This window comes from [Scytonema hofmanni] UTEX 2349 (genome assembly GCF_000582685.1).
GTDB lineage: Bacteria > Cyanobacteriota > Cyanobacteriia > Cyanobacteriales > Nostocaceae > Hassallia > Hassallia hofmanni.
Genome location: NZ_KK073769.1, coordinates 104,569 through 219,911 on the forward strand (window position 1 = coordinate 104,569; position 115,343 = coordinate 219,911).

Here is a 115,343-nt window from a genome sequence, read left to right on the forward strand (position 1 = left end):
GGAAGTGAAAGTAAGACATGTAAGGCGAAGGATTAATTTGGCGCAGAGAACGATAAAGTGCAAAGGGGTCGCCAGTGTATTCTGTTGATAATCGTTGGGAAATTACTACTTGAAAAATATCGCCTGCTTTGATATAATCCTTTGCTTTTTCAACTTGGGCGCAAAATTCATCTCGCGTGAAGTTGCTGGTATACTCCCCCGCTCCCCCCACTCCTCTACTATTTGGTGGTGTCCATTCCAAGATAGTATTTAGGGGCGATAGGGGTAAAGATAACTTGTGAACCATCTGAGTGACGCGATCGCACGCTTGTTGATATGCTGCTTGTAAAGACGCGAAATTTCGCGTCTCTACGTTACGTAAATCAGCATAAGCAACTGCCCAAATTTTCCGCTTCACCTGATCGAAAATCAACAGGTGGTCTATCTGCATCCACAATCCATCCGGAATATTACGATCATCTTGGGCATGAATTGGCACGCGCGGCTCAATCCAATTTATTAATTCATAGCCCCAAAATCCAAACAAACCGCCAATTCCCGGCGGTAATTGCGGTAACTTTACTGGCACAAAAGGTTCCAGACATTGACTTAAAGCTGCAAAAGGATCGCCTTCAAAGACAATTTGCGAACCATCACGATGCGTTTGAGTTGTACAATCTCCCCTAGCTGCCAAAGTCCACAACGGATCGCAACCCAGTAAACTATAACGTCCCAGCTTTTCTCCGCCTTCTACCGATTCCAACAAAAAGCTATAAGGCTGACCAGCACATACTTTATACCAAGCAGATACGGGCGTATCCAGGTCTGCGACCCATTCCTGATACACCGGAACAAAATTACCTTGTTTGGCTAGCTCTTGAAATTCGGCAAAATCAGGAAAAATCATAATTTAGGAATAGGGCATGGGGCATGGGGCATGGGGCATAGGGCATAGGGCATAGGGCATAGGGCATAGGGCATAGGGCATAGGGCATAGGGCATAGGGCATAGGGCATAGGGCATGGAAAGACTGCTAGCTATTAGATATAAAACGCGTATCAAAAATCGAGCGTCTTTAATTCCCATTGCCCATTGCCCATTGCCCCAGTCCCTATTCCTTATGCATCGTAAGGAGATTTACCGCTGAACTTGAGTTGAGATGCATTGGGGTTGCTGCCGATGTTGCGGTCTACATAGCCCACTTTCCCACGACCTGGGTTTACCTTTTCAGGGAAGACACCATCAGCCGGGTGCAAATACTGAGTTTCGCCGCTGGGATAAATCCGGTAGATTTTGTAATCTGTGATTTTGAACTTCCGGAGTTGACCGCCTAAAGCGATACCGTACTCTTTACGAGCCAAGTAAAGCAGGTTCTCGCCTTGGTTCATGATAGCAGAGCCGCCTGTAGGCATTTCAAACACTTGCTCTTTGGGGCTAGTCCAGGTGATCGCGTACTTTTCTTCTTCGTATGCCTTTGAAAGCAAACCGCCAGTGCTGCCACCGAATATGGGAGTTTGTCCAGTTAGTGTTTCTGCCATAAAAAAAATTGTCTCTCAACGTTTTTAGGGCATCGTAACACTGCGACCTGGGTCATGTTGCGATCGCGTTATAGACTGTAACAGTTCTTTGTTAATTTTTGGGCAATGGGCAATGGGCAATGGGCAATGGGCATTGGGCAATGGGCAATGGGCAATGGGCAATGGGCAATGGGCATTGGGCAATGGGCAATGGGCATTGGGCAATGGGCAATGAGAATTAAAAAATTGAATAAAGCAACTGCGTGAATAAATACGATTCTTTCCATGCCCCATGCCCCATGCCCCATGCCCCATGCCCCATGCCCCATGCCCTATGCCCCATGCCCCATTTTCAACTCCTCACTTTTTTGACTGACAATCGGGATGGTAAAGTGAAACTGACTACCTTTGTCTTTGCCCCTTGAGGAAGCCCAAATTTCTCCACCCCACCCATTGACAATTTGACGACATATTGCTAATCCTAAACCAGTGCCGCCAGTTGTACGTCGCAAGGCTCCCTCTTCTTGATAAAAGCGGTCAAAAACTACTTCTAATCGATTCGGTTCAATACCGCGTCCAGTATCAGCTACAGTCACTTCAAGCATTTGATCGCTGTTGCGAGTCGCTTTAATGGTGATTTCTCCTTGGGGAGGTGTAAATTTACAAGCGTTATCAACAATTTTTGCTATTACCTCTACTAACCAATCGCCATCTGCTCTGATCAAAGGTAAATTTTGGGCAATTTTACTCTTGATTTTTGGCTGCTTTTCTGTTGCAGAGCGAGTGCGAAAACGGCTAATTGCTAATTCCACGCACTCTTCTATGGTCAAAGATTCTGGATGCCATTCTACCCGTCCGCTTTCTAAGTTAGAAAGTGTTAAGAAATCTTGCACCAGTTTCCGCATTCGTTCGGAATCAGTTAGAGCTGTAGTCAGCATCACTTGTTGCAATTCTAGAGGCATATCCGGTTCGCTGGCGAGACTTTCCAGGCACACCTGAATCGTGGATAGAGGAGTGCGGAGTTCGTGTCCGGTGATGGCTATGAGGTTGCTGCGGGTGCGGTCGAGGGCTTCAAGTTGTTGGTTGAGGTCTTCTAGGTTAGCATAAGCTTCAGCTTGAATTAGAGCCGAGCCAACTTGGGTGGCGATCGCTTTGACTAAATCCAATTCTCCAACTTGCCACTGATGGGGAGGCAAACGGCAATAGTGTAACTCGACTATGCCCAATAATCGTCCTTGAAATAATACTGGTTCCATCAGCCAAGAACGAATCGCAAACTTTTTGGCAATTAAAGAAAGTTCGCTATCACTCTTAATGCGATCGTCAGCTACAGTATTGACAACGCTGATACCCTCACCCTGTTGTGCGATCGCCCCAAATAAAGGATTATTTTGTAAATGCCAAGTTTGCCCGACAACAGATAAAACACCAGGACTCAAAAACTCGTGTTCTATTTTCGCGCTTGCATCTGTAGCTTGAGCGCGGTAAATTAAACACCTCGAAGCTTCTAGATGTTGTCCTAGTTCTTGCACTGCTACTTGGAGAACTTCATGAGGATTAAGTGATCGCCTAATTGCAGTGGTAATTGAATTGATCAAGCGCTCTTTGCGTGCTTGAGCGGCAATTGAACGATAAGCTTTATGCAATTTGTACTGGCTAGCTTGCAAGTAAGTTACCAAACGCTGCACAAACGGGTCAGTGTCAATGTCACAAAAATCTAAAGGTATTTCTTCTACTTTTGAGTAGCTTGACAGCAAATCCTGAGTCACTTTTCTGTTACCCCGATGCACCCCAATACCAAATCTCTGGCTTACCTGCTCAACTTTGCTTGTCAATTCTGGTCTGTAAACGATAATTCTGTCTAATAGCAACTGGGCTGCTTTTAGGCTTACTTCTCGCTCACTAGTCCAAATTCCCTCAAATCTTCGCGCTGTCTCCATATCCAGACTGATGTTCAATTCTGGCATGTGCTTATTTTTGGTCATAGAGCCTTGGCTTTCTCGGCACACCAAGCAAGTTGCATAGTTTTGGGCAATCACCACCAAATGCCATTCGTGACTTAAGCCATCTTCTTGGTCAAAGGCGATTTTTTCGTAATATTCCGAGCTATTAGTGAAATCCGTTTCCGGTGCAGCTAAGACGTATACTTGATTGCTGCGATCGGCAAGTCGCTGATATCGATGAGCTTCTTGGCGGTAAAATCTCTCTCGTTGGAAGCTCGCAATCACCAAAGGTTCGTCTAAAGTTGCCGCCAAAACCTGATCTTCCATCGCATGGGAGAGCGCTGTTAGAGAAGCTTTGAAATATAGCTGGGGTCGCACGTGAGGTAGCGTCTGTAGCAGATCGCTCAACACAGAAGTCGAAATGCTCATGAATGTCTTTAACAAAGCCCAAGTTGGACAATATCCACGTCACAGCTGCATTGTACAAATTACAACGGACTTTCAAGTTAAGTAGACAGTTGCAATATGTAAAGAATCCTGAATATATTTTTCAGCTTTCCCAAAAGCGAAGGTTTAGCATATCACTTAAAAGGAACGCATACGAGTTTCTTTACAAAAATAAAAGTCTTTCATTCATAGTATATTTTTCCTGAAGAATCAAATACACCACAACGAACAATGTTCTCGCGTTACATCTTACGTCAGAACATGTATTCCAGGCAATTCCAACAACCCTGATAAATTCGATTCCCCCTAACTGCTGACTTTGGGGAGTCAGCAGTTAGATTGCATAATCAACAACTTAGATGAAAAAGTTTTTCTAAGTATTATGGTTTCAATTAGTATAAAACTTTATCAAAAAATATACAAAACTTAACCAACTATTTTCTTGTCGGCAATGTTCATATTTATCACAAATTACTACATATTTTGGATGAGTAGCCTTGGTGTGCAATTACCTTTTTTTTCCACACGAAAGCTATTAAAGAAAAGGTGTTATGCTTTTCTAAATATTTTAATTTGATTGTAGTAAGTTTCAATATAAATGTATCAGCATTTACAGTATAATTAATACCTTTGAAAACTCAATTACCGTTAATAACTTAGTATTTTACCAAAGGGCTTACGCGATGGTGCTTTGAAGGGGAGTGGGGGACAAGGAGGAATTATCCATGCCCTATGCCCTAAGTAAAGCAAAAATTAGTTACCCATAAATGGTGTAGAAATGTATAGAATCTTTAAAAGATATAAAATACATTGTTTTTAAATGCACACACTTGTGGCTTGTTCCTCAATGCAACTGTCTAGACCAACTCAATGTCAGCCTTTAAAGATTGTCGCACTAGGAGATAGCTTAGTTTACGGATTTGGCGATCCAGAAGGGGGAGGCTGGGTTGAAAGATTGCGGCGGTCGTGGATGTCGCCGGATAGTGCGGGTCATATTGTTTATAATTTGGGAGTACGAGGCGATCGCACTCAACAAGTAGCACAAAGACTAGAAATTGAATTCCGCCATCGGGGAGAATTGCGAAACCGCGTCCCCGACTTGATTATTCTCTCAGTGGGAGTGAATGATTCAGCGCGGTTGAGACATGCTGATGGACGCAACTATACAGATTTTGCCGTCTTTGAATCAGAAATCGCTTCTTTGCTTGAACAAGCACAGCAACTGTGTCCCGTGTTATTTGTTGGGATGGTGCCAGTCGATGAAGCCAAGATGCCATTTTTGGATTGTTTATATTATAATCACGCCGATCAGTATCGCTACAAAGAAGCTACTCGCATCGCTTGCAGTAAAAGACGGATTCCCTATCTTGATATTTTTGAGCGTTGGATGGGACGCAGTGAAAATTGGAGACGCAAACGTTTAAGTAAAGATGGACTTCACCCGAATACACTAGGTTATCAAGCTTTGTTAGAAGATGTCATGAATTGGGAAGCGATCGCCATCTATAATTCCCAAACAATTGCCAGCTAGCATTATTTTCACCACTGAGTCTCTTATATCACTAATGCCCCTAAATATAAAGATGACGATTTATTTATCGCATCTGTTGGGTTCGAGTAACGCATAATTAATTTACCGAAAAAATGGGTTTAGGGAATTAGTTAAAGGGATTTATCTAGAGTGAATGTTTAAAAATGGGGGACAGATGGGTGCATTTGCGCCAATGTCTTCTTTGCGGACACATCGGTTGTTGCGACTCCTCAAAAAACAAACACGCTACCAAACACTTCAATACAACCAATCATCCGATTGTCAAATCCTTTGAACCGAGCTTGAAGTATCTGGTGTTATATCGATAAAACTTTCGTGTAGAAAATAAATTCTTAGCTGCTGCGACTAAAAAACACAGCAGCTATAACAATTAAACTCAAAAGCGCCAAAGGAACCCAAAGATTAGGGATATCTGATAGACTCATAATTTAAAATTAATCCCCATAAGAGCGATAATTTCTTTTATATATAGCAGCTGAAATTTATTAAGTTTGAATTTGGAATTTATATGACATCAAAAGAAACAGTAACATGGCTACAAGAACGCACAGCTTTAGGAATTCTCGAAGCTGAAGTTTTAAATGCGATCGCCCAACAAATCGAAGAACAAATCATCCCAGCTCAAACCAACCTCGTTGTAGAAAATACTTCCCCAGAAGCACTTTACATTCTTATCGAAGGTCAACTCGAAAGCGATAGCAGCAATCAAGCCAACCCAGCGTTAGCGATTGGCTTCCTTCCCGGTGCCGTGATTCACCTGCAAGAATTACTGTTAGACCAGCCGACGCAACGCACCATCACTACCCTTACAGAATGCCATATTTGGGTTGTGCCTGTCGAAAAATTTCGCGCTAAGTTGCGTGAATACCCGGAAATTTTTCAAGCTGTTTCCCGTCAATTGGCGCAAGAATTGGCGGATTTAACATCAGCCTTTACCTACGAACAAGAACGAGCGATCGCCTTACGTCCGTATTTAGTCACCAAAGCCAAACGGGGAATTGTTGGTACAAGCCGTTATGCGGTGCGTTTGCGCGAAGAAATTCGCGAAGCTGCGAATGACCGTAAATCTGTCTTGATTTTTGGCGAACCAGGCTTAGAAAAAGACAATATAGCTGCTTTAATTCACTTTGGTTCCAAACAGCGACGCGAACCGATTATCAAAGTTAACTGTGGTATACTCCAAACCAGCGGTGCAGATTTGTTTGGGCGTGCTGGCGGCAAAGCCGGACTGCTGGAATGGTTAGGCGAAGGTACTCTCATCCTCAACAACATTCAAGAAACTCCGCCAGAGTTGCTGCCACAACTAGTTAATTTAGTTAAAAACTCTACATATAATCCCGTAAGTCGTTCTGAAGAACCACCCACCGCACCCCGCACTTCTCGCGCCCGGATTTTGATTGTTTCCGAAAAAAATCAGCCGCAAATCGAACGCTGTATAGGTCATAACATCAAAGTGCCACCGCTACGAGTGCGGAAAACTGATATCAAGGCTCAGGTAGATTATTACATCAGTCTTTATACTCAGACTAGGGGTATTTATAAACAAAAATTAGCACCAGAAGCATTGCGCCGTTTGCAATCTTATGATTTTCCTGGCAACTTAAAAGAATTGCAAAATTTAGTAGAAAGAGCGATCGTCCAAGCAGGGGAAGCGCGGGAGTTAACAGAAGAAATTTTCTGGTCAGTGGATACGAAGAAAAAGCGATTTCGGGTGAATTTGTTGAATGTTTATCCAGATTTGCGGAAATTTCTCCGCAGTTCGTGGTGGACAGATCGCATTAATTATGGCTTTACTGCCACAGCTTTTGCGTTGATTGTCGCAGTGTTATTTATTGGACCGCAAACACGCGATCGCAATTTCGTTCTCAATCTATTCTGGGCTTGGTGGTGGGCTTTTTTCCTATTTCTCTTTCCCTTTCTCGGTCGCGTCTGGTGCGCTGTTTGTCCCTTCATGATTTATGGGGAAATTACGCAAAAACTTTCTTTATGGTTGTTTCCTCGACAACTAAAACGCTGGAATCGACAGTTAGCCGAAAAATGGGGTGGATGGTTTCTTTTTGGACTATTTACCCTAATTTTTCTGTGGGAAGAACTTTGGGATTTAGAAAATACAGCTTACCTTTCCGCTTGTTTGCTGCTGTTAATTACCGCCGGCGCGATGATTTTCTCTGCCATTTTTGAACGACGATTTTGGTGTCGATATCTCTGTCCCATCGGTGGAATGAATGGTTTATTTGCTAAACTTTCAATGACTGAACTTCGAGCGCAGCAAGGCATTTGTTCCGCAACTTGCACTACATATCAATGTTACAAAGGTGGACCTCAAAAAGGCGAAGGAATGGAAACTAACGGATGTCCTTTGTACTCGCACCCAGCACAATTAGAAGATAACAAAGACTGCGTACTGTGCATGACTTGTCTTAAAGCTTGTCCCCATCGTTCCGTTGAGTTTAATTTGCGTCCACCTGGTGTTGAATTGTGGACAACCCATGTATCCCATACTTATGAAGTAGCGCTGTTGTTTTTACTATTAGGTGGAGTGTATCTGCATCGTTTACCGGAATTGCAATCTTGGTTAGGGTTACATCTCGATTTAACTCAGTTTTGGCAACATTTAGGATTATCGCTACTAGCTTTAATTATCCCTGTAGCTGTTCCCTTTGCTGCATATGGTTTGATGAAGGTAATAAATTTTGGACGTAAGCCGAAAGCATTTATAGAACTTGCTTATGGCTATCTACCATTAGTTTTGGGTGGTAACTTAGCTCATTATCTACGTTTGAGCCTAGAAGAAGGCGGACGCATTCTCCCAGTAACTTTTGCCACTTTCGGTCTAAATGGTGAGCAATTGCCTGTATTGGTCGCTCATCCAGCGGTGGTTGACTTTTTACAAGGTGTCACTCTGATTTTTTCAGTTTTGTTAACGATATTGTTAACCCAAAAAATTGCTCGTCAACCCATGCGATCGCTCTTTTGGCAACACTTAGCAACTATTACACTAGGCGCTAGTATGTGGGCGATTATAGTTTGACACTCCCCACGCATAAATGCGGGGGATTCCAGCGTCACTGACGTTCCTTGCTTTTACAGGTCTTGCGACCAATAGAAGTAGAGGGAACATCTCGACTGGCGTTACTTCCCGGATGCCCTCCGGTAGCGCTTGCACGACTTAAAATTACTTTGGCAGCATTCACATCGCGTTGTTCTGTATGTCCGCAATGTGGACAAGAATGAGTCCGAGTGCTGAGAGATTTTTGGACTCTAGCACCGCAATTACTACATTCCTGACTTGTGAAGTGTGGAGGAACTGCAATAATTTCCCTCCCAAATTTCTCACCAAAGTATTCAAGCCACTGGCGGAAATTATACCAAGATGCATCATTAATGCTCTTGGCTAGCTTATGGTTTTTCACCATGCCCTTAATATTGGTAGAGTCGATGCCCGGTATTATCCGGGGCACCTCTCTGTTAAATCTGGGCGTGCGACTTTCACCGCACCCAGCTTCCGATGTTCTCAGCTTGCGCTTTTGCTCATGTGTTTATAATCGTGGCAACTCTCATGAATTGCTTCAAGATTATTTTTCTTCCAGTTGGCGTGATTTCCGTCGATGTGGTGCAGGTGAACCCGTTCTTCATCGATAAACTTTAAGCCGCAGGATGCACATTTATGGTTTTGCTTCTTAAGAGTTTTAGAGGTTTCGCCGTCGTAGAGCTTACTTTTTCGTTCGCTCCAGTAGGTGCCATCCCCGTCATAGGGGGACTTTGTGCCTTTGACCATGACGTGACTACCTTCGGAGTAGGGAACCTTCGGAAATGCTTTGTCTAGTAATTTCTTGCTAGAGTGGCGGTCTTTCTTGGCTTCCTTATTAAATACCGTGTATGCTCTGTGGCTCATGAACCAAAGTGATAACTTTGACCCGTCCATCTTGCAGAACTTATGGTAATTTCTCCAGCCTCTAACTATTGGGGAAAGCTTTTCAGCCTTCACCTTAGAGCCATAATTCGAGTTGTTGACGATGTGTTTTACTTTCTTACGAAAAGCTTTGAAGTTTTCCACTGAGGGAGTACTTCTAAACTTTCCATTGCTCTGCACTTTGAAGTGCCAGCCGAGGAAATCAAACCCATCTGTCGCGGCGGTGACTTTGGTTTTCTTTTGGCTTACATTCATTCCGCGTTTGCGGAGGAACTCGCTGATTCTTTCAAGTATCTCTGTCGCATCATCTTGGGGGCGGAGTATGATTACCATGTCATCTGCATATCTCACTGATGGTTCGGGATTTATCTGGTGTTTTGTCTGTTATTCTGTAGCCACGTTTGTACTCTACGTGGTATCTGTGTATACTCTCAATCCCGTTGAGTGCGATGTTGGCTAGTAATGGGCTAACCACTCCCCCTTGCGGTGTACCCTGTTCGGGAAATTCTGGGTTGACTCCTGCCTTGAGGCATCGGAATATTCCGAGTTTTAAGCCTTTGGGGGCAATGAGTTCGCCCATTATTGCTGAGTGGTTAATCCGGTCGAAGCACTTTTCAATATCGAGTTCGATTACTCGTTTTTCTATTCCGTTGGCACTAGAGTTAAGGTTTGCAAAGATGTACTGTTGTGCATCATGGGCAGAGCGCCCAGTTCTGAACCCATAGCTCCGGGCGTGGAAAGTGGCTTCATGTGCTGGTTCGAGTGCATATTTTGCTAGGCATTGCCAAGCTCTATCCGCGATGGTTGGTATTTTAAGCATTCTGGTTGTCCCGTCCTTTTTAGGGATGGGGATTTCCCGTAGTCCTTGATGCTTCCAATTTCCACTGTTCATTCCTAGTAATTCTTCAAGGTTGAAGCGTTCTTCAAATGAGAGGGATTTCTTCCCATCAATACCAGCCGTCTTTTTACCAGCGTTTAGCTGTGATACTTGTCTTATTGCCAGAAATCGAGCCGAGGTGGATTTCATAATAAGCTTTTGGAGTAACCGTGCTTTCCGCTTGTCTCCAACTTGAACAGCTTTATACACGCGCTTTTGAAGGCGGAATAGATTTCGGCGGAATTTCTTCCACGGTAGGGCTACCCAAGATTCACTAGTTTTATAACTGTGTCTAATCATTTTCTCTTCTCTGGTTAGTGTATTCTGAACACCTCGCAACAATTACGTTGCGTCCTACCCGAACTGTGGGGATTCTTCCGCTCGTCTGGTTTACCTGGGGTTCGACTGTCCCAAGACCCACAATTCGTTTTTATTCGTTCCCTCGGAAGGATTGATTGTTCCTTTAGATGTAGCCAATTCAACTACTGGATTCCCTCGACTCATGCCGTTTTTGACTTAATTGCGGCGGGAATGAACTCCAGTGTGGTCAGGGTTTTTATGTTACGCCCTTGCCTTTGGATAAGTTGCTTTTCTAGGCTCTGTTTCATCGTAGGAACCCCCTATTAGCGCCAGTGTCAACCCGCAACGGCAGTCTGATTGCGCCCTGTTCCCAGCTTCACCCTATAGAAACCGAGTCTACTCAGTGTGGGCAGGTAAGGAGTCAATTCTGAGTCTGAATGGTAGGACTTTCACCTACATCTGACCGAGAGTTCAGCCTTTTAGTGACAGTAATCTGCTGTCGGGCTGGATTAGTTATTTACGGACTGAATACCGTGATTCACTAATCAACGAATCGCACTAAATCTTCCAAGACAACCTTAGCGTTAGCTAGGCATAAGTTACGTGCAAGTCTCTTCGCATGTTCATCCCTTTGTCTTGTTACTTTTAAATGTTTACGAGCATAAATACCACGCGCTTTTCTTCTACCAGATGACCCTTTTTTCTTCTTGTAAATGTTACGTTGAACCCGCTTGATATCAGCTTCAGACTTGCGTAGATATCGCGGGTTTTCTTCATGGTTGCCCGAAGAATCAGAGTAGAAATACTCCAATCCTACGTCGATACCAATCTCAGACGTGGTTGACGGAGCTTCTTGCTTATTTTCAACTTTCACGCAGAACTGAACATAGTACCCATCAGCACGACGCACAATCCGAACTCGTTTAATTAGTTCAGTTGGGTAGGCATGAATATCCCACTTACCTAGTAACTTGAGTTCACCAATCCCTTTTTTATCAGTGAAAGCTATTCGGCGCTTGGTCGGATGTAACTTCCAAGACTGTTGTTTATATTCAACAGAACGACTATGCTTTTTGAATCTTGGATAGCCTTTCAATCCTTGTTTTTTAGCTTTGCAATTAGCAAAAAATCTGTTGATTGCTCGTTCAACATTTTCTACTGATGCTTGAGTTGCATGACTACTTAAATTTCTAACAAACTCATATTCGCCCCGTAACTGAGTGTTGTACTGGTACAGTTCTTTTTTGCCAACGCCGCGATTATCTATCCAATATCTCAAAACTTTATTTCGCACAAATTGGCTTGTACGTATAGCTTCATCTATGGCTTTTGATTGGGCTTTTTTAACTACTGCTTTGTATTCCAATACCAACACTCTTGAATCACCTCCCTTAGATTTGCTAGACTGCGTTTAGTATACACGGCGTTACTAAATATGACAACTAAAAAGCGATTAAGAAATATACCTGTTTTGCATGATGAGGTGAAAACAAAGAGAACCGTGGTACTGACTCCTACGGCTTGGAAAAATATTAAAGCTGAAGCAATAAATAGGGGTATCAGCGCTAGTGAGCTAATAGAAGAATGGGGACGGCGATTAAAATCGCCAACGGCTAACCCCCATAAATGAATTTAGGGGCTAGCCCGCCGTTGCCATTTTCGTCTAATTAGTGAAAACTTAGATCCGCGACAACTTTTACGGATACTGCTGGTGATTCAGGGGTATCACCCCTTATCTCACGATTTTTCGACATTCCACACAATTGTAGAGACGTTCCGCCGGAACGTCTCTACTTGGAACTGTTGATTTCACTAGCCCAATCAATCCCACGATCGCGTTAATGGATCAATTGGTATATCTGGATCAATCTCAATCACGGTGATCTTGGCATTCTCAACCACCGTATTTCCCATAATCGTATTGTGCAGTGCCTCGAACTTCGATTCTTCCTCAGCAATGCGTTCGTAGTGCAAAATTACATGGTAACGCTTGGCAATTGACCCTCCAGAGTCTGATCGCTCCACTGTGTCCCAATCTATATTTTGTTGTTCTTCCACCATCCGGCGATACTCATCGGCTAGTTGTTCTAAGGCGATGGCGATGGCGTGTTCTTTTGTTTGACCGTAGCATTGTATATTTTCTCTAGGAGAATCGCTCAAAGACGATGATAACTGGCAAATATACTGTCCATTGTCTTGAGGCTGCACTGCGATCGTAATAGTTCCAGTGATGTCGGGGTTCACGTCAGTCATATTAAACGCACTGACAAATATAAGAGTATATGCTCACAGTTAAATTGTAAGCGATCACTCTATTCGGCTGTTTCACGTTTGTGTTTTTCGATTTCGGCGATCGGTAACAGTAAGGTATCTTCAATTGTGTATCTCACTTCATCACTCACCACACAAATATTATTCATGCAATCCACCAGTAATTCAGTTGAAGTGCGGAATGTGGCTTATAAGCTACAGGACTTACGCACGAACTACGTATTTCCGTCATTGCGACGTAAGGAAGCAATCTCAAAGTCTTGTTTTCTGGTAACGAGTGCGTAAGTCCTAAACTAGATAAATCTGACACAGAATAAATACAAATCACGTTTAACAGTATGACAAATTTTTTACAACCCCCAAGATTACGTATTGGTGAAGACATCGAAGAAGAACGTCGCGCTACTTGGCTGGAACTTTTTTATGATTTGGTATTTGTAGTTGCAGTTTCTCAACTGGCACACAATCTCCATGATGATGTCACTTTATCTGGTTTTTTTAGCTTTGTTGTTCTATTTATACCAGTTTGGTGGTCATGGATTGGCAGTACAATGTACGCCAACCGCTTTGATAGCGATGATGTGGGACATCGGTTGCTGACTGGTTTACAGATGCTGGCAGCAGCGGCATTAGCTATTAATATACACCACGGTTTGAGTGATAGTTCGGCTGGTTTTGCTCTTTGTTACGCTCTCGGTCGTGCTGTGCTTGTCGCCGAATATATCCGTGCCGGAATGCACATACCCACAGCACGGATTTTGACAAATTATTATGCTACAGGTTTTGCTGCTGCTGCTTTGTGTTGGCTCATATCCGCATTTATACCAACTCCTTGGCGGTTTGGATTTTGGGTTTTGGGACTAGTCATTGATTTTGCCACACCATTGATATGCAGCAAGATACAAATACAATTGCCCCCTCACGCTTCCCACTTACCGGAGCGTTTCGGACTTTTCACAATGATTGTTTTGGGTGAGGCTATTATCGCCGTCGTTAATGGTGTTTCCGAGCAGAAATGGGATGTTTTCAGTGCGATCGCAGCTTTCTTTGGTTTAGGTATTGCTTTTAGTTTGTGGTGGGTTTACTTTGATAATCTAGGTGGTACACCGATTCAAAAAGCGCGGACAGAAGGAAAAATCGGTCCGATGATGATTTGGCTCTACACTCATCTACCCCTAGTGATTGGCATTGCTGCAACTGGAGTTGGTGTAGAAAAAGTATTACTGAGCGAGCAGCAAATAGCTTTACCCGATGCAGTCCGCTGGCTAATTTGTGGAGCGGTAGCTTTATGCTGGCTAATATTAAGTATTCTCCACCAGTTAGGAGTAATTCGCTACTGCAAAATCCGCGCCAAATATCGAATTGCGGCTGTTCCTATTGTGTTGGCGATCGCAATTTTTGGTTCATCTTTGTTACCGATTGCCGTCATCGGACTCCTAGCTTTAGTTTGTGTTGTACAAGTTATTCAAGACTTCTCCCAAAGTCGTCCCACCACTCGCTTAAGCGAACCAGAGATTTAACTTATACCATTTCTCTATGAAGATGCGCCTAATTTAGCCCACGCAGGTGGGCTTCCCTTCGGGACGCTGCGCGAACGTTCTTTTAGCCCCAGGCTTCCAGCCTGAGGTCGCGCATATTATCTAGTTACTTTCAGCCATCCAAAAACCTCCTCAACCGTCAAATCTAATGTTAAAAATTTTGGTATTGGAAGGCGATCGCTACCTATTAATTCTATCGGTTGCTGTCCGGAAATGAATGCTAAAATTAACCGCTCCTCTGGATCAATTAACCATCCTAACTGAGTTCCATGTTTGAGACAGTGTAAAATATTACTGATGACTTTGGTCGCTCTTTGTTCAGGAGAAAGAATTTTTACCGTCCAATCTGGATAACTTTCAAAGGCATTGGGTACTTCACCATCCGCTTCAAACGCAATTCGTTCCCAAAGGAATACCGTAGCGTCGGGAACAATTGAACGTCCACCAAATGTACACCGCAATTCCAGAAAGGCTAGGGCAATTTGTGAGGCTTCTGCAACTTGATTAACAGTATCACAAAACTTGAGTTGCAGACGAGAATGTTTACCTTGAGGCATGGGTTTTTGGTGAATTTGACCAGCAATAAATTCACTAACAGGTTTGGTTTCTGGTAGTTTGAGGAATTCTTCGAGGGTGAGGGACGGAGTAAGTGCTGTTGTCATTGCCTCAAAATTTTATCGTCTCACAACTACTATAAAATGGTTGCAAAGTTTCTAGCATCGCATCGTAAACAACAACAGTTTATGTCTACGACGGGCTACGCCTACGTACACCGTTAAGATGAATAAAACTGAGAATATTTTACCCACCAAATAAACGCCCCAAAAAACCCTTCTTCTTATTTCTATAAATCTCTAAGTTTTCACGAAAAAGATTGCTGCTAGGATCGAGATGAACAGCTATTTCTAATTCAGCGATCGCTTCCTCTAGCTTCCCTTGATTATTCAGCGCTAACCCCAGGTTATTGTGAGCAAATGCATCGTTTGGGTTGATTTGCAAGGCTTGGCGGTAAGAGGCGATCGCTTCCTCTAGCTTCCCTTGATTATTCAGCGCTAACCCCAGGTTATAGTGAGCGATTGCATCGTTTGGGTTGATTTGCAAGGCTTGACGGTAAGAGGCGATCGCATCATCTACTTTGCCTTGATTGTACAGCGCATTCCCCAGTCCAATGTGAGCGTTCGCATAGTTTGGGGTGATTTGCAAGGCTTGACGGTAAGAGGCGATCGCTTGTTCTAGTTTCCCTTGATTTTTCAGCGCTAACCCCAAGTTATAGTGAGCAAATGCATAGTTTGGGTCGATTTGCAAGGCTTGGCGGTAATAGGCGATCGCTTCCTCTACTTTGCCTTGCTTTTCCAGCGCTAACCCCAAGTTATTGTGAGCAGTTACATAGTTTGGGTCGATTTGCAAGGCTTTTTGATAGCGCGCGATCGCTTCATCTAGCTTCCCTTGATAGTACAGCGCTATTCCCAGACAATTGTGAGCATACACGGAATTCGGGTCAAAACGGAGGGCTGCTTTGTATTTGAGGGCTGCTTCCTCAAACTTTTTATCTTCACGTAAACGATCTGCTTCGTTAATCAGGCTTGTGACTTGATATTGGCGCTTTTCTAGCTCTTGTGCAGTGACTTGCTTTTCAATCAGGGTTGCATCCTCATCCCTGAGTTTTAGCATCTGCTGATAATTCTTTAATCCTTCACGGCTATGGTCACTGAGTGGATACTCCCATTGAAGGACTTTGATTAATTCTTGCTCATATTGTCGCAACTTTTGCTGATAGTCCTCCTTTGAAGAAGATAAAGACGCCTTGTAATCAGGTTTACTATCTAATTCCCGGAGAAGTCTATCTAGTTGATCATTATACTGGTTTGTGTCTTCATCTTCTTTAGGGGGTGAGTAATTGGAGTTAGCAACTAATCGCTTAACCTCCTGCCGAATTCCTTTAACAACTTCTAAGAATGCCTCATCTCGGTCAGCCCAGGTTTTTATTGGTTTACGATTACTAGGCAACGGAGATAGTTTATCAATGGGAGGGGTGTTCCAATCCGCATAACGCAGTAACACCGGGATAACACTAGCCTTTCCTGCTGCATTCCGTTCTAATGCGCGTGTAACTTCAACTGTCCAATGATAATCTGAAGCAATGAAATCTGAACTCACCAGCAACAGGATAAGCCCAGCTTGGTTAAGAGACTTGTCAATTTCACCTTTGAATTCTTGCCCAGCGACGATTTGGCGATCGCTCCAACTTGTAATAATATTTTCCCACTGCAAAGACGCTAGATGCTTCTCTAACTCTTCCCGTAAGTCGTTATCTTTTTCGTGGTAAGAAATAAAAACTTCAACAGATTGCATAAGGGTTATTATTTATATGCTTAGAAGAAACTACATAAGCTTTTGCTCGATTTCCTGAAGCTGCTGCTCCAACTGATTTCGTTCTGTTTGGCTTTCCTGAATTTGTTTCTCTAGCTTAAACTTTGTCGCTGTATCCGTTTCAATCGAGTGTGCTAGGCCTAGCTTACCTAATTTTGTGCTAGCCAAGTCATACTGTTGTTGCAGTGAATTGTGTTCTTCCTCTAATCTACGACGTTGGCGATCAGTTAAACCCCCACTCGTTGCAGGAGAGATGAAAGTTGCAAGTGTAGTACTTCCAGAAGCAGTTGAGGAAGTTTTTGATTTCGCAATATCTTCAACTACCCTGCGAATTCCTTGAGCAACATTTAAAAAAGCCTCATCTTGGTCTTGCCAGGTTGTGACAGCTTTAGCATTTTTGGGGAGTGCTTGCAGTTTACCAAAAGGCGCACCATTCCAGTCTGTCGGCTTAAGAATAATGGGAATTACGCGAGCTTCCCGCGTTTCATGTCGCTCCATTGCTCGCTGCACAATGTCGTAACAATCATCTGAAGCCAGAAAGTTAGCGCTTACCAGCAACAAAATGATATCCGCAGCGTTAAAATTATCATCGATCGCATTTGCTGATTCACTACCGGCACTGATTTCGCGATCGTGCCAAGCTTCAATCACTCCCTGACGTTTCATCAAGCTCAGATGAGTTGCCAAATCGTCTCGCAACGCTTCATCTTTGTGGGAGTAGGAAAAAAATACTTTAACTGCGTTAGACATATTCTTTAAATCTACTTTCTTTAATTACTGTATATGAATATATAAGTACATTTTTCTAGATAAAAGCTTGACATAAAATGTTTCTAAGTACAATTTTGCATAAATTTATCACAAAAACTCTGCATCACCCTGCGCTCCTCTGCCTTTCAAAACGAACGCTACGAATTAAATCTCGCAACCCCGTGCAATGCCAATGCAACCCGATGCAATGCCAATGCAAGCCGATGCAATGTGAATGCAAGCCGATGCAATGTGAATGCAAGCCGATGCAATGTGAATGCAAGCCGATGCAATGTTAATGCAAGCCGATGCAATGTTAATGCAAGCCGATGCAATGTTAATGCAACCCGATGCAATGTTAATGCATCCCGATGCAATGCCAATACATTTAAAAACACTACACTTTTACGCAAAACTGTGCTTAGAGATTTCTGGGCTGACTCTTCACGAATGCTGATTTATTATCAGCCAGTCGATGGTGAGAAAAATTTGGTATTTGTATTAGTTTCTGAACAATAATTAAAATTAGTAGAGACGTTCCGATGGAACGTCTCCCTTGATATATTAGGGATTTGGGATTTTAATTCAGCAACGCTGAAAAATAAATTTTTTATACTTACCCTTCAGGCGATTCCATCCACTCAATACACTTGTGCATCTGCTGATTCATCATTTCAGCATCAGCATGATATCGTCGCCCATGACCTGGTAACACCCATTCAAATGTATAATTAGCTAAATTTCGCATTGATTTAAGCTGTTCTGACCAAGAATACCAGCAGACAGTACGAAAGCCAATCAAATGTTTATATGTATCAGACCAAGCGAGATGATCGCCAGTAAAAAGAAACTTCTGTTTGTAAAGTAAAACAGTGTGTCCTTTAGTATGACCGGGAACGGGAATAATTAACAATTCAGGAGTTAACTCAAATGGTTCACTACCAGTTAGTTGAATTTCTACATCGCGAGTAGAAGTTGTAATCTCGTCAGTGTGAAGAATGCGCTGACACTCAAAATGTTCGGCAAACTTTTGATGATCCGCTACATCATCTTTGTGAGTCATATACATATAACGTATCCCCCCCATCTTTTCTATCCGCTTCACCAACGGAGGTGTAAACCGGGGAGAATCCACCAAAACATTACCTTCTGGTAATTGAATCAAATAACTAGCAGCACCAAAAGAATCTTCCGAATGATAACCACAGTGATAAACATTTTCGGCAACTAAAATTGGAAAACTCAATTGAGCGTATTTGATATCTTGCGGCTTCTCGATTGTACCAATGGAACTTGTTGGACAAGCCAACAAAGCTTGTAGCGCAGCCAATCGTTCCGTTTCATTACCTGGTTGATGATGAACTGCCGATTGTTCACCAACTTCAACAAAGACTTCCGGAGCCATCCAGCGACAGGTGTCACAATCAATACAGGAAGTATCGACATAAAAATCGCCGGTGACATTTTCCGGACGTCGCAGATTTAAATGAGCCATGTTAAACCTCTTTTACCCACTCAGCAGGTGGCTGGGCAATCAACCCTTCATTACTAGGTTAGCAAAAACGCCAAAAGACTCTTAGTGATATATCTGAGAAACGCGCTTCGCGCACGAAAAAATTCTTCATCTACCAGCTTAAATCACTATTTTTCCAAGCGATCTCTTGCGACAAGCCTTGTAAGCACCTACGCCCTAAAGTACACATTTCATGATATTTTTTGTACCTTCCCCTGAAAAGTTACTCGCTATGCTATCATCAATATGAGAATTAATTCGGCGACAGCGTTTGTTTTTAGCATTGACAGGTATTCTTCTTTTGGTGTTTACAGACTTCTCTCCGAAATCTAAATCTCCGCACACTCATGATTTTGGAGACAATCTATGTCTATTTATGTAGGTAACCTCTCTTATGAAGTTACACAAGACGCTCTGAGTTCTGTTTTTGCAGAATATGGTTCTGTAAAACGAGTTCAGTTGCCTACCGACCGTGAAACAGGTCGTTTACGTGGCTTTGCTTTTGTCGAAATGGGTTCAGAAGCTGAAGAAACAGCTGCCATCGACGCGCTTGATGGTGCTGAATGGATGGGACGCGATCTCAAAGTTAACAAAGCTAAACCCAAGGAAGACAGAGGTTCTTTCGGTGGTGGTAATCGTGGCGGTGGCGGTGGCGGTGGCGGTGGCTACAACCGCAATCGTTACTAAACCTTCTTAGATGGAATTGTTAAGTTAATTGAATTTAGAAAAGGCTCAAGTAATTAACGCTTGAGCCTTTTTTGGCATTTTCAAAGCGGTTAGGAAACGCACATTTTTTTGGCGATCGCGTAGCGTGTTCTTTACAACAAGATCGCACATTTTCATTGACCGGGTTTTTCCGAAAAACCCGGTTTATTTGCGCCAATTAACTAACAATGATGCAACTGATACCAATTTAATATGAAGTTGCATAATAAAGAACCCCACCCTAACCCTCCCCGCAAGCGGGGAGGGTTAGGGTGGGGTGGGGTAAAATTCTATGCAACTTCACAAATAATTGGTATGACCTGCCACAAAACTAATTACACGATGAGTTAGGGGAAGACTATCAATCACCATACTCAGACACAACAGCATCATGTAAGAGATGGAATAGAGAAATAAATCTTTAGCCAAAGTGCGATCGCCTGGATTTTGTAACAAACGCCAAGCTTTGAGAATAAATAATCCTCCCAAAGCAATTGCGATCGCCGCATACACAATTCCCGTTGCGTGTAACGGATAAACTAACAGCAGTGTGGTTGGCACCAAAACCAGCGAGTAAAACCAAATTTGTCGCACCGTCGCTTCATTACCGGCGACAACTGGTAACATTGGTATCCCTACTTTTGCGTAATCATCCCGAATCATCAACGCCAAAGCCCAGAAATGGGGAGGTGTCCAGACAAAGACGATGGCAAAAAGTAACCAAGCAACCCAACTTAAAGTTCCCGTAACAGCTGCCCAACCAACCAGCGCCGGGATCGCTCCCGCAGCTCCACCAATGACAATGTTTTGGGTGCTAGAGCGTTTGAGCCAATGAGTGTATACCAGAATATAAAATACAATACCAGACATTGCCAGCATTGCAGCTAGTAAATTGGCGAATACCGTCAGCAGACTAAAAGAAATTACAGCAAGAGCGATCGCAAAAATCAAAGCATCACGAGGCTGTATTTTACCCGAAGGCAAAGGACGATGGCGTGTGCGCTCCATATCATAATCAATATCTCGGTCATAGATACAATTAATCGTTTGAGCGCTAGCAGCTGCCAAAGTACCACCAGTTAGAGTTACTAACAACAGCAATGGATCTACTTTTCCCTCACCGGCAATCCACATACTACCAGCAGTAGTAATCAATAGCAGCGGAATAATCCGAGGCTTAGTCAGCTGATAGTAACTTTGAATAACTTGGGGAAATGTTTGGTGGTGCTTCGAGACATTAGTCTCAATCATGTTTGCCCTAATTCCTTATTTGTTCAATAACTTCTGTGCTATTTTCGTTGCCTCTGGCTTTCATAGTCCAACAACAAGACAGACTTTTAGCACTTGCCTTCTTGGTTATGGATTCACTCCATCTACAGATGAGTAAGCATTAATACCACGACTATTAGCCAAATCACGCAATGAGAGAACCGTGAAAATTACCAAAGTACCCAGCAAACAGGCGCCGATAAGTTGGTGAGAAACGGTTAGAGGCTCGACTTGGAGATGTAACTTAAAAGTGGCAACTCCCAACAAAATCTGTAAAAATAGCAGTCCAGCAGTTATCTTAGCTAATTGTCGCAAAGCTGGATGTAGTGCTGGTGTACGCAACGAGAGAAATACTACAGCCAAAGTTGCGACAGTTGGCGGTATCACCCCACCGATATGACTGTACATTACAGCACAAAGTTCAGAACCGCCAAAGCATTGATGTAGTGCCCAGCGAGATCCGACCAAAGCACCAAGCAAACTTTGTAGATAAACCAAAATTGCGGCAGTTAAACTTACCCAAGGTAACTTACCAACAGTTCCAGTTCCTTGGTAGGGGGCGAGTGCCGTGCCGATAACTAGTAGAGTAATGAAAAATAACAATGCCGTTGCCAAATGCGCGGTAACGATATCAAAGCGCAAAAGTTCAGTAACGGTGAGTCCACCCAAAATGCCTTGGAAGACAATTAAAAACAGCGAGAAAAGAGAAGCCCAAGGAAGCCATCTGGGTACATATCGACGATGCCACCAGCTTAATGTGGCAAGAGCGATCGCGCTCAATCCAATCAACGAAGCATCTAATCTGTGAAACCACTCCAGAAAAACTTGGAAATTCATTTGTTTAGCTGGCACAAGTTCCCCGTAGCACAAGGGCCAATCTGGGCAAGCGAGTCCAGCATTCATCACGCGGGTGGCACTGCCTATTGCCATCAAAATTAAGGTGGCTACACAAATTTTCCACACCAAGCGACGAATCATTTCCTTGGGTTTTTGCTGCTCTTGTGCCGCTTCATTTTGTTGTTCTAGGACAAATTCGCTCATGAATGATACCTTCACACCAGCTGTTTGTACGCCTTCTAAAATTTGTAAGTTAGGATACACTCTGCCTCAAAAGCGCAAGTGTCCTTTTCATTTCCACCCTAGCGTATAAACCAAGGTTAAAGATTAGCTCTGATTTATACTGTGAATGAACGAATCGACTTTTAGCCAAAAGCTTTAGAGAATTTTCTCTTTTGCCAGCACTTGATTAATGGCAATGATTTAACTTATCTAAATTCTTTGTTAAATTTTTGCCTGATATTTACATCTATTCCTGGCAATACCTAGCAAATCCCCTGAAGGCAAAATGAGAAAAGCCCCGAAAAAAATTAATAAAAATTTCAGACCGATACACTCAATGTCTTATAGGCTGGACTACCGTAGTAAGTGAGCAGCTCTGTCCAAAATAGTAAAGTCATTAACTCTAATCAACCGTGAAAATTCCAAGTTCAATCTGGACGTTACTCATTGGCATCCTGCTGACACTGGTCAGCCTCTGGTACGGTCAAAATCACGGTCTGTTGCCTACAGCAGCAACTGACGAAGCCGATTTAATGGATGGTCTGTTTAACACGATGATGATCGTCTCAACGGGTATATTTTTGCTCGTCGAGGGTGTTTTGATTTATTGTGCGATTAAATACCGTCGTCGTCCTGGCGACAATGAAGATGGACCACCCGTCGAAGGCAACGTACCTTTAGAAATTCTTTGGACAGCGATCCCAGCAATTATCGTTCTCGGTATTTCTGTTTACAGCTTCGACGTGTATAACGAAATGGGCGGCTTTGACCCCCACGCCGCTCACGAAGCCCCTCTACAGCAGCAGTCGATGACAATGCCTGGGGCAGCGATCGCCGCAACTTTAAACGACACTCCACCCAGCACAGAACCCAACCTTAATCAGGAAAAATCTGATGAGGCAATGCAAGACCCCGCTACAGCAGCAGTCCGCAATGCCGATCAAATTCCTCAATTGCGAAATGCCCCTGGTGTAGGTATTGTTGCTCCCACCATCGGTCCGGTTCCCGAAAAAGAAGGCAAACCACCGGCACTGGTAGTGAACGTTACGGCTATGCAGTATGCGTTTATTTTTACCTATCCAGAAACTGAAGTTATCTCCGGTGAACTCCACGTTCCCGTCGGACGCGAAGTGGAACTCAACATGAGCGCTAATGATGTAATTCACGCTTTCTGGGTACCAGAGTTTCGTCTCAAACAAGATATAATTCCCGGTCGGCAAACTGAAGTTCGCTTTACACCGAAAAAAGAAGGTGATTATGACCTGATTTGTGCTGAACTTTGTGGTCCGTATCACGGTGCCATGAGAACACAAGTTATTGTGGAAAATCAGGAAGCTTTTGATAACTGGATACAAGAGCAACTAGTTGCCAGCACCCAAACCCTAAATCAAGCCGTTGCCGTCAATCCAGCCGACATATCACCAGATAAATTTCTCGCTCCTTATACCAAGGAAATGGGAATTGAACCAGCAATACTTCATCAAATTCACCATTAGTTATTGGTTAGTAGAGACGCGATTAATCGCGTCTGTACAATGTTAGTGGTTAGTAGAGACGCGATTAATCCCGTCTGTACAGTGTTAGTGGTTATTATGAGCGGGAAAACCCTGCCCCTATTAGAACCGTGGTTAAGTAAAACAACTAACAACCAAAAGGACTTTTATGACACAAGCACAGTTGCAGGAAACTGCGAATACCCCTGCCCTCAATGAGGAACCAGGGGAAAGAAAATGGCAAGACTACTTCGGCTTTAACACCGACCATAAGGTAATTGGAATTCAATACCTGGTTAGTACGTTCATTTTTTACTGCATCGGTGGGGTAATGGCTGACTTAGTTCGCACCGAACTACGGACGCCAGAAGTAGATTTTGTGACGCCAGAAGTTTATAACAGTTTGTTTACGCTGCACGCCACAATCATGATTTTCTTGTGGATTGTGCCTGCGGGTGCGGGGTTTGCTAACTTCTTGATCCCCTTGATGATTGGGGCAAAAGATATGGCATTCCCCCGCTTGAATGCTGTGGCTTTTTGGATGGTTCCCCCAGCTGGTATATTGCTCATCAGCAGTTTAGTGGTAGGCGATGCACCGGATGCCGGCTGGACTTCCTACCCTCCCTTGAGCTTGGTTACAGGTCAAGTGGGTGAGGGAATATGGATTATGAGCGTCCTTTTGCTGGGGACATCTTCGATTTTGGGGGCAATTAATTTCCTTGTCACCTTGCTGAAGATGCGTACCCCCGGTATGGGTTTTTTCCAAATGCCCTTGTTCTGCTGGGCAATGCTTTCTACTTCAGCCCTGGTTTTGGTATCAACCCCAGTGTTAGCAGCGGGCTTGATTTTGTTGTCTTTTGACTTAATTGCCGGAACAGCATTTTTTAACCCGACTGGTGGTGGCGATCCGGTTGTATACCAGCACATGTTCTGGTTTTACTCGCACCCAGCAGTTTACATCATGATTTTGCCCTTTTTTGGGGCGATTTCTGAAGTGATTCCGGTTAATTCCCGCAAGCCGATTTTCGGATATAAAGCGATCGCCTATTCCAGTCTCGCTATCAGCTTTTTGGGACTAATCGTCTGGGCACACCACATGTTTACCAGCGGTATCCCCGGTTGGTTGCGGATGTTCTTTATGATCACCACCATGATCATCGCCGTACCCACCGGGATTAAAATTTTTAGCTGGTTGGCAACTATGTGGGGTGGCAAAATCCGCCTGACAACCGCCATGTTGTTTGCAATGGGCTTTGTTGGCACTTTTGTAATTGGCGGAATCAGTGGCGTAATGTTGGCGGCAGTACCTTTTGATATTCACGTCCACGACACCTATTTTGTTGTCGCACACTTGCACTACGTGCTTTTTGGTGGTAGCGTTCTCGGCATTTATTCCGCGATTTACCACTGGTTCCCGAAAATGACGGGACGAATGCTTAACGAATTTTGGGGTAAGGTTCACTTTGCCTTAACTATCGTCGGTCTAAATATGGCATTCTTACCCATGCACAAGCTGGGAATGATGGGCATGAACCGACGTGTTGCCCAATATGACCCCAAATTTACATTTTTGAATGAAATCTGCACTTACGGTGCTTATATACTGGCGGTTTCCACATTCCCCTTCATTATCAATGCGATTTGGAGTTGGATGTATGGTGCCAAAGCAGGTAACAATCCTTGGGATGCTCTTACTTTAGAGTGGATGACTACCTCACCACCAGCGATCGAGAATTTTGACAAACTTCCAGTATTGGCTACCGGACCCTACGACTACGGTTTGGAAAAAGCGAAAGAAGGTGTACCCCTAGACGATCCCAATCCAGTTTTGTCTGGCGGTCCTAACTCTGTATTACGTGCCGAACCAGATCCAACGGTTGCGGCAAATCCCGAAGACCGCAAATCATGAAGAGGGGGAAAGGGGAAAGGGGAAAGGGGAAAGGGGAAAAATATCATGAGTGATTTAAGTAACTCTTTATTTCCATACCTTTACCCTTTACCCCTTCCCCTTTACCCCTCTTAAAAAAACCCTTTTTTCCTTTCCCCTTTTCCCCTCCTTGATAAAGGATAGAGGATGAAAAATAATACTTCATACTCTATCCTTCATATTTCATCCTTAATACTTTATCCTTGTTAAAGATTCATGCAAAGTCAAACTATTGACCCAGCTCAAATAGCTCTCAACCATCACCACGCAGCGACAACAGAGGCTCATCACGAAGAACATCCAGACCATCGCATATTTGGTCTAATTGTCTTCCTCATCGCTGAGGGGATGATTTTTATCGGACTGTTTGGAGCTTATCTCGTTTTCCGTGCTAGTTTACCTGTGTGGCCCCCAGAAGGCACGCCAGAATTAGAATTGTTGCTCCCCGCAGTCAACACTGTTAATCTGATTGCAAGCAGTTTTGTTATGCACAATGCTGACACCGCCATTAAAAAGAATGATGCGCGGGGTATGCGAATTTGGTTGGCGATAACTGCGGTAATGGGTACTACTTTCTTGCTAGGTCAGGTATATGAATATACCCATCTAGAATTTGGTTTAACTACGAATTTGTTTGCTAGTGCATTTTACGTTTTGACTGGCTTCCACGGATTGCACGTTACCATCGGTGTTCTGGCGATTCTTGCGGTATTGTGGCGATCGCGCACCAAGGATCACTACAATAGCGAAAAGCACTTTGGCATCGAAGCTGCGGAAATTTACTGGCACTTCGTTGACGTAATTTGGATTATCCTTTTCGGCTTGATATACCTACTTTAAGTATCAATTTTTTCTTGATGCTACAACTAAACCTCCTATAACAGGAGGTTTTTTATTAGAAGCTTTATCAATTTCAGTAAATTTTTTGCTTATACGAAGTTGCAATCTGATTGGTAGTACTCAGTCCGAAGCAATCTCATGGACAAAGACATGAAAAATTCAGTATTGACTAAAAGTACCAAAAAAGGTACAAAAGTAATAGTATCAGGTCTGACTAGTTTAAACAGATTTGATATATGACAGAGAAACGAATTCCAGCAAAGTTCTATCAAAATGAAAATGGTAAGGAGCCAGTTCGTGATTGGTTAAAAAACTTAGATCGAGAAGAACGTAGGTTGATCGGTACTGACATTAAAACAGTCGAATTTGGTTTTCCAATTGGAATGCCGATTTGTCGTCCAATGGGTGATGGACTTTTTGAAGTCCGTACAAATTTACCTCAAGGTATAGCCCGTGTACTGTTTTGTATTCATGAAGGTGAGATGGTTTTACTTCATGGATTTATAAAAAAATCTCAAAAAACTCCTAAACAAGAGTTGAATTTAGCGAAGGAGCGGAAATTAGAGGTGAAAGGATGAACAACAACTTACATATTGGTTCGTCACTTGATGATTTTCTAGAAGAAGAAGGCATACTTGAAGAGATTAATTTAATTGCCATCAAGCGAGTTATAGCTTGGCAAATTAAACATGCGATGGAAGAGAAAAAGCTAACTAAGTCAGACATGGCAAAACAGATGAAAACTAGCAGGTCATCTCTTGACAGACTTTTAGATCCAAACAACACATCCGTAACCTTAGATACTATTGATCGTGCAGCAAAAATCATTGGTAAACGAGTACGTTTTGAATTAGTAGATGTACCTTAAAACGCCAAAATTAAAAGTAAAGCACTCTTGTATACTTTATACAAAGGTGCTTTTTTATTAAACTGAGCGATCGCACTCTTTGACAAGGCTGTTTTACCAAAGGTCGCGATCCTGTTAATCTGGTGAAAATGTCGGGAAATAATATTTAGACGACATTAAGTCAATGGTATAAAATTGTATCGTCGATAGAAGAATCTACAATGTTGAATTATTCAAACCGTAAAATTACTGATGACTTTAAACATTAATAAAAGCTAATTTCAGAAAAATGAAAAAGAGTAATTAATAAATATGTATCATTTTGAAGAGGCTAAAGACTACAAGCAAAGAAATAATTGGTCTATAGATAGAATGAAATTTGAAATTGAAGAACTAGATAAAATATATCCATTTTTAACTGAAAAATACAAAGAATTAGAAGCGCGTATAGACTATTATTATAATTTGATAAATGAAGCTAATTTTTCTGAAAATTTCCATGAAATTGCTGAATTAAGAATAAACGCAGAGAATATACGAGATGAAATGGACAAATGTCAAAATCAAATTTGGCAGAATTGGGAAAAAAGAGAAGAACTCGTAAAAATTTTAAGAAGTAAATTAACCCCGTGAGATAAATCGTTCAGTGCTATCTAAAAATTTCTCCACTGTCTTTAATCCCCAAAACCATAGAACCCACGCCTCTAGAGCCTAACGTTGGTTTTAGGGGTTAATTTTTATTATTGCTTAAATAAAAACCTGGTGTAAACCACTATAAACCAACTTATATGCTAGCTCTACTTATTAGCTATTTCAAGGTGATAATCTAGTTACAGGCACTCAGATTATTTCTGAAAAAGCCAAAAAAAGGATGATTTCCAATGCTTTACAAAGTACCATTAGTGCTTTCACCGCAACTTGAGGGTGGTTTCACTGTCACATCGCCCCTTCTACCAGAGTTAGTTACTGAGGGAGATACAGTCGAGGAAGCTTTAATTAATGTTCGTGATGCTTTAGCTGCTGTAGTTGAAGCTTATGATGACCTTGGACGAAGTTTACCTGCGAACATGAAGGTTAGCGATCGCACTCACCCAATCTGAATGTCCATAAAGTGCCTTTATTAACTCACCTCTAGTCAAATTCCGCAGATTGTGAAAAGTTGTAGATGCATTTAATTAGCCCGCGTAGGCGGGCTTTGTTTGTATAGCCCCAGGCTAAAGCGCCTGAACGCGATCGCGTGCGCGGGAGCGCAGGGGCGAATAAAGCGCAACCTCAGATAGAATTGGTATAAGTTATAAGATTCACCATTAAAGTCAATATTACCAATCCTCCTAAAATAGCTAAAACTTGAGTCGTTCTGTTACTTTTAACGAGAATTTCTGAGTAAGATAGTTCATGATTTTGAATCAGTAAAAAGGAATGGGGATTAAATATAAAAGGGAATAAACGATTCAAAAGTAAGCGCACAAAGAAGTTTAAACTCCATAATCGCTTCTGTAAAGGGTCTTGATTATATTGCCAAGGATAACTAATTTGTACTAAGCGGATTAAGGCTTTAATATCTGGTTGGCGTAAGCTTTCATACCGAGGAAGTGCTTGAGAGAGATTATCTTGAGTTGCTGCCAAAATTTCATGTATTTGATAAACATCTTCTAAGGCAGAATTAACGCCTTGTCCAATGTCCGGAGGAAAACAATGAGCTGCATCTCCCAATAAAATTACCGCTGTTCCTTGGTTATCTTCAGGTTTTCCCCAAATTTGATACAAAGAAGAACAATATTGAGGAATAGGAAATTTACCCCCATCACTAGATGCAAATCTGGCTATTTCTTCCGGAGAAATAATTTTTTCTAGGGGAAGTTGAGGAAATGCTTCTTTCAGGAATTCTTTAACTTCTTCTTTGGTTTCTAATTGCCAGATTTCATGATCTGGGTAGGTAATAATATTTGCAGTCCTTGGTTGATGAGGATTTTTAAAGGGTAATAACCCCAGAGAAATTGCTTTTTTCCGTCCTTTAAAAGTAGACCTAATAGCATAAGCCATTGTAGTTTGTGATAAATCTCCTTCTGACTCTGATAAGGGAAATTGAGGAGGTAAAGTGAGAACTTTGTATTTTAAACCAGAACTAGGAGAAGGAAATTTTTGCATCTCAAAGGAATGTGATTCACCTTCCATTTGATGAAGAGTTTGACGCACAATAGAGCTTAAGCCATCACAACCTACTAACAGAGTAGGAATAAAGCTCAATTTTTCCTCTCTTTGAGATTGAGTAATAATTTCTAAATGCTCTACATGTTGTTTAATTTCTACACATTCAGTATTAAATAAGACCTGAATTGAATCTTGCCAGTGTTGATGAATTTCTTGGTAAAGTAAATCCACAAAAGATGCTCTTGGCAACCAGTAAGCAGTCTTGCGTTTAGAATCAGCAATGGGTAGTTTCGTTGTTTTGCGTGTGCCGTCTTTTTGAATGAGAGTCAAATAAAATTCGGTATTAGGGACACTCAAATCAGCTAGTTTGGCAGTTAGTTCTAACAAATCAGTTAATTTTTGCCCTCGACCATCAATTTGATAACTAAAGGATTTATCTGGTTCGTAATAATCTGCTGATGGTCTTTTTTCAATAACTGTAATATCTTTCCAGCCTCTTTTCGCTAACATTAAAGCTGTGCCTAATCCCGCAGGACTTCCTCCCATAATGACAACATTTTTCTTGTAGAAGTGATTCATTAGACCTCTTGCAAAAAAGTTTTGTGGTATATTATTAGGCTAAACAAATTTTCTAATTTTAGCCCAATTTTTAGAACTTTTTTTGGTCTTGGACATCCTTATCTAATTATATTTGTGCTTAACACAAAGCTGCACAAGTACGTCCGATCGCTTACTTTTATTTACTGACTGTGCCAAAGTTTAACTTTTTTATCAAAACCACCGCTAGCGAGCATTTGACCATCAGGACTAAAAGCGATCGCACTCACCCAATCTGAGTGAGCGTAAAGTGTCTTGATTAACTCACCTGTAGTCAAATTCCACACTTTAATTCCATCTCTACCAGCACTAGCTAAAGTTTGTCCATCAGGATTTATAGCGATCGCATTCACCCAGTTATCATGTCCGGTGAGAGTTTTACTTAGTTCTCCAGTGTTCAAATTCCAAAGTTTAATCGTGCGATCGCGACTCGCAGTAACTAAACTTTTCCCGTCTGGTGTAAAAACTACCGCACTGACTATATTAGAATGGGCTGGAAATCCCCGAATTAACTTACCAGTACTCAAATCCCATAGTTTAATTACACCTTTATTATCACCGCTAGCAAGGGTCTGACCATCAGGACTTATTGCCAGAGTAAAAATTGCATTATCAAAGCGTGCCAGAGTCGCTAGGGGTCGCTGCTGTAATAAATCCCACATGCGAATACCATCTAAAGCACCGCTAACAAGAACCTTACTATCAGGCGACACAGCTAAAGACAATATACTACTGCTATGCCCGACAAAAGAACGGGTAAAGTAATTCCTTTTCAGGTTCCAAAGATTGATAAAATTGTCATTACCACAGCTTACTAAAGTTTTCCCATCTGGTGAAATCAACAAAGATTCCACAGCTGTTTTGTGTGCTTTGCGAATAGTCCCTACCCTTTTACCAGTCTTAGTATTCCACAAACGAATTACACCTTCATTATCAGCACCCCCACTCACCACAATCTTGCTATCTGGACTGAAGGCTAAAGATTTAATCGTTCCCGCGTGTCCACTAAAAGTGTAAAGTAACTGTGGATTAGCAAAGCTTTGAGGAGCTTGGGATGGTATTACTTCAAAAGTAGCATCAGCCGCACGAACACAAAACCCTTCCCAGAACGTAACAGGAAGGGCAACAGCTGTAGCAAATGCAAAAATAATATATGGGCGAAAGAAAATAGCGCCCTTATTTTTTCCCTTACTCCTCACTCTTTTTCCTCACTTTTTCATAAAAAATATCGGGATGCGGGAAACTCAGCTTTTTAAAGCTTCCTAGTGGAGCGTTATAACTTATAAGTTACGAGACGTTGCGCCGGAACGTCTCTACCTCACTTTTGTAGAGACGCGAAATTTCGCGTCTCTACAGAAATTTCGCGTCTCTACAGAAATTTCGCGTCTCTACAGGGATGGTTTTTTCTTAGAAACGGTTAGCAGTGGTAAAGCAGAGCTAGACGAGCGAGAGGGCAAATAATGTTGCACCACAGGCTCTTCTGGCAAAGGGCGACTCTGTTGGATGCGCCACCAGCGCCATCCAAGAGTTATACCAGCAGTTCCCAAACCAAAAGCGAACAATGACCAGCTATCGTCAAACCCACCAATTAGCGCCTCGATAATGCCCATCGTAATCAATGCACTAACTAATGGTTCTCTACGGTACGCTGACTTCAAAAAACGAGGTAATACAGCATTCATCTTTTGCTTGATTGGTTTTTGTTCACAAGATAGGCGTAAATTTACTGAGAATACCTCACCCGGAGGAGGCACTTTTAATCAGAGCCACTAAGAAATTATAGTTATCTTTAGTAGGGGGAGAGAAGTGTAGAAATTAAGGAGCTTCCATCATAATAGTTGCAAGTCTAGGATAACACTTACTTTCATTGCGTGTACTGTGCGGTTGAGCAGCCTTAAACGACTGGTGGCAAGAGGTACGCAATTAAGTTGCAGGAACTTTAATCAGCTGACATCAACTGGTTAAAATTTCTGCAACTCACGCTTACAACTTTTAACAAGTCAGCAAGCAGAAGTTATAGACATCTCCAGAATTTAATTATGCATTGCCCGAAACCCTTGTAAAGACTACCAAGTGCTACGTCTATGTCTAAGGGTGAAGCTTGTGCGATCGCAGTTCTATCTCAGACCGAGCCATGATAGCACTCCTTGGTTGGTGAAGTATTCAATCGCCACCATCAAAATGAAACCAATCATGGCAGCTCGACCATTCAAGCGTTCAGCATATTCATTAAAGCCAAATTTCGGCTCTTCTAATTTGGGTGTAACGGTTGGTTGTGGTTGTGTCATCATAAATAACTCCTATTTTCGGCAAACTGAACTTTACATTGATAAGTCGGAACTTCGGATTTGAAACCGCATAGTAGCGCTTAAATGTCAACCAAAAAATTGGCAAAATTTCTGCACTATTGCCATTGTGTAACATTTTTTAATTATTCTTTATATATTCTAAGAATACTGGAGCAATAGTCAAGGGCAATTAGAAAGACGATAGGTGAGGATAACACAACTTTAGCTATCTCTAATACGGAAGTAGCAAGTCAGAAACTGGCAGGCTAAAGTTAAACAAAAAATCAATCAGAGGCAGTAAATGGAAATTGGTGTTCCGAAAGAAAGTAAAGATCAAGAGTTTCGGGTAGGGTTGAGTCCTTCTAGCGTGCGGGTGTTGCGGGAAAATGGTCACAACATCTTTGTTGAAACACACGCTGGTACTGGTGCTGGATTTACAGATGATGATTATAAAACCGTTGGGGCAGAAATTGTTTCTACACCGGATGCTGCTTGGAATCGGGATTTAGTTGTCAAGGTGAAAGAACCACTGGCATCAGAATATAAATTTTTACAAAAAGGGCAGTTACTGTTTACTTATTTGCATTTAGCAGCCGATCGCAAATTGACCGAGCATTTAATAGATTGTGGTACATGTGCGATCGCCTACGAAACTGTAGAACAACCTGGTGCCAACAAATTACCTTTGCTCTCTCCCATGAGCATCATTGCTGGTCGTTTATCAGTACAATTTGGCGCAAGGTTCCTTGAACGTCAGCAAGGTGGTAGAGGTGTGCTTTTGGGCGGTGTTCCCGGCGTCAAACCAGGTAAAGTAGTAATTTTAGGTGGTGGTGTCGTTGGCACAGAAGCCGCGAAAATTGCTGTCGGTATGGGTGCCTCTGTCCAGATTTTAGATGTTAATGTTGAGCGTTTATCTTACTTAGAAACTTTATTTGGCTCTAGAGTCGAACTCATCTACAGTAACTCCGCCCACATCGAAACCGCGCTCATTGAAGCTGACTTGCTGATTGGTGCAGTTTTAATTCCCGGACGTAGGGCACCGATTTTAGTCAAGCGTGACTTAGTTAAACAAATGCGTCCTGGTTCTGTAATTATCGATGTTGCCGTGGATCAAGGCGGTTGCGTAGAAACTTTACATCCTACATCTCACACCAACCCAATATATATCGAGGAAGATGTAGTGCATTATGGCGTTCCGAATATGCCAGGGGCAGTACCTTGGACAGCAACCCAAGCTCTCAATAACAGTACCTTACCATACGTTGTCGAGTTAGCAAATCTGGGAACTAAAGCGTTAGAAATTAACCCAGCATTAGCCAAAGGTGTAAATGTACAGAATCATCACTTAGTCCATCCTGCGGTGCAGTCAGTTTTTCCTGACTTAGTAAATTAGTTTTTCACGATACTTAGCTAATTTATGTCTACTAGTACCCCAAGACGGAAGTCAAAAGTCACTCATTCAAAAGTCAAAAGTAATATGGAGTAAGCTTTTTAGCGATTGAGAATGGTTGGTTTATTTACGCGCCCGCTGTACTAGTACATTAGGGCAAAAAAAAGTGACCAGCCTTATTTTCTAGATCCTCGATACCGCACGACTTTTTACGGATGAAGGCTGGTCACTTTTTTCCGACTTCCTCCACTAGTCTGTCAAGGTTAAATTGATGGGTAGTGGGAGAAAAATGCTCGCGTCGTGAGCGAGACGCTCACACTACCAATCCGTCAAAATCAATTTCACAGACTACTACGTAAAACCACACTTGATAACTTTTCTGAATGTATCAAACATGTAAATACTAAATCCCCATAAGGCTTACAGTGTCGAACGTGAAGGCATTTTTCTTGAAAAAAGTAAAAAACTAGAAAATTGGGGTAGACACCACACTTGTATAGGACTTACGCGGCGGATAAAATTCCGTTGAAATGCGTAAGTCTTATTTTTATTTGGCAAGTATTTTATTAAGTAATTATTTATTTGTCAATATAATTAATCAAAAGTTTAGGCTAATAAACTTTACTTTATATTTTTTTTGTAAATAAGAAAAAATAACATTACGTATGCTCTTAATAAAGTTTACTTAAACCTCAAAAATAATAGCTATAATAAACAAACAACAAAAGCAATTGTCTCTAAAAATGTTCTTCAACTACAAGTTAAAAACACATTATTATGGGTCTACCTAAATAAGTTTTTAGCGGTAGTTTCAAGGCAAGCTTAGGAAAAGAAAAGAAGGGAGGTGCCGAATCTTTAGCACAGCAATGGGCTAAAAAGTATCTGCACAAGCTTCAAGTTGATGAAGACGATGAAGAAACCATTCACACGGTGAGTTTAAAAGAAGGTGTCTCGCAAGGAGGATGAGAAAAAACAGATGACAAATTAATGGAGTCTTTACCCAGCGTTAGTGTAAAAGCTTGGAACAAAACCGAGGCACTTTTAGCAAATGCCGAAGTCAAGGGACATAACATCAAACCAATTTGATTAATCCTTGAGAAATTGCCGCTGATTCTTTTAACATTAGAATTTATGCAAAAATCCTTTGTAACTCTCTTTTCTTCTCCTTTGGGAGACGCACAAGGGACGTGTCTTCCTCTTCGAGAGGCTTCAAGGACGTGTCTTCTCCTGTGGGAGACGGGCAAGGGACGTGGTTGATTTTTCCGTGAGTTGTACGTAAGACTTGAATATTTACCAAACCCCACCTTAATGCTATATTTTCAGGTTATGTGGCAGATGTTCTATCTGGAAGTGTTTGGTGAACTCGATCTGGATAGAAAATCAGACAAAGTTGATGAAGAATTTTGGCAAGCGTTATTTAGCTAACAGAAGATATCTCAACTTAATCTCTAAAATTTTACATTATGGGTTAAGTCATTCTGTCACTGACTGCATTTCATTTTTCAGCCAATGTGCGCTTTGTGTCCCGTCACAACACCAACAATTAAATTTTCCTTTTTATATTTTATTAGAAAAGAAGGAATCCTGTGACAAAACCAGCATTTTTTGTTTTAGTGACGCCGCTTGTTTCCTGACAATAACTCTGATATTCTTATCACTTTCATGTCTGAGTTAGATTTTTCAAATGACAATGTTAATATTCAGCAAATAGCATGATAATGACTAATAAAAAGTGGGCTGTGAAACGTATTACTGTAAACCTTGCAACACAAGAAGCAGAAAAACTGGAAAAATATTGTCAGCAGACAGGTAGACCAGCAACTGATGTGATACGAGAATTAATCCGAGGGTTACAAGTTTCTGACGATATCAATGGAGCAAAAAACTGAGAATAAGGAAGACTTTCTTGACAACGGGGACTTTTGACTATTGACTATTAACTCTTGACTAAATACGAGTAGCAAATTCCGGCACCAACCCAGTTACAATCTGTAAAGAAGCTGAAAAGGAAAGACGGAATGCGTGTTGCAATCGTAGGTGCGGGACTGGCTGGACTAGCAACGGCAGTAGATTTAGCTGATGCGGGTTGTGAAGTCCAGATTTTTGAGTCCCGTCCCTTTGTGGGTGGTAAAGTTAGTAGTTGGGTTGATGGCGATGGCAATCACGTTGAAATGGGGTTGCATGTTTTTTTTGGGTGCTACTATGAGATATTTGAATTGATGAAGAAAGTGGGGGCATTTGACAACTTACGCCTCAAAGAACACACCCACACCTTTATCAATAAAGGGGGAAAAACTGGTGCCTTGGATTTTCGTTTTTTTACAGGTGCGCCATTTAATGGGTTTAAAGCATTTTTTACAACTTCTCAACTCTCAGTTTTGGATAAATTGCAGAATGCTCTAGCTTTAGCTACAAGCCCAGTAGTACGGGGTTTGGTAGACTTTGATGGAGCGATGAGAAATATCCGCAAGTTGGATAAAGTCAGCTTTGCCGATTGGTTCCGCAGTCACGGCGGCAGTAATGGTAGCATCAAACGCATGTGGAACCCGATCGCTTATGCGCTGGGTTTTATTGATTGCGAAAATATGTCTGCTCGTTGTATGTTGACAATTTTCCAGTTATTTGCTGTTAGAACCGAAGCATCAATACTGCGAATGTTAGAAGGTTCCCCCCAAGAGTATTTGCACAAGCCGATTCTAGAATATTTAGAAGCAAGAGGAACCAAAATTTATACACGTCGGCAAGTACGAGAAATTAAGTTTACTTCTGGGGAAGAAACTCATGTTACTGGTATCACCGTTGCCCAAGGTGAGACAGAAGAAAATATCACGGCTGATGCCTACGTCTTTGCTTGCGATATCCCCGGAATTCAAAGAATTATACCCCAAGAGTGGCGCAAGTGGTCAGAATTTGACAATATTTATAAGTTAGAAGCGGTGCCAGTAGCAACAGTGCAGTTGCGGTTTGATGGTTGGGTGACAGAATTGCAAGATGCCCAGAAGCGCAAACAGCTAAATCATGCGGCGGGGATCGATAATTTGTTGTATACCGCTGATGCTGACTTTTCTTGTTTTGCGGATTTGGCTTTGACTAGCCCCGCTGATTATTATCGAGAAGGCGAGGGTTCTTTGTTACAATTGGTGCTGACACCGGGAGATCCGTTTATTAAACAAAGTAACGAGGCGATCGCTTCTCACGTCCTCAAACAAGTACACGAGTTGTTTCCCTCGTCGCAAGAGCTAAATATGACTTGGTACAGTGTAGTCAAACTTGCTCAGTCTCTTTATCGGGAATCACCAGGAATGGATGTTTACCGTCCTCACCAAAAGACACCAGTACCTAACTTTTTCCTAGCGGGTAGTTACACCCAACAAGATTATATCGATAGCATGGAGGGAGCGACAATATCCGGGCGGCGTGCGGCGAAGGTGATTTTAGAGAATGTCAAGAAGTAACGAACCGCCAAAGACTCCAAGGACACCAAGGAAGAAGAAAGAATGGCAGACTGGCTAGAGCATAGCGTGCAAGTAGAAGTAGAGGCTCCTATAGAGTTAGTATGGAGCCTCTGGTCAGATTTGGAGCAAATGCCGCGCTGGATGAAGTGGATTGAGTCGGTGAAGATTCCTGAAGATAATCCAGAGCTATCTATTTGGACGCTTAATACTGGTGGTTTGCAGTTTAGCTGGAAATCCCGGATTTTGAAAATGATTCCCAATCAAATTATTCAATGGGAATCAATTGACGGTTTGCCGAATCAAGGAGCGATTCGCTTTTACGATCGCAAAGAAAGCAGTATTGTGAAACTTAGCATCTCCTATGCTATCCCTGGTATCCTTGGCAAAATTATGGATAATTTGTTTTTGGGACGAGCGGTAGAATCTACAATTAAAGCTGATTTAGAGCGGTTTAGAGAATACGCTCTCAATGTGAAATCGAATTAAATCAGAAGCAATCTTAACAATTGGGTTGATGCTCTCAAAGATGTCAAAAAAGCCAGTCAAGCTATACCTTCACTTGGTTGCTAGCCTGTAAAGTAAAGTAGTAAGTTGAGCATCAGGAGCAGCCATGTACGTGCTAATTGGTGGAGCCGGCTTAGTAGGGGTGAGTTTGGCTCAAAAATTGGTAGAACTAGGGCATACAGTTGCCGTCATTGACATTGATCCTAATGCTTGCCGTTATGCGCGTGAACAAGTAGGAGCGATGGCTTTTGAAGGCAGTGCTGTGAGTACAGAAGTATTGTTAGAAGCTGGGATTCGTAAAGCCGACTCTTTAGTAGCTGCTCTGCGAAATGATGCTTTGAACTTGGCAATGGTGACTCTAAGCAAGCACTACGGTGTTCCCCATATTCTGGCTCGGATGCGTCACTCTGATTTTGCTCAACCATTTCGTTTGGCAGGAGCCAACCATATCATTGGTACTGTTGAGCTAGCGGTTTCAACGATGGTAAATGCCATTGAGTATCCGCAAGTAGAATCGATGATGCATTTTGACCAGGGGCAGATTGAAGTTTTGAAACTCTCCATTCCCAACAATTGCTACGTAGTTGGTCGTACCATTGCCGAAATTGCTCAGGATTCGCGATTTCCCACTGGCTCTCTAATTATTGGCTATCAACCCCATCCTCACGAAGATTTGATGATTCCTAACGGCAGTACAGTACTAGAACCCGGTTCAACTGTGCTGATTGTGACTAAACCTGGCACATTACATCAAGTCATTGATTTTATCGAAGGATGTAAATAATAATTTTAATGAAGCTGTACCTAAATTTTTATTTAGCAATTGCTGTTATTATTCTTGTTTCTTGCACATCGTCTAAGGTTCCACCAAAGTCACAATCAAATACCCAACGGGTAACTCCATCTCAAAAGGTGGTAACTTTAGATGAAAATTTCAAAATAGCAATGGGTCAAACCATCTATGTCCCTATCTATTCCCATATCTATCATCAGGATCAGCAGGATCAAGAGAAGATTTTCAATTTAGCGGCTACGCTGAGTATTCGTAATACAGATTTGACAAAACCTATCATCATTACTTCTGTACGCTACTACGATTCAAATGGTAAGTTAGTTAAACAATATTTAGAGCGCCCGATTGAACTTAGTGCGATCGCTTCTTGTGATTTTGTCGTGAATAAAACCGACACCAGTGGAGGTTTAGGAGCAAACTTTATTGTGGAGTGGGTAGCCCAAACAAAAGTTTCTGAGCCTGTGATTGAAGCAGTTATGATTGGTACTGACTTCCAACAAGGAATTTCTTTTATTAGTCCTGGCAGGGTAATCAAAAGTCAAAGCGATCGCTCATCTTCTGTCCAAGGTTCTTAAAAAGCGATCAATCATCCTCAAGTCGGAGCAATTGTTCATCAAGAGTTTGTATCCGTCCTCTGACAATTTCTTCTGAGAGAATTCGCTTCCGCATTGCCTCATTGAGCGCTCCTTTTTCTGCCAGTAGTAAACGGCGGCGAATGGCATCAAGTTTACTGCTGTTGCCACTTCTGGCTTCCAACTCATCCGGGCGACGATTATATAGTTCCCGCAGTGTCTTTTCTGCTCCTGCTACTCGCACCTGATAAGCTGAACGCATCTCTTCATAGACGGCTTTTGGTAACACCCCCGACTTCAGCAAACTATCTAATTCATCTTGTGCTGCTTTACCCGTCATCAGCTGGGCTTGCAATTCTTCAACTTGTTGCTGAACCTCTGAAAATTTAGTTAATTTTAAACGTTTTACCACCCACGGCAAACTTAAACCCTGTCCTACTAACGACACCAGCACACAGCCGAAGACTATAGCTATAAGGACTTCTCGCCCTGGTAGTGTGGTAGGTAAACTCAACGCCAGAGCCATTGAGAGTGAACCTTTGATATTGCCCAAAAAGAGTAAATGTTGCCAGCGTAGCGGAATTGGTCGGTCAAACCAACGAATCCCTGCTAGCAGGGGATAAACCGTAAGAACTCGCCCTACTTGATAAGCCAAAACAGCAAGTAGAATAGCAGGTAAAGCCCTCCAGAGTGTTACCAGGTTTATTTCTACACCAATCAGCAGAAAAATAAAGGTGTTGACGGTAAAACTGGCATATTCCCAGAAACTCAACAAAGTGATCCGACTAGAAGCAGAAGTATTGCCAGAAATCCCAAAATTACCGAAAATTAATCCAGCTACAACTACTGCAACAGCACCTGATACACCTATAAATTGCCCTACCTGAAAAGTTCCTAATGCAACTGCGACCGTGAGTAATAGGCTGCTCAGGGGATCATCTAAACGGGCAAATACAGGTATGCTCAAGTAGCCCAAGACTAACCCCACCACGCACCCTCCTAGAGCGATAAATAGCAGTTGTTGGATTCCCTCTAGTAACGTCAGCGAACCTGTGGAATATACTTGCAAAATCAAGTTGAATGAAACTAGGGCAGCAGCATCGTTGAATAAAGTTTCTCCTTCAACAATGGTCGAAAGCCGGGAAGGTACTGGTATCTCATTAAAGACGGCAATCATTGAAACGGTATCAGTGTTTGCCAGAATGACTCCTACAAATAAAGCGGGTATCCAAGTCAATCCCAGCCCAAATTTCAACAGGACGGCAATAATAGCACTGGAAAGCACAGCCCCTGGACCAGCCAGGAGAGCAATTGGTTTAAACGTGCTTCGTAGACGGCTGACATCTGTATTGATGCCAGCTTCAAAGATGAGAATTGGCAGGAAAAGATTCAAAACAAGGGTTGGATCTAAACCAATGCGACGAGACAATAGCTCAGTGATCGGTAAACCCGCTAACACTAAACCCGTCACATAGGGGATTCGCAACCGACGGGATAGCAGGGCTACACCAGTGGCAACGAGCAGAAGAATAATTAAAATCTGTACTAATTCAGCAACATCCACTTTGGTTCTAGAAATTTGTTGTCAATTCTCTGATAAACACCATTACCAAGTTGGATCGCTAAACAAATTAATCGTCAACTCCTCGTCTTTTGGTGGTACTGAGGTAATACAAGCGCGGATAATATTGCCATCATCTAATTCCACACTGCAAGCATGACACGACCCCATCAAACAACCAGTGGGAATGAATATTCCGGCTCGATCTGCTACATCGAGTAGAGATTCTCCCACTTCGGCATCAATCGTGACATCATCTGGTAAAAAGCGGACGCGGACACTCATAAAACACCACCCTACTGAGACAAAAATGGAGTTAAGTCTAAATGGCGTTCTATTTCCGTGGCAAGGGAGTCTAAAATATTTTCTCGCTCTTCGCGGTAGTTGGCAACGCCTGTAGGTAGAGATTTTAAACCGCGCTGTTGACGCAGGCGATTTAACCAAGCGCGACGCCAGGGACCATTGTCAAAAATGCCGTGGAGATAAGTACCCCAAACTGATTGGCAACTATCTACTAAACCTAAATTAATATCGTCAAATAAAGGTTGAAAAGCTTTGGAATCTGTTGCTGGCATTTCGATGCGCGATCGCCCTTGGTGAATTTCAAAACCATTCACCGGCAAGCCCATTTGCGGAAAATTCGAGGTAACTTGGCGCTGACGGGCGATTTTCTGTCCCGTAATCACAGTTTTAATCGGTAATAAATTCAAACCCTGATATCTGCCAGCTTGTCCTTCTATTCCCTCAGGATCGGCTATCATTTGACCAAGCATTTGATATCCACCGCAAATACCCAAAACTGTTCCACCAGATGCGGCATAATGTTGAATTGCTTCTGCCATACCACTTTTTTGCAAAAATAGCAAGTCAGGAATTGTGGTTTTTGTCCCTGGAAGAATTACGGCATCTGGATGTCCCAAATCTTGCTTAGGGTTTAAGTATTTTATCGAAACTGAGGATTCTGATTCTAAGGGGTCAAAGTCGGTAAAGTTGGCAATTCTTGGTAAGCGAATAACGGCAATGTTAAGCTCGTTACTGGTTTTGTTAGACCGAAGATCCAGTAGATCGAGGGAGTCTTCCGCCGGAAATAGATGTTCTATGTAAGGAATAACACCGACAACGGGAATCCCAGTACGTTCTTCTAACCATTTTATTCCTGGTTCCAAGAGCGATCGCTGTCCCCGAAACTTGTTAATTACTACACCGCGAATTAAAGCGCGTTCGTCAGGTTCTAGTAATTCCAAAGTTCCCACAACATGGGCAAAAGCACCACCCCGGTCAATATCAACTACCAGTAGAGTGGCTGCATTTAAATGTTTCGCTACCCGCATATTTGTCAAGTCGCGGTGCTTAAGATTAATTTCTGCCGGACTACCGGCACCTTCGCAAACCAGCATATCAAACTCTGTTCCTAAATGCTGAAGCGATTCTTCAATTGCTCGCCAACCCAGTTCAAAATATTGCTCGTAGTATTCTGCGGCACCCACTTTGCCTACAGGTTTACCCTTAATAATTACCTGGGAGGTCATATCTCCTTGGGGTTTGAGTAAAATTGGGTTCATTTCCACCCAAGGAACGACTCCCGCAGCCCAAGCTTGCACCGCTTGCGCGTAACCCATTTCACCCCCATTAGCGGTGACATAAGAATTTAAAGCCATATTTTGACCTTTAAAGGGAGCCACTCGCCAGCCACGCCGCGCTAAAATGCGACAAATAGCTGCTGTTATCAGTGATTTCCCTGCGTGGGATGTTGTCCCCACTACCATAATTGATTTCATAAATAATTATTGATTTTTCAAGACAAGGGCTGAATGTGAAAAAAGAGGGGGAAAGGGAAAGGGAAAGGGAAAGGGGAAGAATATGATACATGTATTTAAAGAACTCTTTATTTCCATACCTTTAACCTTTACCCTTTACCCCCTTTCTAAATGGCTATAGTAAAGACTTCATAAAGGGGGATGAGACTTCCGTATATATTGTTCCCTTTGATTCCCTAATGCTAACTCTTTATCTTGAAAATCTAGAAAGGTAGTCTAAAAGTGCGAATTGAAGAGTTATAAAGCCGATCGCGCCATGAAGCAGACCGTTTTGGGTTTTGTTGGAGTTTTTCTACGACTTGCCGACCAAGGGGAGTGAGACGAAAACTATCTGTAATTCCCTGACCATCGACTTCGCGTCGCAATATACCGACTTGAATTAGCCAATCCAAAGCGTTATCACATGTTAATTCTGACAAAGGGCGTTTGGTGTAGCCACTTTTAACACCAGAATCAAGGGCGATCGCACCCACTGGTACACTTTGATGACGCATCGCTACAAATAAACACAGATTGAAGGGAGAACAAACAAGCGATCGCTCGGCTCGTTCTACTGTGCTAGCAGGATAAGGAAAACTATTCTGGCTTTGCAAATCTACCGCAGGCATATTGTATTTGGGTTTTTCACTGAAGATAAAAGAATTTGTCTGTTTTCGCACTAATTATTTTCCAGGCGTCACAGTTTTATTCACTTAATCATTGTAAATTACTGTAAAATTTCAGATGCACCAACAATCAACAAATAGGAAAGGTCAAGTATGCCTCTAGCAGTTGGTACGGATGCACCTGCATTTACCACAAAAGACACTAACGGCAACACCGTTTCTTTATCTGATTTTGCAGGTAAGACGGTAGTTCTCTATTTTTACCCCAAAGATGACACCCCAGGCTGCACCAAACAAGCTTGTAGCTTCCGGGATGCTCAAGCTGATTATCAAGGTAAAAATGTCGTCGTTTTAGGTGTCAGCGCTGATGACGAAGCCTCTCATCAAGCGTTTACCGAAAAATTTAAGCTCAATTTTCCCCTTTTAGCTGACAAAGACAAAAGCCTAATCCAAGCTTACGATGTCGATGGCGGCGGTTATGCCAAGCGCGTCACCTATGTGATTGACCCTAACGGTAAAATCACCCACGTTGATACTGCTGTCAGCACAGCCACCCACGCTAGCGATATATTAACTGCTCTTGGGTTGTAGCCAAAAATCAAAGAAGGTAAAAGGTAAAAGTAGTTTTACCTTTTATCTTTTTTGGTATGTGTTATGTCCGACAAATCATACACATCTTTGGTAAAGACGTTCCGATGGAACGTCTCTACTATGCTTGCGGCATGAAATCGTATCACTTTATCTTTTTTGGTATGTGTTATGTCCGACAAATCATACACATCTTTGGTAAAGACGTTCCGATGGAACGTCTCTACTATGCTTGCGGCATGAAATCGTATCACTTACCCGACTGGGGTGTTATTCCAGATGGTCTAATCACCGGCGGTACACCTACATTTGAGTTGATTGGCTGCTGTTGACCTTGAATTAGCTGTTGTTGTCTTTTTTTAAAATCTAACGCTGCTGTATCCAGCTGTTGATTTTGTTCTCTGGCAAAGTCTGGGTTAGCACTGCCAAAATTAGCGTTATGAATCAACTGAAATAGACTGAAAGGATTTTGTTCAGTGTTATTGATAGATAAGGGATCGGTACTGTTTAGTGGATCGACCTTTTGGGGATCGTTAGCTTGACTTTGAGCCAAGCTGGGTTTAGACATTAGCAAAGAAGTAACGCCAATTCCAGCCACAGTCAGAAGAACCAGTTTGGTCAGCGGTAAAAATGAGATTTTCATGCAGTTTTGCCCCTCCTTTAATATAATTCCACATCAATTATGCTTTGATCTTAAGCAAGAGTTCGGCGCAATTGGGGTTGAATGCTCAATAAAGCGACAACAGCAAAGCCTAACAATATCAGCAAGGATTCACCAAAAGTAACTGCACCCCAAGGAGCCTGCATGACTACACTACCTAGTCCCCAATGACTGTGAAGATAGAGGTAGCGAATTGGTTCGATCGCATAACTCAGAGGATTAAGGGTAGCGACAACTTGCAACCATTTAGGCATAAAGGATAAAGGAGCCAAGGCGGTGCTAGCGAACAATAATGGTAAGTTAGTGACAAAAATTACCGCAATAAGTTCGATATGTCCAGGTAATGCAAAAGCCAAACCGAGGGAAATAGCAGTCACACCCAAAGCCAAGAGAAAGACAATTAAGGCGATCGCACTCAATCCAGCTACATCCGGTAGCCCAGCCCCCAAAAACGCCGCCGCCGTTACAATCACCGCCGCTTGCAGCAAACTTTGGCTGATAATAAAGATTGCCGATGCCAACACTATCGAAAATCGCGAAGCCAAAGGCGCCACGAGTAACCGATTCAAAAAGCCGAATTCTCGGTCAAACATGATCGGCAAACCCGCATTCAGCGCTCCGGCAAAGGCTGTAAAAACAATTACGCCTGCACTCAAAAATTGACCGTAATTTGTGGTATTGCCAAACATACCTTTTGGTGCATTTTGAAATAAAGCACCAAACAGCACCAACCACATCACCGGCTGAATAATTCCGGCAATTAGCGTTGATGGACGACGCTGCAACTGAATAAACAAGCGACGAGTCAAAGCAAGCGTCTCTTGCACCAATTCACCGACAAAATTAGGAGCAGCATCAGCCTTAATTGACGGCGATGCTAGTTGTTGCCAACTTATATCAGATTTAGGAGTAACACTCATATTGGTTGTTAGTGGATGGTTGATAGTGGATAGTTGATAGTGGATGGTTGATAGTGGATGGTTGATAGTGGATGGTTGATGGTTGATGGTTATGTAAAATTACTCTTACCCACTAACCACTAACAGACGCGATTAATCGCGTCTCTACTCCTAACCACTAACCACTAACAACTAACCACCATCCATTCCCTACCTCATATTTTGTTTCTTTTCTGCCTTCGGATCGCGATTTGCTACAGCGGCTAATTCTGCATCCATCAATGTGCGTCCTGTGGCAGCGAGGTAAACATCATCTAAACTAGGGCGAGATTGGGCAATACCAAACATGGGTAAGCCTGCGGAATTCAGCTTTTGTTGGATGGTAATTAAAGCATCATTTTGCTGTGTCACCACCAAATTTAGGGAATTACCCTGTGCGCTGTTGATGATGACTTCTTGGACAAAAGGTAAAGATTGTAAGAGGTTTTTCGCTTCTTCTGCTTCTTCTTGTGGCGAAAATTCGCGGATTCGCAAAGTAATGCGATCGCCCCCTAATTTATCTTTTAACTCTGATGGTGTGCCGGCGGCAATTACAATACCGCGATCGATAATTGCCACGCGATCGGCTAGCGCGTCAATTTCTTCTAAATAATGGCTGGTAATTAATACTGTTGTTCCAGCCGCACGCAACTTCCTTAAAAAATCCCATACCACAAAACGGCTATCTATGTCAAGTCCTACCGTTGGTTCATCTAAAACTAAAACATCTGGTGCATGAAGTAACCCAGCAGCCAAATCTAGACGCTTGCGTAAACCACCAGAATAAGTTCCTGTTTTTTTATCAGCGTATTCTTGCAAACCGAGTAAATCTAATATTGTATTTACCCGCTCCTTGATTATCTTGCGCGGTAAATGATAAAGTGCCGCTTGCAGTTGTAGCAGTTCTCGTCCAGTCAGCACTTTATCTAAAGCAACTTCCTGCGCTACATAGCCTAGCTTTTGTCTGGCAGCTTTCGGATTGTCCAACACAGAAATCCCAGATACTTCAATTTTGCCAGCATCTGGTGTAGTAAGAGTACATAAGGTACGCAAAGTAGTTGTTTTCCCGGCTCCGTTGGGACCGAGTAAACCAAAGATTTCTCCTGGTTCTACCTGAAAGGAGACATCTTTGACGGCTTCAACTGTACCGTAGCGCTTTTGTAGGTTTTGAATTAAAACAGCGGGAGCCATAACAAAAGCTTATCCCTAATTTACAAATCTCAATAAAGTCTAACTACTTTTATTGTAGCTGTGTTTCTGACTGGGGACTAGGGACTGGGGACTAGGGACTGGGGACTGGGGACTGGGGACTGGGGACTGGGGACTGGGGACTGGGGAGTGTACACACAAGTCTGAAATAGTTATGGACACGCCGAAATAAATTCTAAACTCCCAGTCAGCGTCACGCACCGCAAATATGAAAGGTGGATGGAGTTTTTCGGTTGAAGTACCCAAACATCGTGTTGAAGTACCCAAATATCGTGTTGAAGTACCCAAATATCGTTTTGAAGTACCCAAATATCGTTTTGAAGTACCCAAATATCGTTTTGAAGTCCCAAATACGTTTTGAAGTACCCAAATATCGTTTTGAAGTACTCAAATATCGTGTTGAAGTACCCAAATATCGTTTTGAAGTACCCAAATATCGTTTTGAAGTACCCAAATATCGTTTTGACTTCTGTTGCGACTCATCAGTGAGAGGCATGAGAAGGGTTTAATGTCGCCAGTTTCACTACACCGACTAAGACTTTGTTTCGCTCAGTATGACATTTTCGACTTTGCGTAAGTCCTAATTTCCATACCCTTTCCCTTTTCCCTTTAACTTTTTCCCCTCTTCAAATTCCCCATTGTCAATATCTAATTTTTATAAATGTTTACCTATATCTGCTTATAATAGAAGCAAGTAATTACTTGCATTCGTTTTGTGGAGAATTTTGGATCGAAGACAGCCCAAACTCGTGCGCGGTTAATTAAAGCAGCTACTGAGGTATTTGCCAATGAAGGTTTATCTGGAGCGACAACTCGTGAGATTGCGCGTGTAGCAAAAGTAAACGAAGTAACTTTGTTTCGCCATTTTCAAAACAAAGAGCAACTACTAGCAGCCGTAATCCAGCAAATGATAGCTTTACAGGCTGAAGCCTTAGCCAATGAGGAGGAATGGACTCAGGATCTACTCATCGATTTAAGACATTATGCAACATTATTCAACCAGATGTTGGAGGAACATGAAGGTTTAATTCGGACATTTATTGGAGAAGCTAAACGACATCCTCATGCTGCTTGCCAAATATTACATGATGCTGGAGAATCGCTGGATAAAAAGTTAATTGCATACTTGCGGAAAAATCAAATAAACGGCACAGTACGTCCAGAGATAGATGCAGAAATAGCAGTAGATATGTTTACAGGTATGCTGCTTTCGGGTATGCTGCGTCGCACTGCAACCCCAACGACAGTAACTTATAGCCGTGAATCCTACATTGATGCTTGCGTTGATTTATTTGTCCGTGGTATTAGCACTACGCCTATAAATACAGATAATTTATCTCTCAAAAAATGAAGTGGCATTGATCCAACTTTTTTGTATATACCAAATATCAAATTGATAAAAGACACATCCAGCCAAGTTACGTAGATAAATGGCAGAAAAATCATTTCAATACGTATTTTTTAGCTAAAACCAGGTTGCCCAAGTATAAGTAAAAGAAGAGAAAACAACGATGCCTCATTCTAATTTATCTGAGTCTTCTGTACCCCTAGAAACAGAACAGGTTGCTGTTAATGATGACCGTCAGTCTAAACAAGAGTCCATAGCACAAGAGCAACTTTTGCAGCCACGTAAAAAGCGAAATTGGCTGGTGATATTGGGAATTATGCTTATAATGATTGGAGGTGTAGGTTTTGGTTGGCGCTGGTTGCACCGAGGAGAGAATGCAGGCTCAGGTGTTGGGGCAACGGCTGCTAAACCTCCGGCAATTCCTGTCAAGCTAGCTACTGTAGAGACGGCAACTATAAGACAAACTTCAGAATTTATTGGCTTTTTAGAGGCTGGAGGCTCAGTAACATTAAAGCCAGAAATTGAAGGGCGAGTAAGTCAGATTTTAGTGAAAGAAGGCGATCGCGTCAGAGATGGGCAAGTAATAGTTCGCCTGCAAAGCGACGATGCGGAAGCTCAACTACTACAAGCAAAAGGAACACTAGAACAATCCAACGCACGTCTTGCCCAGCTAAAAGCGGGTACGCGCAAAGAAGAAATTGCCCAAGCCAGAGCCAGGTTAGATCAAGCACAAGCTCGTCTCGCAGATGCCCAAGCCGGAGCGCAACCAGAAGAAATTGCTCAAGCTCAAGCGCAAATTGAAGCAGCTCAAGCCGATCTTGTCTTGGCACAGTCAAGAGGCAAGCGATATCAACAATTAAGAACAGAGGGTGCGGTTTCTCAAGATCAGCTAGAAGGATATCTGCAAGAACAAAGAAGTGCTGAAGCTAGAATGCAAGAGGCTAAAAGAAGGCTAGAGCAACTTCGTAAAAGTAGAAGCTCTAATATGAGCCAGTTAAGCGCTGCCGTTGAACAAGAAAAACAAAATTTAACGCAGTTAGAGAACGGACCGCGCACTGAAGAAATTGCCCAAGCGCGATCGCAAGTTACTCAAGGGGTAGGACAAGTCCAAGCAGCACAAGCCCAACTGCAATATACAAGAGTTCTCGCTCCTTTCACTGGCGTTGTTGGTGATATCCCGGTGAAAGTGGGAGACTATGTAGCCAAAGGAGACGAACTGACCACACTGACCAAAAACGACTCTCTGGAACTGAATATAAACGTTCCTCTCAACCAAGCCAAACAATTGCGCTTGGGATTACTAGTGCAAATGCTCGATATCCAAGGCAAACCAACAGCAGGCGGTAGAATAAGCTTTATCTCTCCAAATGCTAGTGCAAATTCGCAGACAGTTTTAGTTAAAGCGACTTTTGGCAATGCCGGTGGACCATTGCTCAATCGTCAGTCAGTGCCAACCAGAGTCATCTGGGATCAGCGCCCAGGAATTTTAATTCCAGTTACAGCAGTCTCTCCTATAGGTGGAGAGACTTTTGTTTTTGTGGCTCAAGCGGCGGAAAATCCCAAAGCGGGAATGCCGACTTTAGTAGCTAAACAAAAACCCGTGAAGCTAGGAGCAATTGAAGGAAATAATTATCAAGTTGTTGAAGGATTGAAGCCTGGTGAAAAAATCATTGTTTCCGGCATTCTCAACTTAACTGATGGCGCTGCTATCAAGCCTGAAGAAGCCAGCAATCAGAATCCCTAACATGGCTAATAATTGACATCCTCCCACCGCTGTAACGGTACTCCGTTACAGCGGGGGATTCCAAGAATCACTTCTTGGGTTTCCTCTTTCCACGACTCGGCTTACCCGGAGGAGTTTCCCCACCCGCGCAGAGGTCGATGTCTCCAGAAGCGATTAACGTTCCCGTGTGCCCCACGGTACGGAGTCCTCTCTCAAGTATGTTTCGTGCAGCGTTCCAATCTCTATCTTGGGTATGCCCACAATGATGACAAGTATGCGTCCTAGTACTCAAAGACTTCTTGACGACTTTCCCACAATTGGAACAATCCTGGGATGTGTAGTGGGGTGGAACGGCAACCGTGACCACGCCAAACACTTTCCCGAAGTACTCAACCCATTCCCGGAATTGAGTCCACGCTGCATCAGATATCGATTTGGCGAGATGTCTATTCCTCACCATCGAGCGCACCTTCAAGTCCTCATACGCCACGAGGTCGTTAGACATCACTACGCACCTTGCCGTCTTCACAGCAAAGTCTTTACGCTGGCGACTTACCTTAAGATGCTTGCGAGCAAGTTTGTTTCTAAACTTCGATCTGTTTTTAGAACCCTTCTTAGTCTTGGACAAACGACGTTGCAATCGTTTCAAAGACTTTTCAGACTTGCGGAGATGACGGGGATTGGCAACTTGAAGCCCGTCAGAGTCAGTGTAGAAGTGGTTCAATCCAACATCAATACCGACATTATGAGCAGTTGCTTCCCGCTTCTCCAGACGTTCCTGGTCAATGCAAAACTGTACGTAGTACCCATCTGCTCGGCGAACAACTCGGACACGTTTAAACTGCTTCAACTGATAGAAATGCAAATCGCGGGTTCCCCACATCTTGAAGGTTCCCGCCTCAAACCCATCAGAAAAGGTGATGCACCGTCTATCAAGAGAAAGTCGCCAGCCACTGGTTTTGTATTCAACACTGCCGTGTGTCTGTTCTTTCTTGAAGCGTGGGTATCCTTTCTTACCTGGTTTTGCTTTCTTGCAGTTGTCGTAGAAACGAGATATTGCTGCCCAAGCTCGTTCAGCACTAGCCTGACGAGCCATAGAATTGAGGTTCTTGGCAAACTTGAACTCAGACGCAAGTACTGCACAATATGCGCTCAAATCGTACTTATCAATGTCTTTATTGTCCATCCAATATCTGAGGCAACTGTTGCGGACAAAACGAGCAGTACGGATAGCTTCATCCAGCTTTCCATACTGCTCGTTCGTTCCTTGCAGTTTTGCCTCGAATACCAGCATTCTTACGCTCAAATTTATAGCGTAATCATAGCACAGAGATTGTTAAAACCGCCACTGTTCTGCTCCCCCGCTTTGCATCGGTCGAAGAACGTGGCGGTTTTAACCCTCGATTCATCTCACCGCCAAATCAAAGATTATGGCGGGAGCCTTCTCTCGGAATTAGGTAAACCGCTCACTACGAACAAGGAGTACATTTTATGTTTAATTACGCCCGCTTACTTCGCAATTAGCGAGTAATTCCCAATGCCCAATGACGCCAGATGCCCAATGACGCCAGATGCCTCTCCTGTCGGAGACGCTACGCGAACAACCGAGGGGACCTCCCTTCTCCTTCGGAGACGCTCCGCGAACGGGTGACGCTCCTGCGTCGCTACCGCTGCGCTAACGCCACTTCGACGGGACGGTACAGGCAACCGCCGAGTGGACTCACCGCACGGCACTGGCTCCCCCATGCCCTCCTTTGCCCAATTCCTAATATTACAAAACAATGTTTGTTGATTTTTTTATTAAGCGACCAGTCTTTGCTACGGTCTGCGCTATCGTTATCCTTTTGTTGGGATTAATTAGTATTCCGACACTGCCGATCGCTCGTTTTCCAGAAATTAGTCCTAACCAAATCAGCGTTACCGCCAACTATAGTGGAGCCAGTGCGGAAGTCGTCGAAAGTGGCGTAACAAATATCTTAGAAAGGCAAATCAACGGCGTTGAGGGTCTAAGATATATGACTTCCAGCAGCAGTAATGATGGCACCAGTACAATTACAGCCACCTTTGAAGCATCACGGGATAAAGATATTGCTGCTGTCGATGTTCAAAATCGTGTTTCTGTCGCCCAACCGCAACTACCAGATAACGTACAGCGCACGGGAGTTAGAGTATCAAAGCAATCTAGCAACGTTCTCTTAGCATTTGGTTTATATACCGATAACAATGAGTACGACAATATCTTTTTAAGCAATTATGCTGACCTTTATGTGTCAGACGCCATAAAAAGAGTCAAAGGCGTTGGTGAAGTGCGAATTTTTGGCGAACGTCGCTACGCAATGCGATTGTGGTTAAACCCAAATCAACTTGCTAGTCGGGGGCTAACGACTCAGGATGTCATCAACGCGCTCTCTGAACAAAACTTGCAAGTCGGTGCTGGGAGAATTGGACAAGAACCAGCCCCAAAGGGACAAGAGTATCAAATTGACGTGCGTGCTACCAGCAGATTGACAGATACCTCTGAATTTCAAGAACTTGTCTTGAAAACTGAGGATGATGGCACTTTAGTCAAGCTCAAAGACGTCGGTAGGGCAGAATTAGGAGCAGAAAATTATAACACATTTTTGCGATTTCGCGGCAAAGATGCTGTTGGCTTAGGTATTTATCAGGTTCCTGGTAGTAATGCCTTGGATGTTGCTAAAGGCGTGAAAGCAGAAATGAAACGATTGGCTGTTAGTTTTCCGCCTGGGTTGAAATATCAGATAGGTTTTGACACGACATCATTTGTGGAAGAGTCTTTGGCAGAAGTTGTCAAGACTTTGATTGAAGCGGTAGTGCTGGTTATTATTGTTATTTTTGTTTTTTTGCAGGACTGGCGCACTACTTTAATTCCAACGCTGACGATTCCTCTAGCTTTGATTGGGCCATTTATTTTCCTCAGAGCTTTTAACTTTTCGATTAACAGTTTGACTTTGTTTGGTTTGACTTTAGGATCGGGGATGGTAGTAGACGATGCGATCGTTGTGGTTGAGCAAATCAGCCGCTTTATTCAAGATAAAGGAATTAACCCCCGCCAAGCTGCCAGTGAATCAATGGCTGAACTTTTTGGAGCAGTTATTGCTACTTCACTAGTATTGATGGCGGTGTTTGTGCCGGTGGCGTTTTTTCCGGGAACAACCGGAGCGCTTTATCGGCAATTTGCGGTAACGATCGCCTTTTCGATTTTAATTTCCACATTTCTGGCTTTGACGCTGACACCTTCTTTGTGTGCATTGTTACTGCGTCCAGGTCAACAAGCTTCCGGCTGGCTTGGTTGGATTTTTAACCAAATTAATCGCTTTTTAGACTGGGTAACGCGGGGTTACAAGCGATCGCTTACCTTTTTAACAGGCATTAAAAGCATCGTTATTGGGCTGTTTATCGTCTCCTTAGGGATGACTGCTTGGCTTTACACAACAGTACCTACAGCCTTTCTACCTGAAGAAGACCAAGGCTATTTCCTGACAATTATCCAAGGACCTCAAGGAGTTTCGCTGCAATACACCAGCGAAGTCATGGCAAAGGTAGAAAAAGAAATTTTACCACTTCCTGAAGTTCTAGGAACTTTTGCTGTGGGAGGCTTTGGTTTTAGCGGTAGCACTGCCAATAGTGGCATCATATTTACAACTTTAAAACCTTGGGACGAGCGCTCGAAACCCGATCAATCAGTCCAGGGAATTTTGGGTAAGTTGCGTGGGAAATTATCCACAATTCCAGAAGCGCGAATTTTGCCTGTGAATCCACCTGCTATTCAAGGTTTGGGTAACTTTGGCGGCTTTGCATATCAACTTCAAGACCGCAGAGGTAACACTGAGTTACAAGATTTAGTTAAATCAATGGGACAGTTACTCGGTCGCGCCAATCAGACACAAGGATTACAAGCTGTATTTAGTACTTTTGCCGCCAACACACCACAATTGCTAGTTGAAGTAGACCGCAACAAAGCTAAAACATTGCAGGTCTCTATAGATGATATTTTCAGCACCTTGCAAACTGCTTTGGGGTCACAATACGTAAATGATTTCAATCTCCAACGGCGCAATTACCGAGTGTATGTCCAAGCCGACCAACAATTTCGCTCTAATCCAAAAGATATCGAACAACTGTATGTTCGTTCTCAAAAAAATGAAATGATTTCTTTAGGTAACTTAGTTAAAGTTACTCCGACTGTGGGAGCGCAAACAATTAATCATTACAATTTGTTCCGATCAATTGAAATTAACGGTGCTCCTGCTCCCGGTTTTAGTTCTGGAGATGCTATTAACAAAATGGAACAGTTATCTAAAGAAGTTTTACCAGCAAGTTATGGCTATGAATGGTCAGGAACTGCTTTAGAAGAAATCGAATCTGGTAATTTAGCACCGATTATCTTTGGTTTAGGACTTGTCTTTGTCTTTTTAGTTCTAGCGGCTCAATATGAAAACTATATTGACCCAATCATTATTCTGCTTTCGGTTCCATTGGCGATTTTTGGCGCACTTATCGCTCAATCAATGCGCGGTTTTTCTAATGATGTTTACTGTCAAATTGGTCTAGTAATGTTGATTGGTTTGGCTAGTAAAAATGCTATTTTGATTGTGGAATTTGCCAACCAATTGCGAGAACAAGGTATGTCGATTACGAAAGCGACAATTGAAGCTTCTCAAGAGCGGTTGCGTCCAATTTTGATGACGGGATTTTCTACTTTGTTGGGGATTTTTCCCTTGACTACTGCCACAGGTGCAGGTGCGGGAAGTCGTCAATCTTTAGGAACAGCCGTGTTTGGCGGTATGTTGATTGCTACTTTTCTAAGTTTGTTTGTGGTTCCAATTTTGTACATCGTGATTAAAATCACAACCGAGCGTTTTACTAATCCTAATCGACGGCATCAACTGCAAACAGATACAGCTGTAGTCGAAAGAGAAACTGTTTCCCATTCGACAAAAACAAAGAATTAATATAGCGATTTTGGGTTTTCTAAGGTACAGGCTATGACCTCACCCCGATAAAGCGAAGCTTTATCGGGGTGAGGTTTTCAATGGTTATTGTATAGAACATCATTCAATTTGAAGTTGGGGCATCAGTTGGAGAGTGCCAATACCTAACTCTTTCGGGGAAAGCGATCGCGCTTCAAATAAAGCCATCATATCTCGCAACTGCGGATTTCCGCGAGAAGCTCCTGTCAGTCCTTTGGCAATAATCAAGCCACAAAAGCCCTGAGTATTTTTACACCGTTGATTCCATTTTTTACGTGCTTCTACATGAATCGGGTCATCATCCAAAAACTCACCAAACAGAAATAATTCGCCGTTATTAGTTTGTAATAAACCCAAATCATAGCGATCGCCATCAAAAGGATCGGCACCGGGATTAAAACAAATTGCTTTGAGTTCCCCAGCAGTTTCAATACTTTCAATTACAATCTTCGCCTTAGGACGAGAAGTTTGAATTAAAACCACAGGCAATCCATCACCTACTTGTTGAATTTCCCCTGCTTGATGATATGTTACACCGTTGCGTAAATACTCCAACATTTCCCAAGACACCACACCCAAACTGAGAAAAGAATCTTCCGGTATCAAATCATCTCGCAATGAACGCAACATCGGGTTGCCAAAATCCCCCTCCTCTTGGCTATTAAAGCCTGCCATTTCCTCTAATTCAGCTGCTAACTGCGGCATCGTAGAAACGTTGATATTTACTGATTTAATTAATTCATCCGATGGCACTGTAATGCGATAGCGACGGCTTAGGGAAAGGAAAGTTTCTTCTTGAAGCTGGTGCCGATGATCGCGGATAAAGCGAGAGAAGCTTTCTAGAGCCACCAAGACTACGATCGCTTCTTCCTCATACAAAACAGACCGCAGTCCTTCTAAAGGGTGAATATTGCCGAATGTAGGGTCAATTTCCGATAAGGGCAAATCTGCAAGATCGTCAACATCATCCTCATCCTCATCCTCATCCTCATCTTCATCCTCATCAATGGCGTTGCTACGCTCAAAGGTGAGAAACAGACAATCTTGTTTGAGAAAAGCTTCTTCTAAACGCTCTTGCGATTCATCATCTCTTAAAACGGTGGCGCGAAATCGCTTGAGAGAATCTTCTGAGCGATAAAATAAAATTCCATACTCCATGCCCAGCATTCCCATCACTGAGGCATAAAGCGTACCAACATCCCACTTATTAATTTCTATTGATAAGATTTGTTGTTCTTCTAAAAATTCCCAAGGAGCAATTCTCCATATTGCCAATGCTTGATCGCGGAGGGTTGACGCATACTGTGGAGGTAATTCGGGGACTTGACTATCAATAATTTCCGCAAATCCGCGAAACAGTTCATCAATTAAATGCAATTCGGGTACGTAATCAATGGCAATATCCAAATCTTGCAGTACCCCGCGCAGGTAAAATTGGATCTCGCGATCCCTAACAACTATTCTTTGGGGACGAGCTGGTTTAGCCGGACTGTGGGGATGCTCCATTGCTCGCATGAGAGTGCGAACGATCGCCTCTGGACCAGTATCGGGATCGACAACATCCATCCCACGCACAATTCCTTGGGAGCCATCCACCCAAAGTATGCATTCTCCTTTTCCCTCCGAGTCATCTCTACTTGGTGATGACATCGGACGGCGATCGCCCTCCCATACAGAAGGAATTTGAATTAATTTCTGCAAACGACGACTGGTAGAGCGATTAAAACTTGTCATAAAGTAAAGAAGGTCAAAACAAGCAATGTGCAAGTAAACTTAAGGAAAATGGCGAGCGTTAACACTCAAATTAATTAACATTCGCTGCACCTCAAGAGGGGTTGGGCTGCTGGCTACCACCACGAAGAATAAAAAACACCGAAATACAAACACCGAGTCTCTCAATTCTAGAATAAAAATCTTTGGCTGCTTTTTGCGGCTTTTGAAGGAGTATTTACAATTTGGTACTCTGGGACATCAATGCCGCTAGAATAAATACAAAAATAGCAAGGTTATGACCTCGGCGTGAGAGCTTGGGGTTTCAACTTACAGACTTGCCCAGACAAAGTTCTGGTTATACCATATAAAGGAGTTGAACAGATGACACAAGCACAAGTATCTCAACGGGGAATTCAACTGAGTGAAGCCGCATTGCGACAAGTGAAAAGGTTGCAAGATAGTCAAGGTACAGACCTCTGCCTGCGGGTAGGAGTGCGTCAAGGTGGCTGTTCTGGCATGTCTTACATGATGGATTTTGAAGATGCCAGTAAAATCACCCCCCAAGATGAAATGTTTGATTATGATGGCTTTAAAATTGTTTGCGATCGCAAAAGCTTATTATATCTTTATGGCTTAATGCTTGATTATAGCGATGCCATGATCGGCGGTGGTTTCCAATTTACTAACCCCAATGCCAATCAAACCTGCGGTTGCGGTAAGTCTTTTGGTGTTTAGTCAAGAGTCAAGAGTCAATAATCAATAGTCAATAGTCAATAGTTGAAAGGTTTTTGACCGTTGACCCTTAACCGTTGACCGTTGACCGTTGACCGTTGACTCTTGACCCTTGACTATTGACTATTGACCGTTGACTATTGACTCTTAACTATTAATAATTTATGACTCAAACAGTTGAATCCCTGTTTGATACAGGTTTAGAACGGTATAAAGCTGGAGAATCAGTGGATGAATTAATCCCTGTGTTTCAAGAAGTATGCGATCGCGCTCCTAAAAGTAGTTCCGCTTGGACTTGTTTAGCGTGGTTGTATCTGCTAGATAATAAACCCAACTCCGCTCAGAAAGCCGCGCAAAAGGCAGTAAAATTAAATCCACAAGACGCTCAGGCAAGAATTAATCTCGCTCTAGCGATGCTGGAAAAAGGTGAAAAAGGGTTAAGGCAACATATTGATTTTGTCCAACAATTAATATTTGTTAACCCGGAATGGCGGGATGATATCAAAAGCAGCATTGAAGACGGTTTAAGTAGAAAACCAGATTGGCAAAGTTTGCTAAAAGTCAAAAGCTGGCTGTTTCCAGAGTAATTGATGGTGGTTAGTCGTTAGTTGTTAGTGGTTAGTGGTTAGTGGTTAGTTGTCAAAAATTATTACTTTCCACTTTCCATGCCCCATGCCCAATGCCCAATGCCCAATGCCCAATGCCCCATGCCCAATGCCCAATGCCCAATGCCCAATGCCCAATGCCCAATGCCCAATGCCCTATGCCCTATGCCCTATGCCCCACTCCCTAGTCGATATATGAAAGATAAGTTGTTAAAGTGGTTAAACTTAATTTTAGTGGCGGATGTATTTTTAGTTTTTTTAGGTTTTGGGTGGTTGGTGATCGCTGCGATTGGTGATGCTGCTGGAGTAAATCTGGGTTTAGATTTATGGCATCAACTTTGGCAACCAGTATTTAATCCGGCGATCGGCATTGTCATGGGTGGTGCTATTCTTAGCGGTATTATCAGTTGGGTTTCTAAGAAATTCCCCTCCAGTCAGTAGTTAAGCGAAGGCGCAACTATTATTATGTCCGTTTAATTGGCATTAATAAAAAAAATCCGAAATCTTTGTAGAGACGTAGCAATGCTACGTCTCATTATTATATGTAATAAACCTGTCATGATATGACCACAAAAAATATAAAATGTAAGGTTTGTTATGACGAATGTCCATAACACACCCAAACCGTTATTTTTGCTGGTTTAGGGTAATTATGAGCGGTAAACCGCTCACTACGAATTAAGAAGTAACTTTATTTGAGGATTTGTGCTAGGGCAGGTTTTAAGTTAGCATACAAATACTCAAAACCTGTTTCTAAGGTGCGTTTGGGCTGGACTTGTTGACCTTCGAGAACTACAATTGCTCCATCACCCAAAAGAGCTTCAATTGCAAAATTAGGGACAGGTAGCCAAGAAGGACGATTCATTACTTGCCCCATAGTTTGAGATAATTCTGACACGCGGACAGGGTTAGGAGCAGTGGCATTATATACGCCTTGCATTTCTGGTTTTGTTATAGCTTGGAGTATTAAATTCACAATATCATCTAAGTGAATCCACGAGAACCACTGCTTACCACTGCCAATGGGACCACCCGCGAAGAGTTTGAAAGGGGTAATCATTTTACCTAAAGCACCACCGTTTCCCAAAACAATACCGAAACGCAAAATTACTAACCGCACACCAAATGCTTCTACCTTTTTCGCTTCAGTTTCCCAAGCTTGGCAGACTTGAGCGAGAAAATCGTTACCAGAAGGGCTTGCTTCGTCAAAGGTAGCGGTTTCACTGGTGCCATAATAGCCAATAGCCGAAGCGTTGACTAACACAGATGGTTTGGGGTTAGCACTCTGGATCGCTTCGACAATTTTTTGCGTACTGAGTTGCCGACTATTGAGGATTTCTTGCTTGCGTTCTGGTGTCCAACGTCCCTCACCGATAGGTTCTCCAGCAAGATTGACTACAGCATCACAACCTGATAAGGTATCTTGCCAAGAACCAGAGGCAGTTGGTGTATAAGCAATAATTTCTACATTCGGGAAAGCCTCAGATGGAAAAACTTTTAGGGCAAAGGTGGTGTTGCGAGTTAACACCACCACTGTTTGACCTTCAGACTGAAGTCGTTCTACCAAACGACTGCCGACAAATCCTGTTGCTCCGGTAATTGCTACTTTCAATTTGCACCTCTGTCCAACTTACCATTTTAAAGTTTTTTATCAAATTTCAGCTTCTTTTAGCAAAAAAGGACTGGGGACGCTTTGCTTATTTCTTCCCCAGTCCCCAGTCCCCAGTCCCCAGTCCCCAGTCCCTAATCCCTAATCCCTAGTACAACCAGTCCCCAGTCCCCTGTTTAATTATGAATCTATAACTACTTGCCTTTTACGTACTTCGATATTATAGGATGGACGGAGTGTTGCAAAGCTTGGGGCTATTATGGCTCGCTATACGTGTTCATTTATTGTTTCTGTGACTATTGAACATCTCCAACCGTTGCTTGTAGAACTTCTGCAAGACTGTGAGTTTGATGTTCAATACTATACACCCGATTACATTATGGCTCGCGAAATTCCTGGTCGTGTTTCCTTTTCTAAGCTAGTGAGTGTGGAAGTTTTGATTGATAAATCAACAGCTACTGAAACAGAAACCCGGATGAGTATTGTGATTAAAAATGAGGAGTTGCCTCTTCAACTTGATAATCACTGTCGGCAAATGTTTGAATATCTCAAGCAGGCGATCGAACATAACCGACATTGGCATTTGATTGAAAGCATTGCAGGGTAGCCAATGGCACATAATAAGCAAGGAGTTTGCTGTGGTTAGCAAGAATATCAAGCTAGATGGCAGCAACACGCTCCTTGCAAAAAAAGACGGAAGATGATATGAAAAACATACCTATCTTGGCAGGTTTTCAATCTTCAATATCCTCGTCTATATCTTCAGCCATGCCGGGGTTTATGAGTGTGATATCATATTCTGTTGCATCTGTCTGTATTAAGGGTCGTGCAGTATCTCTTAACAAATAATAAATAGCACGTACCTGAGGACCAAAAACAATCTCGTCTTCATTTTTCAGATCGTGTGCCGATATTCTACGACCGTTGATCATTAAACCATTGGCACTGGGTTTGCCTTTGGCGTCACCATCAACAATCCGATAATAATAACTATGGTTTTTATCGTCTCGTGCCAGTCTAACTAATGTGGCATGACGGCGTGAGACAAACTGCGATACTAAAGTAATATCGCTGTCGCGTCTACCAATAGAATACAAAGAGCGATCGAGCGTAAATTCTTTACGTCCTTGATCGTCTTCAATAATTAGTAGATGACTTTCATTAGTTTCTGCTGCCATTGACAAATCGTTGCTAGAAGTGGTTATGTAATCAATTAAAAGTTGTTTAGTGTGGTTTATTGGCATTTTCGCGCACTCAAAGTCTGTAGTACTAATTCGGGTTTGCAGTTCAATTGCATATTGACTTGCAATATGAAAGAACAAATTGTTCTACTTTTTGTCTGCTGTTGCTCTTTTAAGAGTGTCAACAGGCTTTGTGAGATGCACCCATAACTTGACTAACGACTTAGTTTAACCTGAGATGGGCAAAATCAAGACCTGTGCTGAAAAATTTTACCTCTATAGGAGGATTCTACGGACGATAGGCTTGCTCGACGTAATAATAATGAATTGGTAACGACGCTAACAGAACTAAATGCCATTAAAGCAGCAGCACCAGATGGACTTAGGACAAAACCGAAACTAGGGAACAACACACCAGCGGCTAAGGGAATGCCCAATGTATTGTATGCAAAAGCCCAAAATAAGTTTTGACGGATTTTGTTGAAGGTAGCACGACTAAGCTGAATAGATTCTACAACGTCGGTTAAGCGATCGCGCATCAATACAATTTCCGCAGTTTCCATTGCCACATCGGTTCCAGAATGTAAAGCAATTCCCACATCGGCTTGGGATAACGCCGGGGCATCATTTATACCATCCCCGACCATTGCCACTAGGGAGTGGGGAGTAGGGAGTGGGGATTGGTGATTGGGAATAAGTTTTCTCAGTCCCCAGTCCCTAGTTCCCTTGTCCCCTTTCTGCAAAGCTTCGATCGCAGCTGCCTTTTTGCTGGGGGGGACACCTGCCATTACATTCTCGCTATCTAGTCCTAATTGCTTGGCTATAGCACTAGCTGCTTCTAATCGATCGCCACTTAGCAGCATTACCCGCAAACCCATCAAGCGTAACTTGTCAACCGCTGCTTTAGCGTCTGGTCTGAGAGTATCTTGAACGGCGATTAACCCGCTTAAAATCCCTTCTAGGGCAACGTAAACGACTGTTTTACCATTTGCTGCCAATTCCTCCGCCATCTGGCTTGCAGTTTCACTAATAGAAATTCCCTGCCAACTTAACCAGTCGCTATTACCTAAAATCACGCTTGTACCTTCTACTACAGCAGATACGCCAAGTCCAGGTTCGGTATAAAAGTCTTTAGCATCTGGGATTGATAATTGTTGCTGCTGCGCTTCTTGCTGAATCGCTTTTGCTAAGGGATGGCAAGTACCGCTTTCTACTGCTGCTGCTAGCTGTATTAGGGAATAAGTAGAGACGCGATTAATCGCGTCTCTACAAGAGTAGGGGGAAGAAATTACTTTTTTATCTTCCTCCACTTTAATTACAAGGCAATCGGTTACAGTAGGATTACCAGTAGTGAGAGTGCCTGTTTTATCAAAAACTATCGTATCTAGCTGATGTACTCGTTCTAAAACGTCGCCACCTTTGATTAACAAACCTCGTTCGGCACCGATGCCAGTGCCTACGAGAATCGCTGTGGGTGTGGCAAGTCCCAAAGCACAAGGACAAGCGACCACCATCACAGCGATCGCTAACTTTAAACTCAACAATAGCCCGGACATCGCTGGAGCCGGATAACTTTGCCCGTGGTGAAACATATCCATATTGACATTTTGCCAAATATGTGTACCGAAAAGGTACCAAAATCCGAAAGTAAGCACAGCGGCTGTCAACACACCGTAGGTAAAATAACCAGCGACTGTATCTGCTAATTTTTGTACTGGGGCTTTACGAGTTTGGGCGTCTTCTACCAAAGCGACAATTTGAGCTAAAGTTGTATCATTTCCAGTACGTGTAGCTTGAATAGCGATCGCACCTGACTGATTTAGAGTTCCGGCTGTCACCACATCTCCCACTTGCTTAATCACTGGTACAGCTTCCCCAGTCAGCATCGACTCATCTACCGTTGTTTGCCCAACCATCACTTTGCCATCAACGGGCATTTTATCACCGGGCAGTACTTGCAACCATTCTCCCACACGCACTTGCTCTGCGGGAATTTCCACAGCAGGCGAGTTCGCACCGGCTTTTTCTGGATTGGCAATTAATCGCGCTATTTGGGGCTGGAGTGCCAGCAATTTCCTAAATGCAGCCGCAGCACGACCTCTAGCATATCTTTCTAATGTTCGCCCCAACAAAATAAAGCCGATCATCATCACCGGTTCGTCAAAGAAGCAATCCCAACCCATTTGGGGGAACAGCAGGGCTACTAAACTCGCAGTGTAAGCCGTGAGAGTTCCCAATCCCACTAAAGTGTTCATATTGGGTGCATTTCGCCGCCAACCCCGCCAACCATCTACTAAAATCGGGCGTCCGGGAATTAGTAATGACACTGTTGCTAGTCCGCAGTGAAGCCAGATGTTATCTAGCGGCTGCATTGAGCCAGTCATATGACCAAAATGCCCAATTCCTGATAAGATGAGCAATGTTGTGGCGATCGCTAATTGCCTAAGCGAAGAACGCATTTCTTGGCGTTGTCGTTTCGCGGGATTTTCGTCATCTTGCTTATTACCAGCTTGCCTGGGTTGAGTTGGAAATCCAGCATCAGTCAATCGTTTCGCTAGTGCCAGTCTATCTACCGCACCAACTTCAGACTCTACAACTGCTACTTCTGTTGCCAGATTCACACAGGCACTTTTGACTCCTGGATGTTCAATTAACTGCCGTTCTACCGCTTTCACACATCCAGCACACTTCATCCCCGCAACATCTAAGGTGATTTTCTCTGTTGTCAGGGTTGGTTCTGCTGGGAGTTGAGTTTTTGGGACAAGTTGCATGGAAAGTGTGGGATTTGCTTACTGTAGTTCAACGCCAAATAAAAGCGCCTCTATTTTGAGGGTAGGCGAAATCCAGAACACTGAAAGCAAAATGATTAACTTTTGTAAGAATCAGCTTTGTCTAAGGTCTGACTCCAGCGCCGGTAAGTAATGTAGAGGAGAGCGATCGCTTGTAATGGCATCAAGGCAACTTGGCTTTTCAAAAAAGAGTTAATTTCTAAATTAGACATAGCGCTGAAATAACCGAAGCCAAACAGCAAGAAAATTAGCAAGATGAGCTTTTTATTTTTAAGCATAAACAAAGGTAGTGAGCGGTTTACCGCTCGTCGTTTAGGATTTTAACGGCTTAAGCCGTTACTACGTTAAGGCAGTAGTTGACCCAAAGGTGAGTTAATAAAATTTACATATAACTCCCCAGTCTGTGATGAGTCATATAGGCGAAGGGCATGGTAGCTTAACACTACAAATAAACCTAGCACTTGTAACTTTCTCAATTTTAGTAATCGACAATAAAATACTGTGATGCGGTGTCTGATTAATAGCTCTAAAGCAATGTGAACTGTTGCGAGTAAAAAACCAGCAAATAAAATTGGTCCGAACAAATGTTGTGTCACAGCTTCGGTCAAATTTCCTCGTGCGATCGCCATAAAAGAGCGAGTCATACCACAAGTAGGACAAGGAATACCAGTCCAGTGTCGCACTGGGCACACTAAGAAAGGTATTTTATAACCTTGGTTGTAGAAATACGTACCAATTAGCGGAGCACAAGAAAATCCGAATATGCTGCAACGCATCAATTTACCGTGGTATGACAGAGGATAAAAAGTTAATTCAAACACCAGCGTACTCAAAAATCACAACTTCTTAGAGCCACCCCTTTTTATTGACGATGTAAGTGCTGATAAATTCTTCATCAGACTTGCTTAAGTACATGATTCCCTCTACCAAGCCGATTACACCCATAACTGCCCCACCCAAGCCACAGGTTAACAGAGTACTAAGCAGCATAATAATGCCTTCGGTGTTGTAACCAAGAATAAATTTATGAACGCCAAGAGCACCTAGAAGGATAGCGCAGATGCCAGCGGAAACTTTTTTGCTAGCATCAGTTTCGTTAATATTTGCCATTCGGATGCAACTCCTACATTAAAGATAATGCATCGATATTAACGTTGGAATTATCACCTCGTATCCGTAGATTTACTAAAATCAGAACTTTGAAAAATTTTGCCTAAGATAAATATGTATAAGCCTTTGTAAATTGACCTGGCATTATCTACCCACTAGCACTATCTATCTAATTTGAAACCAATAATTTCTAGAACCAGCCCTGCTTATTGCGAAAGTAAGTATTAATAAACTCTTGATGATTTTTGTTCAAATAAATCATGCCTTCAATTAAACCTACAAGTTGCATAATTAACAAGCTAAAGCCGTAGGTGAAATAACCGCCAACTGCCGAAACAAGCAGCATAATTAGGGCTTCTGGAGTGTACCCAAGAATAAACTTATGAACGCCAAAACCACCGAAAATAATGCCACAGTAACCAGCTAAAAGTTGTTTGTTAGCTTGACTGGAATTGAGATTTGCCATATTAATGTTGCTCTTTTATCGATGTCTAAAAGTTCGGAATTTTCGTGTAATTAAAAATTGCGATACGTAGCGTGCCACGATTGCATAAGCAACGCTGGAATCATAAATAGAAGGGTTTTTCAGGTATCGTTTAAAACCATTCCTATTCTGAATGAGTATTCGTAACTTTGAAGCGAGATAAAATCCCAGGACAGTAGCTTTAGCTCATGTGACGCGAGATAATTTTATTTGCAAAGAATTAATCGCAATAATCGTCAAAATCTGCTCTGCTATATGACTTTCTACAAGTAAAGTCTATCTTTTCCGGATTTTTTTCTGAAATTGTTGCAACAATAAGTAGAACGCTGTTATAAACGCTTTACAAAAGCATTTATAACAGTATTCTTTTGTGGGAAGAATAATCTTCCTTACCTGTAAGTAGGTCGAGCAGATGAAATATAAAACCTCACCCTAAATCTCTCTACGATCGCAAGGAGAGAGAAGCTAGGTTTTATTTCAATACGATTGGTGTTAAGGATTATTGGTGAGAATTCTAGATGTGTAGAGACGCGACGGCAGGTGCTTCAACGCGGGGAACCCGCGCAACGCACTGCCTCAAATTTCGCGTCTCTACATTTGGTTGGTTATAGGCTTACATTCATAATAGATTTTGTCAACCGTACAAAAGAATCACTATTTATTACTACCAAGTAAAAATAAGCTGAGTAATGTACCACTATTCCAGAGACTGTGGAGGAGCATGGGAGCGAGGAGGTTGCGCGATCGCGTGTAAACAACTCCTAAAACAACTCCTAAAGCAGACAGGGGGAGAATCTCCGATAAGCTGAGGTGAGCGATCGCAAATAACAAAGCACTAATAAAAATTGCTCCCCACACAGAAAAGTAACGAGTGAGGGAGGGCAACAAAAAGCCGCGAAATAAAACTTCTTCAAATAAAGGTGCGGCGATCGCTGCTGTAAAGAAAAATATGCTGAGTGCTGTAGTATCTTGGCTTTCTAGCGCCAGTTGCAGCAAGGGATTACTGCCACCTTGTCCTTGCCATAATTGTTGATTAATCAAAGATACTACCACGACTATGGGAAAAGCTACACAATAACCACCGAATCCCCATAAAAACCACTTGTCTAGCACTCGAAAGCGAAACCAATCCGACTCTAGCGGCAAAAAGGGCTTAAGCGAAAAATACAGCACTGATAACGCACCCGATGATAGCAGCAAGTAAGTAACTAAGACATAGAAAGCTTGAATTTTGACATTATCTACAGGACGCGAAATCGGGAGCAGTGATAACAAAATAGGCACTACAAGTTGTCCGAACAAGAAAAAGCCGACAACTAAGACTTGCAAAATTGTTTCCACATCCCAAGGTGTTGTCCAAATGCGATCGCCATTTTCAGCTAATAAAGCGGTTTTTCCCTTGATCAAACGCTGACCAATTAAAAAAATCAGCAGTCCCATACCGATCAAAACTGTTAGAGTGGGGATTGTGCCGATGATTGCTAATTTCACCAAAGCTTGATAAGCCGACGCTTGTTTTGCAACTTCGAGGCTTGAAAGTGCTTCTTGTCGTTGCTGGAGTTGATAAAGCTGGGTGAGAGCTGTAGAACTAAACCAACCTTCTAAATTTTCTTGAATCAGTTGTTGAGCATTTGGCAACAAACGCGGAGGATCGCTCCACAACCCAGTCAATACAGCAGCAGTTTCCTTCAATTTCAAATCGATGTTTGATTCTGGCAATTGTGCCCAAGTTTTGATGGCTGTTTGTGACTGTCCTTGCTGTGCTTGTAAAATTCCCAGTCGCAAGTCTAATTCGGCAATAAATTTTTGTTGTTGATTTTGCGACTGCTGCAACTGTTTTTGCTGTAGTTCGCGGTTTGTGTTAGTAGCGGGGGGAATTTCCGGTTTAGGGATGGTGGGAGTAGTAATCGGTTGAGATTCCAGCTTTGCTAATTGGTTTTTGGTTTTTTCCAAATTAGTTTCAGCAGCTTCACGCACATCTTGATACTGCTTTGTTGCCGCTTCTAGAGGTTTCTCACCGAGTATTGCTTCACGAACTGGCTTCAAATTGCTGCTGTCATCCTTTGGCGGTTCCCATTGTGTCGCTTGCAATGCAATATTTGTTTGATACAGTTCCAGACGACTTTGGAATTGAGGCTCTTGCCAACTCTTAAATAAAGAGAAACCAGCTATGGCGATCGCAACCAGCGTCAACACCATTAAAATTAATCGCTTAATTGTCATCTCTCCCCCCTAATTAACTACTGCCCCTGCGCGTCCCTCTTGGGAATTATCGCACTCGCAAGTAGGAGGTGGATAGATTTCACCAGAAATTGACTAAACAGGATCTACATAAGTGTACATTTCGCCTTTCCAGTTACGCAATTTGGCTGTGCCGTTTGAGTAAGCAAGCAGAGTATCGGCAGTTAATATTGCCTTAAATTCGATGAACAACGTCACCGACTTTTAAAATCTTTCCGGCTTGCGATGCAGGTATTTGAGTATTCCCAGTCAATCGGTAAAAGTGATTAAACTGAGATAAATTCGCCCACTTTGGTAAAGTTTGTTGACGTTTTTCGACAAAAATTTTCTGAAAGTTCGGGTAAGTTTCCCCAGTAAAAGCATCTCGTGTTGGAACAGGACAACGCTGACAAGGATAAGTACCTTCAAATAGCACATCTCCAATGTGAAAGGGGAAAATATCACCTTTTTCGGCAAATAATTGGTCTTCCCAAAATGGGGGTACGTCGTCAATTTCGAGATTTGCACGAAAGCGATCGCGTATTTGCTCTACACTAATATCCGGAAACCAGGAAGCGACTTCTGTTAAAGTTGCGGTACTTACTACTGTAGGTCCTGGTGCATTTAAGTCATCTGGAAAGCCCGTAAACAAATTTTCTTGCAATTTGACTTTAAAGCCAAAAAAGTCACTTAACCAACCTTCTATCCCCTTCTGTTCCTCGTCCAATTGAAAAAGTTGTTTTTTGGTTCCCATAACTTGCAGCGAGACGGTTCGATTTTGCAAGTCAAATCGCGATCGCACTAAATGTATTTTCGCAGTACGTTTAGCATTCACAATCTTTCCTTTTTCGTCAGCGATGGCTAACTCACGATCATGCTGTAATGCTCCACCAGGAAGAATTATTGCTTGATTGACTGCAACACCATCGAGTGACTTAATCGGGTAGATAATAATCTTGGCTAATTTTGGCACGATCGCACCTCATTACAATAGACATCTACATAAATTAATTATGCGTTGCCCGAACCCAATAGACGTAGCAATGCTACGTCTCTACGTATGACTCTGGAGATGTCTAATGCTCCATGCCCTCTATCCGCAAGTGGCAGCTGACCACTAAGATGGACTATAGCCAGTTTTTGAGGAGTTTGGTTATGACCGCAGCAGCAGACCCGGTGAAGTTGATGAAGCAAGAAGTTGGCAAAGCCGCCGCCAATTTAGTAAAATCAGGTTCGATTGTGGGGTTGGGTACAGGGTCAACCACAGCATATACAATACAATTTTTAGGCGATCGCCTCAAGTCTGGTGAACTTAAAGATATTGTTGGTGTGCCGACATCGTTTCAATCAGAAGTGTTGGCAAAGCAGTACGGTGTCCCTCTCACCACTTTAGATGCTATTGACCACATCGATATCGCCATTGATGGCGCTGATGAAGTTGATCCCCAAAAGAATTTGATTAAAGGTGGCGGAGCCGCACATACCCGCGAAAAAGTAGTAGACTACTTAGCAAATCAGTTTATCGTCGTTGTCGATAGTAGTAAGTTAGTTGAGCGATTGGGTTCTAGCTTCCCCGTGCCTGTTGAAGTTATACCGATGGCAATTACTCCGGTTATTAACGCAATTAAAAAGCTTGGTGGTAAACCAGAACTTCGGATGGGTGTAAGAAAAGCTGGACCAGTCATCACCGATCAAGGCAATATGGTACTTGATGTTACATTTGACAATATTGACGATCCCGTTAACCTGGAAAAAACGCTCAATAACATTCCTGGCGTATTAGAAAATGGCATCTTTGTCAACTGTGCAGATTTAGTTTTAATTGGCGAAGTCAAAGATGGTCAACCCTTAGTCAGACAGATTTAGTAATTGGTTAGGTGTTGGGCATTGGGCATTGGGCATTGGGCATTGGGCATTGGCAAGTAAAATTCACAAAACTTCTTTTTATTTCCCTTTTCCCTTTACCCTTTCTCCCTCTTCAAATCCCCACTAACAACTAACCACTAACTCATTTAAAATTTATTGTTTTTGACATCTAAATGCCATAATTTTTCTAAAGTTGCTATTCGTTTGCGTAAAACAGCAACACGATATCCTTTATAAGCTTTCACCCCTACAAACAGCATAATGGGAAACATAATAATCAAAGCTCCCATAACATTGTTCACAGAATTGTGTAGGTTATGGGAGCGTAAATCAAGGTTGTTGTTTGTTGTTTGAGTAGTTGAATTTTGCTGCATTAGTTCCTCCGTATAATTATTTTGTGGTTTTACTAATAAGATTTGGACTTAGACATTGACAAAAGTTTTCTTGTGTGAATTAAGTTATAACTTAATTTACTGAAAGTCAGTTAAACTGGGATAGCTTTGCTTCTCCTTGTATGTTTTTAATGGTGTGAGCAAAATCAAGTTATGCACTTTTGGGATAGAAGTTGGAAAAACAGTTAACTTTTTCACAGACTGAACATGATGTGTAAGCATTTAGCTAAAGATATAAGGCTGAGTGCCGTTAATTCACACAACCACTTTTTGATCAAGTGTGTCGCTTTTAAAGACTTCACATCTAACCATTTATGTTTCTGATTTTTGAGGTTATTTTTTATATTTCGCAAAAATTCCATTGACGTACTACATCGTTTGTCCTATTTATAAGCCTTAGTAAGGTTTTGTAGTAAGCATGTAGTTTGATAATTTGAAATTTAAGATTAATTATCTGGGTGCATCTGTGGTTATAAATACTTATTGACTGGATTTTTGTCATCATAGTAATGAAGGTAGTATCGAAAATTCCAAGATTCAAAATTCACAGATGCTATATAGACGATTTGGACGCACAGAATTAGAAATGCCGGTTTTTTCCTGCGGTGGTATGAGATATCAATATAAATGGCAGGATGTTCCGCAGTCGGAAATTCCAAGTATCAATCAAGAAAATCTCGAAGCTACGATTCGACGTTCTTTAGAAGTTGGCATTAATCACATTGAAACTGCTCGTGGTTATGGTACTTCTGAAATGCAGTTGGGACAAATATTGCCGAAATTTCCCCGCGAAAAGTTGATTGTTCAAACTAAAGTTAATCCTCAAGCAGATGCCAAAGAGTTTGAAGGCAAGATTGAAAAGTCGCTGGAAAATCTCCGGCTAGATTATATAGATTTGCTGGGGTTACACGGGATCAATAATCCGGAAACGTTAGATTATTGTATTCGTCCCGGTGGCTGTTTGGATGTGGTTAGGAAGCTGCAAGCGCAAGGAAAAGTTAAATTTATTGGCTTTTCTACGCATGGAGCAACAGATATTATTATTGAGGCAATTAATACTAGTCAATTTGATTATGTTAACTTGCATTGGTATTATATTAATCAAAATAATTGGGCGGCAATAGAAGCAGCAAATCGCCATGATATGGGCGTATTTATTATTAGCCCATCAGATAAAGGGGGAAAGTTATACGAACCGCCACAAAAGTTAGTAAATCTTTGCGCTCCCTTGAGTCCGATGGTGTTTAATGATTTGTTTTGTTTGAGTCATCCAGAGGTGCATACTCTGAGTTTGGGAGCGTTAAAACCCGAAAATTTTGACGAGCATTTGAAGACTTTAGAATTGCTGGATCATGCATCAGAAATTTTACCATCGATTTTGGCTGCTTTGGAAGAAGAAGCGATCGCTACTTTGGGAGAGGATTGGGTGAAAACTTGGAATGTCAATTTGCCTACTCATGAGGAAACACCAGGAAACGTAAATATTCCGGTGATTTTGTGGTTGAGGAATTTAGCGATCGCCTATGATATGCTCGAATATGCCAAAATGCGCTACAACCTCCTTGGTAATGCTGGTGACTGGTTTCCCGGCAACAAAGCAGACCAAGTAGACAAACTCAACTTGCAGCAATGTCTTATCCACAGTCCCCACGCTGACAAAATTCCCCACTTCCTTGCACAAGCGCATCAAATGTTGGGAGGGGAAGCGGTTACGCGTTTGTCTCAAGAATAGGGCAATGGGCGAGAGGGGGAGAAAGAAGAAATATAGCGGTTCTCGGTTGAGTGAGGTACAAGAACCCCACCCCCAACCCCCTCCCCGCAAGCGAGGAGGGGGCTATGATGTAACTCATGTGATTAGGAAACGCTATATTCTTTTTATCTCCCTTGTCCCCTTTGTCTCCTTGTCCCCCTTGTCCCCTTGTCCCCTTGTCTCCTTGTCCCCTTGTCCCCCTTGTCCCCAGTCCCTAATTTTTATCTGTCGAATCAGCCAATTTATCCCCTGTTGGCACTACTAAAACCTTATCAACACGGTTGCCATCCATATCCATCACCTCAATACGCATACCCTGCCATTGAAAATTATCCGCAGCTGCGGGGATACGTCCTAAATGGGTGATCACAAAACCACCTAATGTTTGATAGCTACCGCGTTCGTCAAACTTTAACTCTTCCATCTCGAAAAGTTCTAAAAACTCATCTACAGGCAACATGCCATCCAATAACCAAGAACCATCCTCGCGTTGTACTGCTTGGGGATTTTCATCATCGTCAGCAGAAGCAACATCGCCAACTATTTCGCTCATAATATCGTTGAGTGTTACTAATCCCTGAATTACACCGTACTCATCAACTACCAACGCTATGTGAGTTATGGTTTCTTTGAATAACTCCAAAACTTTCAAACCATGAGTGTTTTCTGGCACAAATACCGGCTGTCGCAATCCCACAGTTAAATCTAGTTCTTGATTAGAGAAACTTCGAGCTAACAAGTCTGTGACGGGAATGACACCAAGCACATTGTCAAGTCCGCTTTGACAAACTGGATATCGGGAATAAGCACTATCGACAATTTTTAGGCGGTTTTCTTCTGCTGAGTCTTCCAAATCCAGCCAGACAATATCGGGACGGGGTGTCATAAAAGAACTGACGGGGCGATCGCCTAAGCGAAATATTCGCTCCACCATATCTTGTTCTGCTTCCTCAAAGGTTCCTTCCTCTGTGCCTTGCTCGATTAAGACTCTTATTTCTTCCTCTGTAACTTGTGGCTCTGTAGATGGTCTGACACCCAATATCCGCAAAACTGTATCCGTAGAAGCACCTAATAAATAAACTATAGGTGAGCCAATTCTGGCTAATAATTGCATGGGTAGAGCAACTACACTGGCAATTGGTTCTGGGTGGTTTAATGCCAGCCGCTTAGGTACTAATTCGCCAATTATCAGTGTCAGATAAGTAATAATTAAAATTGCTAAACCCTTCGCGAGCTGTTCCCTATACTGGTTGGGAAAAGCGATAAAATCTAAGATAGGTATTATTCTCTTAGCAATCGTCTCTTCACCATAAGCACCAGATAAAATACTCAAGAGTGTGATCACCACTTGGACGATCGCTAAAAACTGATTTGGGGAAGATGCTAGTTCTAAAGCAGCACGGGCTTTAAGATCACCTCGCTCCGCAAGCTGTTGCAAGCGCACCTTGCGTGATGAAACAACCGCCAACTCGGACATGACAAATAGACCGTTGGCGAAAATTAGTAAGAAAATTATTAGAATTTCTATAGTTGGAGACATTCGGTAGAATTGCCAATATATCGGCTAACTGCGCTTGACTAAAGAAGTTTGAAGTGTAAAGGATGAACGCTCCTTGCGTCTCCCCTTCTCCTTCATAGAGAGGCTGATGCCAAGGGAGAAGGATAAAGTGAGAAATTCGTACATGCAAGGATGCAATAGTGGGCGAAACAAATCAAAATTACAGCCTTGATGTCCTATTCCTTTAGGGGTAGGGTCATTTCATACTTCATACTCCATACTCCATACTCCATACTTTATTAGTATCTAGTATCGAAGGTGTTCCAATAATAAAAGAATCGATCAAGCAAAAAAACTAGTCATTAGTGCCATTCAAGTAGAATACTGTTCGTATCTTAGCGATTAGTTAGTGGTTATTGTACTAGTAACTAATGGTTCTCAAGCAAGAGTACTATGTCTCTTGACACTTTTAAAATAGTTGAGTTAGGCACCCTGCGCCTGCAAAGAGCAACGACTTCCATATATAGTAGAACTTATGGCATTTTCTTCGATTGTACGTGCGTTAGGGCGATCGCCTCTCACCACTGAACTCGTCTCTAAGTTAAATCGACAACGTAATTTACGGTTAAGTGGCATTTCCCGCTTACCTAAAGGCTTTGTCACTTCGGCGATCGCGCAAACTGATAAACAAAATTTGTTAGTGGTGTGTGCCACTCTGGAAGAAGCTGGACGCGTTTATGCTCAGTTAGAGGCTATGGGATGGCAAACGGTACATTTTTACCCTACCTCTGAAGCGTCCCCCTACGAACCCTTTGACCCAGAAAGGGAAATGACTTGGGGACAAATGCAAGTTTTGGCGGATTTGGGGACTGGGGACTGGGGACTAGGGACTGGGGATTGGGGAATGGGGAAAAAAGAAATTACCAATTCTCAATTACCCAAAGTAGCGATTGTAGCGACGGAGAGAGCGTTGCAACCTCATTTACCACCCCCAGCAGCTTTTAAACCTTTCTGTCTGACTCTCAAGCGGGGGATGGAATTTGATTCCAGTAGCTTTGGTGAAAAATTAGCTACTTTGGGATACGAACGAGTGCCGATGGTAGAAATGGAAGGTCAATGGAGTCGGCGGGGTGATATTGTTGATGTGTTTCCAGTTTCCTCAGAATTGCCAGTCAGATTAGAATGGTTTGGCGACGAAATTGAGCAAATACGCGAATTTGACCCTTCAACTCAACGTTCTGCCCTTGACAAAATTGACCAGTTAGTTCTCACTCCTACTAGCTTTGCTCCGATTGTGATGGCAGCACTCAAAGATCGTGCTGAGTTGGAAATTGACTCAGAAGTATTAGAAGGAAGTCGTCGCTTTTTGGGTTTAGCTTTTGAGAAACCGGCTTCTTTGCTAGATTATTTACCCGAAAATACTTTAATTGCCATTGATGAACCAGAACAGTGTCATGCTCATAGCGATCGCTGGGTAGAAAATGCTGAGGAACAATGGGGATTGGGCAATGGGCAATGGGCAATGGGCAATGAGGAAGATTCTTCCCCCACTCCCGAATTTTGTACAGACGCGATTAATCGTATTTGTACAGACGCGATTAATCGCATTTGTACAGACGCGATTAATCGCGTCTCTACGGCGCCAATATTACCGAAAATTCATCGTTCCTTTGATGATTCTCTGGCAGATGCGGCAAAATTTAAAACATTATATCTATCGGAACTGGTAGAAGAAAATAGCGGTATTAATCTTGCTAGTAGAGCTGTTCCCGTTACACCGCATCAATTTGCTAAACTTGCCGAAACTCTCCGCGCTGAACGCGATCGCAATTTTTCTGTGTGGTTGATTTCCGCTCAACCAAGTCGTTCTGTGTCTCTTTTGCAAGAACACGATTGTCCAGCACAATTTATTCCTAATCCCCGCGATTATTTTGCGATCGACAAGCTACAAATTAATCACACACCGATCGCTTTAAAATATTCTGGGTTGGCAGAGTTGGAAGGCTTTATTCTGCCGACATTCCGGATGGTTGTTGTCACAGATCGGGAATTTTTTGGACAACATTCTCTAGCTAGTCCCAGTTATATCCGCAAGCGTCGCAAAGCTGCTTCTAAGCAAGTTGACCCTCAAAAGCTGCGTCCGGGGGATTATGTAGTTCACAGAAATCATGGTGTGGGTAAATTTGTCAAGCTGGAAAGTTTAACGATTAATCAGGAAACTCGTGATTATCTGGTGGTGCAGTATGCTGACGGGTTGTTAAGAGTTGCGGCAGATCAAGTTGGTGCTTTATCTCGGTTACGCAGTAGTGGGGAAAAAGCACCAGAACTTAACAAGATGACTGGGAAAGCTTGGGAAAATACCAAGAATAGAGTCCGCAAAGCCATCAGAAAATTGGCAGTGGATTTGTTAAAGTTGTATGCAGCGCGATCGCAACAACATGGTTTTACTTATCCTGCTGATATGCCGTGGCAAGAGGAATTAGAAGATTCTTTTCCTTACCAACCAACAACGGATCAACTTAAAGCAGTGCAAGATGTCAAACGGGATATGGAAAGCGATCGTCCAATGGATCGTTTGATTTGTGGTGATGTCGGTTTTGGTAAAACGGAAGTAGCAATTCGCGCTGTTTTTAAAGCTGTCACGGCAGGGAAGCAAGTTGCACTCCTCGCACCAACAACAATTTTGACTCAGCAACATTATCACACTTTGAAAGAGCGCTTTGCTCCCTATCCGGTGAATGTTGGTTTACTCAACCGTTTTCGCAGTGCTGAAGAACGTCGGGAAATTCAAAAGCGATTAGCAACGGGTGAATTAGATGTAGTTGTCGGCACACATCAACTTTTAGGTAAAGGTGTGATATTCCGAGATTTAGGACTTTTGGTGGTGGATGAAGAACAACGGTTTGGGGTAAATCAGAAGGAGAAAATTAAAAGCCTGAAAACTCAAGTTGATGTGCTGACTCTTTCTGCAACTCCGATTCCCCGGACTTTATATATGTCCTTGTCGGGAATTCGGGAAATGAGTTTAATTACTACACCACCTCCATCAAGGCGCCCAATTCAAACTCATCTTTCACCGCTAAACCCGGAAAGTGTCCGCACGGCGATTCGTCAAGAATTAGACAGAGGTGGACAGATTTTTTATGTAGTTCCACGGGTAGAGGGAATTGAAGAAACGGCAACAAAATTGCGAGAAATGATACCAGGGGCAAGATTGGCGATCGCTCACGGTCAAATGGATGAAAGCGAGTTAGAATCAACCATGCTCACTTTCGGCAATGGCGATGCTGATATCCTGCTTTGCACAACAATTATTGAATCTGGTTTGGATATTCCGCGAGTCAACACCATCTTAATTGAAGATGCTCATCGCTTTGGTTTAGCGCAATTATACCAGTTACGGGGACGGGTAGGACGTGCGGGTATACAAGCTCATGCCTGGTTATTTTACCCGAAACAGCGAGAACTATCTGATGCTGCCCGCCAGCGTTTGCGAGCGATTCAGGAATTCACGCAGCTGGGTTCTGGGTATCAATTGGCAATGCGGGATATGGAAATTAGGGGTGTAGGTAGCTTGCTAGGTGCAGAACAATCTGGTCAAATGGAAGCGATCGGCTTTGATTTGTATATGGAAATGCTGGAAGAAGCGATTCGAGAAATTCGCGGACAGGAAATTCCCAAAGTTGATGATACTCAAATTGACCTGAATTTGACAGCGTTTATTCCTGCTGATTATATCCCCGATTTGGATCAAAAGATGAGCGCTTATCGTGCGGTAGCAGCAGCGAAAGGTAAACAAGAATTATCGATGATTGCTGCCGAATGGAGCGATCGCTTTGGTACAATTCCCAAGCCAGCAAATCAACTGTTGCGAGTCATGGAATTGAAACAGCTAGCAAAGAATCTCGGATTTAGCCGGATTAAACCCGAAGCTAAACAGCATATCGTATTAGAAACCCCGATGGAAGAACCTGCTTGGAATTTGTTAGCAGCGAATTTATCAGAGTCAATGCGATCGCGCTTTGTTTTCTCACCTGGTAAAGTCACCGTGCGGGGTTTAGCAGTTCTCAAAGCAGATCAACAGTTGCAGCACCTCATCGATGCTTTCGCGAAAATGCAAGGCGCCCTACCCGAAGCAGCGTAGTACAGAATTTCGCTTTGCGAATCCTCTTAAAAAAACTCTGCGTCACTCTGCGCTTACCTTTGCGTTCCTTTGCGTTAAAAAACGCGCTCGTTCTTACTGGTACATGTGTAAAACCCAAAACGCTGTAAAGACGTTCCACCGGAACGTCTCTACTGAATAATTTTTAACCCTCAACTACCGGAAGACAAATTACCCAACGTGATATCTCCCGCAGTACCGATATTTATGCGGCATTTCTACCTACAGATGAATCTTTATCTTCGAGAAGTTTAATTAAACCGGGAATTGCGGCTTCTGATTTGATTTTTGCCAGTGCAGATGCGACATTCCAACGTACAGATGAATCTTTATCTTCGAGAAGTTTAATTAAACCGGGAATTGCGGCTTCTGATTTGGTTTCTTCTAAAAATTTAATTTTTAAGAGAACAGAAAAATTTAAACTTTCAAATAAACCAACTGTTTGCTTTTGCCACTTAAATTTAACTTCCCCCGCTAACCTTGCCCCCAAGTTCCAATCAACCTGTAAAGCTAACCTCACAACACGCAGCGCCAAACCCTCATCATCCAACAATCCCAACATTAACGCTGCGGGTTCTGTCCATTTCAAATAATTCAAATAATCCCATTGCAACCTGACGGGGCGACAAAATAGCCTGGAAAGCCTATTGAATATAATATGTAGCAATTTATGGTAAGAAAAGATAGGTCTACTTTTGTCAATAAGACCTATCTATTGAAAATGTTACCAATATTTTACCAAAAACACTTAAAAAGTCAACTTAGTCTTCCCGAATACCTGTTGCTAAAAATTTTAATCAACCTTTTACAATCAATTAAAAAGGTGAGCTTGGAATCTTTAGCTACTATTCTACCAATTCCAATTACATTTGAAAGTAGGAGAAAGAGGATACAGAGATTTTTATCATTACCAAACTTGAAAATTGAAAAAATTTGGTTTCCGATTGTTACTGAATGGTTAGAAACTCAATTTACTTCGGAAACAATCATTCATGTAGTAATTGACCGCACAAATTGGGCTTGGGTAAACCTATTTATGGTTAGTGTTGTTTGGGACAAGAGAACTTTCCCAGTATACTTTGAACTATTACCCAAGCTTGGTAGCAGTAATGTTGAGGAACAGACAGCAATTATATCTCAAGTTTTGCCGATTTTTAAAAATTATAGAATCTGCATCTTAGGGGACAGAGAATTTTGTTCTGTTAAACTAGCAAACTGGCTTGGTCAAAGGAATGTGTACTTCTGTTTGCGTCTCAAAAAGAATCATTTTATTGAAATGCAAAAAGGTATTTGGGTAGAATTAAAAGATTTAGGACTAACCCCAGGCGTTTCTTTTTTTATCAAAGGGGTCAAGGTTACTAAAATTAATGGTTTCATAAGTTTTAATGTTGCGTGCAAGTGGAAGCGTAAAATATGGTTGTGTAGCCCCTGAAGAAGGATGGTTTATTTTAACAAATTTGGATAGCCTAGAGTCAGCGATCGCTTATTATAAAAGAAGATTTGATATCGAAGAAATGTTTAGAGATTTCAAGAGTGGCGGCTATAACTTAGAACATACCAATGTATCTGGTGTCCGCTTGATTAGTCTAATTTTATTAATAGCGATCGCTTATACTTCTGCCACGATTCAAGGACAGGAAATTAAAAGTAAAGGAATACAAAAATATGTTGGTCGTGTTAAAGAATACGGGCGCACGGAAAGGCGACATAGCAGTTTTTATATTGGATTATATGGCCAAACTTGGGTTAATTTTATGGAATCTTGTATGGAATTAGTAGAGAAATTAATCAGATTAAATCGCAACAAGTGGAAGTATTATCAACGAGGATTGAGGGCTATGAGGCTTGTTATATCTGCATCATAGCTATTTTTGTCGCCCCGTCAGTGCAATAAGAGAACGTGTAAAACAAATCACAGAGGATTTAATTGGTGGATATGAAATCGAATTTAGATGAAAAAAAAGTACGCTTTCAAAACGAAGACATTCCCCATCGTTTAGGACATATAGCTTCTAACTTAGCGCGTGTTCGGTCGTTTTGTAATAGTGCGTACAAAAAAGGTGTAGAAGTTGTAATAGATGAAACTGAGTGGTTTATTGAGTGGATAGCAGCAGAAATTGAACCAGAACAAGCGGAAGAATTAGTTAACATTCAAGTTCAACTCGCGCGCTGGCAAATAAATTTAGACAATATTTTGTTGGATGAACTTCGTCGAGGAGAAGTAGCTAAAGAAGCAGAAACATACTCACAAAGAGTTTTAAATATGTCAGGTCTACTTGATTTTGTGTAACCGTTTTTGCTTTTAGCCTGGAAATTTATTTCCAGGTGGTTTTGCGCTTCTTCCAACAACAACCGCACCAAAGCAGTTGATTTTACCGAACCAGGACGACCACTTAAAAGTACGTGTTCCGGTGCATATTTCCGCAATCCTTCCAGAACATTGAAAACTTCCCTTTCTTCCCTTGCTTCTAGAAATTGTTCTTTCTCTGGTTTAACCGTTTCTGGTTTAAGTGCGATCGCCTGTAAATCTAACAATAAGGATTTTCTCACCTTTTTGTCAAACTTATTACCCACAACATTCGTTAGCGTGTAAGTATCCCACCATTGAGCGTATTTCTCGCAGATTGATTCTAGATACGGCTTCCAGTCAACCACTTCCGCTCCTCAGACATTAGAAAGACTTAAAAAATACTATAGCGTAGCCAGTATATATTTGAGATATGACCGTAACAAGAAGAAAACCAACGGCTTAAGCATTGCTGATAATTAAGGCGATCGCATGTTTTTTCTATGTTAGGAAATGAGAAAACGAACCGCAGAGGCACAGAGAACAGAGAGAAATAAGAGGAGCGAGAGAGTTTTTGCGTAAGTCCTATATGTAATGCGATCGCAGTCTCTCATCAACAGCGTCCCTCTGCATTAAAAAACGCGCTCGTTTTTACCTAAATTTAGTCACCTAAATCTAAGACAATAAAAATTAACAACAATTTTCGTTGACGCACTCATAAACTGTTATGACTATTGATCGTCGCCATTTCTTGTTTTTACTTGGTGCCAGTGTCGGTGCTTTTGCCTTAGATAGTCATGCTTCGGCAGAAAAAGCCCCAATTAGTCAAGGAACAACCACCGGCAATACTATCTTGCTTCCTCCCTTACCCTATGCTTACGATGCCCTTGAACCCCACATCGATCAGGCAACAATGCAGTTTCACCACGATAAACACCATGCAGCTTATGTGAAAAACCTAAATGCAGCGCTAGATAAACACCCAGAACTCAAAAGCAAACCTGTTGAAGAAATGTTACGCAACCTCAACAGCGTGCCGGCAGATATTCGCCAAATAGTACGCAACAATGGTGGTGGACATGTGAACCATTCCATGTTTTGGCTAATTATGAAACCCCAAGGTGGTGGAGAACCAACAGGAGCGATCGCATCCGCCATTAATCAAAGCTTCGGTAGTTTCGCTGCTTTCAAAAAGCAATTTAACGAAGCTGGTACTGGTCGTTTTGGTAGCGGTTGGGTTTGGCTTGTCCGCAACAAAAATGGCAAGCTAGAAGTAACCACTACAGCTAACCAAGATAGTCCCCTCAGTCAAGGCAAATATCCAATTATGGGTAATGATGTCTGGGAACACGCATATTACCTTAAGTACCAAAACCGCCGCCCCGAATACTTAGATGCTTGGTGGAACGTCTTAAATTGGGACGAGATTAATAAACGCTTTGCCGCAGCCAGTAAAGCCACTTAGGGGAAGATGAGGAGAGGGGTGGATGCAATACTTCTCGGTTAAGAGCCATGAAATAAATTTCCGCCTGAAAGCTAAAACCCATTAAAATGGGTTAAAAGACTACCCAGTAAGCTTTGAGCTTACTTTAGCTATTAGCCCGTTCGCGCAGCGTTCCCGAAGGGTACTTTAGTTCAGGGCGGGTTTTTGGGCTTAACCGAGCAGTATTGGGGGTGGATCGAGGGAAAGAATTATTCTCCTTGTCCCCTTGTCCTCCTTGTCCCCCACTCCCCACTCCCCCTAAAGCGGCTTTTGAGTCGGTACACCAACAGCGCGGGGAAATTTAGCAGGCGTATTACTTACCTTCCGCAAGTACAAACAGTGACGAATGCTATTACTTAAGGGAGTTGTAAATTTTTCAATTGATTCAATTACACCACCCAACTGCTCAACAGCATTCTCTAAAGCTGTTGTTTCTTCCTCTGTCCAATTACCCCGGTAAATTACCGCTAAACCGTTCTTTTTCAATAATGGTAAAGTATATTCCGCACACGCAGATCCTGTCCCGACAGCACGGATTAAAGCTACATCGTAACGTTCTCGATGCTGGGGATGTTGACCTATTTCTTCGGCTCTGCCAACAAGAGTTTTAGCGTTATTTAAAGGAAGTTCGCTTAATATTTGTTCTATAAAAGTAATTTTTTTTCGAGTTGAATCTAAAAGAGTAATTTGACAAGCGATCGCCGTTCGCGGAGCGTTCCGCAGGAAAGGCGGGTCTTTGACCATCGCACATGCGACAGGAATACCGGGAAAACCCGCACCGGTACCAATATCAATAAAAGTGGGAGAAGCAGAGGACACAGGAAAGTCTATTTCACCTGATAACAGTGGGGCAATTCCCCGTAAGGAATCCCAAAGATGTTTTTCCCAAAATTCTTCGGGGTCGATGATTCGAGTTAAATTTAATTGACGGTTGCCTTCGAGAATTAATTCATAAAGTTGCTGAAATTGCTTCTGCTGTTGGGTAGTAGGTTGCCAATTGAGAGTTCGCTGCCAAATGTCTGCCATCAATGGCAGTAAGGGAGTTGTAAAGTTAGTCATTGTTATTAACGCTCTTTCATCACTTTCACCAGAATAAATTTGAAACCCTATTTTTAGATTAGTCCGCGCAGGCGGACTTTGTTTGTATAGCCGCGACTTCCAGTCGTCAGGGCTTCATAATTATTATTCTCTATCCAGAATCATAGAAGAAGGTTAATAACGCATTAACTACTACAAGCTTATTTCAGCACTGTTAGCGGAGCTTTCCCGTAGGGTAGCGCTGACTACGAAATCATACTAAAAAACGCCCCCGAATCTCGGAAGGCGTTTTTTAATTTGTAGAGACGTTCCACTGGAACGTCTCTGAAGATTAACCGTTGATAGCAGGTGCAGTCAATGCTACAGGAGCGAAGTCAGCAGCAGCCAAATCTAGAGGGAAGTTGTGAGCGTTGCGCTCGTGCATTACTTCCATACCTAGGTTAGCGCGGTTGATTACGTCAGCCCATGTGTTGATGACGCGACCGCTAGAGTCAATTACTGATTGGTTGAAGTTGAAACCGTTTAGGTTGAAAGCCATTGTGCTTACACCCAAGGAGGTGAACCAGATGCCAACTACTGGCCATGCTGCCAAGAAGAAGTGCAAAGAGCGGCTGTTGTTGAATGAAGCGTATTGGAAAATCAAGCGACCGAAGTAACCGTGTGCTGCAACGATGTTGTAGGTTTCTTCTTCTTGACCGAATTTGTAACCGTAGTTTTGTGATTCGGTTTCGGTTGTTTCACGAACCAAGGAAGATGTTACTAGACTTCCGTGCATTGCAGAGAATAGGCTACCACCGAATACACCAGCTACACCTAATTGGTGGAAGGGGTGCATCAAGATGTTGTGTTCTGCTTGGAACACAATCATGAAGTTGAAGGTTCCAGAGATACCCAAAGGCATACCGTCAGAGAATGAACCTTGTCCGATTGGGTAGATTAAGAATACTGCGGTTGCTGCTGCTACTGGAGCTGAGAATGCTAGGCAGATCCAAGGACGCATACCTAAGCGGTAAGAAAGTTCCCATTCACGACCGAGGTAGCAGAATACGCCGATCAAGAAGTGGAATACTACCAATTGGTAAGGACCACCGTTGTACAACCACTCATCTAAGGAAGCTGCTTCCCAGATTGGGTAGAAGTGCAAGCCGATTGCGTTAGAAGAAGGAACAACTGCACCAGAGATAATGTTGTTTCCGTAAATCAAGGAACCTGCAACAGGCTCACGGATACCATCGATGTCTACTGGAGGTGCTGCGATGAACGCAATGATGAAGCAGGTGGTGGCGGCTAGCAGGGTTGGAATCATCAATACGCCGAACCAACCGATGTATATACGGTTTTCGGTGCTGGTGATCCAGGTGCAGAACCGTTCCCATACGTTACCGCTTTCGCGACGTTGTAAGGTTGTGGTCATTTTTTTATGATTGCTGTGAATGTTGAACAATGTATCAGGCAGATTTGTTTTTTGCCTGTATTAATACTTTACATGTTTTTAAGGAATTGTGGCAATTATATCTATTTATAATTTTTATGTTTTAGATAAGCCCTACTTATAGCTACACGCGAGTTGGTGAAGCCACCGGATGCTAGAAATCAAAGTAAATATAAGGCAAGCTGCCTTCAGGAGCCAATAACCAAACAGCGTAGAGACATAGTGGCACGAAGAAAAGCTTGACAGTCCAATGGAACTGTAATCTTAAGTTGCGGTTAAAGGCATACACTATAACCATAAGCACAGCTAAAATCGTTAGTGCCCAAGTGAGTTGGGATTGGCTGAGATTCAAAGCTTCTACATAGACCTTTTCGGCAAACTGTGCGTCTGCGGAATGACCCCAAAGATGCTGAATTACTACAGATGAGTCTTGGAGGTTGGGTAAGCGGAACCAGATCCAAGAGGTGAAAACCATTATTTGAGTTAGCAACCAAGCGAATAGTATACCTATGGGATTTTGCCAGAAGTGTTCTATATCTTCAAAGCGATCGCTAATTGCATCAGTCAGTCGATGAACCACCAAAGCTAAACCGTGGTAAATACCCCAAACTACATAACCCAAAGCTGCACCATGCCAAATGCCAGCAATTAACATCACAATAAATAAATTCAAGCAGGTGCGATCGAAACCCTGACGGGAACCACCCAAAGGAAAATATATATAGTTACGCAACCAATCGCCTAGTGTCATGTGCCATCGTCGCCAAAAATCAGCAATACTCGTGCTGAAGTAGGGAAAGTCAAAATTCTCTGGCAAAACCAAGCCGAAAAGCAAAGCACTACCACGGGCAATGTCTACGTAACCATTAAAATCTAAATACAATTGCAAGCCGTAGGCAAATGTAGCCAACCATAAATCAGTACTACCTGCCCTTTGCAAATTACCAAAACATAAATCTACAAAAATTCCCAGATGGTCTGCAAAAATGCCTTTTTTAACTGCACCTCTAGCAATTAACCATAATCCCTCTGCCACAATATCAGGAGTCGGAAATTTCAGCGCACTAAATTGATTTTCTAGCTTGTGAAAGCGAGTAATCGGACCAGAAATCAATTTGGCAAAGAAAAATTTGTAGCTAGCAAACTTGAGAAATTCTCCAGTAGCCGGGGCACCGCGATAAACATCAACTAAATATGCAATGCACTCAAAGGTAAAAAAGGAAATACCCAATGGTGCAATTATTTTAAAAGAATCACTTGATGCAGGTAACTGGAAAACAAACTTAAACAAAGGTTGTAAATATTTGAAACCTAATAGCAGCAAAACATTTAAAATTATACCTAGCCACAAAATCTTTAAACGGCGACTATTCCAATCGGCTTGAGCAAATTGCCACTCTTCGTTAGAAATCCGCCAATCGAGAGTATGTTCTCCTGGTGAAGTGTTTTCTCCTAACGCCAAACCAAGACGAAAGTTAATAAAAACTAGTGCTAATAGTAGCGGTATATATTGAGCTTGCAAAGATGCGTAAAACACCAGGCTAGCAATCAACAATGTCCATAGCCGCAATTTTTCTTGTGTTAAAGACCAATAGATTCCCAGTACACTCAGTAAAAATAATCCGTAGACAATTGATATAAAATTCATTTAATTCAGATTTTATCATCATAAATAAAGCACCAGTAGTGGTGAATTATTATTAGAAATATCCTCCTAACAACTAACCACTACCAACTACCAACTAACAACTAACCACTACCAACTAACAACTAACAACTAACCACTACCAACTACCAACTACCAACTACTTTGTCGTCCAAGGAATCATCGGGTCATTTGCCAGCTTTTTCGAGACTTCGTATGCTCCGAAGCGGTTAAGATGGCTAGGGTCAGAAAAGTTTTTACTTGTCTGGGGAAATAGTTTGGTTAAATCCCGATAAATCAAGCTAGAATTTGCGACCTGACTAGTCATATACTGTTGAAATTCTTGCTCATATTTGATGCGTACTGGGTCTAGATAATCTTTTGTCAGGGGCATATTTACAAATACTAGGGAAATTTTTTTAGCTTGGGTAAACTCTAGCACGGCTTGGAAGGCAGCATCTTGTTCACCTACTATTTGAAATGATTTGTAATCGTTGTCGTAATTTCCGGAAACTTTGGGATGTTTTTGATAGTAATTGCGAGGATTGAAGCGGATAGATAAAGGTAAAAATCCATCAAAGTCAACTGCTTGCTGAGGATCTTCTTCAAGATTAGCAGTTGTTTGTGAGTCTGATGTAGCGGGTTGAGAACTGCTAATTATCGGCAAAGATTTAAATTCTTTGCTCAAGAAAGCTTTGAATTGATCGCGCTGTTGATATGTAGCCGAAACATTAGCTAAAGCTTCATTTAAAGATTGATTAATAGCTTGATAGCTATTGACATTTTGATTTTCGGCTTTTGTTTTTTGTTGTTCTTTGGTTGCTGATTGAACATCATTCGTACTACTAGCGAGTACTTTCTGAATTGCTTGTTGATAACCGGCTGATGCAGCGATCGCTTGAAAGGTTGCATCATCTCGACCGCTGTTAAATGCACGGGAACCATCTGCCCATATAATAATTTTCGGTAATTCTGATGGCTCTAAAACTCGGCGAATGATAAAATCTACAACTTTAGCTGTGGCTCCATTTATACCAAAGTTAAACACATCAACGTCGTGATAACCCTGAGTTGCCAAAGCTTTGTCAAGTGCTGCCGGATCTATTCCCCTCAAAGCGCGGGAGGAACCAATAATTAAAATTTTGGGGGGAGTACCAGTTTTAGCGAGACGCTGTTTATACAATGCCAGTTGCTCATCTAATTGTCTAGCATTGAAACTCGGCATTTGCGATCGCGCTGCTAATAAAATCGCCGTTGCGGTTGCCTTTGCTCTTGGCAGGGTATTATCATGTTTAGTAAATCCAGAAGCGTTGAATACAGAGGTGGCGCTTGGAGATTTTTTGCCAGAAGTATCGGCAAAAAAGGCAGTTCTCTCATCTTGATTTTCGTCATCATTCACAGAAGACGATTGAAGCACGACGCGAGCATCTGTTGGTTTCTGCCTAGTCAGAGCAACGGTTTGACCTAATATCCAATCGGTTTGCAGGGTAAGTAATAATCCCAGCGTTCCCCAAACCAAAGCCGTTTTTAAACCTTGATAATCAGCGTTTTGCTCGGTTGAGTCTTGTTCTATAAATAGCTGGGTTGCCAGAAGACTTTTTCTCGCGGTTGCACCCCAATCTCGAGCCACTTCGGTAACAAAAGTGTGAATTTCCTCGGTTGTTAAATCGGGACGCAAAATTGGCTCACTACTATCGGAGGGTAAAAGCTCATTAACGTAGGCAGAAGTGGCAGCAAATTCCGGGGTAGCTTCTGGTGCTAAAAGTTGGCGTTGCTGAAAATCAACACCATAATTCCAAAAAGGTTCTTTATTACCAGCACGCCGACCATACACCCTTACTCCGATTATATTAGGTATTTGTAACTGACGGACGCACTGAGTAACTTTGGGGGCAACTTTTTTTCTTCCGGGACAAATAGGTGCATCACACATAACGTGTAGCAAGTCACCTTTTCTTAACAAAAGTACGCGAATGCCACCTGTTTTCAGGCGTAAATTTAAGTCAGGATTAAGTAAACGCTCGATTAAAAAATGAATTGCCGGCTCATCCCCAGAACTTGCCAACTCCATAGCTGATGTGGAAAGTGCCGGATGTTGGGAAGCGGGTAAATTGAGCCAATCAATCCAATCAGGTTGCTGTTCAGTGGTTTTTTGTCCGTAGACGGTGGCTGCAAGAATTCCTTGGGGAGCGATCGCTTCTAACTGAGTTACAATAGCGTTCCAGCACGCCGTTTTATCTGGGGTTGCTTCCTTGGCAGTTGAGGTGCAAAATACATGTAGGGTCGATTCTTTCAAAGAAGCTTGCACCGTAACTTTTAATTCTGACAAAGCGGCACCGAGAAGAAGAGCGATCGCTTGTATATCTCCCCAACGCGCCCACTCTTTCAACATTACCTCAGGAGGCGTTAAATCTATTCGCAGCAACCAGTCTGGCTTGGTTTCGCCAACAACTTGCGAAGCGATAACAGCATCTTTATAGCCAACTAGTTTTAAATCCCGTAGTTTTTGAGCTACAGGTTCAGCGATTAAAGATGGATCGGGAGTGTAACTCGACTGACAAAATATCCACAGACGATTTTCTTCTAAAGAACCCTTCTCTTGTGACTGTTCGTTCTTAACCTTGACTTCAACTGACACACCCAAAGTACTCAACGTTTCGCTGAGATAACGAGCGATCGCATCTGGGTGTCCTTGTCGTGCCAAACTTTCATTAGAGACAATCATCGCCCCACCAGGATTGATGCGGGATTTTTCCGCATCTTTAATCAGGGCTTGATTTACCTGTTCTAAATGCCTGTCGAGTTGATTTAAATAAACTTGATGACACCATTCCGGTCGCTTCTCTCCTTTTGTGCGACCATAAACAAATACTTGGTATATTGCAGGTTCCTGGTTTTTTGTCAACATTTCTAAGTCAGTCTGCTGTAACGCTTGCAGCAAGTCCGACAAAGTTTGCCAACGTTGAGGACAATCTCGACCTTCACAAAGAATGTGTAAGTCGTTTCCTCGCAACTGGATTTTCACCCCGAAAGTGTTGATACCTGTTGCTTGGCTTACCCATTGCACTAAGGATTTATGGCGTTCTAGTGATGCTTTTTTCATGCTCAGTAGACTTTACAAAAAGCTAGTTTTTAGGAGATAGGGCATTGGGCATTGGGCATTGGGCATTGGGCATGGGGTATGGGGTATGGGTAATAGGAAACGCGAAAATCGGTAACGTATTTTTATCATTTTCACGTTCCCAATGCCCAATGCCTACTTGGACGATGGTTCATACCCCATACCCTAATCGCCAATGCCTTGTAAACTAGAACCATAGATTTATCACCCAACTGAAGTTTTTTTTAACACTATTGTTACCCTATAAGCTTGCATAATAAACAATGAGAGTTTAAAGAAATTGCCAGCGACGGTTTGAATGAATTTTACGTTTGCTTCAATTATTATTTCAAGAATCACCTCTTACCGATGCCTTTTATGGAACACTCATCCAACTCTGGATTAAATCTGGGTTTAATTAGTATTCCCCAGTCTTTACTTTTGCAAACAGGTACAGTGTCTATACTACTGTTGCTTTTAGCACAAAAAGCAAGTCAATCTACCCTAGAAGCTATGGGACAAGCCAGTGAAGAAATTTTTCGGGGCGATCGCTTACCCATCCTCAACTTCCCAAATGAAGACGAATGAAGCCGAAGTTAAAGATTATAGTCTGAAATTTCTCTTTCTTGAAGTTAGTGCGATCGTACTAACTTCACAAACCAAGAATTGTCAACAGTAATCGGCTCTACTAAAATAGAAGATATGAGTTCCGTTTTATACTCTTTGGCTCAGGCTGAAAATATCTACCCCACTTCAGAATTATTTTTGCGCCACCGTCTCCAAGTAGTTGAAGAATTGTGGGAGTCGGTTCTGCGGCAAGAATGCGGTCAAAAGATGGTAGATTTATTGCAACAGCTACGGGATCTGTGTTCCCCAGAAGGACAAGCCAGAAACGATCAAGCAGCAGAAGTTTTCAATTTGATTGAACAACTCAATATTAACGAAGCCATCCGCGCAGCTCGTGCCTTCGCTTTATATTTCCAGTTGATCAATATTATCGAACAAGACTACGAACAACGGCAGCAATTAACTCGCTATGAAATAGAATCAGGCTGCATAGAACAAGAAAATCTACCAAACATCACTTCTTCATCCAACCACGGAGAAAATGATACACCAGTAAACAGCGGATTGGGAGCGAATATGCTAACAAAAAGCTGGTGTGCTTCTGCTAACGACAAACAAAAAGGAACTTTTGCCGCGTTATTTCCTTTATTATTCAAACTAAATGTACCACCGCAGCAAATTCAACGTTTGATTTCTCAATTGGATGTGCGTTTAGTCTTTACCGCGCATCCCACAGAAATTGTTCGTCATACAATCCGCGAGAAACAGCGACAGGTAGTAAAACTACTGCAAGAACTGGATGCGGTAGAAAGCCGCGCTGGAAGTACATCTGGAGGATATCCTTGGGAAGCCGCAGATTTACGGGAACAATTGCTAGAAGAAATTCGCCTGTGGTGGCGTACTGACGAACTCCATCAGTTTAAACCAAGTGTACTAGATGAAGTAGACTATACGCTGCATTACTTCCAAGAAGTGTTATTTGATGGCATTCCCCTACTGTATAAACGCTTCAAATACGCTCTAGCTAACACCTTTCCCTGGTTAGAACCCCCTAGCAAAAACTTTTGCAGGTTTGGTTCTTGGGTAGGTTCAGATAGAGATGGGAACCCATCAGTCACACCAGAAACTACTTGGCAAACAGCTTGCTATCAGCGCAAAATGGTGCTAGAAAAATATATTCAGTCTGTGAAGCAGCTGATTGAATTATTGAGTGTGTCGATGCACTGGAGTGATGTTTTACCAGACTTGCTGGAATCTCTAGAATTGGATCAATCGCAGTTAAGCGAAATATATGACGCTCTAGCGCTGCGTTATCGGCAAGAACCGTATCGGCTGAAACTTTCTTATGTTCATAAAAGGCTGGAAAATACGCGCGATCGCAATCTAGCTTTATATAAACGGGAAACACCAAAAAATGAAGATGTCCCAATGTACCGTTCGGGAGCAGAATTTTTAGCTGAGTTGCGATTGATTCAACACAACCTGACAGAAACAGGTTTAAACTGTCGCGAACTAGATAATCTGATTTGTCAAGTCGAAATTTTTGGCTTTGACTTAACGCAATTGGATATCCGACAAGAATCATCCCGCCATGCTGATGCGCTAAATGAGATTCTCGAATACCTGCAATTATTGCCGTTATCTTACCACGAACTATCAGAAGCTCAAAGAGTAGCTTGGTTAGTGGGAGAATTGCAAACCCGGCGTCCGTTAATTCCCGCAGAATTGCCATTCTCCGAAAAAACTAACGATGTAATTGAAACTTTCCGCGTAGTGCGATCGCTCCAACAAGAGTTTGGTGTCAATATCTGCCAGACTTACATTATTAGCATGTGCCGCGAAGTTAGCGACGTACTCGAAGTATTACTTTTAGCCAAAGAAGCAAGACTTTTTGATCCAGGTACGGCGATCGGCAGCATCCAAGTAGTTCCCCTATTTGAAACGGTGGAAGACTTGCAACGCTCAAAAAGCGTCATGCGTCAACTGTTTGAACTACCTTTATATCGCGCTTTATTAACCGGTGGGTATCACGTAGGAGGAGCAGGGGGAGCAGGGGGAGCAGGAGAAGTAAGTAGAATTTCTCCCTCATCTCCCTCATCTCCCTCCTCCCCCCTCACCCCTAACTTGCAAGAAGTCATGCTGGGGTATTCTGACAGTAATAAAGACTCTGGTTTTTTGAGCAGTAACTGGGAAATTCACAAAGCTCAAAAATCATTGCAGGCAATAGCCGAAGATTATGGCGTGAATGTGCGGATTTTCCACGGTCGTGGTGGTTCTGTGGGACGTGGTGGGGGACCGGCTTATGAGGCTATTTTGGCGCAACCGGGTCACAGTATTAATGGACGCATCAAAATTACAGAACAGGGTGAAGTTTTGGCTTCCAAATACTCTTTGCAGGATTTGGCTTTGTATCATATGGAAACCATTACTACAGCTGTAATCCAAGCAAGCTTGTTGCGGACAGGGTTTGATGATATTGAACCCTGGAATGAGATAATGGAAGAATTAGCAGCGCGATCGCGTACACATTATCGCTCTTTAATCTACGAGCAACCTGATTTTATCGACTTCTTCCACCAAGTAACGCCAATAGAAGAAATCAGCCAATTACAAATTAGCTCTCGTCCAGCACGTCGTCCATCTGGAAAGAAAGATTTAAGCAGTCTGCGAGCCATTCCTTGGGTATTTAGTTGGACGCAAACTCGATTTTTGCTGCCTTCTTGGTACGGTGTCGGCACAGCTTTACAAGAATTCTTGAATGAAGAACCTGAAGAACACCTAAAATTATTACGTTACTTTTATGTGAAATGGCCCTTCTTCAAAATGGTAATTTCCAAGGCAGAAATGACCTTGGCAAAAGTAGACATTCAAATGGCGGAACATTACGTGCAAGAATTATCGCAACCAGAAGATAAAGCCCGCTTTTACAAGGTGTTTGAACAAATTGCCAGCGAATTTTATCTGACACGAGATTTGGTGCTGAAAATCACCGACCACAAACGACTTTTGGATGGCGATCCGGTTTTGCAGCGTTCCGTGCAATTACGCAATGGAACAATTGTTCCATTAGGTTTTATACAGGTATCTATCATAAAACGGTTACGGCAGTCAATGACTAATACCACCTCTGGAGTTATCCATTCTCGTTACAGTAAGGGTGAGTTGCTGCGAGGGGCATTGTTAACTATAAATGGTATTGCCGCCGGTATGAGAAACACGGGTTGAGGTGTTAATGGATAGTGGTTAGTGGTTAGTGGATAGTGGTTAGTGGATAACTGTTGACCAACGACCAACAACCAACAACCAACAACCAACAACTAACAAAGCAAAAATGACTAAAAACAAAGTTCTAATTTGCACTTTTTTAGCGCTAACTTCAGGATTGGTTGGTGGTTATATCAGTGGACAAATTACTTCAATTCTTCATAGCCAAAAGTGTCAAAATCAAGGTTGGGGATTAAAGGAAGTTTGTAACGCTTGGGTGACACCAGGAGCAATATGGCAAGGTAGCACTACCGGACTGTGGACGGGGACAGTTTTGGGAGCGTTTGCTGGGGGTTTAGTGACGCGTCAATCTCGTAATTAGTCAACTGTCAATGGTAATTAGTAATTATTTTTGACTAATGGACATCTCCAGAAATTAATGATGCGTTATCTGCTCCAAGAGACGTAGCACTGCTACGTCTCTACATTCATTTTAATTAACTATCAGTTGGCACAATCGGTGCGTCTAAATTACTCAAAGTTTTCCAAGAGTTGGTGGTAGTATCAAAACAGCGCCAATTAACACCGTCCGGTTCTTGATAGCAAAATAAAGTGCGATCGCTATCATTCAATTCATCTGTTAAATAATATACCATTCCTCGAAAGGGATAAGTCTTACGACTCAAGCGTTTAGCTACGGCTTGATTAGGACATTCAACGACAAACACTTTTTGTCCATCTAAATGAGCCAAAGAGAAGATGCACATCCGCAAAATGGCTCGCAGCCAGCTTTGGGAATAAGCAAAATAATCATCTATTATTTTATTGGTCAGAGCTTTTTCTAAAGCACGCTCTTGTTGATGAGGAGTATGAGACTCAGACATAGCACCACCGATTGCGACACCATTGGTTTGAGATTAAGCTAAAAACTCTCAAACTGACAAGCGTATCTGCAAATACAGGGTAACAACATTGTAGAAAGTTGTGAGTAGACACCCTCGCTTTTCCCCTCTTCAAATCCCGAATACCTAAGGCTGGTAAAATATACTTATAGCCTTTAAATGAATTAAATTGCCATGCCTGCTGAAATTAACCCAGGAAACCAAACTACCACAGGTGCCGATGCGATTGATGAAGCGATCGCCCAAGGAATTGATTTTGACGGTTCTCCGATTCCACCAGCCAAATTAGAATTGTACACCGAAGTGATGGCGCTAGAGGCAAATAGACAGCGCAGTGGCGTATCTAATACAATGCGATCGCGCATCGTCCGAATTGGTGCTAAACACATTCCCCAAGCAGAACTCGATCAAAAGCTTGTAGATGCTGGTTTTGCTCCTTTGAAAGATAAAGAAATTGCCTTTTTCTACGGTGGAAAATAAGCGCTATACCTCGTAACTAAATGCTGAAAGTCTAGGTTTTTGGCTATTCACAAACGTTACTTACCACCGGAAACGTTAAAAGATATCGGCAGAATGATGAGAAATCAGTTTTCTGCCGCTTTGATATGGAAAAGTCAAAATTTTATCCGTAATGTTTAACAGATTTGAATCTACTTAAATTAACTTTTTATACCTATTTTCAAGTCAGTATTAATACTAATATTAATGTGAAAGCCACATTGTTAAACGGCGGGATTTGGTGTTAGAAAACGATGAGGATGAAAAAGAAAATGAAAAATAACCCCTACTTGGGAAGTGATGCGATCGCTTTTCTAAATGCGATCGTACCTGATACACCTGAGACTCGTAGTGTTGAGCAGCAAGAACTTTTTCGCTTGGCTTTAACTCAAGCAATGCGGGAAGTTCGTAAACAAGCAGGACTAACCCAAGAACAGCTGGCTGAACGTCTTGGTGTAGGACAAAGTTGGGTTTCCAAGTTAGAAAGTGCTAATAACGATCGCACTTTTGAGTCAGTAATTGCCTATTTGGAAGCTTTAGGAGCAAAGTTGGAATTATCTTTGGTTTTGAGAGGAGAAGTTATTTCTGTAAACTGCAAGGACGCAGTAGCCGCCGATGTTGTGAAAAAAACTAGATAGCAAGCTTGATTATGAATTATCCTACCTCAACTGTGCCTACGTTTACAAATAATCAGCAAACTGTTCAGGGACTAATCTCAATTCACCTGATTTTAAGCGAGAAATATCTATCCACATTGCTTGATGTTGAGAATTGCCTGCTTCAAAAAACATTAATTTTTCCAGTTGATAAAACTTAGAATCAACAAAATCACATTCGTAAACTTGAACAATTTCATGACCTGATTTACCTTCATAAGTAAATAGATTTTCCAGACAACCCAGATAGCGAATGTTTGTTAATTCAGCTTGAATTTCTTCTTGAAACTCTCTTTGTAGAGCAGCGTGGCTAGTTTCACCAAACTCAATACTACCACCTAAAGCGCGGTAATATTTTTCTTGCTTAACACTATCATAATCTTCAGAAACAAAAAGCCTTTCTTTATCCCGAATTAAGCCAAATACTTTCACTCGGATTTTGCCTGTTTGCTTCATAAATACTCTAAAAACTGTTCGGGTACTAATCTCAATTCTCCTGATTTAAAACGGCTAATTTCTACCCAGAGGGCTGTTTTCTGTCTTTCACCTTCAGCAAAGACTAAGTTTTCCAGTTCATAAAATTTGGGATCGACAAAATCACACTCATATACTTGCAAAATTTCGTGACCTTGTTTACCGTTGAAAGTGAAGAGATTTTCTATGCAACCCAAGTAATGAATGTTGGTTAATTCCGCTTGAATTTCTTCTTGAAATTCTCGTTGAAGTGCTTGAAAACTGGTTTCGCCAAAGTCAACACCACCACCCATTGCGCGGTAAAAAGTTTGTTGTTTAACTGGATCGTAGCCTTCAGAAATAAAAGTGCGATCGCCTTTTTTAATTATTCCCAAAGCTAAAACGCGAATTTCACCTGGTTTATGCATTGTTGTTGTTAAAAATTAATTATTATGCGATGAAAATTGATTACTCTCGCTATCTTCCACAGACCAATCCTCATTTTCACCACCGATATATAATTGCTCAATGGTGACATATTCCTCACTCAATTGTGTGAGAGAATTGATTAAAATATCGAGAGCGATCGCATCACTAGTTCCCATATCAAACCAACAACGCGCCCAAGTTCCCTCATATTCAAACTCACCCATATTATGCATCAGCGCTAACAAGCTTTTGTCATAACCTTTGGAATCATAATTCATGTAACTTAGCTCAAGTCCCGTTTCCTGTACCTGGAGATTTTCGGCATTAAATGCACCTAATTTGCCTAAATAAAACCAAGAATTGAAAACTTCTTCTACATACTGCTTTTCTCGTTCCGAGGGAATTGTAGTGAAACTTAGCCAAATCCAAACATCAAAAGGATTAAATTCGCGAAATTGAATATGCATTTGCGACAACTATTTGAATTACTCTGATCTAAAATAAGCATACCAAAAGTGGGGAATGGGGAATAGGGCATGGGTAATGGTAAAAAACGCATTCCCAATTCCCAATTCCCAATGCCCAATGCCCATTGCCCAATTAACCAATTAGCTTCCAGTACTATTCAAACGGTTTGTAGCACTGCGACGTTCGCGTTCAATCTGTTTGACTAAACTAGCTGGGAGTTGGGATTTTTTTGCTAGTGCTTTGTCAAAATTAGCGATCGCTTCTTGTATCATTTGCTTGCTTTTTTCTTTTTTACCCTGTTCTTGGAGGATTTGCGCTTTTAGATAATACATCTCCGGGTTATCAGATGTTGTTTTCAGCGCTCGATTTGCATACTCTAGTGCTTGAGAGTACTGTTTTAAGTCTCGGTAGGCAAGAGCAACACCGCGATTGGCTAAATATTGAGGAGCGGCATTTTTTTCTAAGCGTTCAATCGCTTGTTCTGGATTGGCAAAAGGCAGATTAACAGCTAGCATCAAATCCATGTAGCCCTTAATTAAATTCAGTTCTGGATCGTTGGCAGAAATGGCTTCGGCTTTGTCTAAATTTTGATAAACTTGTCGCAACAGAGTTAAAGCCTGCGGCGCACCGTTAAGTGTACCCTGACGCTGGAGAATTACCGCACCCTCTAAAAAATGACCGACAGCAGCGTATAAATTGCCACGTAAGGGGTCGGTAGCAATCAAATTTTGTCCGGTTGAGAGTGTTTTCTTGCTGTATGTGTCTAGGGTAGACCAATCTTTATTAACGTATGCTAAAGATGCCTTCATCGCATAAGCTAGTGGTTCATTTGGCTCACTAGATTCGGCTTGTTGTAAGTAAAGCTCTGCCTCTTTGTAGTTACCTTGTTGGAAAATTGCCTTAAAAGCTGCTTCTGTCTTATCACCAATTTTCCTTTGGTCGTTAGTACGAAAAGGATCGGCAGCTAAAGATGGATTTACCCACATGAGGGCGATCGCAACTGCAAAACTTCCTTGAGCTAGTCTACCAAGTCTCGCAGACACTATTTTTTGAGCAGCGGAAAACGATTCAGTCATTTGTAACCTCAGAATAATTACGGGTGAAATATTTTTATTTGTTACTTAAAATGCTTCACTCAGACTTACGCCTGTTTCAATAAAAATTTTATACACAATCTGACCTTGGTAACTTTTCCAAGTTTCAATGCTTTATAGCTATTGACCAAGGGTAAGTCTGCCACAATAAAGAAAAGTACACTTCGGCAAGAAGATGGATTTTTCTTGCTGGTGGATTATTTTGTTTAAGTAGGTAATTAATTCAAGAAAATCTTCGGAATTTTTGAGTTGCTCTTAGTGTAGTTAATCAGTAATTTGCGGACTTTTTGGTAATCTTAACAAATGCTCTATCTCAGAAATCTAATTTATCATCCCACAGCTTGCCCAACACCAATTCTCTCTTCCCTCAACTTGGACTTACCAGCGCAACAACTAGGTTTAATTATTGGTCCGAGTGGTTCTGGCAAAAGTACCTTATTAGAAATTTTATCAGGACTAGCCGAACCGACATCTGGCGGAGTCTTATGGCGCGAACAAGTACTTTTAGCTGAACAACTACAACAATTAGCCGGATTGGTGTTTCAGTTTCCAGAGCGGCATTTTTGCGGTGGTACTATTTTAGAAGAATTGCGTTTAGGGCATCCAGAGCTAGGGTCAGAGCGAGTTAGAGAAGCACTTACTGAGGTCGGATTAGAGCATTTATCTCTGAGTACATCACCTCATGCTTTAAGTGGAGGTCAGCAGCGACGTTTAGCTTTAGCGGTACAATTAATTCGCCAACCACACGTTCTTCTATTGGACGAACCGACAGCGGGCTTAGATTGGTCAATGCGTCGGCAATTGGTAAACTTATTAGCAAAGCTGAAACAACATTGGACACTGTTAGTTGTGACACATGACGCCGGGGATATGTTAGCGATCGCTGACAGTTGCTGGACGCTCAACCACGGTGAGCTAAAATCAGTTGATCCAACGTCGTTAGCCGCAAAAGTCAAAGAACCTCAACCGATAGGGACTGGGGACTAGGGACTGGGAAAGAAATAGCATTCATGTCTGTTCCTAATCCGTCGTAGAGACGTTCCGACGGAACGTCTTTATATTGTAAGTAATAAACCTGACATGATATGAAATGTGAAATTTTAAATAAATTTAATATAAAATCAAAGATTTAAAATCTGAAATCACGATGGTAGTCTTAACACCTAATTCGAGTTTTAGTTTGACGATTCGCTTAGAAATTCCTAACCGTATAGGAATGTTAGCTTCTGTGACACAAGCGATCGCAACCTGTGGGGGTAATCTCGGTCAAATTGATTTAATTGAGCAAACGCGCTCTTTTTCTACCCGCGATATCACTGTGGATGCAGCTAGCACCGAACACGCGGAAACCATTGTCCAAGCGGTAAAAGCTTTACCAGACATAAAGGTGCTGAATGTCTATGACCGCACCTTTAATTTACATCGCGGCGGTAAAATCAGCATTGTTAGCAGAATTCCCCTCAAAAGCGTCTCTGACCTAGCAATGGCTTACACGCCTGGAGTCGGTAGAATTTGTACAGCGATCGCCCAAAATCCCGAAGAAGTTTACAATTTAACCATCAAAAAAAATACTGTCGCGATTGTTACAGATGGTAGTGCTGTTTTAGGTTTGGGAAATCTTGGTCCTGAGGCAGCTCTGCCAGTCATGGAAGGAAAAGCGATGCTATTTAAGGAGTTTGCAGGCATCGATGCTTTCCCGATTTGTCTTGATACTCAAGATACAGATGAAATTGTCCGTACAGTAAAAAATCTCGCTCCGGTTTTTGGGGGAGTGAATTTAGAGGATATTGCCGCTCCTCGCTGCTTTGAAATTGAACGGAGACTGCGAAGTGAGTTAGATATTCCCGTTTTTCACGACGATCAGCATGGTACGGCAATTGTGACTTTAGCAGCGTTGTTTAACGCCCTGAAGTTAGTACATAAGTCAATGGCGGAAATCCGTATTGTGATTAACGGTGCGGGTGCTGCGGGAATAGCGATCGCTCGCTTACTCCGCAAAGCCGGTGCAGAAAAAATCTGGATGTGCGACTCAAAAGGCATTATCTCCATTAATCGCACCGACTTAAACGAAGAAAAGCGCGAATTTGCGGTGAAAGCGCAGGGTACTTTAGCTGGTGCGATGCAAGGTGCAGATGTCTTTATTGGTGTTAGCGCTCCCGGAGTGTTGACACCGGAAATGGTACAATCAATGGCGAAAGATGCGATCGTCTTTGCAATGGCAAATCCGATTCCGGAAATTCAGCCAGAATTGGTCAGTAAGGATGTTGCTGTCATCGCTACCGGACGCAGTGACTATCCAAACCAAATTAATAACGTCCTGGCGTTTCCAGGGGTGTTTCGTGGTGCCTTAGATTGTCGAGCGGGAACCATTTCCATCAGAATGTATCTGGAAGCTGCTAGTGCGATCGCATCTTTAGTTAAACCTTCAGATTTGAATCGCGAACATATTATACCTTCAGTCTTTGATGAGCGAGTTGCTAGCGCTGTTGCTGCTGCTGTGCAACGTGCAGCGCGTGAAGAAGGTATCGCTAAAAGTTAATTAACTTGGGGGATGGGCATCTTGCTCATCCCAGGTAAATCAAGGGTAGTCCTAAAAGATTATCTTTGCTGCCGTAGTTGACGAATAAAATCAGTATGCTCTGGTGTATTTAATCCTGATTGTAATACAGCCAGAACCTCTGCTAAATTTCCTTCTAGTAAGGGGTTTGCTGCTAACCATAAACCGGGAAAAACTTCACTTTTAATTACACCATCTGCATCAGGTTCTAGAGTGACATATTCTTGTCCCCTCAACTTGAACCAATTGAGTTTTTTATCAAAAGTTTGCCAGACAACATACTCTCGTACTCCATTACGACGATAGACATTTAGCTTCTCATGTAAATCGTATGAAGCACTACTAGCTGCAATTTCCACAATCAATTCTGGTGCGCCTTCAACGTAATCATCCTCGCTGATGTAAGATTGACCTGCCGTATCAATTCGTAATAGCGCATCTGGCTGTGGTTCGTTATCTAAATCTATACGAGTAGTACCATTGTCGATTAAATCAGTACCAGGTGTTGCCACACAGTAGATGCCCAACCAAGTGATAACTTGAGCGTGGGGTCTACCATGATTAGCAGCACGCACTGGTGATGACATATAAACTTTTCCCTCAATTAATTCAGCTTTTTTGATATGGGGCATTGCTTGATAACGTCGCTCGAATTCATCACGGGTTAAGCGATCGCCATTTTCTAAGGGTGGTAATTTAACTGATTCTTCTTTTTGGATAACCATAACATAACTACTTTGATTTATTTTCTTATGTCTTATATCATGTCCGGTATGTAAAGATGTTCCGGCGGAACGTCTCTACGAGGATTGCGATGTTTTTATTACTGTTAATTAAACGGACATGATATCACGCACTTGTAGCTAAGATGCAAAGAAAGACTTTACACCTTAAGTGAGACTTATTAGACATCTCCAGAATTTAATTATGCATTGCCCTAAACCCTTGATTAGACGTAGCAATGCTACGTCTCTACTTTTCTGGTGAGGTTTATTCTGCATTCACAAATTCTAAATAACCGTTGCTGAGTTCTTTCACTGCTAAGTCGTAAAACTGCTTACCGTGTTCTGGTGTCGCTAAGGCAGGATTTGAACCCATGCGTCCATCTGGGTAATGTTGCCGAAAGTTAGCTGCACTATAAATTTTATGTCCAGTTCCCACTTCTGTTGATAGGGGTGCTTGTTTAATCGCTTCTGGATAAACGTACTGGGTAAGAGCTACTTCACTGGGAGTTGCGTGAGAACCTTCTTGATTGCCGTATAATTCTTTAGCTAACTTATATACAGAACCGCACATAAACCAGTTTGCAACTTGACATTGCACTTTTTCTGCATTGACTATCTGCAAATCTTCTAAATGAGCGTAAGTTTCGGAAAAAGCAGCTTTCAGGGTTGCGATATTACCACCGTGTCCGTTGATAAAATAGAATTTGGTAAAACCAGCTTTAGTTAAACAAGTTACATAGTCTTTTATCAGCAGAATCAAAGTGCTGGGACGCAAACTGATTGTACCAGGGAAAGCAGTGTGATGCAGCGCCATGCCGACATTGATTGTCGGACTCACTATTGCTTGAGTTGCTTCACCAACACCACGAGCGATCGCTTCTGCACAAATCGCATCAGTCCCTATTAATCCTGTTGGTCCATGCTGTTCGGTGGAACCGATAGGAAGGATGATACCACGAGACTGCTGTAAATAAGCTTCAACTTCCTGCCACGTACTCAAATGTAATAACATCTTTTTTCACAATCCCGATCAAAATTGCCGTAGGAATTTCTAACCCCCACTAACATGATTATGAGCGACATTTGAAGAATAGGTTTTTACGTAGTAACGGCTTCAGCCGTTAAAACCTAAGACTTGAGCGGTAAACCGCTCAGTACGACGAACCAAGTTAATGATGAAGTTGCAACGAACTTGTTTATTTAGACAAAGGGACAAAAAGCTGTTAGCTATTAAATACGTAGTGTGAAGAGAAGAAAAAATTGTTTGGAGACTGCTATGATATCAAACTTGCCAATTAGTTCAATTTCTGATATATCTAGCTGTCTTTTATACCGTTTCGCTAAAAGCTAATTGCTTGATTCTTGACTAATCAAACAAATAATGTTTTTTCACGTCGCTGCTAATTTCCCAGATACACGACATTCCGGCGGGAAAGGTTACTAAATCACCTTTACCCATTTTTACTGGTTGTCCCCCATGAGGGGTAACTATGACATCACCTGCTAAAAAGTAACAAGTTTCTTGAGAATCATAAGTCCAGGGAAATTTTGAGATTTCTTTTTCCCAAATGTCCCATGCGAACACACCTAAGTTGTCCAAATGTTCTTGACTGGGTTGACGCTCAATTTTAATTTCCATGCTGGGTTAATCGTAATTAGAATCAGCAGTAAGACTGGATGTCTTCACCACATTGATCTACTAGATAGCACAAAGCGCGAAAACGCAAGCCAACAAACTGATCGTAAAGAGGATTGAGCTTGCACATCGGTGGGATATGAGCTATTTTGCGACCAAACAGAATTATATCGCGCTCGAAGGGACATTGCGCGGGAATGATTTTAGCAATAAATTTCGCTAATTTACGATTTTGAATTTCTAGGGAATCAAGCCGTTGACGTAATGGTTGCAGCAAATCAGGTTTAGGTTGAGCAAATTGATTTTTAATTTCTGTGTTTTTAATTTCTTCTGCCGAGTTAACAAAAGCAGAGAAGATAATCGGTCGATTGTTTGTTCTGAGCATATTCTTAACTAAGATTTTCCTGGTTTTGATAATTTTGTCAATGGCTGCATATTACTACGCTAGCTTTTTTCGCCATTTGAATTGTGTCTTAAATACAATTATGGCAACAGAGAATGAATTGCTTTACACGAATGACATAATAATCAAATTGTGTAATCAATTGATATTTAAACTTACCCTCCAGACTTAGAACTGTCCCGTTAAATACAAAATAACAAAGAAATTATAAAATTGGTATTCTTTTAGATGATTAATCTATTAAGCGCAGGTGTTAGATATGTGGTTTGATGAATTTAATGTAAATGAATTAACCGAAAATTAAACAGTATCTGGAGACATAGTTTTTCTTTCTAAAACGCGGTTTTACGATGAATAAAGCCAGATATCGCCTGATATAGCCAGGAAAATAACTCGTTTTATGCTACCCAGTTTTCAGTAAAATGTTATCTATGTTACAAAAGTTAATGATATATTTTATCTAATATCAACGCAGCATATCTTGATAAGTTTAAGCAAGCATAGTCATCCAATTAACTAATAGAAAGTGGGGATCGCCTAGCCTGCTTAAATTTGGGAAAATTCCCACCTAAAAAAACTGCGGATAGTCAAAATAGAGCGGCAACGAAAAACGCCGCCGCCCAAAAGCTCTACTCATGTGCTTTCCAAGTATGATGAATTTGAGATCGCTTTTGGAGGGCGATCGCCTTTAAGCTAGAATAAGGTTGCTCGTTTGCGTAACACTTCGGTAAGGGTCAAGTTTAACTGAGTTTCCCCATTAAACACTGTTCCAACCTCACCTTGATTGAATTGAACAAAATCTAAATGATAGGCTTCCTCTGATAGAGGAATATAACCAACCTGATTAACCAACCTCGGAGCGTTTGCTAGGTAGAAATCCACAAATTCCTTGACTTCGGGCTTGACTTGGGCAGATTCGTAGTTGATGTAGATAAACAATTGACGAGACAGGGGTTGATATAGGTTTTTAGCCATTGCTTGAGGTGAAGGCATCGTAGAACCCTTGCCGCTGTCAACCGCTAAAGCTTTTAGTTGAGTTGTGTTGGAGTCTATTTCGTCGTTGGCTAGAATATTTTGCCAAGAAGTTTAATACCACAGTCATAGCAGTCAATCCTCGAATGACATCTCAAAAGTGTTCGGACTGTGGTGTAATTGTGAAAAAATCTCTTTCAACCCGTACTCACAAGTGTGCTTGTGGATGCGAACTTCAAAGAGATGTGAACGCGGCGATAAATATTCTAAATCTTGTCTGCGACACGCTTCGCGAAGGTAAACAAGCTAGGGATGGGCAATCCCGAAGTAACGCCCTCCGGAGTCGGAATCAATACGCTACTTGGTGAAAGCCTGGTAGAGCAAATTCTGATGTAGATTACAGAATCCCCGCACCTTTAGGTCAGGGAGTGTCAATTAGTTTGCATCCATCAGGTTCGGTGTGTGTCGTGCGATAAGCAAAGCTTAAGCCTTCTCTTACGAGACGCTACGCGAACGGCGATCGCAACTTTTGCATTCCTCCGAATCCTAGCAGCCAAACTAGCAATATAATCGAGTGGATGCAAAATATTGTCCACAGACAACCGGTCAATGCATAGGCGATCGCACAGACTAAACCCAACAATGCCGTTAATGCGAGGAAAACTGGTTGAAAAAAGGTGGGTATTCCTGCTTTATAAAAGGTTTTGGCATTAAACGGGTGATAAAGAACAAACAGCAGTAAACAAAATGCTGCCCACAATGACCATATTACCCAGTTGACTAGTTCTATGGGGTGGGGAAGCATCAAAACGCGAAATACTAACTCTTCAAAAAAAGCAGGAATTATTGACGCTCTTAATCCTGTAAATAGCTGGTTAGGTAAGTTGAGTGGGGAAAAATTAAAGCGCAAAAATCCGGATAAGAAGCCTAACGGTAAAGCGATCGCACTATAAATCAATAATGTCACCGCTACTATCAGCCAATCACGTTGATCGGGTATGACAAAAGATCCTAAAACACGGTTGAACAGAATCGGGAACGGTGCAACATTGGTAAAAGGAAGCTTCAACCTGCCAAGTACTGCCGTTGCTTCCTCTGGAATAATATCCTGCTGCCATCCACCAATTTGGTTGCTTCGCAGAAACCAGAGTTTCGCATTTTGGCTTAAGAAAATACTAGCAAGTTCATCGTGAGCTTGTCGGGGTAACATTGTTCGCCAACTCGTCAGAGCTGCCCAGATGCTACGCTTTTGAGATAAGCTTGGCTCTTCTTCATTACCAATTCCACCTAAAGCAGATGCATTGTTTTCCCAGTCACCACGGACTATCCCCAAAGGACTCAATTGCCGTTCTAAAGATGAACCGAGAGAAACTAACTTTTGAAAACGCAAAGTTTGGGGATCGTCAGGATGAGCGTTAAGCCACTTTTGAATTGCTGGGTTTGAAGTAACTCGCTGTTCGATGACTTTCAAGGTAATGTAAAGTGCTTGATTGGCATCTTGAACGCAAGAAGTTGCAGGGCTAACTGTAGCACTTCCTGTGCCATCTCCGACTCGATAGCGAGCCATCATAATCTGCAACTGTCGGGTAAATTCTTGCAAGGGTGAAAGCTTGATGCCATCAAAATCATAATCTTGCGTCACAGGTTCAAACTTGACGACAATATCAGAAACAGGTCGCGTTGCAGCCCATCCCCATCGAAAGTCACCCATATAGTCTGCCCAGTTGTGTGTCCCGGATATCATCCCATCAGGACCGTGACCGTAAACCTGATGATATTTGATGTCAAACCGTAACTCTTGGGTGAAGGGATCGCGAATTACTTCAGCTACTCCAAAGGCAAAGTGTCCGGGGACAGTGTTTGCTAAACCCATCAGCCCACTGATTTCGCCTTGTTTGCCGCCAATACCGCCAAATAGGTGCATGACGATCGCTTTATCTCCAGGTTTCCAGTTTGATAAGGCTATTAGTGGTTGGGCTACTGTCGGATCAACCAAAACTGTTTCAATTTTGCCTTTGTTTTGCTCGGTATTGCGCCAATTATCTACTTTAATGTATTTCAGCCCTGGGGATGTTCCCAACAATACGCGGTCTGGTTCTATTTTAAAGAGCGATCGCGGTGCTACTGCTTGAGCAACAAATCTGCCTTTGGCATCTCTTGCACCGTATATATACCACCCTTCTTTGCCTGCGGGGGATGCTTCAATTTGGCGGGGAGTAGATGAAAAGAATGCCCGTGAATCTAAAATTTGTTGGGGAATCCTGACTGTCCCCTCTGGTCCGTCAAAGTTACCAGATGCCGGATTGTAATGACGAATGCGGAAGTATTCGCTCGGACAGGGGCGGGTTCCTGGACAAAATTTCGGAGCTGGATACGTGTTGCTTGCGACTTCTGGCTTGAGGATTTTCACTAAAGCGTAAAAGCGTCCGGTTGCCTGGGTTGGTTCTTGCTCAATTTGCAGAACTGGTTTACCATCACTACCAGCCACGACATCGGCACGGTCTAAGGTGACAATCATATCATCATTGGGTCTCGCACCAGCCAGTGACTGTAGCGGTCCGACATGAAGACGTCCGTCCAGACGATTTGGATGGATTATGCCTTTATTTTGACCTTTGATGGCACCAGGAGTAAAACGCACATCTCTGGTTGTTGATTTTACGTAAGAGTTTAACTCTGGCTTGTTTTTCCATTCCAAACGAACGACTTGACCGATGAGGTTTTGCCCTTGTGGTGGTGCATGTTGAACTAGTAACCACGACCAGTCCCCCGGTAAGCGCATCTGTTCAAAGGTGGGTAGGATTAGTTTTCCTACCCATTCACCAACTGGTTTGTAGAATTTTAGGTTTTCGTTATTGCTGACTGGGTAAAATTCAGGCTGATTAAATTCTTGCCGTCTATGAATGGCGTAATTGCTTTCCTGTTTGACTACTTGTTGCGGTCGGGGGTAAAATAGAAAGATTGCGATCGCACTGACAATCAAGAGTAATAAGAAACTCCAAAATCGTAACTTTCGCATCTTATTTACCCTCGGTTTGATTTCTGATTCCTTGCCCTGCATAGAAGCTATATTATTTGTTTTTACATAGCATCAGCGAAAATGCGGATCAAGTGCAAGTTTTTTATTTCATCTTAATATTTGGGTTACACAGTTGGTAAGGTTTCAATTTAAATTACTCAGTATCGACATCTACACCAAGCGATCGTAATCTTGCCTTTAACTTTTCTACCTCTGCTTGTGCTTGTTCTACTTGTTTTTCTGCTTGCTGCCTTGCAACAACTTCTTGCCGTAGCTCAGATCTTGCACCTGGAAATTTCAATGTTAATTCCTTGACTAAGTGTTAGTTCTTTGAGGCGTTCAATGTATTGTAAAAGAAGTAACACTACCAAATGGGGAAATATAGTTTGGAACGCAATTTCTGCGGCTTGTCCCCAATCAGGTAGGTCGTTAGAGACACCCGCCGTTGATAAATAAGCCCAGTGAGCCAAAATATAGGAAATAAAAGACAGTATCAACCAACGATAAACGCCTAAAAGCGTCCCTTGTCCAAAACGGTGTAAGCCAAAACGGTGTTTGGCAGTCTTAAACCAGCCCTCGATCTGCCATCTTCGTTTGCCCCACCAAGAAATGGTACTTGCTTTGAGAGCTTTGGTCGAAATAACAAATCGTTTCTCATACTTACCGTCATGACGCTTAAAATAATACCAGGATATATAGACAGGAAATTTCAAACCCTGAAGGTAAAGTTGCTGTCCCCGTTTGTGTAATTGAGCAACGCAGCGCCCATCGATTAACTTGCGCGTACAAGCTATACCAGCAATTATGTGATATTTTTTCTCTCGAACACCATGTATAAATTGAATACTACCAAAGCCCGTATCTACCAAAACCATTACCTCCTTGAAGTGGTTGGTTAATTTTTTTGGTAAAGATTTAACCATTTTTAATCCTAGCCTTGCCGGAGAGGTAGCGCCTTTTCCTCTCCAAACCCGGAAATTCCAAGGTACTCGCCATCGACCAACAACCAAATACACCACAACCAAATGCAAACCTCGTTTTCCGTGGTATACGCTGATTAAGTTTTCCAGTGCCTTAAATTTTCCGGCTTTCTCCAAAGTTGTCAGGTCAACAATAACCTGTAAAAATGGTTGGCGTCCCAACGAACGCTCAGACAAAATCTCCTTAATAATACGGTTACGAGTTGTGCGAATTACACCTCTGGTTGACCAACCGTAGATATTGAGAAATCTGCTCAAGGCACTGGGTGACTTACTTTTACTGTGTTGAGGTAGAGGATAACCCTGCGCTTCCAAGAACATTCCCAACATTGCTTCAAGATTTTCTTGTTGGTAAATAGAAGGCATCAATGACAGCAAAGTGTAGACTAGACTTTGGGCGTGGGCAAGAATTGAAACCATTTTTCTTGCTTATCTATAATGAATGTATTTCACGCCCTTTCTCTCATACTTTGAACATTTCCACAAATCGAGTCACTCTTATTATTAGCGATCGCATACGCCTACGACTCGCTACAAGGAATATCATGCCCTAACAAAACGTGCCATCAGATTTATGAGGAAATCTCGTACTCTTCTAATTTTATTAGTAATTTAAATTACTTTAATACACATAAGCTTTCTGCCGATTCTAGTGTTAGATTTTTATACTCTTTATTTGTTTTTTACGGGTTTATTCGGCAGGTGCAAGATCTGAGTAGCGCCTGTGCTAGTTCGTCAGGAATCAGCAGCTTTTCTCCCGTATCCTCTCGATAAAAATTAATTAGCCGTCCCTCAGCTTGTAACCGCAACTGCAAGGGTTCGCTACGACTATCAGATATTGGCTCGTAAATTTCTCCCCGCAAGCGATAACCGCGTAATTGTTCTTCTTGCCACTCGCTTTTGGGGTCAAATAGCCAGTATTCTTTGACTCCTAGCTGTTCATAAAGAGTCTTTTTAAAGATTTGGTCTTGATCCTTAGTGCCACTCGATGTCATTTCAAAAATGACACTGGGTACTTGACCTTCTTCCCAAATTTTATAATTGTCTCGACCTCCTGGGGTGACATCAAAAATCACCATCACGTCTGGAGCTACCCGCAATTTAGGATATCCTTGAGCATAATACATAAATTGATTTGCTAAAACAGTTGCCTGAGTTTCTGCTAAATACTGTTTTAATACTGCCAGGGTGGTTAGCAAAACATAAAGGTGATCATAAGTTTCTGCCACGGGTTCACCATCAGCACTGGGGTAGAAAATTTCCGATTGAACGACAGGTAAAGTAGCTGTCATAGTTGTATCCGATGCGATGAACTTATTTTAGACGAATTGAACGCTGAAGCGAGTACAGCGCCGACTACGTGTTATTCAGTATTTTCACGGCTTTTAACAAATAATCGGATAACTCACAAAATCCTGCACCTTCAGAAGCAGTGGTGATATATATAGGTTGATGCTGCAACTGATTGGCATATTCCATTACATTGGCTACACCGACAGAAACGGGAAAATAATCTTGATTAAATAAACTTTCATCATTAAGACTATCGCCAACGGTGACAACTTGCTGAGGTGAATAACCGGGAAAGTATTCTCGCAATACCTGCAATAATCCTACAGCTTTATCTTGCCCCAAGGGTTTGATGTGACATTGGACGTTGCTGTAGGTGAATCCCCAATTCAGTTGTTGGCAGAGATTACTTAAGGAAACCAGTTCACCTGTACTCAAAGAAGCTACATCAAAAGTCCAATCGGTAATGCGAAAGCGATTGTCGGCAGATTCTCGGATTTGGGGAAAATGTGTTTGTAATTGGGCAAAAATTGCGGCTAAATGTTTGCGATGATCAACTAAATCGGAAATCGGCGTTAAAGGGACAGTCTCGCCATTAGATGAATAAAATATACCGCCATTTTCGGCGATCGCACCAGCGATGGGCATCAAGCTACTTAATCCATTCACCCAGCCGGCGGAACGTCCAGTAACAATTACTACCTTGATTCCAACTGCCGCTAAATTCTCCAAAGCTTGCAATAAGGCAGAAGTAAATTTACCTTGCTGTGTCAAGGTGCCATCCATATCTGTGGCAATCAGACGAATGTTGCTAAAAGAATTGATTGGGGCAATGGGCAATGGGCATGGGGAAGTGGGCATGGATGGGGGGAGGGGGACAAGGGGACAGGGGGACAAGGGGACAAGGGGGAGCAGGAGGAGAAATATTTCTTCAGGACTTACTATGAGTCCTTTTCCCCTTTCCACAATCCCCTTATTCAAAAATTAACAATAATACCGCAAGATGACATCAAGGATTTGGGCATCCTAGAAATCAGAAGTCAAGTATTTTTGTTTGCAACCATGTCTATTTTAATATCTGTTGTTCAATCCCCAGGGTCTAAAATTACTAAGGCAATTCAGAAAGTGCAAGTAGCACCAGCAGACAATCAGCAAATACCGCAATTGTTGTTAGCCGTAACCTCTGGAGTACTAACTTTGACGGTGATTGCTTTGATTGTATATGGCAAACTTGAGATGAAAAAGCTGGATAAGAAAATCAAGTTTGAAAAATTTAGGGCGCGAGAACTAGAGAAAAAGTTTAAACTAGCGCTGGAAACAATTAGAAAAATGGAGACTAATCCCGATTTGATTAATTCACGGGATTTTAATTTGGATTATTTGCGAATGCGGATGGCTGAGGAGGTTTTTCATTTTGCGATCATCAATCAAGTAAAAATCAAAGTCAAAGATCAAATTTCTCAAGCACTACGTCCAACTCAAGCTCAACAAGGAACTGTTGGGATTGCCAATAGTTCTGGACGCCAGGTGGATCAGGTTTTTGATGTAGAGTACGAAACTAATATAGAGGGTGTCCCTGCCAAGCGAGTGCTGTTTCGCGTTCAAATCCGGTTAATGAAGTTACCCACACAAGCGACTTCTGCTAGCATCAGCCAAATTATTGATTGTATTGAAACTTATCTTAGTCCCGCAGAAGACCAAGATACTTGGCAACCGACAATTCAAGGTAGGATTGCTTATATACATTGGGATCAAAAGGCTAAACCCACGCCTTTGCTGGTGCTGGAACAATCGAATGAAGGTGTGAATGTGACTTTCCGTACTAGTCGTCAAGCAAATCCTGCGTTACCCGATAAGCCATTTAAAACGAAAAAATAACATTCCTAAGTAATAAGTGTGTATATTTATGAGTTATTAGCTACGAGGTAAGTAGATGAGCATAAATAAACGCTCCTTAACGTAGTAACCTGATTAGCCGTTAACATCCTTGCTTTGAGCGGTAAACCGCTCACTAGGAACTAAGTACAGTTTTGCGTAAGAACGAGCGCGTTTTTTAACGCACTCGTAGCGCGGAGGTAAGCGCAAAGTGACGCAGAGTTTTTGTGATAAATTTTCGTCATGAATTAATGCGATCGCTGTACTTATACCAATTCTTTATGAGGCTGCGCTTAATAACCCGACGAGTAAACTCGCGGCTACACGTACAAAGCCCACCTGCGTGGGCTAAATTAGGCGCAGCTTCACACAGAAATGGTATTAGGAGTTACGAGTTGTGGTGTTTAACTTTTGACTCATAATTATTGACAGTGCTTTGGGAATTGCGAGCTAAATGACCATCTTCCATTTCCAAGATGCGATCGGCAATATCTAAAATGCGGTTATCGTGGGTAACGAGCAAAATAGAGGTTCCCTGCTCTTTGGCAAGGGTTTGCATTATTTCTACCACATCGCGTCCTGATTGTTTGTCTAAAGCTGCTGTGGGTTCGTCTGCTAAAACTAGTGGGGGATGATTTACCAAAGCCCGAGCGATCGCTACTCTTTGTTTTTGTCCCCCAGAAAGATTATCTGGAAAATAATTAATTCTGTCATTTAAACCTACAGCTTGAAGCATCGCTTCTGATTTGTTAATTGCATGTTGGTTAGAAATTTCTTTGTTTAGTTCTACCGCCATTTGCACATTTTGTCTAGCGTTTAAGAACCCCAACAAGTTGTGAGCTTGGAAAATATAACCAATGTTGCGTCTAATTTCTACCAGTTTACTTTGACTGGCTCCAGATAGTTCTTCACCTAAAAATTTTAGACTTCCTTCTTGCACTGACCTCAAACCACCAATCAGGCTCAATAATGTTGTTTTACCTGAACCTGATGGTCCGGTCATAATTACAATTTCTCCCGCATAAATCTCGAAATTTATGTCAAATAATATTTGTTTTTTCAGTGAGCCTTTACCGTAGTAATGGCTGATGTTTTTGATGTCGATTACAGGTTTTTTTGTCATTTTTGTTTGAAATAAATTGGGGTTTAGGTAGAGACGTTCCGCCGGAACGTCTGTATGGGAAGCGCGGTAGAGACGTTCCACCGGAACGTCTGTACGAGAAGCGCGCCGGAACGTCTGGGTGAAATTAAAATATATCTGCTGGATCGGCGGATTTTAATTTCCGCACAGCGATCGCACCGGAAATAAAGCACATCAAAATAGTTAAAATTAGCACCATGATTGCACGACTCAAACTCATGAAAACTGGTAATAGTGTTGCGTCTTTAGCCAATTTATATAAAAACATCGTAAAAGCCCATCCAGGCATATATCCTAAAACTGCTAATATTAAAGCTTCTTGAAGAATCACAAATAATAGATAGTTTTGTGTGTAGCCGATTGCTTTTAAGGTCGCATATTCACTTAAGTGTTCTGTAACTTCGCTATAAAGAATTTGATATACAATCACGGTTCCAACAACAAAACCCATGATTGTACCTAAGCTGAAAATAAACCCGATAGCTGTACTACTTGCCCAATAATTTCTTTCAAAGTCGATAAATTCTTCTTTAGTTAAAACGTTGATTTCTTTTGGTAAATAACTTCTTAATTGTTGCACAACTAAGTTAGCATTTGCTCCTGGTTTTAATTTAATTAAGCCTATATCAATCAATCCTCGCTGGCGATGGTTAAATATTCTAAAAAAGTTAACATCACTAGTAATTAAATTTCCATCGGCTCCAAATGATGCACCTAAAGTAAATATTCCAGCTACTTTAATTTGTCTAGAACCAACTTCTGCTGTGACATTTTTGCCTTGCTCAAAGTTAGCAACAATTGGACCATATTCTGTCCGGGAAGAACTGTCATATAAAACTACATCTGGCAGTTTAAGTTTATCTAAGTTTGCTTGAACTCCAGGCAAGTTAAATACATTAACTTCTGGGTTCATAGCTAAGGTGAGAATACTACGAGGGCGACCTGTAACAGGATTTTTCCAACTTGCGTACCCTAAGTATATGGGATGAACTGATTGCACTGCTGGCAAATCTAAAGCTTTATATAATCGCCTTTGGGAAAAGCTTTTCATTGCTAGGACGGCGTTAGATTGTGAGTTGATTAAAACAATGTCACCTTGCAAGCTGCTATGCATCCGGACGTTACTAAAATATAGGGCATCGCGGAAACCAAGTTGCATAAACATGAGAACGTCGGCAAAGGCAATTCCTGCCAGAGCCACGATAAGTCGAGTTCTTTCGCGTGTTAATTGTAGCCATGCTAAGGGTATTTTGGAACTCATTTTATAGATGAATAAATTATATTTGGACTAATCGGTAATTTGTGATGGGTGATTGCTAGTAATCAAACTCATTTTCACGGTTAGAGAGACGCGATAAATCGCCGTCTCTACAGAAAACTTCTCCGTCAATTACTCATTGACGGACTACTAAATGTTGATTTCGACTACTACTTTGGCGTTAGTTAAACCGCCAACTTTTTGGCTAGCTTCTAACGGTAAGGCGATTTTTACTTCTACGACTCTGGCATCAACATCTGCTGCTGGATCTGTATTTAAGACGTCTTTTTTGCCAATTTTTCTGCCAACTTCAACGACTGTTCCTTGTAATTGCCCATTAAATGCGCCGTTATCGCTGGCAATTGTGGCTTTTTGACCCAGACGTACTTTACCAATGCTGTCTTCGGGAACTTCGGCGATCGCAATCATTTGATCGGTTCTTCCAATCTCAGCGATGCCATCTACACTCATGTTTTCTCCCGCTTTGGTGTGAATTTTGATGATTTCTCCGGGGATAGGTGCGGCAACGTAGCTTAATTTCAAGTCTGCTTGGGCTTTTCTGACGTTTGCGATCGCATTACTAACTTGAGCTTGTGCTATGAGTGCATCGGTGGGACGAATTTCTAAAAGTCTGTTAAATTTGGCTCTTTCTTCGTCAATTTGCCTTTCCAATGTCGCTAAGGTTTTATCCCGGTTAACTTTGGCTTCAATTAGTTGCTGTTGTAAAGTTGCTTGACTTTGTACTTGATTTGCTCTCGCTTCGGCAAGTTGCTGTTGTAAAGTTGCTTTTGCTTGTCTTAAACTAGCTTGGCTTTCAGCAACTTGTTGAGAGGAAGTTACTGCACTTAAGCGTCTTTTGTCCCATTCTTGCTGAGAAATGGCACCTTCTTTGTATAATGTTTCATAGCGTCGAGCATCGACTTGGGCGTTGTTAGCTTCGGCTTGGACGCGAGAAACGGTTGCTCTTAAGGTGTCTCGTTGTCCTTGTAGTTCGGCTTCTAGACGATTAACCGTTGCTTGTTGGACAATTTTTCCTCCACTTAACTGAGCTGCGATGCGAGCGATCGTTGCTTGTTGAGCTTGACTTTCACCTCTTAATTGAGCTTGTAAGCGGGCAATTACCGCTTTTTGAGCTTGAATATCTCTTGGTGAACCGGCTCTGACTTGGGCTAAATTAGCGCGGGATTCTTGCAGTTTTGCTTTGGCTTCTTCCACTGCTGCTGTTTGGCTATCGTGGTTATCCAAAATCGCTACTACTTGACCTTTTCTAACTCGTTCTCCTTCTTTCACCAAGATTTGCTCAACTCGTGAAGAAGCTTGCAGTCCTGAAGTTGGTGCGGATAGTTTAATTACTTCTCCTCGTGGTTCTAAACGTCCCACAGCACTGATACTAGTAGCAACTGGTGCAACTGGTACAGAGGTGCTGAGTTTTTTTAGCTGTTCAATTCTTGCCGTAGCTAGTACCCCGGAAGCAATGACTACTGGTAGGGCAACAGCAATACCCCACCAAATCTTAGGTTGCTCAAGTGGTTGTTCGCTTAACCTTGAATTTTCATTCACCCTTGACATGGTATGTTGTCCGTTTAATTGTGGTGATTGAAGTAAAAGACGTAGTTGGATTAGTCAAAAAAGGATTTTAGCTTTTCAGCTGAATAATCATAAATAAACGCGGATTTTAAGCGATAGAGCTACTTAAAAGCAAAGCTATGAGCGGTAAACCGCTCACTACGAATTCACTCGTATTTTAGCTATTAAGTAAGGAAATAAATACAACAGATTTGAGGTAAATGAAGTACATATAGCAATCCGATTTGATTTGGTGAATCACTCGTAGAGGTAAGGGACTCTTTACTGGGAAGAAGAAATAAAAGTGTACTGAGTTTTGTTCACGCAATCAAATATGAGTCCTATATATAAAACCCAAAATCTTGTATAGACGTAGCACTGCTACGTCTCTTGTATTCGATGAAAGCGGAATCTGCTGTATGTAGTGCAGCATTTAGCCTTTTACGAGCAGAAGGCAATATTTACGAATCATTGTTTCACAGGCAAGCGGATAAAGCGCTTGTACTTATCAAAATTTGGTTTATTGAACACTAGTGATTGTTGATTAATTATTCTTCAAAAGTGAAACAATATAGAGTATGATCAACATCATAGTTTCCGAAAGTTTATATCAAACTGTTAGTACAATTACTCGCTGCTATTTCTTGTCTCCGTGAAGCTGTTGTTTTCTGAATTCTACAGTCATGATTTGTCGGAAAACGTAGCACAGCTTACAGATAGGCACTTTTCAGCATTTCAAGTGATAGTTATGCAGAAAAAGTGACAATAAGCCAATATTTATAATTATTGGTATATTGTCACTCTACTTATTTTTGTATTTGTATGTCCTAATGCAAATAATTAATTGGGAAGGTCAAATAACACTGTAGTCATATAATTTTCAGCCCAATCTGAACCAAATGCTTTTTCTAATACGCGACGGGTTTTGTCGTTTTGTTGCTGTTTGGTGCAGTAATTATGCTGTCCGGCAATGATTTTTAATACTTGTTCTGGTGAAGCGGGTTTAGAAGCGATCGCTCTGGTACAATGAATATCTAAAAAGTCTCGCACACGCGACAAAAACAGCATTTCTTCTTCGGCAGAACCGGGACGAACAAAAATACAAAATTCCGAAAAGATTTCTCCCCATTCAGGTAATTCACGGGGTTGAGAAAAGTTAGGTGCAGGTAACGCAGACAGTGCAGAGTTATATTCTTCTGGTAAAGTGCGTTGTGAAAGTGGAGATAAATCAGCGATCGCAGCACTAATTTGACCTCTACCCCCGACTAAATCGCAACCAAACATCGGCAAGTCGTATTCTGGACGGGGAAACATGACGCAGTGCAGAATATCTAACATAGTTCCCACTTTGGCTAGTTCCAAGTGCATCTTGCGGAACTGCGGTGTTTGATAGCAGCGGTTTTCAATCGTCAGTTTCTCACCTTCGAGTCTACCTTCTACATATCCCAACTCCCCTGGCAAATGGTAGGGTGATAAATCAAGGTGCTGATGCCAAGCAGCTTCAATGGTATCAGCCAATTGACGAATTAAAGGATGTTGTTGCTCGCGCAATGAGGGTGTAGAAGTAACTGACATGTTGTAATTGGGGAATAGTGTCTATTTGTCAGTTTATCGTTGTTGGGCGATCGGGCGATGGCGGTGATAATATAATCTCAAAGCCCAGAACTAAAGTTCGGGCTGAAAGCTTAAACCTGTTAAAACAGGTTGTAATCTTTGGTGACGACAAGAAGCGCGATCGCCACCAACATTAAAGCTGTCGTGACTAATGCTTTAACTTTCGTTACAAACATTTAAGGTGTGGTTAGGATATGAAGGGCGATCGCATCATAAACCAGGCTGCTTATAATCTAGTTACTAAAAGAGATTGGATGGTTCTATGGCAATTACGCTTGAATTAACTCCAGAAATTGAAGCGCGTTTGCTAGCTCAAGCAGCAGCGCAGGGTATGACAGCCGAAGCATTTTTGAAAGCTGCGATTGAAAATTTACTGAATGCTGAACCTTTGGTATACCGAGTTGGGACGACTTTAGTTGTTGAATCTACTCCAATTGGCAATCTGGAAACGTCTGTTGAGCAAATGCGGGAAGAACGAATCAATGGCTTAATTGCAGATTATGAAAGTCCTATTTGATACTTCAGTATTGGTAGCAGCTTTTGAAGTTAGCCATCCTCGGCATGGTGTTTGTCTACCGTGGTTACAACGGGTGCAAGTCTCGGAAATTGACGGCTATCTTTCAACCCATACTTTTGCTG

At 42.2% G+C, this 115,343-nt stretch carries 107 protein-coding genes and 4 pseudogenes (1 of these 111 running past the window's edge); 48 read left to right on the plus strand and 63 right to left on the minus strand.

Going from position 1 to position 115,343, the window contains the following annotated elements:
* From TOL9009_RS41015 to TOL9009_RS0130265, 4 genes are all read right to left on the minus strand, one after another.
* On the minus strand, nt 1–886 hold an 886-nt coding region (locus tag TOL9009_RS41015; RefSeq protein WP_038298084.1), incomplete at its 3' end, for a chorismate-binding protein.
* Nucleotides 883–1,065: a hypothetical protein gene (locus TOL9009_RS46395; protein ID WP_144238417.1), complete on the minus strand. Its 183-nt coding sequence runs from the start codon at nt 1,063–1,065 to the stop codon at nt 883–885. The genes TOL9009_RS41015 and TOL9009_RS46395, both read right to left, overlap by 4 nt.
* A gap of 32 nt (nt 1,066–1,097) precedes the next feature.
* Nucleotides 1,098–1,517 carry a photosystem I reaction center subunit II PsaD gene (locus TOL9009_RS0130255; RefSeq protein ID WP_029637180.1) on the minus strand — a complete coding sequence of 140 codons (420 nt, stop codon included), beginning with the start codon at nt 1,515–1,517 and terminating at the stop codon, nt 1,098–1,100.
* A gap of 311 nt (nt 1,518–1,828) precedes the next feature.
* Nucleotides 1,829–3,868 carry a DICT sensory domain-containing protein gene (locus TOL9009_RS0130265; RefSeq protein WP_029637181.1) on the minus strand — a complete coding sequence of 680 codons (2,040 nt, stop codon included), beginning with the start codon at nt 3,866–3,868 and terminating at the stop codon, nt 1,829–1,831.
* Between the two features lie 838 nt (nt 3,869–4,706).
* Between TOL9009_RS0130265 and TOL9009_RS0130270 the strand changes: the two genes are divergently transcribed.
* The 3 genes and pseudogenes from TOL9009_RS0130270 (at nt 4,707) to TOL9009_RS0130275 (ending at nt 8,469) form a co-directional block, all read left to right on the plus strand.
* Nucleotides 4,707–5,417, plus strand: coding sequence for a GDSL-type esterase/lipase family protein (locus tag TOL9009_RS0130270; protein ID WP_398345030.1), 711 nt, complete (start codon nt 4,707–4,709; stop codon nt 5,415–5,417).
* A gap of 161 nt (nt 5,418–5,578) precedes the next feature.
* Nucleotides 5,579–5,746, plus strand: a pseudogene (locus TOL9009_RS50615) (UBP-type zinc finger domain-containing protein); the annotation flags it as partial.
* A gap of 200 nt (nt 5,747–5,946) precedes the next feature.
* On the plus strand, nt 5,947–8,469 hold the full coding sequence (locus TOL9009_RS0130275) for a sigma 54-interacting transcriptional regulator (protein WP_029637183.1): 2,523 nt from the start codon (nt 5,947–5,949) through the stop codon (nt 8,467–8,469).
* Nucleotides 8,470–8,503: 34 nt separating this feature from the next.
* Here the strand turns inward: TOL9009_RS0130275 and TOL9009_RS0130280 are convergent, their stop codons facing one another.
* The 3 genes and pseudogenes from TOL9009_RS0130280 to TOL9009_RS41030 form a co-directional block, all read right to left on the minus strand.
* Nucleotides 8,504–8,899, minus strand: a complete 396-nt coding sequence (locus TOL9009_RS0130280; protein ID WP_186227728.1) for an RNA-guided endonuclease InsQ/TnpB family protein — start codon at nt 8,897–8,899, stop codon at nt 8,504–8,506.
* Between the two features lie 53 nt (nt 8,900–8,952).
* Nucleotides 8,953–10,528, minus strand: a pseudogene (locus TOL9009_RS41025) (group II intron reverse transcriptase/maturase).
* Between the two features lie 541 nt (nt 10,529–11,069).
* A complete protein-coding gene (locus TOL9009_RS41030; protein WP_144238418.1) occupies nt 11,070–11,903 on the minus strand; it encodes an RNA-guided endonuclease InsQ/TnpB family protein in 834 nt (277 codons plus the stop codon).
* Nucleotides 11,904–11,963: 60 nt separating this feature from the next.
* On the opposite strand from TOL9009_RS41030, the gene TOL9009_RS41035 reads away from it, so the two are divergent.
* Nucleotides 11,964–12,158, plus strand: a complete 195-nt coding sequence (locus tag TOL9009_RS41035; protein ID WP_038298087.1) for a hypothetical protein — start codon at nt 11,964–11,966, stop codon at nt 12,156–12,158.
* Nucleotides 12,159–12,349: 191 nt separating this feature from the next.
* Here the strand turns inward: TOL9009_RS41035 and TOL9009_RS0130300 are convergent, their stop codons facing one another.
* Both TOL9009_RS0130300 and TOL9009_RS50620 read right to left on the minus strand, forming a co-directional pair.
* Complete coding sequence (locus tag TOL9009_RS0130300) at nt 12,350–12,781, minus strand: hypothetical protein (protein WP_029637185.1); 432 nt, start codon at nt 12,779–12,781, stop codon at nt 12,350–12,352.
* A 59-nt stretch (nt 12,782–12,840) separates the two neighbouring features.
* Complete coding sequence (locus tag TOL9009_RS50620; protein ID WP_398345034.1) at nt 12,841–12,957, minus strand: hypothetical protein; 117 nt, start codon at nt 12,955–12,957, stop codon at nt 12,841–12,843.
* Nucleotides 12,958–13,137: 180 nt separating this feature from the next.
* Between TOL9009_RS50620 and TOL9009_RS0130310 the strand changes: the two genes are divergently transcribed.
* Entirely contained in the window at nt 13,138–14,319 is a 1,182-nt protein-coding gene (locus tag TOL9009_RS0130310) for a low temperature requirement protein A (RefSeq protein WP_029637186.1), read from the plus strand.
* A 116-nt stretch (nt 14,320–14,435) separates the two neighbouring features.
* On the opposite strand, the gene TOL9009_RS0130315 is transcribed toward TOL9009_RS0130310, so the two are convergent.
* The 3 genes from TOL9009_RS0130315 to TOL9009_RS42390 all read right to left on the minus strand — a co-directional run bounded on the left by TOL9009_RS0130315 (nt 14,436) and on the right by TOL9009_RS42390 (nt 17,457).
* On the minus strand, nt 14,436–14,999 hold the full coding sequence (locus TOL9009_RS0130315) for a Uma2 family endonuclease (protein WP_029637187.1): 564 nt from the start codon (nt 14,997–14,999) through the stop codon (nt 14,436–14,438).
* A 139-nt stretch (nt 15,000–15,138) separates the two neighbouring features.
* Complete coding sequence (locus TOL9009_RS42385; protein WP_051503152.1) at nt 15,139–16,689, minus strand: tetratricopeptide repeat protein; 1,551 nt, start codon at nt 16,687–16,689, stop codon at nt 15,139–15,141.
* Between the two features lie 30 nt (nt 16,690–16,719).
* On the minus strand, nt 16,720–17,457 hold the full coding sequence (locus TOL9009_RS42390; RefSeq protein WP_051503153.1) for a TIR domain-containing protein: 738 nt from the start codon (nt 17,455–17,457) through the stop codon (nt 16,720–16,722).
* Between the two features lie 277 nt (nt 17,458–17,734).
* On the opposite strand from TOL9009_RS42390, the gene TOL9009_RS47990 reads away from it, so the two are divergent.
* Complete coding sequence (locus tag TOL9009_RS47990) at nt 17,735–17,914, plus strand: hypothetical protein (RefSeq protein WP_029637188.1); 180 nt, start codon at nt 17,735–17,737, stop codon at nt 17,912–17,914.
* A 159-nt stretch (nt 17,915–18,073) separates the two neighbouring features.
* On the opposite strand, the gene TOL9009_RS0130335 is transcribed toward TOL9009_RS47990, so the two are convergent.
* Nucleotides 18,074–18,952 carry an MBL fold metallo-hydrolase gene (locus TOL9009_RS0130335; protein ID WP_029637189.1) on the minus strand — a complete coding sequence of 293 codons (879 nt, stop codon included), beginning with the start codon at nt 18,950–18,952 and terminating at the stop codon, nt 18,074–18,076.
* Nucleotides 18,953–19,336: 384 nt separating this feature from the next.
* On the opposite strand from TOL9009_RS0130335, the gene TOL9009_RS0130340 reads away from it, so the two are divergent.
* Entirely contained in the window at nt 19,337–19,657 is a 321-nt protein-coding gene (locus TOL9009_RS0130340) for an RNA recognition motif domain-containing protein (RefSeq protein WP_029637190.1), read from the plus strand.
* A 318-nt stretch (nt 19,658–19,975) separates the two neighbouring features.
* Here TOL9009_RS0130340 and TOL9009_RS0130345 read toward each other — a convergent pair whose 3' ends face one another.
* Together TOL9009_RS0130345 and TOL9009_RS0130350 are read right to left on the minus strand one after the other, a co-directional pair.
* Nucleotides 19,976–20,926 (minus strand): heme o synthase, encoded by a 951-nt coding sequence (locus TOL9009_RS0130345; RefSeq protein WP_029637191.1) that lies wholly within the window; start codon nt 20,924–20,926, stop codon nt 19,976–19,978.
* 105 nt (nt 20,927–21,031) lie between these two features.
* Nucleotides 21,032–21,985, minus strand: coding sequence for a COX15/CtaA family protein (locus TOL9009_RS0130350; RefSeq protein ID WP_029637192.1), 954 nt, complete (start codon nt 21,983–21,985; stop codon nt 21,032–21,034).
* Nucleotides 21,986–22,416: 431 nt separating this feature from the next.
* Between TOL9009_RS0130350 and TOL9009_RS0130355 the strand changes: the two genes are divergently transcribed.
* The 7 genes from TOL9009_RS0130355 (at nt 22,417) to TOL9009_RS0130390 (ending at nt 28,210) form a co-directional block, all read left to right on the plus strand.
* A complete protein-coding gene (locus TOL9009_RS0130355) occupies nt 22,417–23,499 on the plus strand; it encodes a cytochrome c oxidase subunit II (protein WP_029637193.1) in 1,083 nt (360 codons plus the stop codon).
* A 166-nt stretch (nt 23,500–23,665) separates the two neighbouring features.
* Nucleotides 23,666–25,405, plus strand: coding sequence for a cytochrome c oxidase subunit I (ctaD, locus tag TOL9009_RS0130360; RefSeq protein ID WP_029637194.1), 1,740 nt, complete (start codon nt 23,666–23,668; stop codon nt 25,403–25,405).
* 234 nt (nt 25,406–25,639) lie between these two features.
* Nucleotides 25,640–26,263, plus strand: a complete 624-nt coding sequence (locus TOL9009_RS0130370; protein ID WP_029637195.1) for a cytochrome c oxidase subunit 3 — start codon at nt 25,640–25,642, stop codon at nt 26,261–26,263.
* A 236-nt stretch (nt 26,264–26,499) separates the two neighbouring features.
* Nucleotides 26,500–26,841: a type II toxin-antitoxin system RelE/ParE family toxin gene (locus tag TOL9009_RS0130375; RefSeq protein WP_029637196.1), complete on the plus strand. Its 342-nt coding sequence runs from the start codon at nt 26,500–26,502 to the stop codon at nt 26,839–26,841.
* Nucleotides 26,838–27,131, plus strand: a complete 294-nt coding sequence (locus TOL9009_RS0130380; RefSeq protein ID WP_029637197.1) for a helix-turn-helix domain-containing protein — start codon at nt 26,838–26,840, stop codon at nt 27,129–27,131. The genes TOL9009_RS0130375 and TOL9009_RS0130380 overlap by 4 nt, the downstream gene beginning before the upstream one ends.
* A gap of 291 nt (nt 27,132–27,422) precedes the next feature.
* The gene (locus TOL9009_RS0130385; protein WP_029637198.1) at nt 27,423–27,743 is read left to right on the plus strand and encodes a hypothetical protein; all 321 of its coding nucleotides are present in this window, start codon (nt 27,423–27,425) and stop codon (nt 27,741–27,743) included.
* Between the two features lie 248 nt (nt 27,744–27,991).
* Nucleotides 27,992–28,210 carry a type II toxin-antitoxin system HicB family antitoxin gene (locus tag TOL9009_RS0130390; protein ID WP_029637199.1) on the plus strand — a complete coding sequence of 73 codons (219 nt, stop codon included), beginning with the start codon at nt 27,992–27,994 and terminating at the stop codon, nt 28,208–28,210.
* Between the two features lie 172 nt (nt 28,211–28,382).
* Here the strand turns inward: TOL9009_RS0130390 and TOL9009_RS0130395 are convergent, their stop codons facing one another.
* From TOL9009_RS0130395 to TOL9009_RS46400, 4 genes are all read right to left on the minus strand, one after another.
* A complete protein-coding gene (locus TOL9009_RS0130395; RefSeq protein ID WP_029637200.1) occupies nt 28,383–29,840 on the minus strand; it encodes an FAD-dependent oxidoreductase in 1,458 nt (485 codons plus the stop codon).
* A 161-nt stretch (nt 29,841–30,001) separates the two neighbouring features.
* Nucleotides 30,002–31,057, minus strand: coding sequence for a WD40 repeat domain-containing protein (locus TOL9009_RS0130400; RefSeq protein ID WP_029637201.1), 1,056 nt, complete (start codon nt 31,055–31,057; stop codon nt 30,002–30,004).
* Between the two features lie 189 nt (nt 31,058–31,246).
* Nucleotides 31,247–31,540 (minus strand): hypothetical protein, encoded by a 294-nt coding sequence (locus tag TOL9009_RS0130405; protein WP_029637202.1) that lies wholly within the window; start codon nt 31,538–31,540, stop codon nt 31,247–31,249.
* A gap of 435 nt (nt 31,541–31,975) precedes the next feature.
* Nucleotides 31,976–32,146 (minus strand): chlorophyll a/b-binding protein, encoded by a 171-nt coding sequence (locus TOL9009_RS46400; protein WP_029637203.1) that lies wholly within the window; start codon nt 32,144–32,146, stop codon nt 31,976–31,978.
* A 301-nt stretch (nt 32,147–32,447) separates the two neighbouring features.
* Between TOL9009_RS46400 and ald the strand changes: the two genes are divergently transcribed.
* The 6 genes from ald (at nt 32,448) to TOL9009_RS0130450 (ending at nt 38,863) form a co-directional block, all read left to right on the plus strand.
* The gene (ald, locus tag TOL9009_RS0130415) at nt 32,448–33,539 is read left to right on the plus strand and encodes an alanine dehydrogenase (RefSeq protein WP_029637204.1); all 1,092 of its coding nucleotides are present in this window, start codon (nt 32,448–32,450) and stop codon (nt 33,537–33,539) included.
* A gap of 1,709 nt (nt 33,540–35,248) precedes the next feature.
* Nucleotides 35,249–35,425, plus strand: coding sequence for a ribbon-helix-helix domain-containing protein (locus TOL9009_RS0130430; RefSeq protein WP_186227729.1), 177 nt, complete (start codon nt 35,249–35,251; stop codon nt 35,423–35,425).
* Nucleotides 35,426–35,554: 129 nt separating this feature from the next.
* Entirely contained in the window at nt 35,555–36,991 is a 1,437-nt protein-coding gene (gene zds, locus TOL9009_RS0130435) for a 9,9'-di-cis-zeta-carotene desaturase (protein ID WP_029637206.1), read from the plus strand.
* 42 nt (nt 36,992–37,033) lie between these two features.
* The gene (locus tag TOL9009_RS0130440) at nt 37,034–37,477 is read left to right on the plus strand and encodes an SRPBCC family protein (RefSeq protein WP_029637207.1); all 444 of its coding nucleotides are present in this window, start codon (nt 37,034–37,036) and stop codon (nt 37,475–37,477) included.
* Nucleotides 37,478–37,601: 124 nt separating this feature from the next.
* A complete protein-coding gene (locus TOL9009_RS0130445; protein WP_029637208.1) occupies nt 37,602–38,279 on the plus strand; it encodes a potassium channel family protein in 678 nt (225 codons plus the stop codon).
* 8 nt (nt 38,280–38,287) lie between these two features.
* Complete coding sequence (locus TOL9009_RS0130450) at nt 38,288–38,863, plus strand: DUF3124 domain-containing protein (RefSeq protein WP_029637209.1); 576 nt, start codon at nt 38,288–38,290, stop codon at nt 38,861–38,863.
* A 7-nt stretch (nt 38,864–38,870) separates the two neighbouring features.
* Here TOL9009_RS0130450 and TOL9009_RS0130455 read toward each other — a convergent pair whose 3' ends face one another.
* The 4 genes from TOL9009_RS0130455 to TOL9009_RS0130470 all read right to left on the minus strand — a co-directional run bounded on the left by TOL9009_RS0130455 (nt 38,871) and on the right by TOL9009_RS0130470 (nt 42,846).
* Entirely contained in the window at nt 38,871–40,424 is a 1,554-nt protein-coding gene (locus tag TOL9009_RS0130455) for a cation:proton antiporter (protein ID WP_029637210.1), read from the minus strand.
* Nucleotides 40,425–40,466: 42 nt separating this feature from the next.
* Nucleotides 40,467–40,706 carry a 2Fe-2S iron-sulfur cluster-binding protein gene (locus TOL9009_RS0130460; protein WP_029637211.1) on the minus strand — a complete coding sequence of 80 codons (240 nt, stop codon included), beginning with the start codon at nt 40,704–40,706 and terminating at the stop codon, nt 40,467–40,469.
* An 11-nt stretch (nt 40,707–40,717) separates the two neighbouring features.
* Nucleotides 40,718–42,199 (minus strand): cobyric acid synthase CobQ, encoded by a 1,482-nt coding sequence (gene cobQ, locus TOL9009_RS0130465; RefSeq protein WP_029637212.1) that lies wholly within the window; start codon nt 42,197–42,199, stop codon nt 40,718–40,720.
* A gap of 242 nt (nt 42,200–42,441) precedes the next feature.
* The gene (locus TOL9009_RS0130470) at nt 42,442–42,846 is read right to left on the minus strand and encodes an Npun_F0494 family protein (RefSeq protein WP_029637213.1); all 405 of its coding nucleotides are present in this window, start codon (nt 42,844–42,846) and stop codon (nt 42,442–42,444) included.
* A 150-nt stretch (nt 42,847–42,996) separates the two neighbouring features.
* Between TOL9009_RS0130470 and TOL9009_RS0130475 the strand changes: the two genes are divergently transcribed.
* Nucleotides 42,997–43,434: a peroxiredoxin gene (locus TOL9009_RS0130475; protein WP_029637214.1), complete on the plus strand. Its 438-nt coding sequence runs from the start codon at nt 42,997–42,999 to the stop codon at nt 43,432–43,434.
* A 247-nt stretch (nt 43,435–43,681) separates the two neighbouring features.
* On the opposite strand, the gene TOL9009_RS0130480 is transcribed toward TOL9009_RS0130475, so the two are convergent.
* From TOL9009_RS0130480 to TOL9009_RS0130490, 3 genes are all read right to left on the minus strand, one after another.
* Nucleotides 43,682–44,074 (minus strand): hypothetical protein, encoded by a 393-nt coding sequence (locus TOL9009_RS0130480; protein ID WP_029637215.1) that lies wholly within the window; start codon nt 44,072–44,074, stop codon nt 43,682–43,684.
* A gap of 50 nt (nt 44,075–44,124) precedes the next feature.
* On the minus strand, nt 44,125–45,012 hold the full coding sequence (locus TOL9009_RS0130485; protein WP_029637216.1) for an ABC transporter permease: 888 nt from the start codon (nt 45,010–45,012) through the stop codon (nt 44,125–44,127).
* Between the two features lie 189 nt (nt 45,013–45,201).
* Nucleotides 45,202–46,221: a daunorubicin resistance protein DrrA family ABC transporter ATP-binding protein gene (locus TOL9009_RS0130490; protein ID WP_029637217.1), complete on the minus strand. Its 1,020-nt coding sequence runs from the start codon at nt 46,219–46,221 to the stop codon at nt 45,202–45,204.
* A gap of 733 nt (nt 46,222–46,954) precedes the next feature.
* On the opposite strand from TOL9009_RS0130490, the gene TOL9009_RS0130500 reads away from it, so the two are divergent.
* Nucleotides 46,955–47,590 (plus strand): TetR/AcrR family transcriptional regulator, encoded by a 636-nt coding sequence (locus TOL9009_RS0130500; RefSeq protein ID WP_029637218.1) that lies wholly within the window; start codon nt 46,955–46,957, stop codon nt 47,588–47,590.
* Nucleotides 47,591–47,750: 160 nt separating this feature from the next.
* Complete coding sequence (locus tag TOL9009_RS0130505) at nt 47,751–49,331, plus strand: efflux RND transporter periplasmic adaptor subunit (protein WP_029637219.1); 1,581 nt, start codon at nt 47,751–47,753, stop codon at nt 49,329–49,331.
* Between the two features lie 67 nt (nt 49,332–49,398).
* Here TOL9009_RS0130505 and TOL9009_RS0130510 read toward each other — a convergent pair whose 3' ends face one another.
* Entirely contained in the window at nt 49,399–50,604 is a 1,206-nt protein-coding gene (locus TOL9009_RS0130510; protein ID WP_029637220.1) for an RNA-guided endonuclease InsQ/TnpB family protein, read from the minus strand.
* Between the two features lie 487 nt (nt 50,605–51,091).
* Between TOL9009_RS0130510 and TOL9009_RS0130515 the strand changes: the two genes are divergently transcribed.
* Nucleotides 51,092–54,283, plus strand: coding sequence for an efflux RND transporter permease subunit (locus TOL9009_RS0130515; protein ID WP_029637221.1), 3,192 nt, complete (start codon nt 51,092–51,094; stop codon nt 54,281–54,283).
* A 99-nt stretch (nt 54,284–54,382) separates the two neighbouring features.
* On the opposite strand, the gene TOL9009_RS0130520 is transcribed toward TOL9009_RS0130515, so the two are convergent.
* Nucleotides 54,383–56,035 (minus strand): DUF6930 domain-containing protein, encoded by a 1,653-nt coding sequence (locus TOL9009_RS0130520; RefSeq protein WP_029637222.1) that lies wholly within the window; start codon nt 56,033–56,035, stop codon nt 54,383–54,385.
* 360 nt (nt 56,036–56,395) lie between these two features.
* On the opposite strand from TOL9009_RS0130520, the gene TOL9009_RS0130525 reads away from it, so the two are divergent.
* From TOL9009_RS0130525 to TOL9009_RS0130535, 4 genes are all read left to right on the plus strand, one after another.
* The gene (locus tag TOL9009_RS0130525) at nt 56,396–56,749 is read left to right on the plus strand and encodes an iron-sulfur cluster assembly accessory protein (RefSeq protein ID WP_029637223.1); all 354 of its coding nucleotides are present in this window, start codon (nt 56,396–56,398) and stop codon (nt 56,747–56,749) included.
* A 161-nt stretch (nt 56,750–56,910) separates the two neighbouring features.
* Complete coding sequence (locus TOL9009_RS0130530; protein ID WP_029637224.1) at nt 56,911–57,333, plus strand: tetratricopeptide repeat protein; 423 nt, start codon at nt 56,911–56,913, stop codon at nt 57,331–57,333.
* Nucleotides 57,334–57,374: 41 nt separating this feature from the next.
* Nucleotides 57,375–57,539 carry a hypothetical protein gene (locus TOL9009_RS47995; protein ID WP_186227730.1) on the plus strand — a complete coding sequence of 55 codons (165 nt, stop codon included), beginning with the start codon at nt 57,375–57,377 and terminating at the stop codon, nt 57,537–57,539.
* Between the two features lie 7 nt (nt 57,540–57,546).
* On the plus strand, nt 57,547–57,792 hold the full coding sequence (locus TOL9009_RS0130535; protein ID WP_029637225.1) for a hypothetical protein: 246 nt from the start codon (nt 57,547–57,549) through the stop codon (nt 57,790–57,792).
* 250 nt (nt 57,793–58,042) lie between these two features.
* Here the strand turns inward: TOL9009_RS0130535 and thyD are convergent, their stop codons facing one another.
* Nucleotides 58,043–58,963 (minus strand): thylakoid membrane protein ThyD, encoded by a 921-nt coding sequence (gene thyD, locus TOL9009_RS0130540; protein ID WP_029637226.1) that lies wholly within the window; start codon nt 58,961–58,963, stop codon nt 58,043–58,045.
* 256 nt (nt 58,964–59,219) lie between these two features.
* Between thyD and TOL9009_RS0130545 the strand changes: the two genes are divergently transcribed.
* A complete protein-coding gene (locus tag TOL9009_RS0130545; protein WP_029637227.1) occupies nt 59,220–59,567 on the plus strand; it encodes a hypothetical protein in 348 nt (115 codons plus the stop codon).
* A gap of 127 nt (nt 59,568–59,694) precedes the next feature.
* Here the strand turns inward: TOL9009_RS0130545 and TOL9009_RS0130550 are convergent, their stop codons facing one another.
* From TOL9009_RS0130550 to TOL9009_RS0130585, 8 genes are all read right to left on the minus strand, one after another.
* Nucleotides 59,695–60,204, minus strand: a complete 510-nt coding sequence (locus TOL9009_RS0130550; protein ID WP_029637228.1) for an FHA domain-containing protein — start codon at nt 60,202–60,204, stop codon at nt 59,695–59,697.
* 185 nt (nt 60,205–60,389) lie between these two features.
* On the minus strand, nt 60,390–62,912 hold the full coding sequence (locus TOL9009_RS41050) for a heavy metal translocating P-type ATPase (protein ID WP_051503154.1): 2,523 nt from the start codon (nt 62,910–62,912) through the stop codon (nt 60,390–60,392).
* 95 nt (nt 62,913–63,007) lie between these two features.
* Nucleotides 63,008–63,208, minus strand: a complete 201-nt coding sequence (locus TOL9009_RS0130560; protein ID WP_029637229.1) for a hypothetical protein — start codon at nt 63,206–63,208, stop codon at nt 63,008–63,010.
* Between the two features lie 66 nt (nt 63,209–63,274).
* Nucleotides 63,275–63,613, minus strand: coding sequence for a DUF2752 domain-containing protein (locus tag TOL9009_RS0130565; RefSeq protein ID WP_260675996.1), 339 nt, complete (start codon nt 63,611–63,613; stop codon nt 63,275–63,277).
* Nucleotides 63,614–63,776: 163 nt separating this feature from the next.
* The gene (locus tag TOL9009_RS0130570; protein ID WP_029637231.1) at nt 63,777–64,040 is read right to left on the minus strand and encodes a TM2 domain-containing protein; all 264 of its coding nucleotides are present in this window, start codon (nt 64,038–64,040) and stop codon (nt 63,777–63,779) included.
* A gap of 190 nt (nt 64,041–64,230) precedes the next feature.
* Nucleotides 64,231–64,506, minus strand: coding sequence for a TM2 domain-containing protein (locus TOL9009_RS0130575; RefSeq protein ID WP_029637232.1), 276 nt, complete (start codon nt 64,504–64,506; stop codon nt 64,231–64,233).
* A 672-nt stretch (nt 64,507–65,178) separates the two neighbouring features.
* Entirely contained in the window at nt 65,179–66,747 is a 1,569-nt protein-coding gene (locus tag TOL9009_RS0130580; protein WP_029637233.1) for a CPBP family intramembrane glutamic endopeptidase, read from the minus strand.
* A 193-nt stretch (nt 66,748–66,940) separates the two neighbouring features.
* Nucleotides 66,941–67,717, minus strand: coding sequence for an MOSC domain-containing protein (locus tag TOL9009_RS0130585; protein ID WP_038298093.1), 777 nt, complete (start codon nt 67,715–67,717; stop codon nt 66,941–66,943).
* A 182-nt stretch (nt 67,718–67,899) separates the two neighbouring features.
* Here TOL9009_RS0130585 and rpiA point away from each other — a divergent pair, with 182 nt between their 5' ends.
* Nucleotides 67,900–68,610 (plus strand): ribose-5-phosphate isomerase RpiA, encoded by a 711-nt coding sequence (rpiA, locus tag TOL9009_RS0130590; protein ID WP_029637235.1) that lies wholly within the window; start codon nt 67,900–67,902, stop codon nt 68,608–68,610.
* 146 nt (nt 68,611–68,756) lie between these two features.
* Here the strand turns inward: rpiA and TOL9009_RS0130595 are convergent, their stop codons facing one another.
* The gene (locus tag TOL9009_RS0130595; RefSeq protein ID WP_029637236.1) at nt 68,757–68,984 is read right to left on the minus strand and encodes a hypothetical protein; all 228 of its coding nucleotides are present in this window, start codon (nt 68,982–68,984) and stop codon (nt 68,757–68,759) included.
* A 568-nt stretch (nt 68,985–69,552) separates the two neighbouring features.
* On the opposite strand from TOL9009_RS0130595, the gene TOL9009_RS0130600 reads away from it, so the two are divergent.
* Complete coding sequence (locus TOL9009_RS0130600) at nt 69,553–70,734, plus strand: aldo/keto reductase (RefSeq protein WP_029637237.1); 1,182 nt, start codon at nt 69,553–69,555, stop codon at nt 70,732–70,734.
* Between the two features lie 232 nt (nt 70,735–70,966).
* On the opposite strand, the gene TOL9009_RS0130605 is transcribed toward TOL9009_RS0130600, so the two are convergent.
* A complete protein-coding gene (locus TOL9009_RS0130605) occupies nt 70,967–72,292 on the minus strand; it encodes a hemolysin family protein (protein ID WP_029637238.1) in 1,326 nt (441 codons plus the stop codon).
* A gap of 493 nt (nt 72,293–72,785) precedes the next feature.
* On the opposite strand from TOL9009_RS0130605, the gene mfd reads away from it, so the two are divergent.
* Nucleotides 72,786–76,394: a transcription-repair coupling factor gene (mfd, locus tag TOL9009_RS0130610; RefSeq protein WP_029637239.1), complete on the plus strand. Its 3,609-nt coding sequence runs from the start codon at nt 72,786–72,788 to the stop codon at nt 76,392–76,394.
* Between the two features lie 223 nt (nt 76,395–76,617).
* Here mfd and TOL9009_RS0130615 read toward each other — a convergent pair whose 3' ends face one another.
* Nucleotides 76,618–77,001, minus strand: coding sequence for a HEAT repeat domain-containing protein (locus TOL9009_RS0130615; protein WP_260675997.1), 384 nt, complete (start codon nt 76,999–77,001; stop codon nt 76,618–76,620).
* 132 nt (nt 77,002–77,133) lie between these two features.
* Here TOL9009_RS0130615 and TOL9009_RS41055 point away from each other — a divergent pair.
* From TOL9009_RS41055 to TOL9009_RS0130630, 4 genes and pseudogenes are all read left to right on the plus strand, one after another.
* Nucleotides 77,134–78,277: pseudogene (locus TOL9009_RS41055) on the plus strand (IS4 family transposase).
* Between the two features lie 71 nt (nt 78,278–78,348).
* On the plus strand, nt 78,349–78,702 hold the full coding sequence (locus tag TOL9009_RS0130625; RefSeq protein ID WP_038298098.1) for a hypothetical protein: 354 nt from the start codon (nt 78,349–78,351) through the stop codon (nt 78,700–78,702).
* 6 nt (nt 78,703–78,708) lie between these two features.
* Nucleotides 78,709–79,005, plus strand: coding sequence for a hypothetical protein (locus TOL9009_RS48000; RefSeq protein ID WP_186227731.1), 297 nt, complete (start codon nt 78,709–78,711; stop codon nt 79,003–79,005).
* Nucleotides 79,006–79,426: 421 nt separating this feature from the next.
* Complete coding sequence (locus TOL9009_RS0130630) at nt 79,427–80,164, plus strand: superoxide dismutase (protein ID WP_029637242.1); 738 nt, start codon at nt 79,427–79,429, stop codon at nt 80,162–80,164.
* 276 nt (nt 80,165–80,440) lie between these two features.
* Here TOL9009_RS0130630 and rsmG read toward each other — a convergent pair whose 3' ends face one another.
* The 4 genes from rsmG to TOL9009_RS0130650 form a co-directional block, all read right to left on the minus strand.
* A complete protein-coding gene (gene rsmG / locus TOL9009_RS0130635) occupies nt 80,441–81,241 on the minus strand; it encodes a 16S rRNA (guanine(527)-N(7))-methyltransferase RsmG (RefSeq protein ID WP_029637243.1) in 801 nt (266 codons plus the stop codon).
* A 310-nt stretch (nt 81,242–81,551) separates the two neighbouring features.
* Nucleotides 81,552–82,634: a photosystem II q(b) protein gene (gene psbA, locus TOL9009_RS0130640; RefSeq protein WP_029637244.1), complete on the minus strand. Its 1,083-nt coding sequence runs from the start codon at nt 82,632–82,634 to the stop codon at nt 81,552–81,554.
* A 172-nt stretch (nt 82,635–82,806) separates the two neighbouring features.
* The gene (locus TOL9009_RS0130645) at nt 82,807–84,300 is read right to left on the minus strand and encodes an MBOAT family O-acyltransferase (protein ID WP_029637245.1); all 1,494 of its coding nucleotides are present in this window, start codon (nt 84,298–84,300) and stop codon (nt 82,807–82,809) included.
* Between the two features lie 157 nt (nt 84,301–84,457).
* Nucleotides 84,458–87,400, minus strand: a complete 2,943-nt coding sequence (locus TOL9009_RS0130650; protein WP_029637246.1) for a DUF1574 family protein — start codon at nt 87,398–87,400, stop codon at nt 84,458–84,460.
* A gap of 375 nt (nt 87,401–87,775) precedes the next feature.
* On the opposite strand from TOL9009_RS0130650, the gene TOL9009_RS0130655 reads away from it, so the two are divergent.
* The 3 genes from TOL9009_RS0130655 to TOL9009_RS0130665 all read left to right on the plus strand — a co-directional run bounded on the left by TOL9009_RS0130655 (nt 87,776) and on the right by TOL9009_RS0130665 (nt 91,550).
* Nucleotides 87,776–87,985: a hypothetical protein gene (locus TOL9009_RS0130655; RefSeq protein ID WP_242055641.1), complete on the plus strand. Its 210-nt coding sequence runs from the start codon at nt 87,776–87,778 to the stop codon at nt 87,983–87,985.
* A gap of 114 nt (nt 87,986–88,099) precedes the next feature.
* The gene (locus TOL9009_RS0130660) at nt 88,100–91,189 is read left to right on the plus strand and encodes a phosphoenolpyruvate carboxylase (protein WP_029637248.1); all 3,090 of its coding nucleotides are present in this window, start codon (nt 88,100–88,102) and stop codon (nt 91,187–91,189) included.
* 106 nt (nt 91,190–91,295) lie between these two features.
* Entirely contained in the window at nt 91,296–91,550 is a 255-nt protein-coding gene (locus TOL9009_RS0130665; RefSeq protein WP_029637249.1) for a hypothetical protein, read from the plus strand.
* Between the two features lie 115 nt (nt 91,551–91,665).
* On the opposite strand, the gene TOL9009_RS0130670 is transcribed toward TOL9009_RS0130665, so the two are convergent.
* Nucleotides 91,666–92,052: a hypothetical protein gene (locus TOL9009_RS0130670; RefSeq protein ID WP_029637250.1), complete on the minus strand. Its 387-nt coding sequence runs from the start codon at nt 92,050–92,052 to the stop codon at nt 91,666–91,668.
* Between the two features lie 192 nt (nt 92,053–92,244).
* On the opposite strand from TOL9009_RS0130670, the gene TOL9009_RS0130675 reads away from it, so the two are divergent.
* Both TOL9009_RS0130675 and TOL9009_RS41060 read left to right on the plus strand, forming a co-directional pair.
* Entirely contained in the window at nt 92,245–92,550 is a 306-nt protein-coding gene (locus TOL9009_RS0130675) for a small RNA NsiR4-regulated ssr1528 family protein (RefSeq protein WP_029637251.1), read from the plus strand.
* A 290-nt stretch (nt 92,551–92,840) separates the two neighbouring features.
* The gene (locus TOL9009_RS41060; RefSeq protein ID WP_063628740.1) at nt 92,841–93,206 is read left to right on the plus strand and encodes a transcriptional regulator; all 366 of its coding nucleotides are present in this window, start codon (nt 92,841–92,843) and stop codon (nt 93,204–93,206) included.
* Between the two features lie 42 nt (nt 93,207–93,248).
* Here TOL9009_RS41060 and TOL9009_RS0130685 read toward each other — a convergent pair whose 3' ends face one another.
* The 4 genes from TOL9009_RS0130685 to TOL9009_RS0130700 all read right to left on the minus strand — a co-directional run bounded on the left by TOL9009_RS0130685 (nt 93,249) and on the right by TOL9009_RS0130700 (nt 95,650).
* The gene (locus TOL9009_RS0130685) at nt 93,249–93,680 is read right to left on the minus strand and encodes an NUDIX hydrolase (RefSeq protein WP_029637252.1); all 432 of its coding nucleotides are present in this window, start codon (nt 93,678–93,680) and stop codon (nt 93,249–93,251) included.
* Entirely contained in the window at nt 93,677–94,105 is a 429-nt protein-coding gene (locus TOL9009_RS0130690) for an NUDIX hydrolase (protein WP_029637253.1), read from the minus strand. Before TOL9009_RS0130690 ends, TOL9009_RS0130685 begins: the two co-directional genes overlap by 4 nt.
* A gap of 15 nt (nt 94,106–94,120) precedes the next feature.
* Nucleotides 94,121–94,573, minus strand: coding sequence for a DUF3531 family protein (locus tag TOL9009_RS0130695; RefSeq protein ID WP_029637254.1), 453 nt, complete (start codon nt 94,571–94,573; stop codon nt 94,121–94,123).
* A 141-nt stretch (nt 94,574–94,714) separates the two neighbouring features.
* Nucleotides 94,715–95,650, minus strand: a complete 936-nt coding sequence (locus TOL9009_RS0130700) for a Sll0314/Alr1548 family TPR repeat-containing protein (protein ID WP_029637255.1) — start codon at nt 95,648–95,650, stop codon at nt 94,715–94,717.
* 321 nt (nt 95,651–95,971) lie between these two features.
* On the opposite strand from TOL9009_RS0130700, the gene TOL9009_RS0130705 reads away from it, so the two are divergent.
* Nucleotides 95,972–96,655 (plus strand): ABC transporter ATP-binding protein, encoded by a 684-nt coding sequence (locus tag TOL9009_RS0130705; protein WP_029637256.1) that lies wholly within the window; start codon nt 95,972–95,974, stop codon nt 96,653–96,655.
* Nucleotides 96,656–96,815: 160 nt separating this feature from the next.
* Nucleotides 96,816–98,207 carry a malic enzyme-like NAD(P)-binding protein gene (locus tag TOL9009_RS0130710; protein ID WP_029637257.1) on the plus strand — a complete coding sequence of 464 codons (1,392 nt, stop codon included), beginning with the start codon at nt 96,816–96,818 and terminating at the stop codon, nt 98,205–98,207.
* Nucleotides 98,208–98,266: 59 nt separating this feature from the next.
* Here TOL9009_RS0130710 and TOL9009_RS0130715 read toward each other — a convergent pair whose 3' ends face one another.
* From TOL9009_RS0130715 to TOL9009_RS0130735, 5 genes are all read right to left on the minus strand, one after another.
* Nucleotides 98,267–98,950, minus strand: a complete 684-nt coding sequence (locus TOL9009_RS0130715; protein WP_029637258.1) for a Uma2 family endonuclease — start codon at nt 98,948–98,950, stop codon at nt 98,267–98,269.
* Between the two features lie 265 nt (nt 98,951–99,215).
* A complete protein-coding gene (locus TOL9009_RS0130720; protein ID WP_029637259.1) occupies nt 99,216–99,962 on the minus strand; it encodes a creatininase family protein in 747 nt (248 codons plus the stop codon).
* A gap of 354 nt (nt 99,963–100,316) precedes the next feature.
* Nucleotides 100,317–100,589, minus strand: coding sequence for a cupin domain-containing protein (locus TOL9009_RS0130725; protein ID WP_029637260.1), 273 nt, complete (start codon nt 100,587–100,589; stop codon nt 100,317–100,319).
* A gap of 22 nt (nt 100,590–100,611) precedes the next feature.
* On the minus strand, nt 100,612–100,971 hold the full coding sequence (locus TOL9009_RS0130730; protein WP_029637261.1) for a Mo-dependent nitrogenase C-terminal domain-containing protein: 360 nt from the start codon (nt 100,969–100,971) through the stop codon (nt 100,612–100,614).
* Nucleotides 100,972–101,682: 711 nt separating this feature from the next.
* A complete protein-coding gene (locus TOL9009_RS0130735) occupies nt 101,683–101,982 on the minus strand; it encodes a type 2 periplasmic-binding domain-containing protein (RefSeq protein WP_029637262.1) in 300 nt (99 codons plus the stop codon).
* A gap of 44 nt (nt 101,983–102,026) precedes the next feature.
* Between TOL9009_RS0130735 and TOL9009_RS44015 the strand changes: the two genes are divergently transcribed.
* A complete protein-coding gene (locus TOL9009_RS44015; RefSeq protein ID WP_072022202.1) occupies nt 102,027–102,329 on the plus strand; it encodes a zinc ribbon domain-containing protein in 303 nt (100 codons plus the stop codon).
* 137 nt (nt 102,330–102,466) lie between these two features.
* On the opposite strand, the gene TOL9009_RS0130740 is transcribed toward TOL9009_RS44015, so the two are convergent.
* The 5 genes and pseudogenes from TOL9009_RS0130740 to TOL9009_RS0130760 form a co-directional block, all read right to left on the minus strand.
* On the minus strand, nt 102,467–104,980 hold the full coding sequence (locus tag TOL9009_RS0130740; RefSeq protein ID WP_242055639.1) for a CPBP family glutamic-type intramembrane protease: 2,514 nt from the start codon (nt 104,978–104,980) through the stop codon (nt 102,467–102,469).
* A 154-nt stretch (nt 104,981–105,134) separates the two neighbouring features.
* Nucleotides 105,135–105,281 (minus strand): hypothetical protein, encoded by a 147-nt coding sequence (locus TOL9009_RS46415; RefSeq protein ID WP_242055638.1) that lies wholly within the window; start codon nt 105,279–105,281, stop codon nt 105,135–105,137.
* A gap of 19 nt (nt 105,282–105,300) precedes the next feature.
* A pseudogene (locus tag TOL9009_RS0130750) lies at nt 105,301–106,380 on the minus strand (transposase); the annotation flags it as partial.
* A 263-nt stretch (nt 106,381–106,643) separates the two neighbouring features.
* Nucleotides 106,644–107,252 (minus strand): Uma2 family endonuclease, encoded by a 609-nt coding sequence (locus TOL9009_RS41065; protein WP_084763408.1) that lies wholly within the window; start codon nt 107,250–107,252, stop codon nt 106,644–106,646.
* Between the two features lie 64 nt (nt 107,253–107,316).
* Entirely contained in the window at nt 107,317–108,111 is a 795-nt protein-coding gene (locus tag TOL9009_RS0130760) for an HAD family hydrolase (RefSeq protein ID WP_029637265.1), read from the minus strand.
* A gap of 201 nt (nt 108,112–108,312) precedes the next feature.
* On the opposite strand from TOL9009_RS0130760, the gene TOL9009_RS0130770 reads away from it, so the two are divergent.
* The gene (locus tag TOL9009_RS0130770) at nt 108,313–109,128 is read left to right on the plus strand and encodes a hypothetical protein (RefSeq protein ID WP_029637266.1); all 816 of its coding nucleotides are present in this window, start codon (nt 108,313–108,315) and stop codon (nt 109,126–109,128) included.
* Between the two features lie 385 nt (nt 109,129–109,513).
* Here the strand turns inward: TOL9009_RS0130770 and TOL9009_RS0130775 are convergent, their stop codons facing one another.
* The 4 genes from TOL9009_RS0130775 to TOL9009_RS0130790 all read right to left on the minus strand — a co-directional run bounded on the left by TOL9009_RS0130775 (nt 109,514) and on the right by TOL9009_RS0130790 (nt 114,665).
* Nucleotides 109,514–110,248: a DevA family ABC transporter ATP-binding protein gene (locus TOL9009_RS0130775; protein ID WP_029637267.1), complete on the minus strand. Its 735-nt coding sequence runs from the start codon at nt 110,246–110,248 to the stop codon at nt 109,514–109,516.
* 124 nt (nt 110,249–110,372) lie between these two features.
* Nucleotides 110,373–111,527 (minus strand): ABC transporter permease DevC, encoded by a 1,155-nt coding sequence (gene devC, locus TOL9009_RS0130780; protein ID WP_029637268.1) that lies wholly within the window; start codon nt 111,525–111,527, stop codon nt 110,373–110,375.
* A 147-nt stretch (nt 111,528–111,674) separates the two neighbouring features.
* Entirely contained in the window at nt 111,675–113,093 is a 1,419-nt protein-coding gene (locus TOL9009_RS0130785) for an HlyD family efflux transporter periplasmic adaptor subunit (RefSeq protein ID WP_029637269.1), read from the minus strand.
* 837 nt (nt 113,094–113,930) lie between these two features.
* Nucleotides 113,931–114,665 (minus strand): phycocyanobilin:ferredoxin oxidoreductase, encoded by a 735-nt coding sequence (locus TOL9009_RS0130790; RefSeq protein WP_029637270.1) that lies wholly within the window; start codon nt 114,663–114,665, stop codon nt 113,931–113,933.
* Between the two features lie 17 nt (nt 114,666–114,682).
* Between TOL9009_RS0130790 and TOL9009_RS48005 the strand changes: the two genes are divergently transcribed.
* The 3 genes from TOL9009_RS48005 to TOL9009_RS0130800 form a co-directional block, all read left to right on the plus strand.
* Entirely contained in the window at nt 114,683–114,841 is a 159-nt protein-coding gene (locus TOL9009_RS48005) for a hypothetical protein (RefSeq protein ID WP_186227732.1), read from the plus strand.
* A gap of 125 nt (nt 114,842–114,966) precedes the next feature.
* On the plus strand, nt 114,967–115,221 hold the full coding sequence (locus tag TOL9009_RS0130795) for a hypothetical protein (RefSeq protein ID WP_029637271.1): 255 nt from the start codon (nt 114,967–114,969) through the stop codon (nt 115,219–115,221).
* Nucleotides 115,205–115,343: the 5' portion of a type II toxin-antitoxin system VapC family toxin gene (locus TOL9009_RS0130800; protein ID WP_029637272.1), read on the plus strand. 296 nt of this gene lie beyond the right edge of the window; only the first 139 of its 435 coding nucleotides appear in the window; its start codon is at nt 115,205–115,207; its stop codon lies off the right edge, out of view. The genes TOL9009_RS0130795 and TOL9009_RS0130800 overlap by 17 nt, the downstream gene beginning before the upstream one ends.

Coding starts and splice junctions, on each gene's coding strand:
- ctaD (WP_029637194.1), top strand. CDS start 23,666: ATGACACAAGCACAGTTGCAGGAAACTGCGAATACCCCTGCCCTCAAT.
- TOL9009_RS42390 (WP_051503153.1), bottom strand. CDS start 17,457: ATGTCTAACGCAGTTAAAGTATTTTTTTCCTACTCCCACAAAGATGAA.
- TOL9009_RS0130790 (WP_029637270.1), bottom strand. CDS start 114,665: ATGTCAGTTACTTCTACACCCTCATTGCGCGAGCAACAACATCCTTTA.
- mfd (WP_029637239.1), top strand. CDS start 72,786: ATGGCATTTTCTTCGATTGTACGTGCGTTAGGGCGATCGCCTCTCACC.
- TOL9009_RS41065 (WP_084763408.1), bottom strand. CDS start 107,252: ATGACAGCTACTTTACCTGTCGTTCAATCGGAAATTTTCTACCCCAGT.
- TOL9009_RS41050 (WP_051503154.1), bottom strand. CDS start 62,912: ATGCAACTTGTCCCAAAAACTCAACTCCCAGCAGAACCAACCCTGACA.
- TOL9009_RS0130560 (WP_029637229.1), bottom strand. CDS start 63,208: ATGCTTAAAAATAAAAAGCTCATCTTGCTAATTTTCTTGCTGTTTGGC.
- TOL9009_RS0130335 (WP_029637189.1), bottom strand. CDS start 18,952: ATGGCTCATTTAAATCTGCGACGTCCGGAAAATGTCACCGGCGATTTT.
- TOL9009_RS0130580 (WP_029637233.1), bottom strand. CDS start 66,747: ATGACAATTAAGCGATTAATTTTAATGGTGTTGACGCTGGTTGCGATC.
- TOL9009_RS0130730 (WP_029637261.1), bottom strand. CDS start 100,971: ATGCTCAGAACAAACAATCGACCGATTATCTTCTCTGCTTTTGTTAAC.
- TOL9009_RS0130675 (WP_029637251.1), top strand. CDS start 92,245: ATGCCTGCTGAAATTAACCCAGGAAACCAAACTACCACAGGTGCCGAT.
- TOL9009_RS0130490 (WP_029637217.1), bottom strand. CDS start 46,221: ATGGCTCCCGCTGTTTTAATTCAAAACCTACAAAAGCGCTACGGTACA.
- TOL9009_RS0130545 (WP_029637227.1), top strand. CDS start 59,220: ATGGCTCGCTATACGTGTTCATTTATTGTTTCTGTGACTATTGAACAT.
- TOL9009_RS0130405 (WP_029637202.1), bottom strand. CDS start 31,540: ATGAATGCTGTATTACCTCGTTTTTTGAAGTCAGCGTACCGTAGAGAA.
- TOL9009_RS0130535 (WP_029637225.1), top strand. CDS start 57,547: ATGAAAGATAAGTTGTTAAAGTGGTTAAACTTAATTTTAGTGGCGGAT.
- TOL9009_RS0130505 (WP_029637219.1), top strand. CDS start 47,751: ATGCCTCATTCTAATTTATCTGAGTCTTCTGTACCCCTAGAAACAGAA.
- TOL9009_RS0130645 (WP_029637245.1), bottom strand. CDS start 84,300: ATGAATTTTATATCAATTGTCTACGGATTATTTTTACTGAGTGTACTG.
- TOL9009_RS0130655 (WP_242055641.1), top strand. CDS start 87,776: ATGGAACACTCATCCAACTCTGGATTAAATCTGGGTTTAATTAGTATT.
- TOL9009_RS0130475 (WP_029637214.1), top strand. CDS start 42,997: ATGCCTCTAGCAGTTGGTACGGATGCACCTGCATTTACCACAAAAGAC.
- TOL9009_RS0130685 (WP_029637252.1), bottom strand. CDS start 93,680: ATGAAGCAAACAGGCAAAATCCGAGTGAAAGTATTTGGCTTAATTCGG.
- TOL9009_RS0130345 (WP_029637191.1), bottom strand. CDS start 20,926: ATGATTGAGACTAATGTCTCGAAGCACCACCAAACATTTCCCCAAGTT.
- TOL9009_RS0130480 (WP_029637215.1), bottom strand. CDS start 44,074: ATGAAAATCTCATTTTTACCGCTGACCAAACTGGTTCTTCTGACTGTG.
- TOL9009_RS0130710 (WP_029637257.1), top strand. CDS start 96,816: ATGGTAGTCTTAACACCTAATTCGAGTTTTAGTTTGACGATTCGCTTA.
- TOL9009_RS0130520 (WP_029637222.1), bottom strand. CDS start 56,035: ATGACAAGTTTTAATCGCTCTACCAGTCGTCGTTTGCAGAAATTAATT.
- TOL9009_RS0130340 (WP_029637190.1), top strand. CDS start 19,337: ATGTCTATTTATGTAGGTAACCTCTCTTATGAAGTTACACAAGACGCT.
- psbA (WP_029637244.1), bottom strand. CDS start 82,634: ATGACCACAACCTTACAACGTCGCGAAAGCGGTAACGTATGGGAACGG.
- TOL9009_RS0130385 (WP_029637198.1), top strand. CDS start 27,423: ATGTATCATTTTGAAGAGGCTAAAGACTACAAGCAAAGAAATAATTGG.
- TOL9009_RS0130575 (WP_029637232.1), bottom strand. CDS start 64,506: ATGGCAAATCTCAATTCCAGTCAAGCTAACAAACAACTTTTAGCTGGT.
- devC (WP_029637268.1), bottom strand. CDS start 111,527: ATGAGTTCCAAAATACCCTTAGCATGGCTACAATTAACACGCGAAAGA.
- TOL9009_RS0130760 (WP_029637265.1), bottom strand. CDS start 108,111: ATGCCCACTTCCCCATGCCCATTGCCCATTGCCCCAATCAATTCTTTT.
- TOL9009_RS41035 (WP_038298087.1), top strand. CDS start 11,964: ATGACAACTAAAAAGCGATTAAGAAATATACCTGTTTTGCATGATGAG.
- TOL9009_RS0130715 (WP_029637258.1), bottom strand. CDS start 98,950: ATGGTTATCCAAAAAGAAGAATCAGTTAAATTACCACCCTTAGAAAAT.
- TOL9009_RS0130550 (WP_029637228.1), bottom strand. CDS start 60,204: ATGCCAATAAACCACACTAAACAACTTTTAATTGATTACATAACCACT.
- TOL9009_RS0130440 (WP_029637207.1), top strand. CDS start 37,034: ATGGCAGACTGGCTAGAGCATAGCGTGCAAGTAGAAGTAGAGGCTCCT.
- TOL9009_RS0130460 (WP_029637211.1), bottom strand. CDS start 40,706: ATGAGTGTCCGCGTCCGCTTTTTACCAGATGATGTCACGATTGATGCC.
- TOL9009_RS0130735 (WP_029637262.1), bottom strand. CDS start 101,982: ATGCCTTCACCTCAAGCAATGGCTAAAAACCTATATCAACCCCTGTCT.
- TOL9009_RS0130380 (WP_029637197.1), top strand. CDS start 26,838: ATGAACAACAACTTACATATTGGTTCGTCACTTGATGATTTTCTAGAA.
- TOL9009_RS0130650 (WP_029637246.1), bottom strand. CDS start 87,400: ATGAAAAAAGCATCACTAGAACGCCATAAATCCTTAGTGCAATGGGTA.
- TOL9009_RS0130470 (WP_029637213.1), bottom strand. CDS start 42,846: ATGCCTGCGGTAGATTTGCAAAGCCAGAATAGTTTTCCTTATCCTGCT.
- TOL9009_RS0130660 (WP_029637248.1), top strand. CDS start 88,100: ATGAGTTCCGTTTTATACTCTTTGGCTCAGGCTGAAAATATCTACCCC.
- TOL9009_RS0130775 (WP_029637267.1), bottom strand. CDS start 110,248: ATGACAAAAAAACCTGTAATCGACATCAAAAACATCAGCCATTACTAC.
- TOL9009_RS41060 (WP_063628740.1), top strand. CDS start 92,841: ATGAAAAATAACCCCTACTTGGGAAGTGATGCGATCGCTTTTCTAAAT.
- TOL9009_RS0130670 (WP_029637250.1), bottom strand. CDS start 92,052: ATGTCTGAGTCTCATACTCCTCATCAACAAGAGCGTGCTTTAGAAAAA.
- TOL9009_RS0130275 (WP_029637183.1), top strand. CDS start 5,947: ATGACATCAAAAGAAACAGTAACATGGCTACAAGAACGCACAGCTTTA.
- TOL9009_RS0130770 (WP_029637266.1), top strand. CDS start 108,313: ATGTCTATTTTAATATCTGTTGTTCAATCCCCAGGGTCTAAAATTACT.
- TOL9009_RS0130705 (WP_029637256.1), top strand. CDS start 95,972: ATGCTCTATCTCAGAAATCTAATTTATCATCCCACAGCTTGCCCAACA.
- TOL9009_RS0130525 (WP_029637223.1), top strand. CDS start 56,396: ATGACACAAGCACAAGTATCTCAACGGGGAATTCAACTGAGTGAAGCC.
- rpiA (WP_029637235.1), top strand. CDS start 67,900: ATGACCGCAGCAGCAGACCCGGTGAAGTTGATGAAGCAAGAAGTTGGC.
- TOL9009_RS0130740 (WP_242055639.1), bottom strand. CDS start 104,980: ATGCGAAAGTTACGATTTTGGAGTTTCTTATTACTCTTGATTGTCAGT.
- TOL9009_RS0130370 (WP_029637195.1), top strand. CDS start 25,640: ATGCAAAGTCAAACTATTGACCCAGCTCAAATAGCTCTCAACCATCAC.
- TOL9009_RS0130390 (WP_029637199.1), top strand. CDS start 27,992: ATGCTTTACAAAGTACCATTAGTGCTTTCACCGCAACTTGAGGGTGGT.
- rsmG (WP_029637243.1), bottom strand. CDS start 81,241: ATGACTAACTTTACAACTCCCTTACTGCCATTGATGGCAGACATTTGG.
- TOL9009_RS0130510 (WP_029637220.1), bottom strand. CDS start 50,604: ATGCTGGTATTCGAGGCAAAACTGCAAGGAACGAACGAGCAGTATGGA.
- TOL9009_RS0130270 (WP_398345030.1), top strand. CDS start 4,707: ATGCACACACTTGTGGCTTGTTCCTCAATGCAACTGTCTAGACCAACT.
- TOL9009_RS0130570 (WP_029637231.1), bottom strand. CDS start 64,040: ATGGCAAATATTAACGAAACTGATGCTAGCAAAAAAGTTTCCGCTGGC.
- TOL9009_RS46395 (WP_144238417.1), bottom strand. CDS start 1,065: ATGGGAATTAAAGACGCTCGATTTTTGATACGCGTTTTATATCTAATA.
- TOL9009_RS0130725 (WP_029637260.1), bottom strand. CDS start 100,589: ATGGAAATTAAAATTGAGCGTCAACCCAGTCAAGAACATTTGGACAAC.
- TOL9009_RS0130630 (WP_029637242.1), top strand. CDS start 79,427: ATGACTATTGATCGTCGCCATTTCTTGTTTTTACTTGGTGCCAGTGTC.
- ald (WP_029637204.1), top strand. CDS start 32,448: ATGGAAATTGGTGTTCCGAAAGAAAGTAAAGATCAAGAGTTTCGGGTA.
- TOL9009_RS0130485 (WP_029637216.1), bottom strand. CDS start 45,012: ATGAGTGTTACTCCTAAATCTGATATAAGTTGGCAACAACTAGCATCG.
- cobQ (WP_029637212.1), bottom strand. CDS start 42,199: ATGAAATCAATTATGGTAGTGGGGACAACATCCCACGCAGGGAAATCA.
- TOL9009_RS0130350 (WP_029637192.1), bottom strand. CDS start 21,985: ATGAGCGAATTTGTCCTAGAACAACAAAATGAAGCGGCACAAGAGCAG.
- zds (WP_029637206.1), top strand. CDS start 35,555: ATGCGTGTTGCAATCGTAGGTGCGGGACTGGCTGGACTAGCAACGGCA.
- TOL9009_RS0130315 (WP_029637187.1), bottom strand. CDS start 14,999: ATGACAACAGCACTTACTCCGTCCCTCACCCTCGAAGAATTCCTCAAA.
- TOL9009_RS0130595 (WP_029637236.1), bottom strand. CDS start 68,984: ATGCAGCAAAATTCAACTACTCAAACAACAAACAACAACCTTGATTTA.
- TOL9009_RS0130720 (WP_029637259.1), bottom strand. CDS start 99,962: ATGTTATTACATTTGAGTACGTGGCAGGAAGTTGAAGCTTATTTACAG.
- TOL9009_RS0130395 (WP_029637200.1), bottom strand. CDS start 29,840: ATGAATCACTTCTACAAGAAAAATGTTGTCATTATGGGAGGAAGTCCT.
- TOL9009_RS0130605 (WP_029637238.1), bottom strand. CDS start 72,292: ATGTCTCCAACTATAGAAATTCTAATAATTTTCTTACTAATTTTCGCC.
- TOL9009_RS0130310 (WP_029637186.1), top strand. CDS start 13,138: ATGACAAATTTTTTACAACCCCCAAGATTACGTATTGGTGAAGACATC.
- TOL9009_RS0130430 (WP_186227729.1), top strand. CDS start 35,249: ATGATAATGACTAATAAAAAGTGGGCTGTGAAACGTATTACTGTAAAC.
- TOL9009_RS0130255 (WP_029637180.1), bottom strand. CDS start 1,517: ATGGCAGAAACACTAACTGGACAAACTCCCATATTCGGTGGCAGCACT.
- TOL9009_RS0130690 (WP_029637253.1), bottom strand. CDS start 94,105: ATGCATAAACCAGGTGAAATTCGCGTTTTAGCTTTGGGAATAATTAAA.
- TOL9009_RS0130375 (WP_029637196.1), top strand. CDS start 26,500: ATGACAGAGAAACGAATTCCAGCAAAGTTCTATCAAAATGAAAATGGT.
- TOL9009_RS0130600 (WP_029637237.1), top strand. CDS start 69,553: ATGCTATATAGACGATTTGGACGCACAGAATTAGAAATGCCGGTTTTT.
- TOL9009_RS0130515 (WP_029637221.1), top strand. CDS start 51,092: ATGTTTGTTGATTTTTTTATTAAGCGACCAGTCTTTGCTACGGTCTGC.
- TOL9009_RS46400 (WP_029637203.1), bottom strand. CDS start 32,146: ATGACACAACCACAACCAACCGTTACACCCAAATTAGAAGAGCCGAAA.
- TOL9009_RS42385 (WP_051503152.1), bottom strand. CDS start 16,689: ATGCAATCTGTTGAAGTTTTTATTTCTTACCACGAAAAAGATAACGAC.
- TOL9009_RS0130300 (WP_029637185.1), bottom strand. CDS start 12,781: ATGACTGACGTGAACCCCGACATCACTGGAACTATTACGATCGCAGTG.
- TOL9009_RS47990 (WP_029637188.1), top strand. CDS start 17,735: ATGCAAGCCGATGCAATGTTAATGCAAGCCGATGCAATGTTAATGCAA.
- TOL9009_RS0130450 (WP_029637209.1), top strand. CDS start 38,288: ATGAAGCTGTACCTAAATTTTTATTTAGCAATTGCTGTTATTATTCTT.
- TOL9009_RS0130695 (WP_029637254.1), bottom strand. CDS start 94,573: ATGCATATTCAATTTCGCGAATTTAATCCTTTTGATGTTTGGATTTGG.
- TOL9009_RS0130265 (WP_029637181.1), bottom strand. CDS start 3,868: ATGAGCATTTCGACTTCTGTGTTGAGCGATCTGCTACAGACGCTACCT.
- TOL9009_RS0130795 (WP_029637271.1), top strand. CDS start 114,967: ATGGCAATTACGCTTGAATTAACTCCAGAAATTGAAGCGCGTTTGCTA.
- TOL9009_RS0130785 (WP_029637269.1), bottom strand. CDS start 113,093: ATGTCAAGGGTGAATGAAAATTCAAGGTTAAGCGAACAACCACTTGAG.
- TOL9009_RS0130445 (WP_029637208.1), top strand. CDS start 37,602: ATGTACGTGCTAATTGGTGGAGCCGGCTTAGTAGGGGTGAGTTTGGCT.
- TOL9009_RS0130530 (WP_029637224.1), top strand. CDS start 56,911: ATGACTCAAACAGTTGAATCCCTGTTTGATACAGGTTTAGAACGGTAT.
- TOL9009_RS0130700 (WP_029637255.1), bottom strand. CDS start 95,650: ATGACTGAATCGTTTTCCGCTGCTCAAAAAATAGTGTCTGCGAGACTT.
- TOL9009_RS0130625 (WP_038298098.1), top strand. CDS start 78,349: ATGAAATCGAATTTAGATGAAAAAAAAGTACGCTTTCAAAACGAAGAC.
- TOL9009_RS0130665 (WP_029637249.1), top strand. CDS start 91,296: ATGACTAAAAACAAAGTTCTAATTTGCACTTTTTTAGCGCTAACTTCA.